100 protein-coding genes (1 of these 100 cut by a window edge) are annotated in these 115,343 nt (G+C 46.1%); 28 read left to right on the forward strand and 72 right to left on the reverse strand.

Annotated elements, in window-relative coordinates; translation table 11 throughout:
- The 3 genes from MHB56_RS13015 to MHB56_RS13025 all read right to left on the reverse strand — a co-directional run.
- Window positions 1-402, reverse strand: the start of a protein-coding gene (locus tag MHB56_RS13015) for an ABC transporter ATP-binding protein (protein WP_036682032.1). The gene continues 405 nt to the left of window position 1, outside the view; the window shows 402 of its 807 coding nt (coding positions 1-402); its start codon is at window positions 400-402; its stop codon lies off the left edge, out of view.
- Between the two features lie 692 nt (window positions 403-1,094).
- On the reverse strand, window positions 1,095-4,823 hold the full coding sequence (locus MHB56_RS13020) for an S-layer homology domain-containing protein (protein ID WP_340941125.1): 3,729 nt from the start codon (window positions 4,821-4,823) through the stop codon (window positions 1,095-1,097).
- Window positions 4,824-4,896: 73 nt separating this feature from the next.
- Window positions 4,897-5,667, reverse strand: coding sequence for a hypothetical protein (locus MHB56_RS13025; protein ID WP_340941127.1), 771 nt, complete (start codon window positions 5,665-5,667; stop codon window positions 4,897-4,899).
- Between the two features lie 356 nt (window positions 5,668-6,023).
- Between MHB56_RS13025 and MHB56_RS13030 the strand changes: the two genes are divergently transcribed.
- Window positions 6,024-7,379, forward strand: a complete 1,356-nt coding sequence (locus tag MHB56_RS13030; RefSeq protein ID WP_036682429.1) for a dicarboxylate/amino acid:cation symporter — start codon at window positions 6,024-6,026, stop codon at window positions 7,377-7,379.
- 88 nt (window positions 7,380-7,467) lie between these two features.
- On the opposite strand, the gene MHB56_RS13035 is transcribed toward MHB56_RS13030, so the two are convergent.
- From MHB56_RS13035 to MHB56_RS13050, 4 genes are all read right to left on the reverse strand, one after another.
- Window positions 7,468-8,463, reverse strand: coding sequence for a Gfo/Idh/MocA family protein (locus tag MHB56_RS13035; protein ID WP_341143649.1), 996 nt, complete (start codon window positions 8,461-8,463; stop codon window positions 7,468-7,470).
- A 163-nt stretch (window positions 8,464-8,626) separates the two neighbouring features.
- Window positions 8,627-9,580 carry a 1,4-dihydroxy-2-naphthoate polyprenyltransferase gene (gene menA / locus MHB56_RS13040; RefSeq protein ID WP_076219134.1) on the reverse strand — a complete coding sequence of 318 codons (954 nt, stop codon included), beginning with the start codon at window positions 9,578-9,580 and terminating at the stop codon, window positions 8,627-8,629.
- Window positions 9,581-9,618: 38 nt separating this feature from the next.
- Window positions 9,619-10,395, reverse strand: coding sequence for a DUF6081 family protein (locus MHB56_RS13045; protein WP_341143650.1), 777 nt, complete (start codon window positions 10,393-10,395; stop codon window positions 9,619-9,621).
- A gap of 35 nt (window positions 10,396-10,430) precedes the next feature.
- Window positions 10,431-11,348 carry a prenyltransferase gene (locus MHB56_RS13050; RefSeq protein ID WP_036682043.1) on the reverse strand — a complete coding sequence of 306 codons (918 nt, stop codon included), beginning with the start codon at window positions 11,346-11,348 and terminating at the stop codon, window positions 10,431-10,433.
- Between the two features lie 335 nt (window positions 11,349-11,683).
- Here MHB56_RS13050 and MHB56_RS13055 point away from each other — a divergent pair, with 335 nt between their 5' ends.
- The 4 genes from MHB56_RS13055 (at window position 11,684) to MHB56_RS13070 (ending at window position 14,913) form a co-directional block, all read left to right on the forward strand.
- Window positions 11,684-12,307, forward strand: coding sequence for an acetate uptake transporter (locus tag MHB56_RS13055; RefSeq protein ID WP_036682044.1), 624 nt, complete (start codon window positions 11,684-11,686; stop codon window positions 12,305-12,307).
- A gap of 54 nt (window positions 12,308-12,361) precedes the next feature.
- Window positions 12,362-12,679, forward strand: a complete 318-nt coding sequence (locus MHB56_RS13060; RefSeq protein ID WP_076124017.1) for a hypothetical protein — start codon at window positions 12,362-12,364, stop codon at window positions 12,677-12,679.
- A 120-nt stretch (window positions 12,680-12,799) separates the two neighbouring features.
- The gene (locus tag MHB56_RS13065; RefSeq protein ID WP_036682046.1) at window positions 12,800-13,276 is read left to right on the forward strand and encodes a DsrE/DsrF/DrsH-like family protein; all 477 of its coding nucleotides are present in this window, start codon (window positions 12,800-12,802) and stop codon (window positions 13,274-13,276) included.
- A gap of 125 nt (window positions 13,277-13,401) precedes the next feature.
- Window positions 13,402-14,913, forward strand: coding sequence for an aminotransferase class V-fold PLP-dependent enzyme (locus MHB56_RS13070; RefSeq protein WP_341143651.1), 1,512 nt, complete (start codon window positions 13,402-13,404; stop codon window positions 14,911-14,913).
- Window positions 14,914-14,925: 12 nt separating this feature from the next.
- Here MHB56_RS13070 and MHB56_RS13075 read toward each other — a convergent pair whose 3' ends face one another.
- Window positions 14,926-15,837 carry an aldo/keto reductase gene (locus MHB56_RS13075; RefSeq protein WP_076179216.1) on the reverse strand — a complete coding sequence of 304 codons (912 nt, stop codon included), beginning with the start codon at window positions 15,835-15,837 and terminating at the stop codon, window positions 14,926-14,928.
- 59 nt (window positions 15,838-15,896) lie between these two features.
- Window positions 15,897-16,514: a TVP38/TMEM64 family protein gene (locus MHB56_RS13080; protein WP_036682051.1), complete on the reverse strand. Its 618-nt coding sequence runs from the start codon at window positions 16,512-16,514 to the stop codon at window positions 15,897-15,899.
- A gap of 181 nt (window positions 16,515-16,695) precedes the next feature.
- On the opposite strand from MHB56_RS13080, the gene MHB56_RS13085 reads away from it, so the two are divergent.
- A complete protein-coding gene (locus MHB56_RS13085; protein WP_340033780.1) occupies window positions 16,696-17,214 on the forward strand; it encodes a GNAT family N-acetyltransferase in 519 nt (172 codons plus the stop codon).
- A gap of 269 nt (window positions 17,215-17,483) precedes the next feature.
- On the opposite strand, the gene MHB56_RS13090 is transcribed toward MHB56_RS13085, so the two are convergent.
- Genes MHB56_RS13090 through MHB56_RS13105 form a run of 4 tightly spaced genes read right to left on the reverse strand, consistent with a single transcriptional unit; the run spans window position 17,484 to window position 21,890 of the window.
- Window positions 17,484-17,735 (reverse strand): hypothetical protein, encoded by a 252-nt coding sequence (locus MHB56_RS13090; protein ID WP_076278289.1) that lies wholly within the window; start codon window positions 17,733-17,735, stop codon window positions 17,484-17,486.
- Window positions 17,735-19,162 (reverse strand): dihydropyrimidinase, encoded by a 1,428-nt coding sequence (gene hydA / locus MHB56_RS13095; protein ID WP_076219130.1) that lies wholly within the window; start codon window positions 19,160-19,162, stop codon window positions 17,735-17,737. Before hydA ends, MHB56_RS13090 begins: the two co-directional genes overlap by 1 nt.
- Window positions 19,163-19,164: 2 nt before the next feature.
- Entirely contained in the window at window positions 19,165-20,454 is a 1,290-nt protein-coding gene (preA, locus tag MHB56_RS13100) for an NAD-dependent dihydropyrimidine dehydrogenase subunit PreA (protein ID WP_076099706.1), read from the reverse strand.
- 44 nt (window positions 20,455-20,498) lie between these two features.
- Window positions 20,499-21,890, reverse strand: a complete 1,392-nt coding sequence (locus MHB56_RS13105) for an NAD(P)-dependent oxidoreductase (protein WP_341143652.1) — start codon at window positions 21,888-21,890, stop codon at window positions 20,499-20,501.
- Window positions 21,891-22,208: 318 nt separating this feature from the next.
- Between MHB56_RS13105 and MHB56_RS13110 the strand changes: the two genes are divergently transcribed.
- Complete coding sequence (locus MHB56_RS13110) at window positions 22,209-23,897, forward strand: PucR family transcriptional regulator (protein ID WP_076181983.1); 1,689 nt, start codon at window positions 22,209-22,211, stop codon at window positions 23,895-23,897.
- Here the strand turns inward: MHB56_RS13110 and MHB56_RS13115 are convergent.
- From MHB56_RS13115 to MHB56_RS13140, 6 genes are all read right to left on the reverse strand, one after another.
- Window positions 23,872-25,230: an aspartate aminotransferase family protein gene (locus MHB56_RS13115; protein ID WP_248548948.1), complete on the reverse strand. Its 1,359-nt coding sequence runs from the start codon at window positions 25,228-25,230 to the stop codon at window positions 23,872-23,874. The two genes, MHB56_RS13110 and MHB56_RS13115, sit on opposite strands and share 26 nt — an antisense overlap.
- A 31-nt stretch (window positions 25,231-25,261) precedes the next feature.
- Window positions 25,262-26,725: a CoA-acylating methylmalonate-semialdehyde dehydrogenase gene (locus tag MHB56_RS13120; RefSeq protein WP_076124034.1), complete on the reverse strand. Its 1,464-nt coding sequence runs from the start codon at window positions 26,723-26,725 to the stop codon at window positions 25,262-25,264.
- Between the two features lie 104 nt (window positions 26,726-26,829).
- Window positions 26,830-27,930 (reverse strand): ABC transporter substrate-binding protein, encoded by a 1,101-nt coding sequence (locus MHB56_RS13125; protein ID WP_076124036.1) that lies wholly within the window; start codon window positions 27,928-27,930, stop codon window positions 26,830-26,832.
- A gap of 136 nt (window positions 27,931-28,066) precedes the next feature.
- Window positions 28,067-28,984: an ABC transporter permease gene (locus tag MHB56_RS13130; protein WP_081391780.1), complete on the reverse strand. Its 918-nt coding sequence runs from the start codon at window positions 28,982-28,984 to the stop codon at window positions 28,067-28,069.
- Window positions 28,984-29,796 carry an ABC transporter permease gene (locus tag MHB56_RS13135; protein ID WP_076191718.1) on the reverse strand — a complete coding sequence of 271 codons (813 nt, stop codon included), beginning with the start codon at window positions 29,794-29,796 and terminating at the stop codon, window positions 28,984-28,986. Before MHB56_RS13135 ends, MHB56_RS13130 begins: the two co-directional genes overlap by 1 nt.
- 2 nt (window positions 29,797-29,798) lie before the next feature.
- Window positions 29,799-30,581 (reverse strand): ABC transporter ATP-binding protein, encoded by a 783-nt coding sequence (locus MHB56_RS13140; protein WP_036682061.1) that lies wholly within the window; start codon window positions 30,579-30,581, stop codon window positions 29,799-29,801.
- Between the two features lie 281 nt (window positions 30,582-30,862).
- Between MHB56_RS13140 and MHB56_RS13145 the strand changes: the two genes are divergently transcribed.
- Together MHB56_RS13145 and MHB56_RS13150 are read left to right on the forward strand one after the other, a co-directional pair.
- Complete coding sequence (locus MHB56_RS13145) at window positions 30,863-32,455, forward strand: histidine kinase N-terminal 7TM domain-containing diguanylate cyclase (protein ID WP_076303564.1); 1,593 nt, start codon at window positions 30,863-30,865, stop codon at window positions 32,453-32,455.
- A 141-nt stretch (window positions 32,456-32,596) separates the two neighbouring features.
- Window positions 32,597-34,069 (forward strand): alpha-amylase, encoded by a 1,473-nt coding sequence (locus MHB56_RS13150; protein WP_076191713.1) that lies wholly within the window; start codon window positions 32,597-32,599, stop codon window positions 34,067-34,069.
- Window positions 34,070-34,117: 48 nt separating this feature from the next.
- Here MHB56_RS13150 and mprF read toward each other — a convergent pair whose 3' ends face one another.
- The 8 genes from mprF to MHB56_RS13190 form a co-directional block, all read right to left on the reverse strand.
- Window positions 34,118-36,784 (reverse strand): bifunctional lysylphosphatidylglycerol flippase/synthetase MprF, encoded by a 2,667-nt coding sequence (gene mprF, locus MHB56_RS13155; protein ID WP_312149350.1) that lies wholly within the window; start codon window positions 36,782-36,784, stop codon window positions 34,118-34,120.
- Between the two features lie 367 nt (window positions 36,785-37,151).
- On the reverse strand, window positions 37,152-37,502 hold the full coding sequence (locus tag MHB56_RS13160; RefSeq protein WP_076099710.1) for a FlxA-like family protein: 351 nt from the start codon (window positions 37,500-37,502) through the stop codon (window positions 37,152-37,154).
- A 115-nt stretch (window positions 37,503-37,617) separates the two neighbouring features.
- Window positions 37,618-38,841 (reverse strand): multidrug effflux MFS transporter, encoded by a 1,224-nt coding sequence (locus tag MHB56_RS13165; RefSeq protein ID WP_341143653.1) that lies wholly within the window; start codon window positions 38,839-38,841, stop codon window positions 37,618-37,620.
- A gap of 163 nt (window positions 38,842-39,004) precedes the next feature.
- A complete protein-coding gene (locus MHB56_RS13170; RefSeq protein ID WP_076124044.1) occupies window positions 39,005-39,625 on the reverse strand; it encodes an alpha/beta hydrolase in 621 nt (206 codons plus the stop codon).
- Complete coding sequence (locus tag MHB56_RS13175; RefSeq protein ID WP_340011562.1) at window positions 39,622-40,572, reverse strand: ring-cleaving dioxygenase; 951 nt, start codon at window positions 40,570-40,572, stop codon at window positions 39,622-39,624. The genes MHB56_RS13170 and MHB56_RS13175 overlap by 4 nt, the downstream gene beginning before the upstream one ends.
- Before the next feature lie 17 nt (window positions 40,573-40,589).
- Window positions 40,590-40,991 carry a DoxX family protein gene (locus tag MHB56_RS13180; protein ID WP_036682076.1) on the reverse strand — a complete coding sequence of 134 codons (402 nt, stop codon included), beginning with the start codon at window positions 40,989-40,991 and terminating at the stop codon, window positions 40,590-40,592.
- Window positions 40,992-41,106: 115 nt separating this feature from the next.
- The gene (gene ypfJ / locus MHB56_RS13185) at window positions 41,107-41,955 is read right to left on the reverse strand and encodes a KPN_02809 family neutral zinc metallopeptidase (RefSeq protein ID WP_340921189.1); all 849 of its coding nucleotides are present in this window, start codon (window positions 41,953-41,955) and stop codon (window positions 41,107-41,109) included.
- Between the two features lie 196 nt (window positions 41,956-42,151).
- Window positions 42,152-42,622, reverse strand: coding sequence for a MarR family winged helix-turn-helix transcriptional regulator (locus MHB56_RS13190; RefSeq protein ID WP_076124049.1), 471 nt, complete (start codon window positions 42,620-42,622; stop codon window positions 42,152-42,154).
- A 281-nt stretch (window positions 42,623-42,903) separates the two neighbouring features.
- Between MHB56_RS13190 and MHB56_RS13195 the strand changes: the two genes are divergently transcribed.
- The 3 genes from MHB56_RS13195 to MHB56_RS13205 all read left to right on the forward strand — a co-directional run bounded on the left by MHB56_RS13195 (window position 42,904) and on the right by MHB56_RS13205 (window position 45,429).
- Window positions 42,904-43,599 carry a futalosine hydrolase gene (locus MHB56_RS13195; RefSeq protein WP_248548943.1) on the forward strand — a complete coding sequence of 232 codons (696 nt, stop codon included), beginning with the start codon at window positions 42,904-42,906 and terminating at the stop codon, window positions 43,597-43,599.
- Window positions 43,599-44,450, forward strand: coding sequence for a 1,4-dihydroxy-6-naphthoate synthase (locus MHB56_RS13200; protein WP_076181962.1), 852 nt, complete (start codon window positions 43,599-43,601; stop codon window positions 44,448-44,450). Before MHB56_RS13195 ends, MHB56_RS13200 begins: the two co-directional genes overlap by 1 nt.
- A gap of 157 nt (window positions 44,451-44,607) precedes the next feature.
- On the forward strand, window positions 44,608-45,429 hold the full coding sequence (locus MHB56_RS13205; protein WP_076181960.1) for a class I SAM-dependent methyltransferase: 822 nt from the start codon (window positions 44,608-44,610) through the stop codon (window positions 45,427-45,429).
- Between the two features lie 206 nt (window positions 45,430-45,635).
- Here the strand turns inward: MHB56_RS13205 and MHB56_RS13210 are convergent, their stop codons facing one another.
- The 6 genes from MHB56_RS13210 to MHB56_RS13235 form a co-directional block, all read right to left on the reverse strand.
- Window positions 45,636-47,000, reverse strand: coding sequence for a sensor histidine kinase (locus tag MHB56_RS13210; protein WP_038573730.1), 1,365 nt, complete (start codon window positions 46,998-47,000; stop codon window positions 45,636-45,638).
- The gene (locus tag MHB56_RS13215; protein ID WP_038573732.1) at window positions 46,997-47,671 is read right to left on the reverse strand and encodes a response regulator transcription factor; all 675 of its coding nucleotides are present in this window, start codon (window positions 47,669-47,671) and stop codon (window positions 46,997-46,999) included. Before MHB56_RS13215 ends, MHB56_RS13210 begins: the two co-directional genes overlap by 4 nt.
- Window positions 47,672-47,840: 169 nt before the next feature.
- A complete protein-coding gene (locus MHB56_RS13220; RefSeq protein WP_038573734.1) occupies window positions 47,841-48,914 on the reverse strand; it encodes an ABC transporter substrate-binding protein in 1,074 nt (357 codons plus the stop codon).
- Window positions 48,911-49,744, reverse strand: coding sequence for an ABC transporter permease (locus MHB56_RS13225; RefSeq protein WP_036682094.1), 834 nt, complete (start codon window positions 49,742-49,744; stop codon window positions 48,911-48,913). Before MHB56_RS13225 ends, MHB56_RS13220 begins: the two co-directional genes overlap by 4 nt.
- A complete protein-coding gene (locus tag MHB56_RS13230; RefSeq protein ID WP_036682096.1) occupies window positions 49,734-50,546 on the reverse strand; it encodes an ABC transporter permease in 813 nt (270 codons plus the stop codon). The genes MHB56_RS13225 and MHB56_RS13230 overlap by 11 nt, the downstream gene beginning before the upstream one ends.
- Window positions 50,536-51,645 (reverse strand): ABC transporter ATP-binding protein, encoded by a 1,110-nt coding sequence (locus MHB56_RS13235; protein WP_036682445.1) that lies wholly within the window; start codon window positions 51,643-51,645, stop codon window positions 50,536-50,538. Before MHB56_RS13235 ends, MHB56_RS13230 begins: the two co-directional genes overlap by 11 nt.
- Before the next feature lie 309 nt (window positions 51,646-51,954).
- Between MHB56_RS13235 and MHB56_RS13240 the strand changes: the two genes are divergently transcribed.
- Complete coding sequence (locus MHB56_RS13240; protein WP_052097383.1) at window positions 51,955-53,055, forward strand: FUSC family protein; 1,101 nt, start codon at window positions 51,955-51,957, stop codon at window positions 53,053-53,055.
- 86 nt (window positions 53,056-53,141) lie between these two features.
- Here the strand turns inward: MHB56_RS13240 and MHB56_RS13245 are convergent, their stop codons facing one another.
- On the reverse strand, window positions 53,142-54,032 hold the full coding sequence (locus tag MHB56_RS13245; protein WP_076301480.1) for a DMT family transporter: 891 nt from the start codon (window positions 54,030-54,032) through the stop codon (window positions 53,142-53,144).
- A 61-nt stretch (window positions 54,033-54,093) separates the two neighbouring features.
- Here MHB56_RS13245 and MHB56_RS13250 point away from each other — a divergent pair, with 61 nt between their 5' ends.
- The 3 genes from MHB56_RS13250 to MHB56_RS13260 are packed head-to-tail and all read left to right on the forward strand — an operon-like array spanning window position 54,094 to window position 57,447.
- On the forward strand, window positions 54,094-55,002 hold the full coding sequence (locus tag MHB56_RS13250) for a LysR family transcriptional regulator (RefSeq protein ID WP_305953540.1): 909 nt from the start codon (window positions 54,094-54,096) through the stop codon (window positions 55,000-55,002).
- Window positions 55,003-55,038: 36 nt separating this feature from the next.
- A complete protein-coding gene (locus MHB56_RS13255) occupies window positions 55,039-56,013 on the forward strand; it encodes an aldo/keto reductase (RefSeq protein ID WP_076301481.1) in 975 nt (324 codons plus the stop codon).
- Between the two features lie 42 nt (window positions 56,014-56,055).
- On the forward strand, window positions 56,056-57,447 hold the full coding sequence (locus MHB56_RS13260) for an aldehyde dehydrogenase (protein ID WP_076301482.1): 1,392 nt from the start codon (window positions 56,056-56,058) through the stop codon (window positions 57,445-57,447).
- A gap of 51 nt (window positions 57,448-57,498) precedes the next feature.
- Here MHB56_RS13260 and pgmB read toward each other — a convergent pair whose 3' ends face one another.
- The 5 genes from pgmB to MHB56_RS13285 all read right to left on the reverse strand — a co-directional run bounded on the left by pgmB (window position 57,499) and on the right by MHB56_RS13285 (window position 65,665).
- Window positions 57,499-60,504, reverse strand: coding sequence for a beta-phosphoglucomutase (pgmB, locus tag MHB56_RS13265; protein ID WP_081383184.1), 3,006 nt, complete (start codon window positions 60,502-60,504; stop codon window positions 57,499-57,501).
- Window positions 60,505-60,550: 46 nt separating this feature from the next.
- Window positions 60,551-61,642, reverse strand: coding sequence for a carbohydrate ABC transporter permease (locus tag MHB56_RS13270; RefSeq protein ID WP_076124061.1), 1,092 nt, complete (start codon window positions 61,640-61,642; stop codon window positions 60,551-60,553).
- Complete coding sequence (locus MHB56_RS13275; RefSeq protein WP_232061475.1) at window positions 61,642-62,760, reverse strand: carbohydrate ABC transporter permease; 1,119 nt, start codon at window positions 62,758-62,760, stop codon at window positions 61,642-61,644. The genes MHB56_RS13270 and MHB56_RS13275 overlap by 1 nt, the downstream gene beginning before the upstream one ends.
- Window positions 62,761-62,903: 143 nt before the next feature.
- Entirely contained in the window at window positions 62,904-64,325 is a 1,422-nt protein-coding gene (locus tag MHB56_RS13280; RefSeq protein WP_038574978.1) for an ABC transporter substrate-binding protein, read from the reverse strand.
- A 335-nt stretch (window positions 64,326-64,660) separates the two neighbouring features.
- A complete protein-coding gene (locus tag MHB56_RS13285; RefSeq protein ID WP_036682112.1) occupies window positions 64,661-65,665 on the reverse strand; it encodes a LacI family DNA-binding transcriptional regulator in 1,005 nt (334 codons plus the stop codon).
- A 258-nt stretch (window positions 65,666-65,923) separates the two neighbouring features.
- Here MHB56_RS13285 and MHB56_RS13290 point away from each other — a divergent pair, with 258 nt between their 5' ends.
- The 4 genes from MHB56_RS13290 (at window position 65,924) to pepT (ending at window position 70,485) form a co-directional block, all read left to right on the forward strand.
- Entirely contained in the window at window positions 65,924-66,937 is a 1,014-nt protein-coding gene (locus MHB56_RS13290) for an LLM class flavin-dependent oxidoreductase (RefSeq protein ID WP_081383185.1), read from the forward strand.
- A gap of 477 nt (window positions 66,938-67,414) precedes the next feature.
- Window positions 67,415-68,467 carry a hypothetical protein gene (locus tag MHB56_RS13295; RefSeq protein ID WP_076301483.1) on the forward strand — a complete coding sequence of 351 codons (1,053 nt, stop codon included), beginning with the start codon at window positions 67,415-67,417 and terminating at the stop codon, window positions 68,465-68,467.
- A 36-nt stretch (window positions 68,468-68,503) separates the two neighbouring features.
- Complete coding sequence (locus MHB56_RS13300) at window positions 68,504-69,157, forward strand: sortase (protein ID WP_076181939.1); 654 nt, start codon at window positions 68,504-68,506, stop codon at window positions 69,155-69,157.
- A gap of 95 nt (window positions 69,158-69,252) precedes the next feature.
- Window positions 69,253-70,485: a peptidase T gene (pepT, locus tag MHB56_RS13305; protein WP_076181937.1), complete on the forward strand. Its 1,233-nt coding sequence runs from the start codon at window positions 69,253-69,255 to the stop codon at window positions 70,483-70,485.
- Between the two features lie 95 nt (window positions 70,486-70,580).
- Here the strand turns inward: pepT and MHB56_RS13310 are convergent, their stop codons facing one another.
- From MHB56_RS13310 to hxlA, 3 genes are all read right to left on the reverse strand, one after another.
- Window positions 70,581-70,958: a winged helix-turn-helix transcriptional regulator gene (locus MHB56_RS13310; protein ID WP_036682121.1), complete on the reverse strand. Its 378-nt coding sequence runs from the start codon at window positions 70,956-70,958 to the stop codon at window positions 70,581-70,583.
- 84 nt (window positions 70,959-71,042) lie between these two features.
- Window positions 71,043-71,600, reverse strand: coding sequence for a 6-phospho-3-hexuloisomerase (gene hxlB / locus MHB56_RS13315; RefSeq protein WP_036682124.1), 558 nt, complete (start codon window positions 71,598-71,600; stop codon window positions 71,043-71,045).
- A gap of 7 nt (window positions 71,601-71,607) precedes the next feature.
- Window positions 71,608-72,240 carry a 3-hexulose-6-phosphate synthase gene (hxlA, locus tag MHB56_RS13320; RefSeq protein ID WP_036682127.1) on the reverse strand — a complete coding sequence of 211 codons (633 nt, stop codon included), beginning with the start codon at window positions 72,238-72,240 and terminating at the stop codon, window positions 71,608-71,610.
- Window positions 72,241-72,503: 263 nt separating this feature from the next.
- On the opposite strand from hxlA, the gene MHB56_RS13325 reads away from it, so the two are divergent.
- From MHB56_RS13325 to MHB56_RS13345, 5 genes are all read left to right on the forward strand, one after another.
- Complete coding sequence (locus tag MHB56_RS13325) at window positions 72,504-73,895, forward strand: MATE family efflux transporter (protein ID WP_076124068.1); 1,392 nt, start codon at window positions 72,504-72,506, stop codon at window positions 73,893-73,895.
- A 152-nt stretch (window positions 73,896-74,047) separates the two neighbouring features.
- Window positions 74,048-75,721 carry a GAF domain-containing sensor histidine kinase gene (locus tag MHB56_RS13330; protein WP_341143654.1) on the forward strand — a complete coding sequence of 558 codons (1,674 nt, stop codon included), beginning with the start codon at window positions 74,048-74,050 and terminating at the stop codon, window positions 75,719-75,721.
- 16 nt (window positions 75,722-75,737) lie between these two features.
- Window positions 75,738-76,430: a response regulator gene (locus MHB56_RS13335; RefSeq protein WP_280753198.1), complete on the forward strand. Its 693-nt coding sequence runs from the start codon at window positions 75,738-75,740 to the stop codon at window positions 76,428-76,430.
- A 153-nt stretch (window positions 76,431-76,583) separates the two neighbouring features.
- A complete protein-coding gene (locus tag MHB56_RS13340) occupies window positions 76,584-77,147 on the forward strand; it encodes an NADPH-dependent FMN reductase (protein ID WP_341143655.1) in 564 nt (187 codons plus the stop codon).
- Complete coding sequence (locus tag MHB56_RS13345; protein ID WP_076124075.1) at window positions 77,144-77,605, forward strand: VOC family protein; 462 nt, start codon at window positions 77,144-77,146, stop codon at window positions 77,603-77,605. Before MHB56_RS13340 ends, MHB56_RS13345 begins: the two co-directional genes overlap by 4 nt.
- A gap of 69 nt (window positions 77,606-77,674) precedes the next feature.
- Here the strand turns inward: MHB56_RS13345 and MHB56_RS13350 are convergent, their stop codons facing one another.
- The 3 genes from MHB56_RS13350 to MHB56_RS13360 form a co-directional block, all read right to left on the reverse strand.
- Window positions 77,675-77,905: a cold-shock protein gene (locus MHB56_RS13350; protein ID WP_036682139.1), complete on the reverse strand. Its 231-nt coding sequence runs from the start codon at window positions 77,903-77,905 to the stop codon at window positions 77,675-77,677.
- A gap of 118 nt (window positions 77,906-78,023) precedes the next feature.
- Window positions 78,024-78,224: a cold-shock protein gene (locus MHB56_RS13355; RefSeq protein ID WP_019914790.1), complete on the reverse strand. Its 201-nt coding sequence runs from the start codon at window positions 78,222-78,224 to the stop codon at window positions 78,024-78,026.
- 259 nt (window positions 78,225-78,483) lie between these two features.
- Window positions 78,484-78,762, reverse strand: coding sequence for a hypothetical protein (locus tag MHB56_RS13360; RefSeq protein WP_038573758.1), 279 nt, complete (start codon window positions 78,760-78,762; stop codon window positions 78,484-78,486).
- Between the two features lie 238 nt (window positions 78,763-79,000).
- Here MHB56_RS13360 and gdhA point away from each other — a divergent pair, with 238 nt between their 5' ends.
- Window positions 79,001-80,386, forward strand: coding sequence for an NADP-specific glutamate dehydrogenase (gdhA, locus tag MHB56_RS13365; protein ID WP_036682144.1), 1,386 nt, complete (start codon window positions 79,001-79,003; stop codon window positions 80,384-80,386).
- 76 nt (window positions 80,387-80,462) lie between these two features.
- On the opposite strand, the gene MHB56_RS13370 is transcribed toward gdhA, so the two are convergent.
- Both MHB56_RS13370 and MHB56_RS13375 read right to left on the reverse strand, forming a co-directional pair.
- Entirely contained in the window at window positions 80,463-81,176 is a 714-nt protein-coding gene (locus MHB56_RS13370) for an HAD family hydrolase (protein WP_076278268.1), read from the reverse strand.
- Between the two features lie 34 nt (window positions 81,177-81,210).
- Complete coding sequence (locus tag MHB56_RS13375) at window positions 81,211-83,784, reverse strand: DUF2339 domain-containing protein (protein WP_341143656.1); 2,574 nt, start codon at window positions 83,782-83,784, stop codon at window positions 81,211-81,213.
- Between the two features lie 191 nt (window positions 83,785-83,975).
- Here MHB56_RS13375 and MHB56_RS13380 point away from each other — a divergent pair, with 191 nt between their 5' ends.
- A complete protein-coding gene (locus MHB56_RS13380; RefSeq protein ID WP_076140656.1) occupies window positions 83,976-85,016 on the forward strand; it encodes a stalk domain-containing protein in 1,041 nt (346 codons plus the stop codon).
- 459 nt (window positions 85,017-85,475) lie between these two features.
- Here MHB56_RS13380 and MHB56_RS13385 read toward each other — a convergent pair whose 3' ends face one another.
- The 8 genes from MHB56_RS13385 to MHB56_RS13420 form a co-directional block, all read right to left on the reverse strand.
- Window positions 85,476-88,193 carry a CHASE3 domain-containing protein gene (locus tag MHB56_RS13385; RefSeq protein ID WP_341143657.1) on the reverse strand — a complete coding sequence of 906 codons (2,718 nt, stop codon included), beginning with the start codon at window positions 88,191-88,193 and terminating at the stop codon, window positions 85,476-85,478.
- A 213-nt stretch (window positions 88,194-88,406) separates the two neighbouring features.
- Window positions 88,407-89,114, reverse strand: a complete 708-nt coding sequence (locus MHB56_RS13390) for a DNA alkylation repair protein (RefSeq protein WP_076124366.1) — start codon at window positions 89,112-89,114, stop codon at window positions 88,407-88,409.
- A 33-nt stretch (window positions 89,115-89,147) separates the two neighbouring features.
- The gene (locus MHB56_RS13395) at window positions 89,148-90,722 is read right to left on the reverse strand and encodes a histidine kinase N-terminal 7TM domain-containing diguanylate cyclase (protein WP_076124081.1); all 1,575 of its coding nucleotides are present in this window, start codon (window positions 90,720-90,722) and stop codon (window positions 89,148-89,150) included.
- 83 nt (window positions 90,723-90,805) lie between these two features.
- On the reverse strand, window positions 90,806-91,327 hold the full coding sequence (locus MHB56_RS13400) for a YcxB family protein (protein WP_076124082.1): 522 nt from the start codon (window positions 91,325-91,327) through the stop codon (window positions 90,806-90,808).
- A 131-nt stretch (window positions 91,328-91,458) separates the two neighbouring features.
- Window positions 91,459-91,707, reverse strand: coding sequence for a type B 50S ribosomal protein L31 (locus MHB56_RS13405; RefSeq protein WP_036682161.1), 249 nt, complete (start codon window positions 91,705-91,707; stop codon window positions 91,459-91,461).
- Between the two features lie 223 nt (window positions 91,708-91,930).
- Window positions 91,931-92,719, reverse strand: coding sequence for an SDR family oxidoreductase (locus MHB56_RS13410; RefSeq protein ID WP_076181913.1), 789 nt, complete (start codon window positions 92,717-92,719; stop codon window positions 91,931-91,933).
- Window positions 92,720-92,735: 16 nt separating this feature from the next.
- Window positions 92,736-93,506 carry a DODA-type extradiol aromatic ring-opening family dioxygenase gene (locus MHB56_RS13415; RefSeq protein WP_280753201.1) on the reverse strand — a complete coding sequence of 257 codons (771 nt, stop codon included), beginning with the start codon at window positions 93,504-93,506 and terminating at the stop codon, window positions 92,736-92,738.
- Window positions 93,503-94,156 carry an alpha/beta hydrolase gene (locus tag MHB56_RS13420; protein WP_341143658.1) on the reverse strand — a complete coding sequence of 218 codons (654 nt, stop codon included), beginning with the start codon at window positions 94,154-94,156 and terminating at the stop codon, window positions 93,503-93,505. The genes MHB56_RS13415 and MHB56_RS13420 overlap by 4 nt, the downstream gene beginning before the upstream one ends.
- 143 nt (window positions 94,157-94,299) lie before the next feature.
- Between MHB56_RS13420 and MHB56_RS13425 the strand changes: the two genes are divergently transcribed.
- On the forward strand, window positions 94,300-94,851 hold the full coding sequence (locus MHB56_RS13425; RefSeq protein ID WP_076099730.1) for a helix-turn-helix domain-containing protein: 552 nt from the start codon (window positions 94,300-94,302) through the stop codon (window positions 94,849-94,851).
- Window positions 94,852-94,857: 6 nt separating this feature from the next.
- Here MHB56_RS13425 and MHB56_RS13430 read toward each other — a convergent pair whose 3' ends face one another.
- The 17 genes from MHB56_RS13430 to MHB56_RS13510 all read right to left on the reverse strand — a co-directional run bounded on the left by MHB56_RS13430 (window position 94,858) and on the right by MHB56_RS13510 (window position 115,195).
- Complete coding sequence (locus MHB56_RS13430; RefSeq protein WP_036682174.1) at window positions 94,858-95,709, reverse strand: diguanylate cyclase domain-containing protein; 852 nt, start codon at window positions 95,707-95,709, stop codon at window positions 94,858-94,860.
- Complete coding sequence (locus MHB56_RS13435; RefSeq protein WP_341143659.1) at window positions 95,699-97,795, reverse strand: cellulose biosynthesis cyclic di-GMP-binding regulatory protein BcsB; 2,097 nt, start codon at window positions 97,793-97,795, stop codon at window positions 95,699-95,701. Before MHB56_RS13435 ends, MHB56_RS13430 begins: the two co-directional genes overlap by 11 nt.
- A 52-nt stretch (window positions 97,796-97,847) precedes the next feature.
- Complete coding sequence (locus MHB56_RS13440; protein ID WP_036682179.1) at window positions 97,848-99,098, reverse strand: glycosyltransferase family 2 protein; 1,251 nt, start codon at window positions 99,096-99,098, stop codon at window positions 97,848-97,850.
- A gap of 28 nt (window positions 99,099-99,126) precedes the next feature.
- The gene (locus MHB56_RS13445) at window positions 99,127-100,677 is read right to left on the reverse strand and encodes a hypothetical protein (protein ID WP_341143660.1); all 1,551 of its coding nucleotides are present in this window, start codon (window positions 100,675-100,677) and stop codon (window positions 99,127-99,129) included.
- Window positions 100,674-102,227 carry a glycan biosynthesis hexose transferase WsfD gene (gene wsfD / locus MHB56_RS13450; RefSeq protein ID WP_341143661.1) on the reverse strand — a complete coding sequence of 518 codons (1,554 nt, stop codon included), beginning with the start codon at window positions 102,225-102,227 and terminating at the stop codon, window positions 100,674-100,676. The genes MHB56_RS13445 and wsfD overlap by 4 nt, the downstream gene beginning before the upstream one ends.
- 31 nt (window positions 102,228-102,258) lie before the next feature.
- Window positions 102,259-103,410: a glycosyl hydrolase family 8 gene (locus MHB56_RS13455; protein ID WP_341143662.1), complete on the reverse strand. Its 1,152-nt coding sequence runs from the start codon at window positions 103,408-103,410 to the stop codon at window positions 102,259-102,261.
- Between the two features lie 170 nt (window positions 103,411-103,580).
- Window positions 103,581-105,626, reverse strand: coding sequence for a catalase (locus MHB56_RS13460; RefSeq protein WP_076218254.1), 2,046 nt, complete (start codon window positions 105,624-105,626; stop codon window positions 103,581-103,583).
- A gap of 137 nt (window positions 105,627-105,763) precedes the next feature.
- Window positions 105,764-106,777 carry a potassium channel protein gene (locus MHB56_RS13465; RefSeq protein WP_076202050.1) on the reverse strand — a complete coding sequence of 338 codons (1,014 nt, stop codon included), beginning with the start codon at window positions 106,775-106,777 and terminating at the stop codon, window positions 105,764-105,766.
- Between the two features lie 87 nt (window positions 106,778-106,864).
- Window positions 106,865-107,257 (reverse strand): DUF350 domain-containing protein, encoded by a 393-nt coding sequence (locus MHB56_RS13470; protein ID WP_038573772.1) that lies wholly within the window; start codon window positions 107,255-107,257, stop codon window positions 106,865-106,867.
- A complete protein-coding gene (locus tag MHB56_RS13475; RefSeq protein WP_232061559.1) occupies window positions 107,254-107,847 on the reverse strand; it encodes a hypothetical protein in 594 nt (197 codons plus the stop codon). The genes MHB56_RS13470 and MHB56_RS13475 overlap by 4 nt, the downstream gene beginning before the upstream one ends.
- A 69-nt stretch (window positions 107,848-107,916) precedes the next feature.
- On the reverse strand, window positions 107,917-109,119 hold the full coding sequence (locus tag MHB56_RS13480; RefSeq protein WP_076309973.1) for a glutathionylspermidine synthase family protein: 1,203 nt from the start codon (window positions 109,117-109,119) through the stop codon (window positions 107,917-107,919).
- A complete protein-coding gene (locus MHB56_RS13485; RefSeq protein WP_076124098.1) occupies window positions 109,116-109,805 on the reverse strand; it encodes a hypothetical protein in 690 nt (229 codons plus the stop codon). The genes MHB56_RS13480 and MHB56_RS13485 overlap by 4 nt, the downstream gene beginning before the upstream one ends.
- A gap of 28 nt (window positions 109,806-109,833) precedes the next feature.
- Complete coding sequence (locus MHB56_RS13490; protein ID WP_036682196.1) at window positions 109,834-110,052, reverse strand: hypothetical protein; 219 nt, start codon at window positions 110,050-110,052, stop codon at window positions 109,834-109,836.
- Window positions 110,053-110,119: 67 nt separating this feature from the next.
- Window positions 110,120-111,475 (reverse strand): MFS transporter, encoded by a 1,356-nt coding sequence (locus tag MHB56_RS13495; protein WP_248548928.1) that lies wholly within the window; start codon window positions 111,473-111,475, stop codon window positions 110,120-110,122.
- Between the two features lie 92 nt (window positions 111,476-111,567).
- The gene (locus MHB56_RS13500; RefSeq protein WP_076301496.1) at window positions 111,568-112,602 is read right to left on the reverse strand and encodes a CdaR family transcriptional regulator; all 1,035 of its coding nucleotides are present in this window, start codon (window positions 112,600-112,602) and stop codon (window positions 111,568-111,570) included.
- Between the two features lie 109 nt (window positions 112,603-112,711).
- A complete protein-coding gene (locus MHB56_RS13505) occupies window positions 112,712-113,863 on the reverse strand; it encodes a glycerate kinase family protein (protein WP_076132736.1) in 1,152 nt (383 codons plus the stop codon).
- Between the two features lie 33 nt (window positions 113,864-113,896).
- A complete protein-coding gene (locus tag MHB56_RS13510) occupies window positions 113,897-115,195 on the reverse strand; it encodes a GntP family permease (RefSeq protein WP_341143663.1) in 1,299 nt (432 codons plus the stop codon).
- Between the last annotated feature and the right edge of the window lie 148 nt (window positions 115,196-115,343).

Genomic DNA, 115,343 nt, shown 5'->3' on the forward strand with positions numbered 1-115,343 from the left:
ATCGTAAGACTTCTCCAAACCTAGCAGTGTAGTTAATTTTTTGGCCTTGTAGTCCGCCTCGGCACGACCTAGCCCATACAGCTCGCCAACAAAGGTTAGATACTCTCTTGCAGTGAGGCTATCATATAATTCGGCTACCTCCGGCACATAACCTATACGTTTCTTGTAAGAAACATCTCCATCGGCAATATCCTTACCGAAAATCTCCACTTTACCGTTATATCCTTCTACCAGACCGAGCATAATCTTCACCGTTGTACTCTTGCCTGCCCCGTTAGGGCCGATATAACCAATAATTTGTCCTCTATATACCTTAAGATCAATTCCCTTTAGCACCATTCGGTCTGTATAGTTCATCCATAAACCTGAAATCGCTATGACCGGATCGTCAGCTAAACCCATATCTCAGTCCCCTTTCTAGTAACTAATCAATAATGTGAAATATTACTACTTTATGTAATTACAATAATTGTATCATTTAGTAGAATCCTCTTCCATGATTTAGTCTGCTAATCTTATGTCTAGTTAAAAAAAGAGTGGCCATTAGGCCACCCACTAGAGATTTATAGCGAAAGGCCGCACCACCGATGCCACGAAATGGCTGTTGGCACCCCCTTTATTTGAGCAAACCAGACTAAGATCAGCGTACGTTTGGTCGGGTAGCATTTATAAGTAAGAGAGCGAGCACGCTAGCGGACACAGCTGACCTTATACGCGGCTTTTTACCACATTTGGAGTGCTAAAGGACCCCATAGTCGCTATCAGCATGAAAAACACCATAAACGCACCTTTTTCAAAGCGATAGCGTCGCTGGAGTCCGAAACTATGCCCCAAAGGCTGGAAAGTGGGAATTAACGTCATCTGGGTCCGAAAGCCGCGCCGATAATGAATGAACTGCTGAATCAAGCGGGCATGAGGGCATGAGGGCAAGCGGACAGGGCAAGGGCAACCAGCCAGCCTGCTAACAAACAAAAAAACAGAGCAGCGATACTCCAATAAAAGAGGAATCGCTGCTCTGCTGTCTTAGCCAAACCGAGTCGCCGCATTCATAGTTGACGCTACTTATGTGACGTCCGCTATGTCTTAGTGGCTAATTATTTGGATAGCAAATTGTAAATAACCTGTGCTGCTTCTGCTCTTGTAGTGACTTCTTTCGGATTGAGTTTACCGTTCGCTCCGGTCACTACGCCTCTCTCTACCAGCGCTTGAAGGGCTTCTTGTGCATAACCAGCGATCTGTCCAGCATCACTAAAGCCGGCAAGCGTGGCCGCTGTCTTCTCAGATGGCAGTTCACCTAGCGCTACAAGCGAGCGGTACAAGAGTGTAAATAGCTCCTGCCTAGTGATCTGAATATCTGGCTGGAATTGATTATCTCCCGAACCCGTTGCTACCCCAAGACGTTTAGCTGTAGCAAGATAATTCGTATAATACGTATTGCCTGCATCTGCAAAATTATCAGCAGCAATGGCATCCGGTGTGATGTCATAAGCCTTGAGCAACAAGACGATGAACTGCCCTCTAGTGATTGCAGCATTCGGACTGTAATGTTCAGCATCCGTACCAGATGTGATACTGCGTGCTGCTAAGAAACCTACTGCATGGCTATACCATGATGCCTCTGGAACATCTGCAAAGCTCACCTGATTATATCCAATAATATATTGGGAGAAATGTGTGGTTACGAAATCTACAGTTCCCTTGGCGGCATTGTAATTTCCACGTACATTGTCCAAGCTTCCAGTGCTGTTAATGTGATACACAATAACTGCATCTGACCGTTCTCCCGCTTGCAGCACGTACGGTACGCTGACACGAACACTGCCCCCACCGAAGGTGGAAATCGTACTTTCACCCGCTATAACCGACAAGTCATAAACCGGTCTGTCTCCGAGAACAGCCTTGCCTTCTGCCGTTAATGACACCTTCGCGATTCTAACAATGATGTCTCCGGCATCTGAAGCTGCACTAATGCTCGCCAATGATTTGGCATCAAACGTAATCGTACCCACATTCTCATAATCAATGGTAATCTCCGCCTTCGTTCCGGCGGCTAACTCATTAATTATGCTTCTTGGAAGTATAAGATCAGCTGTTTGAGTATCCGAAGTAGCTGCAACTTTAATTTCAAGAACAGCTTTCTTCCCATCAGCTTCTGCCTTCTTAGCGAGACTCACAAATTCAGCAGCCGTTTCTTTTGTGATCGTAGCAGTAGTAACTCCTGTGGTTTTATCCGTTTTAGTTGCCGCTGTTGCTGACAGGTTCACGGTATTCCCTGCTGTTGCCGTAGCAACCAGTTGCGGGCTTGCTGATGGTGTTGGTGTAGTCGTGCTCGGTGTAGAATTGCCACCCGATCCACCTGTTCCACCTGTTCCAGGATCTGAAATAGGCACATAGGCCGGAACCACAATGTCAGTCGCTGGACTTGCCTTATAACCTTCTTTGGCTGCGTATCTCACTTGATACGTGCCCGGTATTAATCCTGTGATTTCTTTATCTGGTGCATACACATAATTAGTTACACTCGACAGCTTATATTCTAAGGCTGTCGTGGTTCCCGTAATTCTTCCATCGTTGTTCGCTGCTGAGGTAGGAGAAACTCCCTGTAACCCAGTTGGAGCTGCTTGTTCCGCAGTGAATGCTGGAACGATTACATCTGCTGCTCTACCCGCGTTAAATCCCTCTTTAGCTGCGTATCTTACCTGATAGATACCCGGCACCAATCCAACGATCTCTACATCTGATGCGTAGACATAATCGGTAACGGTAGACAGCTTATATTCCAGCGCTTTCGTAGTTCCTATAATTTTACCGTCGTCATTAGCTGCACTGGTTGGTGCTACACCTACTAATCCTGTAGGTGCCGCTTGCTCACCATATGCCGGGACTTCAACTGTAGCGTCTTTACCAACGCTGTATCCCTCTTTTGCCGCATATCGCACATTATAGAAGCCCGGAGTAAGACCAGTGATAGTCACACCTGTTACAGGCTTATAATCAGCTTCTCCAACGCCTTTATACTCCTGTCCTTCCGCTGAACCCGTAATTTGCCCATCATCATTAGCTTCAGAAGTAGGGGCTACGCCTACCAGTCCTATCGGAGCTGCTTGTTGATGGGTGTAAGCAGGAACTTCCACACTTACGTCTTCGCCAGCATTATAAGGAATGATTGTAGGTCCAGCTGCGGAGGTTGGCCCTTGATAGCCCGATGTTGCGGCATATCTTACCTTATAAACACCAGGTGCAAGCCCTGTGATGGCTGATCCCGAAACTGGGGTGTAAGCCTCGTCTCCAGCAAGCTTAAATTCCAATGCTGAACTGGTGCCTACAATTTGCCCATCCTTATTGTCGGCCGCAGTTGGTGCTACACCCGTAAGTCCTGCCGGCACAGCTTCGAGTCTGGAGAATATTTTATCCAGCGCTGTTGTAGTGTTATTGTATCTGGCTCCGATTGGGTAATTAGCCTGCACGTAATCCGGTTGGATATTCGTCCAGCTGTACATAAGTTCAACATGCCCTAGAATCGGTGTGTTTTTGCCTCCTGCATCCTTGTTGTCCTTGTTATAAGTGAACAGATATGGAACCTGAAGTCTGTCTCCGCTCACAGTGTTTCCAAGTCCGTCTACATAACTAATTACAGTTGGTTTAGCAGCTGTATTGTTTTCGGTCTTGATATTGGTCAGATAAGTACGAACCAGATCAACATAAAGCTGCGCATACGGATGATTGGTGGTTCTAATCTGAAGCTCATTATTATTATGCGGATTCGCACTGCCCTTAGTGCCGCTGTTGTTATTAGGCTCAGCAACGGTCACACCAGCATCCAGCTTAGTGTCGAAGAAGTAGATCTTATGGATATTATGTTTTTTGGCATATTCGTTGATATATTTAATCACCGCTTGCGTGTTAGGGCACCACGAGCCGCCTAACAAAATCGCATAGTTTCCCTCACTCGCTAAAATTTGCTTCAGCTGATGATAGGTCACATGTTCATAAACAAGCGTGCCATCCGCTTCGTTGAAGATCGTAGGTTTGCCCTCATTTTCCCCTTCATAGTTCTTATTAAATGCAGCCTTGATATAAGCCGACTCGTCGATAGTGTCATATCGGGAAGCGGCACCCAGCACCTCACTTACTGATGTTTTATACGCATTGACCTTCGCCGCATCAAGTGTTCCGTTCGTCAGGAACTCATTCCACGAATAGCTCTTATCCAGATAGGATACGACAGGAGCACTATTTCCCTGTGCATCCTTGTGATCCTTGTTGTATACCAATAAGAATGGAGACTCGAGCTTGTTAGCAGTCACAACTTCCCCGTTTTTATTGGTATAGCTGACATTGCGTTCTGGATCATCTTTGGAAGACAGATTTAAATTCTTCAAATACTTGTTGACCAGATCAACATATTTATAGGCAAATTTATTATTGCTGTCTGCAATCTGAAGGGTGTCCCCGTCCAGCTTAGTATCAAAGTTATAAATCGTAGAGATGCCATATTCCTTAGCTGCCTCGTTGATAAAGCCGATATCAGCCTGTGTATTCTCGCTCCAAGCACCGCCAACCAGAACAGCGTATGTGCCTTCACTCTCAAAAAGATGAACGATATCTTCATACGTCGCTGTTTTAAATACATGGTTAGCATCATTTAGACGGTCATAGACATGACTGAAATAGTCAAACTGGTTAACGCCGCCTTGTGAAGAGGTTATCGCCTCTGCGGTATCCGGATTAGCATAAGCTCTTCCTGCCTGAGTAGGCAGGATTAGCAGGGAGGCTGCCAGCAGCAGCGTTACAATTTTTTTGAAGGTTAATGGTCGTATCATTATGTGCACCTCGCCTTAAATAGGTTTATGGGAAGAATGGGCTGAAAGGAATCCTGAATGAGCCTGCTGCTCATCAAGGACAAACCTCTTCCTCAGCGGCTGGTGCCGGTGCGGGTGCCTGAACCGTTTCCGCTGGAGCAGGAGCTGGTGCGCTGACCGTGGATGCAGGTGCAGAAGACGATGTTTTCGGTTGAGAAGACTCAACTACCGGAGCCGGGGTCGCCTTAACTACCTCTGTGGTAGAGAAGGTTATAGCTTTTTTGGAAGGTGTCTCCGTTGCTTTTGCTACGGGAGCTGCGGTTTCCTTAGGCTGTTCAGATACAACAGGAGCGGTGGTCGGCTGAACGGCTTTAGCGGTTACGTTTGCTTTTGGAGCAGTCGTAGGCGCAGCAGTTGGCGCAGGCGTTGCTGCGCTGGTTTGCGGTTTAACAGATGCAGATACCGTTGTTGCAGCTGTTGCCGTCTTAGCGGTGTCCGCAGCCGGGGATGCAGCTGCTTTAGGCTGAGCTGCAACCGCTTCTGGAGCTGCTGAAGCCACAACCTTCGCCGCAGAATCAACAGCTGCGGCTGGAGCCGCAGTAGCTTCTGCCGTGACTGTCTCAGCTGCTGGAGCCGAAGCTTCCGGCTGGACAGCTTCTGTTACAGGAGCTGCAGTAGCTTCTGGCTGAACAACAACTGCTGCCGCAGAAGTAGCTGCTGGTAAAGCTGCTGCGGTTACTGCTGTATTACTACTCTCTTGAATGGGTGCTGCCTCTGCTGTTTTTTTGTTAGCGGATACCGCGGCATACGTCAATGCGGAGAAGACGATAGCGGCGGCAACCAAAGAGATCGAAAGCTTTTTCATATGTGTACCATCCTTTTCAAATAAAATAAGAAACCCCTTCACTACATTCTTGTACCTTAAATCCGTAACTCTCCCTTCTCTAAAGTAAAAAAAAAGAGACTCAACGGGACGCAATTTACGCGTCTTTCGTTGAATCTCCGGCTGTCCAGTCGATTCCAATTGGCTTGTGATTAAGTTCCATATTATTCATGCCATAGTGCCTTGTCAATCAATTTTTATTTTTCACATGGTTTTTATCGGAATTGATTATTTTTAACATATAATTACATTGACTTTACTATAAATTCTATATAGATTGATCTCAATAGGATTAATCACATTAAAAAACTAGGTTTAAGGGGGTATTGGTAGTGAACATAGATAACAACTTATTATCCGCCATCGAAACGAACTGGTATGGATTTGTCGCCTCCATATTTGTGTTTGCAATTTTGTTTCTACTGGCACGTAAACGAATTGGATTTGGTACCCGGGTACTCATCGGACTTGGCATCGGACTTATTGCCGGTATATTCTTTCAGTACTTCGATTTAGAGACCAAAGCTATTAGCACATTCGGCAGCATTTATGTCAGCTTGATCCGCATGCTCGTCATTCCTTTAGTATTCGTACTCGTATTAAACAGTATTTCTTCCTTAACCAATCTGGAGTATCTACGCAAAATCGGGATCAAAACCTTCGCCTGGTTCCTCGGAACAACTGGCATCGCTTCTATTATCGGCCTATCCGTTGCGCTGCTGTTCAATCCCGGCCAAGGTATACAACAAGATGTACCCGCAGATTTTGCAGCCCGTGAAATCCCGACCTTCTCCCAGGTTATCCTCGATCTTGTTCCCTCTAACCCTGTTAATGAAGCAGCTACGGGTAAGGTTGTGCCTCTACTCATTTTCGCGATCTTCCTAGCAGTGGCTATAATCAAGATTGGCTCCAAGAAACCGGAAGCCGTCAAGCCTGTACGTGATCTTATTGAATCCCTGACACTGATACTGCATCAGGTTGTGAAATTCATAATTCGCCTGACGCCTTATGGCGTATTCGCACTGATTGCCGGAATCACCGCACGTTATGGCTGGGAGACATTGCAGGAGCTAGGCAGTGTAATTATAACCTCGTACGTAGCAATGATTATACATTTTGTACTTATCTTTGGCGGATTGGTTCTATTAGTAGCGAAGGTGAATCCAATTCGTTTCTTCCGCAAAGTGTATCCAACCATTACCGTTGCCTTCACAACCAGAAGCAGCTACGCAACCCTTCCTGTCAATCTCGAAGTGATTACGAAGCGGCTTCATGTCTCCCCGCGGATCGCGAGCTTTATCGCACCGTTAGGGGCATCTGTGAACTTTAATGCGTGCGGTGGGATTTGGCCAGCTATTGTGGCTGTATTTACCGCCCAAGTATTCGGTATTGATCTGAACTGGACCGACTATATTACACTGGTATTAGTAAGTATTATTTCTTCCATTGGTGTAGCTGGCGTACCTGGACCTGCCGTAATATCGACCACGGTAGTCTTAACTGCTCTCGGCCTTCCGCTTGAAGGAATCGCTATCGTTGCAGGTGTTGAAGCGCTCATCGATATGGGCCGTACCGCAGTAAACGCAACTGGAACAGCTGTAACAGCTCTGTTAGTAGCTAATTCCGAAGGTGAATTTGACCGCGAAGCGTTTAATAGCAATGATGACGATGATATTCTCTTGAGCACCGTTTAAAAGCTGAAACTGTAAAAACCTCCGGAAGCTGCGTAAAGCAGAGCGCCCGGAGGTTTTTTTTGCATAGATTCCTATTGGATTCATCTTCTTAGAGCATACTAATTCTTTCCCGCTTTTTAGCAGAGGCTAGACAAGTCTCGATCAATTGCATGCCCAGCACTGCATCCTCAGGTGCAAATAATTTTTTTCCTGTAAATACTGCGGCGGCAAAATCATCGACCTCCCGTGTATAGGGATTCGCCCCGGTGGCATCAACCCGTCTTACCCCTTCTCCCGTATGCACAAAAAATTCAGCGTCCTCATCTCTAGCATTAAAAGGCATAGGCACTTCAATCATTCCATCGGTCCCCAGAATCTCTAACAGCTGGCGGTTATATGCCCACATCCCGCAATCAAAAATCAGGCTTAGCCCCTTCGGAAACTCTACCAGCCCTGAAGCCATCATATCTACATTGTCATGCTTCGGAGAGAACATTGCCTGTACTGTCACGGCTTCCGGCTCAGCTCCGAACAGCAGTCGTGCTGCACTAAGCGGATAACAGCCGATATCATAAAGCGAGCCGCCGCCCCAAGCGGATTTAAAGCGAATATTAGAGGTGTCTGTAGCGTCATTATAAGTAAAAGTGCCTCGAATGGAGCGTAATTCGCCAATTTCACCACTAGCTATAATCTCTTGCAATTCCGCAATCCGAGGATGATGCCGATACATATAAGCTTCTGCCAAATGAACTCCAGCATCATTACAAGCTTTTACCATCTCAGCCGCTTCTTCACTGTTCAGCGCGATCGGTTTCTCACATAAGATATGTTTGCCAGCTTCCGCCGCACGGATTACCCATTCCCGATGGAGGTGATTTGGCAGTGGAATATACACCGCATCAATATCCTTATCCGCCAGTAATTCCTCATAGCTGCCGTAAGCTTTATCTATTCCGAACTCTGCGGCTACAGCGCTGCTTTTTTCTAAACCGCGACTGGCTACCGCTGTAATCATTCCCGTCTCCGAATCCATTATAGCCGGCATCACTGAACCTGTCGCAATCTGCGCACAGCCCATGATTCCCCAGCGAAGTTTTTGCACCATCGTTGCTAACCTTCTTCCTTATAGATTACTTACTATACTTAAAGCCACCTTATCATAGAATGAAACGTTTCTCTAACAGAAAGAAGCCTGCAAATTGCAAAAAAACAGTGCCAAAAGGAGCTCCAACCCCGATAGACACTGCTTTTTTATAAAATATGAATGTTTATATTAGTGCATTTAACAGCACAGCCGCACCCAGCACAACTATACGCGCAAGGTTCATCAATACGAAGTTTTTGACGGCAAGAATAAAGGTACTCGCCTTCTCCTGTTTCTCTGTGAACAAGGCAATATTTCGGCGAAGCGGGATCAGCGTAAGTAGAATCAACAGAACCAGAATAGGATTAATCCCTAAGATCAGCAGCACTACAAGATCCAGATAAGAGACATAGTAGAGATATTTAAAAAGCACAAGCGCATTGCGGCGGCCAATGTACACCGGAAGCGTGTACCTGCGATTCTCCACATCCTCATCAATATCACAAATATTATTAGCGAGCATAATCCCTGCGATCCCCAAAATAGCGGGCACGGAAAACCAGAAAAGGTACAGCACTTCCACGATGTTGATATTCAAGCTGACCCAGCCGTTCTGAAGCAGCAGTGAAACCACATGCTCATCCGTATGGATATAGGCAGAGATAAAAATAATAACAAAGCCCATAAACAAACCCGAAAACAGCTCACCTAACGGCATACGCGAGATGGGAATCGGCCCGAACGAATAAAGTATACCGATCAAGAACGACAGTCCACCCAGCAAAAAGACCAGCAAACCCGTCTGAGTGACAAGCGCAATCCCGCCCCCTGCTGCCAGCGCCAGCAAAATAACAATCGTCGCCACGACGGTGCGCTCTTTTAGCTTAAAATGAACAATCGGATTATGCGTTTCGTAGCCGTAGCCGTGGGTTTTGGAGGCTTTTTTGAAATCGTAATAGTTGTTAATCGCCGTCGTCGCCATATCGAAGCTAAGCAAAGACACGAACATCAATCCAAAACGCAATACGTAAAAATCCTCAAACCGGTACAGGGCATACAACGTTCCCATTAGAAACGGAATAATACTGGCTACCTTCGTCGGCAGCTCCACAAATCTTAGAAAGCTTTTAATATTCACACCATACACCCTTATCTGTCAAATGAGCCTGCAAGGCATTACTGTTCAGTTGTTGTAACCGTCACCGGGGACCATTCTGCAATAACTGTTTGTCCATGTACAGACACACTGCCTTCAGGACTCAGATCCTTCTCTGTCATAATTCCGAGCGCTACAGTGAAGTTATTGAATTTAAGCGGTATATTTTTCTCGCGGCGTACTTCCTTGCCGTTCAAATAGAATACAGCCTCATCATTGCCACGGTGATAGGTAATACGGTACGTATTGAATTCCCGTGGTTTGAAATCCGTATCTTCTTTAAAGATGCAGAAATATTTCGTTCCAGTGCTTTCTGGCACTTGTACACCCGGGAACGGCAAAATACCATATACACTAGCATATTTGTCATTTCCCGCGAAGAAATCGAGCGCAGCGCCTGTCGTGAAATCCAGCAGGTTCAGCGATACATATCCATCATACAGATCTCCAGGTGCAGTTCCTTGTGTACGGCAACGAATTTGCAGCTCAATGCTAATCTCTCCAGCTTCCGGAATCTCCACTGGCTTGGCTGAATAATACATGTGCTTGGCATTGTCCAGAATTTGCACTTGATGGTTCTCACGAGATAACTTCACACGTACATACAAGGTATCATTACGAACGATAACTACAGCCTCCGGCTCACGGTAAGCCCAAAATGATCCGTCAGGCAGTGTAAATCCACCCGTCTTCCAGACCTTTCCTTCTTCTAAAATGGAGTGGAAATCCCCAAGAACCATGCGATTGCCTTTAACTTGTTGTTCTTCTGCCGTCAATTCCTTGTCCTTCTTTTCCATGAAAGCTCACTCCTTCTGTAGTCCATCTATTAGTATCAGATCAAGCCTTGAATTAATAAAGTTATTGCCATTACTACTCCGCAGCGTACGGAGGCTTTTTGTGAAGCACCCATCAGCGGGATATAAGCCGGCGAAGCATTATGTTGCTTCAGACTACTGTAAATGCGCAGCGGCCAGAAAGCTGTAACCAGCGCCAGCAGTGCGTAAACAGGAAGTACACCCAACAGCACACAGACTATCACCGAAGCGTAACCAGTAAAAAGAAGTACACGTGAGAATACAAGTGCCTTTTGTTCTCCCCATACTACAACAAGCGTAAGCTTACCCGCCTGCTCATCCGCTTTCCAATGTAGGAAATGGTGATTAAACAACAATAATGTAGTTAAAAATCCGACAGGCAGCGAGAGAATTACAGGCTTCATGCTAAACTGACCGGTTTGTACGAAATAGGAGCCTAATACAGGCATAATCCCAAAAGCAATAAAAATGGCCATCTCACTATAACCTTTGCCGCGATAGCCATAACGCAGTGGCGGAGCCACATAGAAATAAGCGATTAAAGCACCAACAAGTACAAACCAAAGGATATTCCAACCGCTATATATACTAAGAATCCCACCACAGATAAGGGCAATCGCCAGCATACTCCAGGTCATCCTTGCATAAAAAGACTCCGAGAGGATCCCACCTGTCAGTAGCCCGGAGTTTGTGCTGATTTCACCAGCGGAATTCTTTGCTTCTGTATCGGTTCCGTTGCGGAAGTCCCACAGATCATTCACCATATTGGAGAACAAATGCGCCGAAATCGCCCCTATTAAGGTAAGAATAAATAAAACCGGATGGAATGTCCCTTCCCATACATATGCCCCAACGGTCCCCAAAACAATCGGGATGAGCATAACAGAAAAACTCCAAAACCGGGTCGCCTTGGTAAATAATGTCCATTTGTTCACTTCAAGCTTACCGCCTTTTTCATATGATTTGATAATAATTATCACTGACTATTATACATCAATTTTCAATAGATTGTGAAGATTATCACTGCATATAATGTCTATTCTTGACATAATACTTCCGTTTGTTTGGTTAAGTATCTTGATAATGGAAGATAAAAATGTAAACAATTCCTTATTTCACGCAGGACCCCTATTTTACGACAAAAAATGAGTGTTGTTTTATAGGCAAGCACATACCGATATGATATGATAGGCAAGCCTATGAACAGCACCCCTTACGGGCTGTTTTTAAGAGCGTAAAACTATATATAATAATGGAGGCTTTTACTGTCATGTCAGCGCAATCCCCTAACACCCAATCTGTCAAAATCGTCACTGCCGACCCTAGCGCCATCGGGCTATTCGGACTGGCTATTGTCACATTGGTCGCTTCTTCACAGAAGCTTGAATTTACAACAGGACTTAGCTACGTTATTCCTTGGGCTATCTTCCTGGGAGCATTCGCGCAGCTATTCGCCGCCATTCAGGATGCTAAGCACAACAATACCTTTGGTATGACTGCCTTTGGCGCCTACGCTTTCTTTTGGTTCGGCATGGCTAGCAGCTGGCTAATCAAGCTTGGCGTATTTGGTCCAACGCTTGCGGAGGCTGTAGATCCTAAGCAGCTCGGATTTGTATTTCTGGGTTACTTGATCTTCACACTCTTTATGACGATTGGTGCCGTTGAGGCAAATAGAGTTCTGCTTATCATTTTTGTATTGATAGATTTTCTCTTTATCGGACTAACCTTTGATTCCTTTGGGATCGCTCCAGAATTCTTCCATAAGCTAGCTGCTTGTGCTGAGCTTGGTATTGGTATCGTGTCCCTTTACGGATGTGGAGCATCCGTGCTAAACGCTCATTTCGGCCGCAGCTTCTTACCGATTGGAGCTCCGCTGGGCATCTTCAAAAAATAGAAATTGTTCTGATCTGAAACTAATACTTTTGCAAGCCGAAAGGATGCTGAGACTATGCATGTCCTGTCCTCTTCTGAATTAGCGGTAACTGCTATTTTCGCCCTTATTCTCGCAGTTATTGCCTACCTGATCATTCGGAATATCCCGAAGATGGTTGGCGATATTGCGGCTTTTCGCAAAAGAACACTGGTTTGGACCCAAGTTTCACTAGTACTAACGGTGCTTCAGTTGAATTTTAAAGCAGGCGATTGGCGCTTTTCTATCGTCCTTGGACTCATCGTGTTATTTACCGGAGCTATTTGGCTGTCCGCCCGTTATTACGACATCAGTCGCAATGCAGGCCCAGAATCTAAAGATCCTGAAGTACATTAGTAAATCTCAAGCTCCCGAAAGGGGGCTTTTTTTATAATTTCAGAAAGCTTCTTCGCATAGTTCTCCCCATCACAACCATACTAATGACATTCTAATAAAAGTAACGGGAGGATTATCAGGGTGAGTAAAAAAATCAATCTGCTAATGTTCAGTGGGGAATACGACAAAGCGATGGCTGGACTGATCCTAGCAAATGCCGCAAGAGATATCGATGTCGAGGTTACTATGTTTTTTTCATTCTGGGGTCTATTTTTGGTGCGTGATCCGGAGAAAATGACTCTTGAGGACAAGAGTATCTACGAGAAGCTGATGGATGTTATTACACCGAAGGGCCCTGGGCAGCTGCCGCTCTCTCATCTGAACTTTAGCGGGCTGGGACGAATGATGCTGGAGGAAATGATGGAGGAACAAGGCGCACCGAAGCTGATTCATTTTCTAAAAGGGGCTCGTAAAAAAAACATCAAATTCTATGCCTGCAAGCTCTCTGTGGAGATCATGGGCTTTAAGCCCGAGGAACTGCTGCCAGAGGTCGAAATCATCGATGCTGCGGCATATTTAAAAGATGCTTTAGAAAGTGATGTACAGTTATTTATTTAAAGTGTGACTAGGCTTTAACCCAATCCCCCATGCAGGCATATACTGTTGCCATAGAAACTACTGGCACGCCGAAAACACACCCCATTAACTTAGCACTGACGGCGTACGGGCTGGAGGGAATATCCGTGCTAAACATCATCCACGCCTCTACTGCAGAGACGCCCGCTTCATTACAAGACCATTTTGATACTTTTCGTGGTCACACCATCGGCATTCGGCATCAAATCAACACCCCCTATGGCAGACAGCCGCTTCTGTATGCCGATTGGACCGCAAGCGGGCGCTTATATGAACCGATCGAACGCAAGTTGCAGGAAGCCTTCGGTCCCTACGTCAGCAATCCACATACAGATTCCAACACCACTGGACTAATCATGACGCAGGCTTATAATGAAGCTCGCCAAATCATTAAGAACCATGTAAATGCTGGCCCTCAGGATGTACTGCTCTTCTGCGGCAATGGAACAACAGGAGCCGTGAACAAGCTACAGCGTATCATGGGATTAAGGCTCCCGGAATGGCTACAGGAACATAATAACCGTGCACTGGAAGACCGCCCCGTTATCTTCACCAGCCATATGGAGCATCATTCCAATATTCTTCCTTGGCAGGAGGGACTTGGTGACGTCGTTACCATTCCCGCCGGAAAGGACGGAAATATTGACCCTCAACAGCTTGAAGACCAGCTGCGACTGTACCCCAATCGCCGTTTCAAGATTGGTTCATTTACAGCCTGTTCTAATGTGACTGGAATTCAGACGCCTTACGCAAAGCTAGCGGCTACTATGCATCGTCATGGGGGCGTATGCTTTGTGGATTTTGCCGCCAGTGCTCCCTACGAGCCTATCAATATGCACCCGCCTTCCCCAATGGAGAAGCTTGATGCGATCTTTTTTTCTCCACATAAATTTCTGGGTGGGCCGGGCACAAATGGCGTTCTAATCTTTGATGAAGCGCTGAGCAATGGACGTATTCCTGACGAACCGGGTGGAGGTACAGTAGCCTGGGTCAACCCTTGGGGAGGACGCCGCTACACTAATGCGATTGAGATGCGGGAAGACGGGGGAACACCGGGGTTTTTACAGGCTTTTCGCACGGCACTTTGCGTGAAGCTGAAGGAGCAGATGAATGGAAACGGTCAATATATGGTGATTAGAGAACACGAGCTGTGTCAGGAATTAATGGCAGGACTCCGCAGCATTCCGGAATGCTCGCTGCTGGCCGGAGATCATACAGAACGCCATGGAATCGTCTCTTTTACACTTCGTGATATCCATTACAACCTCGCTGTTCAGCTGTTGAATGACCGTTTCGGCATACAAGCTCGAGGCGGCTGCTCTTGTGCAGGTCCATACGGACATTACCTGCTTGGATTAGGGTGGACGCAATCCGCTCAGATTGCCGGAGCGATCATGAGCGGCGACCAATCCTTCAGACCAGGGTGGATTCGCATCTCCCTACATCCCATTATGAATAATCAGGAAGTAGAGAGAATTGTATCCGCTGTAAGGAGTATTGCGACCCATGTCCAGCAATGGAAGCAGGACTACCTTTACGACACTTCCACGAACAGCTGGAATCATATCTACGCGCAGCATTCACCCGAGATGAAGCTCCAAGAACTCTTCACCATGTAACAATCTAACTTATCACACATTGCCCTTCACCATGTCCAAATCGGCAGCACTGGCATTGGAGATAACTTGTTCTACATTTTTGCAGCCCGGAATTACACTGGTTACTGCGGAATGCTGGAGGCACCAAGCCAAAGCCCACTGCGCCATATCCAGACCTGATGGCACTTCATTGGCAGCAATTTCTGCTACTGCACGCAGCTGTTTTTGTCTTACATCCTCTTTATGGTTAGCTCGCACATCACCCTGAGCAAAAACCGCATCTGGCTTATACTTGCCGCTCAAATAACCACTGGCTAACGGAACGCGAGCTAACACACCTAATTGATGCTCGATGCACAGCGGAAGAATCTCTTCTTCAGGTTGACGATCCAGCCGATTATATACTACTTGTATGGCCTCTGCTTGCACATCCGCTGCCGCAGAGGTCTGGTGCACCCCCGAGCCGGATGCACTGATCGACACGCCCAAATGACGGATTTTGCCGGCTTGCTTCTGTCTGTCGAGCATACTCCACAGCTTATCATTATCGAATTGCTCATCCGTTCCGGAATGGAATTGATAGAGGTCAATATACTCTGTTTGGAGTGCGCGGAGGGAGTCGTCCAGCTGCTTAAGCACATCCTCAGCACGCCATAGCTGTTCCCGCTGCAAATGCCCCTGAAAATGATGGCCAAATTTCGTAGCTACAACCCAGTCCTCGCGTTTGCGGCGCGCCAGATAATCCCCGATGAACTTCTCCGACAAGTGATCTCCGTAACATTCTGCCGTATCAATCAGATTAATACCCAGCTCTCCAGCCTTATCCAGCATGGCATCGACTTCAACCTGAGTGAAATCCTTGCCCCACTCTCCGCCAAACTGCCAAGTCCCTAGGCCAATCACCGAGACATTCATTCCTGTACTGCCAAGCTTACGATATTTCATCATCATTTCCTCCTTTATTCTATTTAAATTTAGGGATTCAAGTTAATTCTGACTCTATGCTAAGCTATCTTGTTCCCATCCTGTGCTGTTCTAGCAAAACGCGCTTCGATGGCTTTGACTCCCCATAACGACAGCCCGATAAACAACAGAACATAGATAATCTCCCACGGCTGGCGAATGAAACGTTCCAGATCGTTGCCAATGTATGAAACTGCGAATACCATAATCGCTTTGCCTACCGTGAGCGCAAGAAGATACGAACGGAACCTCATCCCGGCAAGCCCCGCTGCCATATTAATCACAACAAAAGGTCCTACCGGAAATATACTAAGCAGAAAAACATAGCTAAATCCGCTTTGCCGCACCCACGTCATGCTTTTGGCTACTTTGGGCCGCGCTGCCCACTTTCGTAAATAACGATGGGAGGCTACTTTGCGGATAATCCAAAAGGTAGTCACACAGCCTGCAACCAGACCGATCCAAGAATACAAAAAACCTAACCATAAACCATATACGGCCCCATTTAACCCTACGATCGCAATAGTTGGCAGTGGTGGTATAAATGATTTCATAAACGTTAACGCAATGCCCGGAAAGGGCCCAAACGAACGATATTGTTCAAGCAGATGCCGCAGATTATCCTCTGTCAGCCAAGACATAATATCAAGAAAATACATAACCAGCTGATCTCCTCATCCGATTGGAATTCTTAACACTTGGTCTCAATTATACACGAAGTTACGTTCATTCCTACAGTGCCGCCAATATAGAGTGAGCAACAGGGACTAATTAAATGACAGGGAGAAAATTCTTCGTTACTATAGACAAAAATACATATTAGACGGGGGGTATAAGGTTATGATCATTCATTCAGAAATGTTGGATCTACAAACTACCACCGAGCAGGATTTAGCGTTCGTTCTAGCCATTGAACAAAGTGAGCTTAATCGTGCCTATATCGGACAGTGGAGTAAAGAGGAGCACATTACGGCTATCCATGATCCAGATATCCTGCATCTTACAATTTGGGAGAGGTCCGGGAAAAGAGTCGGCTATATCATCGTAACAGGACTTCAAGATATTCATCTTACCGTTTGTATTAAACGAATCGTCATCCATTCCAAGGGCTTTGGGTATGGCAAACTGTCGCTTCGTCTCGTGAGCGACTGGATCTTCCAGCACACCGAGACGCATCGGCTATGGTTGGATGTTAGAGATCACAACCACAGGGCTCGCCATGTCTATGAAAGCTGTGGCTTTACACTGGAAGGGACTCTACGTGATTGTATGAAGGTTGAGGGACATTTTGAATCTCTGCATATCATGTCCATATTACGGTATGAGTATATAGAGCGTGAGCAGCAGCGACAGAAATAGATTAGGGAAATCCTCCCTGATCTTTGGTCTTTCAGGTGCCTATAACTGCAAATCAGGGAAAACTTCCCTAATATTCAGCGAATTTGAGCAAAATCGGCGTATTTCAGTAATTTTTAGGGAGGTTTTCCCCAAAAGTGTATGCCGCGATGATAATCGGCTATTTTCAGGGAATTTATTTCCTCGCCCCCTTTCAGGAGCACAATAAAAAGCCGAGCAGTAGGCCCCCTATCCTGCGCAGGCTCACTACTCAGCTTTCAATTCCATTTCCCTCAAACCTCTCCACTGTAACAACCCGCCTGCTCACCTTCCGCCCTCAGCCCCGCAACCACAAGGGTTGTCACGTACTTACGGGCATCCGCTGTGAGTAGTAACAGCTCTACCGAGCTTTTAGCCGGCTCCCCTCTGACAAACTTTATTCGGGCACCGTCCAAACCCTCTTGGATGCCGGCAATCGTATATCCTTTAAAAAGCAGCCCATCAATCTCCTGCTGTTCTTTGGCATATTCCGCAAAAGCAGACACTAGACAACACCTCCGCTGATTTCTGCCTTAGAAGGAAGAGGAGCCTCCGCTGCAAAACGTTTGCGTTTCAAATATTTTCCCGAACCTGCTTTGCCGACAAATTGTTTGTCACGAATAACAAATTCGCCTCGACTGAGAACAGAAACAGGCTCTCCCTTCACTTCAAAGCCCTCAAACGCATTATAATCTACGTTCATATGGTGCGTATCCGCAGAAAGGGTTCTTTCTACAGAAGGATCAAAAATGACCAGGTCAGCGTCACTACCTACTGCGACCGTGCCTTTTTGCGGATACAATCCAAACAGCTTGGCGCTAGAGGTAGCAATAATGTCTACGAATTTGTTCAATGAGATCCGGCCTTTCTGCACACCTTCCGAATATAGAATTGTAAACCGGTCCTCAATGGTCGGCCCACCGTTCGGGATTTTGGAGAAATCGCCCAGCCCCAGATCCTTTTGTCCTTTGAAATCAAACGAGCACTGGTCAGAGCCAATCGTCTGCAAGCTGCCGCTCCATAACGCATCCCACAAAACATCCTGATTCCACTGCTCACGCAGGGGCGGAGACCACACGTATTTAGCACCTTCGAAATTAGGCTTTTCCAGCGCTGTCTGATCCAGTACTAAATACTGTGGACAAGTCTCGCCGTAAACGCGCAGTCCCTTTTTACGCGCTTCAGCAATCTTCCAAGCGGCTTCCGCACAGGTCACGTGTACAACATACAGCTGAGAATCTGTTAGTTCGGTTAGATAAGCTGCGCGTCCCGTAGCTTCACCCTCCAGCTCCGGCGGGCGGGTCAGCGCATGAAAGATCGGATCAGTGTTGCCTGCGGCCAAGGCCTGCTCAACAAGATATTCAATGACATCTCCATTTTCCGCATGCACCATAACGAGTGCACCTTCTTTTTTCGCAGCTTGAAGGGTCTTAAAAAGTGTGCCGTCATCCGCCTGAAAAGTATTCTTATAAGCCATAAATACTTTGAGCGAGGTAATGCCTTCATTCTCAATTATCTCCGGAAGCTCACCCAGTACTTTATCGTTTAATTCTGAGACCATAAGGTGGAAGCTGTAATCAATCACCGCTTTATCCTGCGACTTATGATGCCATGTATCTACGGCTTGCTGTAGCGGTTGTCCTTTGGTGGTTAAGCAAAAATCAATGACTGTGGTCGTTCCGCCATATGCAGCCGCAATAGTTCCCGTCTCAAAATCATCAGCTGTAACCGTGCCGCCAAAAGGCATATCCAGATGGGTATGAGGATCAATGCCTCCAGGAAAAACATAACACCCCGAGGCATCTATAATTTCCGCACCAGGGACATCCAAATGAAGGCCAATCTCCGTAATAACCCCGTTTTCAATCGCCACATCGCCTGTATAAGTATCTGCTGCGGTAACGATGATGCCATTTTTAATAATCTTTTTCATCCTTAAACCACCTCCACTTCCGAATAGGTGCCATTCAAACTGCCGATCACTTTCTGCCGCTGATTCCAGGTCAGTGGAGCTGCCCCGGTATCCACTGGAACCATATCGATCGCGCCGTCTGCTGGACAGACAATAGAACAAAGATTACAACCTACACAATCTTCCTCGCGGACCTGTAGAATAGCTTTCCCATCTGCATTAGTTAACATATCAATACACTGATGTGAAGCATCTTCGCAGGCAATATGGCATTTATTACAGTTGATGCAGTTGTTCTCATTAATACGGGCAACAACCTTATAGTTGAGATCCAGATCACCCCAGTTGGAGTAACGGGATACCGATTTACCGATTAACTCTGTTACGGAAGCCAAACCTTTGTCATCCAAATAGTTGTTCAGTCCATCGATCATTTCCTCCACAATCCGGAAGCCATGATGCATGACCGCTGTACATACTTGAATGCCCGTAGCACCCATCAGCATGAATTCAACAACATCCTGCCAGGTCGAAATCCCTCCAATACCGGAGATAGGAATGCCTACTCCCCGGTCACGGGCACACTCGGCCACCATACTAAGCGCAATTGGTTTCACAGCCGGCCCGCAGTAACCGCCATGTGCACCCTGACCCCCAACATTCGGAATTGTGTTCCAGCTATGAATATCTACACCAGCAAGACTGTTGATCGTGTTGATCATACTAATCGCGTCTGCTCCACCCTTAACCGCATGGCGGGCAACGACGGTGATATCCGTAATATTAGGCGTCAGCTTCACAATCACCGGGGTCGTTGCAACTTCTTTTACCCAGGTGGTCTGTGCCTGCACCAGATCAGGCTGCTGCCCCGAAGCAGCACCCATTCCACGCTCAGCCATCCCGTGCGGACAACCAAAATTAAGTTCCAGGCCGTCTACACCCACATCCTCTACCCGCTTAACAATCTCATGCCATTTATGCTGCGTTGGTTCTACCATCAGGGAGGCTATAATCGCATGATTAGGGAATCTTTTTTTCGTTTCATAGATTTCCTTCAGATTAACTTCAAGCGGACGGTCGGTGATCAGTTCAATATTGTTAAAGCCCGCAACCCGTTGCCCATTGAAATTTACTGCCGCAAAACGCGATGAGGTATTAATGATCGGATCGCCGAGCGTCTTCCACACCGCACCGCCCCAACCTGCTTCAAAGGCCCGCTGCACTTGATAACCTGTATTCGTAGGCGGCGCGGAGGCCAGCCAGAACGGATTCGGTGATTTGATTCCTGCGAGATTAATACTTAAATCTGCCATGATGTTCCCTCCCTGTCATGTAAAATCCAATTTGACTTCTACGCTCAGCCCGCTGATCTAACAACGACCTCCTGCTGGCCTGAGAATTGTTTAACAATCGCATGGGCTGCATCTTTTCCCTGCTGTGCCGCTGACACAACCATGGCCTCACCCTTACCTGAACCAAAAATAATGTCCCCAGCGGCATAAATCTGCGGATCGGAGGTTTGGCAGGTGACCTCATCCACCTTAACAACCCCACGGTCATGCATAAGACCTAAGGAATCTATTAGATCCAGACGACGCTTTTGACCAATAGCTATTACAACCGTATCAACAGGAATCAAGAACTCAGAACCCTCGATCGGCATAGGTATTGGACGCCCATCTTTGCCCAGCTCCTCCGTCAGCTTCATCTGCACACATTCCAGTGCGGTTACATTCCCAAGCTCATCACCCACGATACGTTTCGGTAAGGTAAGCCAGCTGAACTCCACACCTTCCTGCTTCGCGAATTCATATTCAAAGTCATATGCCGTCATCTCTTCGCGGGTCCGGCGGTAGACCATTTTCACATTGGTGGCTCCCAGCCGCACTGAGCAAGTCGCTGCATCAATAGCCGTATTCCCTGCCCCAATGACAGCGACCCGCTGACCCATCAGCTCTAGCAGAGGAATGCCCGTCTTAGTAGATTCTACAAGCGCAATAGCGTCATAAACTCCAGCCATTTTTTCACCTTCAATCCCTATTGGAGGCACATATCCCATACCCGCTGCCAAAACGATAGCATCATAATTCGACTTCAGCTCATCTACAGAAACATCCACTCCGACTTTTACACCTGTACGTATTTCCACACCCAGCTTCTCTACCTGCTCTACTTCCCAAAGAGATACAGACTGCGGGAGCCGAAACGATACAATCCCATGTGTATCCAGCCCTCCCGCTAACGCCTTTGCTTCGTAGATCACAACAGCAAAACCTTCACGGGCGAGCTCCCTAGCCGCAGACAATCCCGCAGGACCACCACCAATTACGGCTACCTTTTTCCCATTAGGGGTGCCAGCCTTAAATAATTGAACTCCGCTGTTCATCGCCCAATCTGTCGCATAACGCTGCAGCAGTCCGATTTGGATCGGCGCCGAGGCATCATTTAACACACAGGCTCCTTCACACAGCTCATCTGTAGGACAAACACGAGCACAACTGGCACCCACAGGATTGGAATCCATAATCGTCTGTGCCGAGCCTTTCAAATTGTCAGTAGCGATCCGTTTGATAAAGGAGGGAATATTAATGCTGGTCGGACACGCTTTTATACAGGGGGCATCGTAGCAATATAGACAGCGATTGGACTCATCCAGGGCACCCTTATGGGTCAGAGGCGGCTCAGCCTCGGCGAAATTGCGCATGAACATATCAGGTGTAAATGCTGTTAACGGAAATGAATGCTCCATCACTAGTCCCTCCTTATGGGTAATTTTTCATATTTGTGTTATATAATATAACATTATTTCAAGTTTTGTCTGAATATTTTGCTTACATCTTTAATTTATTGTAGTAATATAAGCATTAGCAGAAATTATCTCTCAACGTTCTTCCTGATTAGGTTATATATACTGACATCCGTTAATCAAACTATAGTCATTTCGAATTTTCGTTGCATTAGACACTTTGTCTAATTTCAAAACTGTATTTTTTACGTGTGAGAATAGGCTGAGAATAACAGGGCGTTAGCCGAAGGCCAGAGCGCAGAAGATCGAGGGGGAGTAACTATGGACTGGGAGCTTGTATTAACCATTCGTGACGCTTTAAAAAGACCACTATTCGCAGAAGCCGAGGTGATCGGTGGGAAAAGCGGCCTAAGCCGTGCCATTCGCTGGGTGCATGTACTGGAAAGTGCCAACTTCGAGACTCTGATTCATGGCGAAGAAATGATTTTGACTACGGGGATTGGTGCAAGTGTCGATCTCCCTTCCTCCTTGGAGTTTATGCAGAACCTGATCGACAAAAATGCAGCTTGCCTATGTATTGAGTTAGGTACGTATTTCAGCACCATCCCGCAAGAGATGATCGACTTAGCCGACAGGCATGACTTTCCGCTAATCATCTTCACCCGCACGGTTCGTTTCGTAGATATCACGTTGGATCTTCACTCGATTATCATTAACCGGCATCACCGGATGCTCCAAGAACTTGAAAAAATCTCACGTGAATTCCACCGCCTGACCTTAACTTCACAAGGAACGCTGAAAGTGCTGCAATTATTGTGCAAAAGTACCCGCACACAAATTGTCTATATGCAGCTGCAAGGCAAACCCTTATTTTTTCCGGCACTTCCGCCGGAAGAGCAGGCTCCATTGCTGAATTTTTTCACCGCCTTCGGCGACGAGCTGGAAGGAATTCAACCTGACGTTGCCCCCTATATCCGGGAATATGGACAGAAGACCATCGCGCTCAAGCCTGTAGGTGCGCTGGATCAGACCTGGGCTTACATTCTGATGGTATGCAATCACAAACCACAGGAGTTCGACTGTCTGCTGCTGGATTCCGCCTCTTTGTCCATTGCACAAGAGCTGCTGCGGACGCGGTATATGGAGGAGCGTAAGCTTTTTTCAGAAAATCTATGGGTCGACGAGCTGATCAATGGCCGCATCGAAGATGATAACCGCTTAAAGGGCCTGATCGGCTCTAATTTCAACGTAGTCAACGAGCTCCCTTACCGTGTATGCCTTATAGAGATCAAGAACCCCAGAGATGTAAAATGGAACAGCTCAGAGAACGAATGGGAGTCCATCACCTTCCACCTCTCGCTCATCCTGCGTTCCATCTTTGAGAAATATTCTTTACGTCCACTGATCACCCTTAAGAACAATCGCCTCACCGTCATCGCCCTTGACATCCAATCGAAAATGCCTGGAAAAATGCGACTTCAACAAGCACTTGAAGCCCTGCAGAACATCCGCTCCGATGAGAAGCTCAAGGATTTGCAGCTCGTCATTGGAGTCAGCAAATCGCATAAGCGCCTAAAACGAGCCTATTCCGGTTATCAGGAAGCCCTACAGGCATTGTCGTTATACTCCTGTTACCAGAAGTCACTACTCTTCTATGAAGAGCTCGGTGTATTCCAGCTGCTGTTGAGCTTAAACGACGGAAAAACGTTGCAGAACTTCATTCGCAGTTATCTCGGCCCGCTAATCGACCATGACCAAACCAAAGGCAGCGAGCTGCTGCTTACCCTTCGTGTTTATCTGGATCATGATGGTTCCAAACAAATTGCCGCTCGAAACTTATTCATTGTCAGACAGTCCCTTTATTATCGCCTGGACAAAATAACAGAGCTACTGGGTGAAGACTTCATGCAGCCAGAGAATCGGATCTCCATTCAAGTCGCCCTGCGCGCTTACCAATTTCTATATCCAGACAAAATCACTTTACCTAGCCCCCGTTCAGCACAGATTTAAAGGTATCGATAATAAATTCTATATCTTCATCCGTGGAGGATAACGGCGGGGCGAAGGTAAGCACGTTGTTGAACCCAGCTACGGTATCGCCATTTTTACCGATGATAAGCCCCTTGGACTTACATTCGGCAATAATCCCCTTCACAATATTCAGATCAACCGGTTTCTTACTGACCTTGTCTTCAACCAGCTCAATCCCTGTCACCAAACCAAAGCTGCGGACATCACCTACAAGCTTGTGATCAAGCAGCTCAGTAAATTCTGTATTTATTCTTTTACCTAAAAGATCCGCACGTTCCACCAGCTTCTCCTGCTCGATAATTTCCAGATTACGCAGCGCCAGCGCACAGGAAGCAGGGTTACCACCAAAAGTATTCACATGGCGAAAATGCCCATAGTCATCGCTATTGTCCTTAAATACCTCATAGATATCCTTACGAACAGCAGTGGCAGATAGAGGAAGATAAGCGCTAGTCAGTCCCTTAGCCATCGTTACGATGTCAGGCTTCACATTAAAGTTGTGATGACCAAACTTACGTCCAGAACGTCCGAATCCACAAATCACCTCATCCATAATGAGCAACACACCGTGCTTACGGCAGATTTCCTGCACCCGATCCAAATAAACCTGATGCGGTACAATGACGCCACCACCCGTAATTACAGGCTCCATAATCACCGCAGCTACCGTCTCCACGCCTTCCCAGATGATCATATCCTCTATGGACTGTGCACACTGGAGATTGAATTCTTCCACAGTCATCCCAGCCGGGCGGCGATAGCTGTCCGGGGGAGCTACATGCAGAAAACCACCTGCCAACGGTTCATATTTATATTTGCGCTGGGCCTGGCCCGTTGCAGATAATGCCCCAAGTGAACTGCCATGGTACCCACGATAACGGGCAATGAATTTATGGCGATAATGCTGGCCGATTTGCTGCTGGTACTGGCGGGCCATTTTGAAAGCAGCCTCATTGGCTTCCGATCCACTATTGGAAAAAAAGATCACATAATCGTCTCCGAGCCACTCATTCAGCTTCTCCGCCAGCGCAATCGCCGGGAGATGACTTTGTGTCAGAGGAAAATATGGCAGGGCCAGCAATTGATTGTAAGCAGCTTCCGCCAGCTCCTTGCGCCCGTATCCCACATTTACACACCACAAGCCAGACATCCCATCCAAAAATTGATTGCCCTGTATATCCGTAATCCACGACCCACTTGCCGAGGCGGCAATCATAGGCGGATTCTTTTCACTATAAGGTGTAATGTTGTGCCATAAATATTTCTGATCCTTCTTCACCGCAAGCTCACTATCATTCCCCAGACTCTGCATAACATTTTCTCCTCTCAGCAGCTCATTTTCTCTAATAACGGGCAGTGATCATCTTTTTACGCGTATAGAACTCCACCCCATCACGCCCATTGGCATGCAGGTCTCCATAGAACGATTTCTTATAACCCGAGAAGGGGAAAAATGCCATGGGGGCAGGCACACCCAGATTCACACCCAACATCCCTGCATCAATTTCTTCCCGAAATTCACGGATCGCCTTTGCGCTATCTGTATAAATACACGCCCCATTCGCGAATGGGGATTGATTCGTTACCGCAATCGCTTCACTCAGACTTTTCACACGAATCACAGACAATACCGGCGCAAAAATTTCATCCTTCCAGATAGTCATTCCCGGCTGTACATGATCAAATATCGTCGGCCCGATAAAATAACCCGCACCACCTGTAGCAGCATCCTTCCGCCCATCTCTCACAAGCTTGGCTGCCTCAGCTTCACCAGTCTCAATGTAATAAAGCGTCTTCTCCTTATTCGACTGGCGAATTACCGGACCCAAAAACACCCCGTCATCGGCGCCATTACCAATCTTAAGTTCATCCGCAGCCGCAGCCAGACGACCCACTAGCTCGTCAGCGATATCCTCATGAACCACCACAACCGAGCACGCCATACAACGCTCACCTGCCGAACCAAAGGAAGCCGCAATGATATTTTTGACCGCATTGTCCAACTCCGCATCAGGCAGCACAATCGAGTGATTCTTGGCTCCAGCTAGCGCCTGCACCCGTTTTCCCTGCGCCGTCCCTGTCTTATATACATATTCCGCAACCGGCTGCGAACCCACGAACGAAATCGCCTTCACTTCATCATGCTCCAGCATCCCATTCACAACCTCGTGCGCCCCATGTATCACATTCAGTACACCTGGAGGAAAGCCCGCTTCGGCAAATAACTCTGCCAATCGATTAACAAGCAGCGGCGTCCGTTCAGAAGGCTTCAGCACAAAGGTATTTCCACAAGCGATGGCAAGCGGAAACATCCAACAAGGAACCATCATCGGAAAATTAAACGGGGCAATCCCCCCGATCACCCCCAATGGATAACGGTACATCCCGGATTCAATACCGGTAGCAATGTCCGGAAGCTGACTGCCCATCATCAACGTGGGGATGCCTGCGGCAAATTCCACACACTCAATTCCACGCTGCACCTCACCTTGCGCCTCTTCCAGACTTTTGCCATTCTCCAGCGTAACCAGCTCGGCCAGCTCATGCCAATGCTTTACCAGCAGCTGTTGATATTGAAAAAAATAGCGGGCACGACGCGGCACAGCGACCCTTTTCCACGCTTGAAATGCTGCCGCAGCCGCTTCTACCGCTGCACCCAGCTCTTCCTTACTAGAAATGGGCACATAAGCAATCACTTCACCTGTCGCCGGATTATAAACCTCTTCATCTCGCCCGGACGACGATTCTACCCAAGCTCCATTCACATAATTCTTAACTCTTTCAGCCTGCGTTACTAGGAGAGACATAGCTCGCACCCCTTTCTCTGTTTCAGATGCACTGATGGACTGCTGATTATAATAGATGACCGCCAGATCAGGCGGCCATCCACTATAACATTAAGCTCAGTTAGTTATTTTGCCGCCATTTCTACGATTTCGTTCGTATAAGCCTCATCTACCTTAACCGGTTCTTTAATGACACCAAATTTAAGCGAAATATCAGCGGTTTGCTGGAACGCCGCCGCATCGGTATATCCCATCTTGGCACTGTCAAAGCCTTCAGGCAGAATCAGCTTGGCAACCTCAGTCATCATTGTCAGCTGATGTTCCTTCGTCGTACTGCCGTCTTCCGCTTGCTTCATCACACTGTCCACGGCAGTTGCAGGATCAGCAATTGCATCTTTCCAGCCCTTCAGGGAGGCACGTACAAACTTTGCTGCAGTCTCTTTATTCTCCGCAAGCCATTCCTTATTCGCGAACAAGTTATCCTCAAGCATCGCAACGCCTTCTGTATTCATGTCGATGACGTTCAGATCCTCAGCCTTAATACCTGACTCCAACACCACTTGGTACTCGTTATAAGTCATCGCTGAGGCCGCATCGATCTGATCGCCCAAGAACTGATCCATCGTGAACCCTTGCTTCGTAAAGCTTAGGTCCTTATTCGGATCGAACTTATATTTATCGAATAACGCTAATAGTTCAAATTCGTTGCCACCCATCCAGTTGCCGACTTTTTTACCCTTAAGATCAGCGGCTGAGTTAATGCCAGCAGTTTTTTTGGAGACCAGGACCAACCCGCTCTTTTGATAGATTTGCGCGATCTGCACCAGCGGCATTCCCTCTTCAAGACTCGGCAGCAAGCTGGCTACCCAACCCACACCGATATCTGCGGAGCCACCTGCCACTTGCTGTTCCGGAACGATATCAGGCCCACCCGGCAGAATTTCTACATCCAAGCCTTCTTCCTTGTAATATCCTTTATCCTGCGCCACAAAATACCCAGCGAATTGTGCCTGCGGCACCCATTTCAGCTGTAGCTTCACTGTAACTGGATCAGCAGCCGGTTCAGTAGCAGCACTTGCGTCAGGAGCTGCTGAAGCTTCAGGGGCAGTCGTAGCTTCAGCTGCCGAGTTATTATTGTTGCCACCGCAACCCGCCATTAAAGAAACACTCAACATCATCACGATTGCCAACAAACCACCACGAAATTTGCGTTTTTTCCCGTTCATCAATCGAACTCCCCCTATCGTAATTTAAGTTTGTAACAAGCACAGTATGGACAATCATCGTGGTGCGTTTATGCATACAGCCGTGGGCGGTTTCTCTTTTCCATTCCCACTATGGCCGGATGTAATGAGGGGAAGATTAAGTACGCTGCGAAGGATGCCACTTAATGAATACTTTCTCCAGCCGCTCAACCACTAAATAGAAGAGCACGCCTGCAATTGCAGCCAACACAATACAGGACCACCCCAGTGGCATTTTGGCAACTTTAATGGAATTGGATAGCAGATATCCAAGCCCTTTTGAGGAGAAAAAGAATTCCCCAACAATGGCGCCAATCATACTGGCAGTAGCATTAATCTTGAGTGCTGTAAATACATAGGGCAAACTGCTCTGAATCCGCAGATAACGGAACACTGCCGGTTTACCTGCCGCATAGGAATGCATCAGATCCAGCGCCAATGGATCAATCGCCGCCATACCTTTATAGGCGTTGATCGCCATCGCTGCCATTGTAGTTGCTGTTACTATGGCAATTCGTGAGCCTATCCCATCTCCAAACCACAAATTCATGATGGGCGCGAGGGCGACGATAGGCACAGCATTTAGGGCGGCAACCAGCGTCAAGCTTCCACTCCCCCAGCGCGGCCAAGCTGTCGCGACTAAAGCGATCAGGAAGCCGATAGCAGAACCAGCCAACATTCCCAGCACAGCTTCAGCAAGAGTGTATCCGGTATAGGACAGCAACAAGCTGAAATTATCTCGCATGGTTTCGGCGATGGCTGTAGGCAGCGGGAGTTGATATTTTTTCAGATCAAAGATCTTATGAAAAAATTGAAATTCCCATAGTGCAAGAAATAACAGACCTGCCAGTACAGGCAGCAGTACCCCTGCGCTAAATATCCTCTTCAGCATTCGTGAGCCGCCGCGACTCGCCGTAGCTTCCGCAGGTTTCGGAACGGCTACAGCATTCTTTGGTGTAGCCGTTAGCGCCGGCTGAGCCATTTCTTTACCAGTAGAGCCTATAAACGTGGTCTCCCGAACGGAGTTAGTTTCCATTAGCGGCTGCCTCCTTTCGGACGATATTCAGGCTGCCAAGGCGTTACCAGGCGTTCTATCAGACTGATTAACCAGTAGCTTACGATTCCCAGCAAGGCACCCACAATCACCGTAGACCAGAACATATAGGTGTGAGAGCTTCCATAATAGAGATTGCGCAGCATAATTACACCAATGCCATGCTGGGCACCCATAAGCTCCACCAGAATAGCTCCAGTCACAGCAAGTGGGGCAGCTATCTTAAGCCCACCGAACAAACCCGGCAAAGCCGCCGGGAATCTGAGTTTCCAATAGACCGCCCAAGGTTTCGCCGCGTAAGAATGCATCAATTCGAGCGCTGATGGATCTACACTCCGCAAGCCGCGCAGCATGTTCAGAGCCACCGGGAAAAAGGTGATATATCCCGAAATAATAATCCGCGAGGTCTGCTCATCGCGCACAATCCCGTAGATGATGGGTGCCAACCCCAGAATCGGAATCATCTGCGAGGCAATAGCATAAGGAAAAGTTAATTGCTCTATTGTCTTCGACAAGCTCATCAACACCGCCAATGAGGCACCAGCTACCGCTCCAATCAGGAAGCCAACACCAGCATTACCGAAGGTCGCAGCCCCCTCCTTCAAGAGCGTGTCTCCATACTGCCATAAGGTAGCTAACACCTCATGAACATATGGCAGCTTGGACTGTGCCAACGGCGTCTCCACCACATGGAGCAGCATCCAGGAAGTCCCTTCCCAGACTAGCAGCAGGCCAAAAATCCAGACGAACAACGGCAGCAGACGGCCTCGCACAAAGATACTGCCCCCTTTCATCACTACACCCCTTCGAAGCTGTCGCGAATACGTGCGATCAGTTCGAAAAACTCTGGGCTATTTCTCATTTCCGCCGTTCGCGGACGTGGCAGAGGAATTTCGACCACAGCGGACAAGCGACCTGGATGCGGGGAAAGGACAAACACCCGGTCAGAGAGGAATATAGATTCAGGAATACTATGAGTTACAAAGACAATTGTGTTCTGCACTTTACTCCAGACAGACAATAACTCTTCATTCAATCGCTCACGCGTAAATTCATCCAGCGCAGAGAACGGCTCATCCATGAGCAGAATTTCCGGCTCCATCGATAGCGCTCTGGCAATCGCTACACGCTGCTGCATCCCGCCGCTGAGCTGCCACGGATATTTATCCGCAAAGCTCTGCAGCCCCACCAGATCAAGAAGCTCCATCGCCTTTTCCTCACGGATTGACTTCTTTACCCCCATCAGCTCCAGTGGCAATGTGATGTTATGCTTCACTTTTCGCCAGTCGTATAACACTGGACTTTGAAAAACAATGCCATATTTTTGCGCCAGCCTGGCTTCTCTGGCACTTTTCCCAGCTACCACAATGTTCCCGCCTGTTGGTGCTATGAGATCGGCCATCAGTCTAAGCAGCGTCGTTTTGCCACATCCGGAAGGTCCGAGCAGGGAGACGAACTCCCCTTTTGCAATATCAAGACTCACCTGATGCAGGGCAAGCACTTCCGCAGCTTCTGTCCGATAACGCATTTCAACATTCTCCAGCTGAATCTCAGGAATATTTGTCGCTAGTGATGACATCCTCAGCCCCCCTTTTCAAAATAAGCCATGTTTATAATGTTATATAAACTGACGCTATTTAGATAAAATAAAGAAAACTTCTGTTGCGTGTAGTATTAACTAACATGTTACACGCTGCTCACTGGACTCTCACTAGACAATTAGTAAAATAGCTCCTGTTAAATTGCGTCATTTTGTCTAGGAGACATTTTTTTGACCACAAACCCGAAGTATTTTTTTTATATCCGCAGATATGTGGTAATATTTATCCATATCTTTCCTCGGTAGGTGACAATAGACCCATGGGATCTATAATCTCGAATTATATTGTAATTGTTGCTATATCAGGTGTGCTGAGTGTCTTACTAGCCCTTTTCGCCTATTATAAAAAAACTGATTTCTTAGGAATCAGGGCTTTTGTTATAAGCTCCTTTACCTCTGCTATTTACACCTTCGGTTTCGCATTAGAATTATCGGGGAAAACTCTGGAGGAAATCAGCTTCTGGATTAAGTTAGAATATCTGGGGATGCCCTTTATTGCGCCGGCTAGTCTAATCATGGTGATCCATTTCGTTGGGCTGGAGACGCTGTTTAAAAAAGGCATACGGGCGGCGTTATTTATCATTCCATTCATTACAACGCTGCTGGTCTGGACCAATGATTACCATCATCTCTTCTATAAATCCATTTATTTACGGGAAAATACGCCCACCCCACTCGTTGATGTTGTGATGGGACCTTGGTATATCGTTCACGGCAGCTTTACTTTCGGCTGTCTGCTGGCAGCCATTTGCCTCATGATATGGCAGTGGAACAGGATGAAAAGGGTATACCGCAGGCAGATCATCACAATAATAATCGGGTTAAGCCTTCCAACCCTCGGCGCTTTTTTGTATCTGATAGGCTTGACTCCTTACGGAATGGATCCCGTCCCGATCATTATGAGCCTAACCTCCTCCCTATATATTTGGGCTATTTTATCCCGGGGCATGTTAACGGCTGCACCTATTGCTCGTGAGAATCTGTTCGAGAGCATGCGGGAGGGAGTGCTTGTCACCGACCGCTCGGACATGCTCGTCGATTACAATCGTGCAGCCGCGAATATGATAGAGGGGCTCAACTCCTCATCGATTGGCAAACCGCTAGCACAATTGTTTCTTAACGCAGGCAAAGATGCCTTGTCCTATGTGATGGATGCCGAGCCACTGTTGCGCGAAGAACGGGAAGTGGCTTGGAACAAAGCAGAGGAGATCTGCTATTATCAAATCCGCTCCTCTCCGGTACAGAAACAAGAAGGGCACATAGCAGGACAGATGATCATGCTGATTGACGTGACTGAACGAATACTGCTTCAGGAGAAGCTGCGTCAATTGGCTACGATGGACAGCCTAACGGGTATCTATAACCGCTCCTATTTTTTGGAGCTGAGTCAAGCATTGCTTGCCCGGGCTGCCAGCCTGCGAAGCTCATTATCTATGATTTTGCTGGATGTGGACTTCTTCAAGAGCATTAATGACCGCTATGGGCATCAATATGGAGATCAAGCTCTACAGCATATTGTCCAGGTGTGCAGCAGACATCTGCGGGAGGGAGATCTCTTTGGCCGTTATGGTGGTGAGGAATTTGTGATCTGTCTGCCAGAGACGTCACTGAAGCAAGCAGCATTGCTCTGCGAAAATATCCGCGCGGATATTGAACAAAGCACCTTATATACCGTCATCGGGCCCATTAATGTGACCGCAAGCTTTGGAGTTGTGGAGGCCCTAAATCCAGAGGCCACTCTAGAAGAACTGCTATCTGAAGCCGACCATGCTCTGTATAGCTCCAAACGGAATGGACGCAACGCTGTGCATCTCTCCCAAAGGTCAGAAATCATTCTTTTCAAGCCTGTTTAATGACAATCATGTCCCTTCCTGCGCATTCAACAACTGGCCTTATTTTTCATAGTCTGTTTTTAAGTTTAATAAGAGTTATCTGAAAAACTAATCAGAGTGTTGAGAGTAAAATTTGCTTGATGGGATATGGAGGCGTAAGAAATAATGAGGAACCATACAATGATGCAGTTTTTTGAATGGCATGTTGCTGCGGACGGGAAACACTGGGATCGCTTAAAAGAAACTGCACCCGCGCTAAAAGCCGTAGGCATTGATTCTGTTTGGGTACCTCCTGTGACAAAGGCCGTCTCCGCTGACGATACAGGCTATGGCGTGTATGATCTATACGATCTGGGCGAATATGACCAAAAAGGTACGGTACGCACCAAATATGGCACCAAACAAGCACTGATCAACGCAATTTCGGAATGTCAAAAGAATGGCATCGCCGTTTACGTTGATTTGGTGATGAATCATAAGGCTGGCGCGGATGAAAAGGAAGTATTCCAGGTCATCGAGGTCGACCCCAATGATCGGATGAAAGAAATTTCGAAACCTTTCGAGATTGAGGGCTGGACAAAATTCACCTTCCCTGGCCGCGGGAATGAACACTCTGCCTTTAAGTGGAATCACAATCATTTTAACGGCACTGACTTTGACGCCAAAGAAGAGCGAACCGGCGTATTCCGTATAGTAGGCGAGAATAAAGCGTGGAATCAGAATGTTGACGACGAGTTCGGAAACTATGATTATCTAATGTTCGCTAATATTGATTACAGCCATCCGGAAGTCAAAAAAGAAATGATCCAATGGGGAAAATGGCTGGTGGACACCCTCCACTGCAGCGGCTTCCGCTTGGACGCCATCAAACATATCAACCATGAGTTTGTTAAAGAATTCGCGGTAGAGATGTTTAATAAATGCGAGAAGGATTTCTATATCGTCGGTGAATTCTGGAATTCCGACTTAGAGTCCTGTCGACAATTTCTGAATACCGTCGATTATAAAATTGACCTCTTCGATGTATCCCTTCACTACAAGTTGCATTCAGCTTCTTTGGAGGGCAGAAACTATGATCTGACTAAAATTCTTGATGACACACTGGTGCAGACTCATCCCACCAATGCTGTAACCTTCGTTGACAATCATGATTCTCAGCCTCACGAAGCCCTGGAATCCTGGGTAGATGATTGGTTCAAGCAAAGTGCTTACGCGCTTATCCTGCTGCGACGGGATGGATATCCTGTGGTCTTTTACGGGGATTATTATGGGATCGAAGGACCAACACCTGTAGCAGGTAAAAAAGATGCGATTGACCCTCTGCTGTATACCCGCTATCACAAAGCTTATGGTGAACAGAAGGATTATTTCGATCATCCTAACACGATTGGCTGGACACGGCTCGGCGTGGAGGATATTGAACACTCCGGTTGTGCGGTTGTGATCAGTAATGGTGAGAATGGCCAGAAGAGAATGTTCGTAGGAGAACATCGCGCCGGTGAAGCATGGGTGGATTTCACCCATAACCATAAAGCCACCATAACCATTGAAAAAGATGGTTGGGCGACCTTCCCGGTCAATGGCGGCAGCGTCTCCGTCTGGGCTTTGCCAGATGCAGAAGCTGACAAGAAGTAAACCTGATTAAAAAGGTGCCCAACGCCATTTGGCGTTGGGCACCTTTTTTTAGTTATTCGTTTTATGCTCCGGATGGCGGGATACAAGCCTCACCAGATCCAGCGTTAAGACGGGTAATGTTAGGGACGCTGGATAAGCTAAGTAACGCGGCTCCCACTCTGGATTGAACTTTTCCTTGTAACGACGCAATCTGGCAAAACCGTAACCATGCCCATGCCCACCTCTATTAAACACTTGATGAGCCAGCTTCTCCTCCTTCAGAGCTCCGGGGTCCTGACCCCCACTGGATGATAGAGGAGTGTTGCCTAGATTAAATCGCCGATACCCCTTGGACTTCGCCCATTCCAGCATACAAACCAATAAATAATCTACCGTCCCGTTTGGCACATTCTTCCGCTGGCGCAACAAATCTACGGACAGGGTCAATCCTTGATCATACCCTGGGGCAATAGAAGCAAATGCCAGTATTGTACCTTTGGTGTTCCGCAGCACCACAATGGGAGCCCGTTGCAGATACTCGACCTTAAACCACCCTAACGAATAACCCTTTTCCGCTCGGCCATTCAACCACTCGTCCGAAATCGTTCGCAGATCTCTCAGCAAACTATCAGCATGCGGCGCTTCTGTAATTTCAACAATCATGCCTTCCCGTTCAAAACGATCGCTTACCCTTTGCAGATCACCATTCTTCAGATCACTGAGTGCAAAGTTATCAAGGCTTATCACTGCCTCTTCACCCAGCTTAAAAAAGCGATAGCCCTGCTCCTGATAGACCGATAAAAAAGCAGGTGAAGCTTGATAGAAAACTACAACCAGACCATACTGATCTGCAGCTTGTCTAAATTCACTGATGGCTTCACTTATTAAGCTGCTCTCTCCCAGCGGATCACCCAGCACAACGAGTTTATCCCTAACTCTGGCGAAAGCGAGCAGCACTTTATCGTTCTGAGCCCAGAAGAAGCCCTTATCACCCAAAAACAACGTATGAGTTAAGGTATTGCCTCGAACTCCATCTAGAAAATGTTTCAGCTTAGCTACATCCAAGGTCCCGAACAGCTCGTTCTCCTTATGATGGGGCCTGAGGTTTACCCACATTATGAGCAGTACCCAAGACAAGACCAATCCTCCCACTGCCGTAAATGCAACATGACTATATCGCTGCAACCATTCAGGCTGTACTCCCGGAGGCAGATGCTTCAGAAATCCACGATGTACATAACAGCCCATCAGATAGTAGCTTAGTGCAATTACTGAAGTGAGGGCAAACCACCGGATCGCGCTCTGTCTGCTGATTGGCGCACTAATCCGATAAAACCGCGATCTGGATATCCAAAGAATAAGCGCTACTATAAGTAGCAAAAGCGCCTCTTCATAATCAAAACCCTTAGTGACTGCAAACAATGATCCAATAAACAGAAGTATGCTAGTCCATACATATGCACTATGGACCCGCAATGTAATGCCCCGCGACAATAAAATCAGCATAAAACCAATAAGTACAGACAGATGATGAGAAAGCTGCATTACCGGAAACGGCAATATTTCCTCCGTAATCTTCAACCTATACAGCAATCCGGGTACTGCTGCAGATAGTAAGAGAATAAGCCCGCTAGCTAGTACCAGCTTACCAAGAGCCCACATCCCAAGATCGCTCAGAAAGGTATACTGACCCGGCCAGCCCCAGATCTTCTGCCATTTGTTAAGAGAGGGTTCGAACCCTGGAACTGAACGATCTTGATCCTTTTTTCCTTGCAGACCAATTTCCAGTGCAGCCAGCACCAATCCAATCAACCAAGGAATGACATAATAAAACAATCGAAAGATGACAAGCACCGCCATCGCCTTATCGGTCTGGTAGCCAAGCTGTGTCAGCCCGAGCAAGGCGATAAGGTCAAATGCACCGATACCGCCGGGTGCCATACTCAAGATTCCGGCAATAGCAGCAATCGTAAATATACCAAAGATAGCTATAAAATGGACCTCATCCAAGAGATGGCTGCTGATGGTCCAAAACGTCACGCCAGCAAAGCTCCATTCCAGAAAGGAAGCACCGACGGAGTTAACGACTGTAAGCCATGATGTTCTGCCTTTTCCCCGGTTAATCCATTTCGCATAAAGCGATGAGCGCTGCACAAACACAAAAACCGGCAAATAAAGCGCCATACCCCATACTGCAAATACCAGCCAGCGATGTTCTTCCAGCAAAGCCGTTGCCGGGAGTAAACCAAAGATATTCGCCCATGAAAGTAGTGATAACCCGGTAATCATAAGCGGCGAAAGAAATACAATGGCGGGCGTTAGCACGGAGGTCGGCACTCCGCTTTTTTTATACAGCAGCGTCCTTAAACCAACTCCAGCCAGACCTGCAAACCCAATCAAGTTATTAAATGTATTAGCAATCCATGCATACCGAAAGGTACTCCACAGCCCTACTTTTAAACGAAAATGGGCCCGAATCAAATAATCATAAGCACTCATCACAGCTACGGAAAGAAGTGCAAAACCAATCATTTGCAAAATAGCAGACGTAGGTACTCGCCTTAGTTCACGCATTATAAGTCCTAAATGAACCTGCTTCAGCTCATGTTGCCCCTCCCAGTATACGAACGCTATGATAGCCACTGGAAAAAGAGCTCTGACCGCCCGGATCCGATAGATAGATAAGATCAGTCTTACAATTTTGAATCTTTCTAATGTCTGTTGCTTTGAATGCATGAGCCCACCTGCCTTTACCGCTGACACACGTTGTGCTAGACAATTTTTACAACTAGTCCATTATAGCAATTCTTGGAATAGAAGACCCGTGATAATCAACACCTACTCTATTAGACTGCCAGCAAATCCCTAACCCCTGCAACAGTTAAAGATTTTTTGGGAAATGAGGATAAGCATAGTTAATATATTACGAAGCTGGACAGATCAATATGACGGAACTTTATTTTAGGGGTATCTTTCTAGTATTGGCCAACAATGTGATAAAAGAACATTTAAATTGTAGTCTAAACTTAAAAATACATAACAAAAAGGACATCCCTCACGGCAAAGGATGCCCTTTTTGTTATGTAACACGACTTAGTATGGTTTATACACGAATATCAAATCTGCCTTGGCTATTCGTTGTTGCGGTAGCGATTTCTTGCGGGCTTGCCGCAGCAAGCGCGTTGTTTGCAGGTTTGGCAGGTGCTTCTGCACTACTGCTTGCAGCGGAAGCACTGCTCTGCGACTTCTGGGAAATTTGTGCCTCGATTTGCTTGATCTGCTGCTCAATTTGTTTCGTTTTCGTTTCTTTGGTCTTCGCGTCATCCGAGCTGGCATCAATCTTGTCCAATTCGGCTTCCAGCTTCGCTTTTTGTTTCTCGAGCGCGCTGGTATCTGTAGTACTAGACGTCGAGGTAGTATACGATGTAGAACCTGAGACTGCGGATATACTCATAATCATCCCTCCCTTCCTTACCTCCAATATAATCCTTTTGCAGATAAGGAACGTTAAAACCCGCTGAAAGTTTGCTGAAAGTATTGCTCTCTTTCAAGGTTATAAGGATAACCTGTCAATAATTGGAATTCCACCGTTTGACCAACAGAAGATAAGACAGAATAGAGAGAACACCCGTACAGGCAATCACAATCGCCATTGGAAGGGCTGAATCTACGCCTCCAAGACCCACAAGCGGTGCTACACAGCTACCAAGCAGCAACGGGATCAGCCCTATCAAGGCCGAAGCGCTGCCTGCGGCTTCTCCTTGGTCCTGCATTGCAAGTGAGAAGCTGGTTGCGCCGACAATCCCCACACTGGAGACAACAGCGAACAGACAGATTAGAATAGGGATCAGCCCTCCCCCTATCAGGATCGTAAGCAGCAGCAAGACGCCCCCCATTGTACAGAGCAGCAACCCGCTAAGCAGTAGCTTCGTCTCACTCACCTTACCAGCAAGTCTGCCGGCAATTTGACCTGTAATAATAATCCCAATCCCGTTCACAGCAAAGATCAAGCTATATACCTGCGGAGTAACCGCAAAAATATTTTGCAAAACAAAAGATGACCCAGAGATATAAGCGAACATAGACGCTGTAACAAAACCTTGGGACAAGGCATAACCCATAAACTTGCGGTTGCCAAGTAACACCTTAAAGGTAAGCAAAGTACCCTTCAACCCACTCTTGGAGCGCCGCTCCTTCGGCAATGTCTCAGGCAAGCGCAGGAGAATCGTTAAGCAAAAAATAATTCCGGCAGCAAATAATACGAGGAATATCCCCTGCCATGTAGTCACTCTTAAGAGCTGGCCTCCAATGACTGGAGCCAAAATCGGACCCAGACCATTAACAATCATCAATAAAGAGAAAAATTTCGTTAGTTCAGAGCCACTGTACAGATCACGCACAGCCGCCCTAGAGACAACTACACCCACTGAACCAGCAAGACCTTGAATAAACCGCAAAACAATTAAAAGTCCAATCGAAGGACTAAAAGCACATAGCACTGAGGAAACGGCATAGATGAACATCCCTATAAGCAGTGGACGGCGACGTCCATATACATCACTCAGTGGTCCAGCTACTAACTGACCCGAGGCCAGTCCCAATAAAAAGAAGGTGAGACTTAGCTGCACCAAAGCAGCTGTCGTACCGAAATCGTCAACAAGTGTAGGCAGTGCTGGCAAATACATGTCAATCGACAACGGCCCAATGGTTGTAATGGAGCCCAGAATAACAGCAAGTTGCAATCTCTGCTTCCTTGAGGGTCCATCTACAGCAAGTTTATTAGTATTTTGCATTCCAATCATGATCCTTACGTCAACCTTTCTAAAGCAACCCGGGGGCCTTTTTTGTATTCTTCATACTAACGTAAAGGAACTCAAATGATCAATCCTTTTATAAGGCCTCATTCGGGGCTAATAACTTAAAAATAACCGCCAAAAGGCGGTTATCCTAATTGTTTTATGCATTTTGAGATGTGCTAAACCCCTGTAGCCAATCTTTGGCGGCTTCGGCTTCCGCCATACTCAAGCGGTGACCTTGATTGCCCCAATGGGTTGTAACCTCAGCGCCTGCTTTCTGCAGAATCCCCTCTAGCTCCTGAGTTTCCGTAGATGTTATTAGCGGATCATTCGTACCTGCCCCAATAAAGATAGACACCCCTTCTAGAGAAGGAAGCTCCACATTGCGTAATGGCACCATCGGATGCAACAGCACTGCCGCGCGGAAAATGTCCTTATAATGAAACAGAAGGCTACCAGCAATGTTTGCACCGTTAGAGTAACCAACCGCTACCAGATTGTTGGCATCAAACCCGTATTTCTCTGCCGCCTCATCCAGAAACTGCTTAATCTCATGGGTACGGAAAACTAAGTCCGCTTCATCGAACACTCCTTCTGCCAGCCGACGGAAGAATCGTGGCATGCCATTCTCCAGCACATTGCCCCGTATACCTAGCACCGATGAATCTGGGGATAACATCTCAGCCAGCGGCAGCAAATCCTGCTCATTACCACCTGTGCCATGAAACAACACTAATGTAGGTTTAGTTATATCTTTACCTTTACGGAATACATGAATCATCCCTGCTTCACCTCAATTTCTCTTACTTGAATAGGCGTTAAGTTTTCTTCGATGGCCGCGCGATGCGGCTCAAACCAGGACGGCAGCATCAACTTTTCACCCAACGCATCTGGGGCTTCATCACGGGCAAAACCTGGAGGATCTGTAGCGATTTCGAACAGGATTCCTCCTCTTTCACGGAAATAGATCGCATTAAAATACTGACGGTCTTGAACGGGTGTAGGTCTATGCCCATGACTCTGTACATGGCGCGACCATTCCAGTTGCTCTGCATCATCCTTTGCCCGCCACGCGATGTGATGAACTGTCCCTGCACCTCCCGCTCCGAGCGGAACGGGTGATGTCTTCAAATCAATAATATTACCTAGCTCCCCATTGGTTCTATAGCGAGTATATCCATCTCCGTCAGCAATATGTTCCATACCCAGCGTATGAACAAGTGTCTCGGCTGTTTGCAACGGATTGCTGCTATACAGCACAGCCCCGCCAAAACCTTTGATCGCGTATTTAGTAGGAATCCCACCAAAGGACCACTTACTGAGCGGGCCTTCCTCACGTTCCACCAGTTCAATCCGCAGACCGTCGTAATCGGCAAAAGATAAATAGGGTTCCGAGATCCGACTTCCTTTTGTAACCGAAATTCCGTATTCAGCAAGGCGTTGTTCCCAGAATTGCAGAGCACCGACCGGCACTGCGTAGATCGTTACGCCAACTTGACCACTGCCTATTCTGCCTCTACGCCCTACAGGCGAAGGGAAAAATGTAATAATCGTTCCCGGCGAACCCTGCTCATTCCCAAAGTATAAATGATAGACCTCTGGAGCATCATAATTAATCGTTTTTTTCACGAGCCGTAGGCCCAGAATCCCGGCGTAGAAATCAACATTGCGCTGAGCGTCTCCGACAAAAGCTGTAATATGATGTATTCCTGCAGTTTGAAGTGTCATTATTATAAACTCCCTTCTTAGTTAAAAAACAATGCATCTAGAGAAATCGAACCTGGTCCCGTAAGCGCCACACCTACCGCAAATACCAAAACCGTGAGTGGAAACTCAATTCCGTTCGAAGTGGACCAGAAACCATTTGGAGCATGAACCTTAACGATTGCCCCCAGCATCGTGGCAGCGATTAACACCGCTGCAACAGGCGTTAACAGTCCTGCCGCGAACATAAATCCGCCCACCAGTTCCATAATCCCTGCTAAAATCGCCATAGTCACACCCGGTTTGATTCCGATGGACTCCATCCAGCCTCCCGTACCCTTCGGACCGTATCCTCCGAACCATCCAAATAGCTTTTGTGCGCCATGTCCTATAAAAGCAAGCCCAATCACCAATCTCATTAATAACAGTCCTACACTTATCATTTTTACCTTCCCCTATTCCTTTGATTTAATTATCTTAATGTTAAGATATTGGGTAAAAAAGAGCGCCCGGCGAACCGGAATAACCTATGGGCTGCTCTCCTCTTCCCTCTTCTATCTACAACTCGGAGGCGTTAAACGTATCGCCGCCCTTAATCGTACCCGAGTTAAAACCTTTGTAGAACCAGCGCTTTCTCTGCTCTGAGGTACCGTGAGTGAAACTATCCGGCACTGCATAGCCCTGAGCTTGCTTCTGAATCGTATCATCGCCGACGGCGCTTGCAGCTGCCAGAGCTTCCTCTAAGTCGCCTTCCTCCAGCAGATTCATACCCTGAGCATGATTGGCCCAGACACCGGCGAAATAATCAGCCTGCAGCTCAAAACGAACCTGATATTTGTTGTACTCCTTCTCACTCAACGTCTGGCGAAGGGAATCAAGCTGTTTCGAGGTGCCTAGTAATGTCTGTACATGATGTCCAACCTCATGGGCAATGACATAAGCCATGGCGAAGTCGCCCGGCGCGTGGAAGCGTTGCTGCAACTCATCATAAAAGCTCAGATCAATATATAGTTTGGCGTCACCCGGACAGTAGAAGGGACCAACTGCCGAGGTGGCTGTTCCGCAAGCAGAGTCTACACTCCCACTGTATAGCACTAAAGTGGGGTCCGTATAGGTCATTCCCTGCTGCTGAAAAATCTCACCCCAAACCTCCTCTGTGTCGGCAAGAACTACCGATACAAACTCCGCAAGCTCTTGCTCCTCTGCGGTCTGTTCATAAGGGGCCGTTGAACTGGAGCCTGTGGAAGTCAAACTTCCCAGGATATCCCCGGCATTGCCTCCACTGAGTAACGTGATGACCAGGACAAGGATAATTCCTCCGATCCCGCCACCAATCATCTTGCCGCCGCCGCTCATGCCTCTGCGGTCCTCCACGTTCGAACTCCCTCTTCTTCCCCGCCATTTCATGGCCAAGCCCCCAGTCGAAATATCAGGTAATCTTAAGTACATGGCTACCTGGCTTCGTTAAGTTAAATATCTTATTAGTGATATACCCAAAAAAGCAGGGTTTCACTTATACTTACTGGAGTTGGGAGAATGAGGATGGAGCCGAACTACTTCCAACCTTATAGAAGCGTCTAGTTATTCGTCATGTTCGCAGCGCCTATACACCTTTGCCAAGCTTTTTCATTAATTCGATAGCCTGGACTTTCTCTTCCTTATCTAATCCACCCATCAAATCATGAATTGAGGCTACATGACGAGGGAAAATCTCATCAAACAGTTCACGGCCTGCATCCGTAATCTCCGCATAAGTAACGCGGCGATCCTCGCTACAGGGTACACGTTTCAGCAGTCCCTTTTTCTCCAACTTGTCGATATTATAGGTAATGCTTCCGCTCGTAACGAGAATTTTCTCCCCAATCTGTTGCAGCGGAATCCGCGTTCTATGGTAAAGTACTTCAAGCACCATGAATTCAGCCGAAGCCAAGCCATAACTCTTCATATCCTTCACCGCATGATCCATTAGGCTTTTATAAGCCTTAGATAAGACTACGAACAATTTCAGTGAGGCGGCTTGTTCTTCGTCAGGTGCACTCTCTGTATTACGCAGATTTATTTGTTTATCACTCATCAATTCCACCTCCACTTCAATCAAACTTGTATCCAATCCATTTATTTGTCTTTACGTTAAATATCTTTAAGTTAAGATAACTATACGACTTCCCATCCTCCTTGTCAACCTCATCGCTAAAAAAGTCACTTCCGTCTAGAGACCGGTAAGTTTTCCTTTGACACTTTACAGGGAGTGATAAAAATCACCCCAAGTTTGACCTGACCTATAAAAGGGCGTATTCTTGTCTTTACGAATGACTCTTTAGTAAGCGATTTCAATACCCTAAAGGAGGCGACCTGATGAGTTCGTTCAATCCAACCCCTACCGAAGAAGCTATGGAGGGGCAGGCTGGAGCACGACGCGTGCTGATCGTGACAGCCGTAGACGCGGAGCGTGACGCGGTCCTGCGCGGCCTGCAAGGCAGCGACAGGTTCCATGTTATCGCTGCCGGCGCAGGGCCGGCAGCGGCGGCGGCGGGATCCGCCGCGGCACTCGCAGCCGGTTCTTACGGCTGCGTATTGAGCGTCGGGATCGGCGGCGGATTCCCGGGGCTGGCGCCTTTAGGCTCGCTGGTTGTAGCCAGCGAGATGATTGCCGCCGACCTCGGGGCCGAGACGCCGGAGGGCTTCCGCAGCGCTGCCGAGCTCGGCTTCGGCAGCGTGTCCGTGCCGGCTGACCGCGGCACGGTGCAAGCGGTTTCGGCCGCGCTGGCTGCGGCCGGGTTACCCGTAAGCACGGGCATCGTGCTTACGGTCTCGACGGCGACCGGCACCGCGGAGACGGCCGCCGCCCATCTCGCGCGGCATCCCCATGCCGTCGCGGAAGCGATGGAAGGCCACGGAGTCGCCGTGGCCGCCCAGGCGCTGGGGCTCCCGGTACTGGAGCTCCGCGCCATCTCGAACCCGGTCGGTCCCCGCGACCGGGCCGCTTGGAAGATCGGTGATGCAATGGAAGCATTAACGGCGGCAGCCGCTATATTACTGGAGGTGCTGTAATGACAACTGAGCTTAATATCGCTTTTTCCCCTTGCCCTAACGATACCTTTGTATTTCATGCCTGGGCGCACGGGCTTGTCCCGAATGCACCTAAGCTGAATGTAACCTATGCCGACATTGATATTACCAATACGCTGGCTGCTGACGGAGAAGGACCAGAAGTCCTCAAAATCTCCTACGCTGCTCTGCCTTGGGTTCTGGAGCGGTACAAACTGCTGCCATGCGGCGGTGCTTTAGGACGCGGCTGCGGCCCGCTGCTGCTTACAGCAAGTGGACCCCATGCGGTCAAACGCCCAGAAAAGCTAGCCGGACGCCGGATTGCTGTACCTAGCGAACGCTCTACGGCTTATTTGCTTTTCCGATTATGGGCAGCACAAAATGTAACTGGAGGCATCGGCGAAATAGTCGTAATGCCTTTCGATGAGATTATGCCTGCCGTACGGGATGGCCATATCGATGCAGGGCTGGTAATTCACGAAGCCCGCTTCACTTACGCCTCTTATGGTCTTAATATGCTGACTGATCTAGGCAGCTGGTGGGAAAGCGATACCGGACTGCCCATTCCTCTCGGCGCTATCATTGCCCGCCGTGATTTAGATGCCGATGCTATCACCAGCTGGATTCGCAGCTCTCTTCAGTATGCGTGGGATCATCCAACGGATTCCAGAGACTATGTGCTTAGCCATGCTCAAGAGTTGGCTCCTGAAGTGGCTAAATCCCACATCGATCTCTACGTGAATGACTTCTCGATGAATCTGGGTGATGACGGCTATGCCGCAATCTCTGCCCTGCTTAATCGTGCTGCGGCAGAAGGACTTGTGCCTGCAATCGATCCAGCACTGCTTCTTTAGCATTTACCAGATAGTTTAACAATCCCCGGCCACACCTATAAGGTGTTCTCCGGGGATTTTATTTATTCTGCGTAGCCTTCCAGCCAGACATTATTTGGCTTATCGAACCAGTGATTATACAATAGACCTATAAACATGATCTATGAGGGAGGATCACATGATACCTGAAAAAAACAGCAAACAAAACATCGACCGCTTTTTGGGCTTTCAAAATGAATATGACCGCTACCGTCCCGAAGCCCCTGAGATGATTATCAAATTGCTAACAGATTACCTAGGTACCACCCCTTCACTCGTCGCAGATATAGGCTGCGGTACGGGTTTGTCTACTTTTCTCTGGAACGATGTCGCAGAACGCGTAATCGGTATCGAACCCAATCCAGATATGTTGGGAAAAGCAATCGATAAACTTAGCAGATTAGAAGAACCCCAATCAATTACTTTTGTGCAAGGCTACTCTAACCAGCTTCCGCTTGCATCAGATAGTGTAGACATAGTTACCTGCTCGCAATCATTCCACTGGATGGATCCTGAAAGTACACTGCAAGAAATCTCCCGGGTCTTAAAAAAAGGCGGAGTCTTTGCCGCCTACGATTGCGATTGGCCTTTATCTCTTCAGCAAAATGTAGAAGAACGATACAACCAGCTGATCTCCAAAACAGAAGAATTGCTGGCTTCGCTTTTACCTAATGAGGAGAGAGCACATAAATGGGACAAAGAAGGTCATTTGTCACGGATCAAAGCTAGTGGGGCCTTCTCTTTTGCCAGAGAAATCGTATTCCACAACCTAGAGTCCTGCGATGCCCAGCGATATATTGGTTTAACCCTAAGTCAAGGGGGAGTGCAAACCGTAATGAAACTAGACGCTACCTTGCTTGAGCAAGACATCGCCGATTACACCGCCGCAGTTGAACAGCATTTTAAAGGCAGAACATTAGAGGTTCTAATCAGCTACCGAATGAGAATCGGCATCAAATAATCTTCGATCGCAACCAAAAACGCCCCGCCCCCTCATATGAGGAGTTCGGAGCGTTTTCTTCTTTTTTATTTAACTTCTTCCATGAACCCTGAGGTTCTCCACGATCACTATTGCTCCTAATACTTTCAGCAACAGGTTACGCACTTTATGTTTTATGAAGAATGCGGGTGCATTCAAGCCCTCGCAAGGCACCGCCTGGAAGCTAATTACTCTGTCGGCGCTATAATTGGGAGGGTGACAACGATGGTCGTTCCTTGGCCGGGTTCGCTTTCCACGCGGATATCCCCTTTATGAAGCGTTACGATCTGTTTAACAATGGCAAGTCCCATCCCGCTGCCACCATATTTACGGCTGTGGGATCGATCAGCCTTAAAGAACCGTTCAAATATACGTTGCTGATCCTCAAGTGAAATCCCGATGCCAGTGTCTGTTACCCGAACGGTCACGTTGTTGATATCTTGTTTGAGGCTGACGTTAATTACACTGTTATCCTTAGAAAACTTGATGCTGTTGCCAAGGAGATTGGTCCATACCTGACTTAACAGGTCATAATCAGCCAGTAGGATAATAGGCTTCAGATCAAGGTCGAAGCTGATGTTACGAGCTGACCATTGCGGCTGAATCGCTACGATTACTCTTCTTATCTGTTCGTCCAGATTGAATGTAGTTAGCCGTAGCTGCTGGGACTGCGATTCTAATAAACTCAGCTTCAGCAGGCTGTCACTCATTTTAGACATCCGTTCTGCTTCAGCGATAATAATATCCAGATAACGATTTCGCTCTTGTTCTGCAAGATCTACTCGCTTGAGCGCAATCGCATACCCAGATATTGAGGTGAGCGGAGACTGGACCTCATGCGACACATTGGATACAAACTCCTTACGCATCTGCTCAAGCTGCTGCAGATCGTGCATCATTTCTTCAAAGCTGCGAGCCAAGGTACCTAGCTCACCGGTTTGCTTAATATTCAGCTCGACGTTAAAATCACCAGCTGCTATTCTTCTGGTCGCTTTGGTTAGCTTCTTGATCGGTCTGACTAAGAACATTGCAGCTACCAGAATCAAGAGGCTTCCAGCTATCAATGAATAGAGCAAGAAATTTAATATCAAATTCCTTCTGGCAGTGACGGAAGGGGGATTAAGCGTCTCCACAAACATCGCTTTGGTGCCGTCTTCCGTTCTCAACTGCAAGCCTAGGAGAAGCGCAGAAGTATTCCTGTTATGAGGTTGATAAACTTCTCCTGCGAGAACTTTTTTTATTTCTTCCATAGTTACAGGGACCGGCTTGTGCCCATTAAGTCCGTAAGATTGGAATTTACCCGCTTCATCGAATATTCGGATATAGTAGGAATCAAGCTGCTTCATTCCACTTACGAAAGAGTTGGCTTCACGTAATGGAAAGGTTTCGTAAATTTTGACTATATCCTGTCCAAAATGCAATAAGGGAATTCGCATGTTCTCTTTCAGTTTGTCTTCAAATACCCAAGTTGCCACAAACAAAGCAATGATTGTGCCCCCGATTACGGAGGCTAGGAAGGTCAGAACAACGCGTGTATATATAGATCTGATCATTCATGCACCTCAAGCCTGTAGCCAAGTCCACGCACCGTCTCAATACGAAAATCAGGAGTAGTCGCAAACCGTTCACGCAGGCGTTTGATATGCACGTCAATCGTCCGATCATCTCCAGCATAATCAATTCCCCAAATTTGATCGATCAACTGCTCGCGCGTATATACTTGTCCAGGGGTTCCAGCAAGCTTGTACAGCAACTCGAACTCCTTAAGGGGTAAGGGAAATGACTCCGTACCTTTCATCACCTTATAGGTCTGCCGATCAAGGATGACATTGCCAATTTGGATCATCTGCGTGGAGCCAATCCGATATCGTTTCAGCAATGACCTAACACGAACCGTCAGCTCTAACGGATCGAACGGTTTAGTTAAATAATCGTCCGTGCCTAATTCGAAGCCCTTCACTTTCTCCCAGGTTTCGCCTCTGGCAGTCAATATAAGTAATGGAAGATCAGGATTAGCTCTGCGGAGCTCCTTACAAAGCATCCAACCATCCATATTTGGCATCATAATATCCAGCACGACAAGATCGACATGTGTTCCAGCATATACGGCGAGCGCTTCCTTGCCATCCACAGCTTCAACTGTTTCGAATCCGTCGTTGCGGAGAAATAAACAGACAAGTTCGCGAATGTTCGCATCGTCGTCAGCAACCAGTATAGTAGGCATTCGTTTCCTCTTTTCCTGTTGTCCATTCTTACTATTATACTATATTATACTTTCGGCTAAACTGTCTGTTGTCTTGAGGTTACACGATGATCAAACCGAAAAAGAGCGCCTAACACGGTTACCCGTATGTAGACGCTCTTAATGTCGTTTCGCTTTAGCTTTAGTCAGCTTACTTCTTATTCATCTTAAACATTAGGAACAACTCATTATAATGAGCGAGCATCCGTTTGCCAAGGTTATCGTATACTTCAAGCCGGTCCGTAATTTCAGCAGGTGGATAGAACCGGGTATCCTCAGAAGTTTCCTCAGGAAGCAGCTCCAGCGCAGGAATGTTAGGCGTGGAATAACCTACATATTCTGCATTCTTAGCAGCAACGTCTGGGCGGAGCATGAAGTTGATAAACTGATGCGCTCCATCCACATTTTTCGCTGTCCGAGGGATGACCATGTTATCAAACCACTTGTTCGAGCCTTCTTCCGGCACTACATAATCCAGCTTATCATTCTCGTCCATGATCTCGGAAGCATCTCCGGACCAGACAATCCCAACCGCAGCTTCTTCATTTGCCAGCAGCATCTTGATCTCATCACCGACAATCGCCTTAACGTTAGGAGACAACTTGTTGAGCTTAGTCAGTGCTTCTTGCAGATGTGCCTCTTCCTTGTCATTAACGGAATAATGCAGGCTGTTCAAAGCCATGCCCATCACTTCACGGGCTCCGTCTACCAGGAAGATGTTATTATGCAGTCTGCTGTCCCAGAGAGAATCCCAGCTGGTGAAGTCCATGCCCTTGGTCATTTCCGGATTGAAAATAATCCCGACGGTGCCCCAGAAATAAGGCACAGAATATTTGTTACCCGGATCAAACGAGAGGTCCATAAAGCGTGAATCAATATTCTTTAGATTCGAAATCTTGCTATGATCCAGCGGAATGAGCAGATCTTCTTCTTTCATCTTAGCAATGGCATAATCCGAAGGGATTACAACATCAAAGGTAGTTCCACCCTGCTCAACCTTGGTCAACATAGCTTCATTGGAATCGAAGGTTTGATAAATGACTGTTAAGCCGGTCTCTTTTTCAAATTCCTTCAATAGATCGGGATCAACATAGTCGCCCCAGTTATAGATAGTCAGTGTGTTCCCACCTGAATAACCCTCTCTCGAATTCATCCAAGAGCCCAAGTACATGAGCGCAAATGCCGTGATAAGGATCGCCAGAAAAGCATTTATCAGCTGTTTCATCTAGGCACCCCCGCTTCTGCAACAGGCTCCGCCACAGCTTCTGCTGTGTTATGGCGATTTTTCTTAAGGGTCAGGAAGTAATAACCCACCACGAGCAGAATGGTGAACAGGAAGATCAGCGTCGACAGCGCATTAATCGATAGCGACACCCCTTGCCGGGCTCTAGAGTATATCTCAACCGATAACGTCGAATAACCGTTGCCTGTTACGAAGAACGTAACCGCAAAGTCATCCAGTGAATACGTAAGCGCCATAAAAAATCCGCTGAATATCCCTGGTTTAATAATCGGCAAAATTACTTTAGTCAGCACATCCTTACGGCTTGCCCCAAGATCACGGGCTGCATCCGTTAATGTAGGGCTCATTTCCTGTAGATGGGGCAAAATCATCAATACGGCAATCGGTACGCTGAATGCAACGTGTGAGAGCAGAACAGACGCGAAACCCAGCTTGATGCCAGCAATGGTGAACAGGATAAGGAACGAAGCACCAATAATGACATCTGGACTGACGATCAGCACGTTATTCAGAGACAGCAAGGTGTTCTTGGCGCGGCGATTCTGCACACTTTTAATAGCCAGCGCACCAATAATAGCGATAAGGGTCGCAATAGCCGAGGATAGCAGTGCGATCACAAGCGTATTGATTACGATGATAATCAGGCGCTTATCTTGGACCACCTCACGGTAGTAATCCAGCGTGAAGCCCTCGAACTTATGCATCGTCCCCCCACTGTTGAACGAATAGTACATTAAATAGAAGATAGGAGCATACAGAACAATGAACACCAGAACTAGGTAGAGGTTAGAGAATCCATTTTTATTTCTCATTCCGCGCCCCTTTCCGCGATCCGCCTGTGATAATCATAAACAGCGCCATAATGGCAATCAGAAACACTGCAACTGTAGAACCCATGCCCCAGTCCTGAGTGACCAGGAAATGCTGCTCAATTGCGGTGCCCAGCGTAATGACCCTGTTGCCTGCAATCAGACGGGTGATCATAAACAGGGACAGCGCAGGTATGAATACTGCCATACAGCCTGAGCGTACTCCCGAAATGGTCAGCGGAAAAATAACACGTCTAAACGTGGTCCAGCCCGAAGCCCCCAAATCACGTGCCGCATCCAGCAAGGATAAATTCAAATCCTCCAAAGCGCTGTATATCGGCAGGATCATAAACGGAATAAAAATATAGACAGATACAAATACAAAACTGAAGCCCGTAAACAAAATTTGCTGTTCTCCGATTCCAAGCAGATCAAAGAAATTATTGATCGGACCAAATGTCCCGAATATCCCTATAAAAGCGTAGGTTTTTAGCAGCAAATTAATCCATGTCGGCAAAATAATCAGCAATAACCACAGTTGCTTATGTTTGGTTCTCGTCAACAGATAAGCCGCCGGATAGGCAACCAGCAAAGAGAATGCTGTAATCAGAAACGCGTACCAGAACGAGGTCAGCGTCATTTTTAAATATACAGGGGTGAAGAAACTGACGTAATTATCCAGAGTAATATGGCCATCCAAATCAAATAACGAATAATAGATGACAAGCACTACCGGTGCAATTACAAACAATGCGATCCAGAGGTAATAAGGGATGAGATAGTACGATTTGCCCTTATTCTTCATGACTCTCCACCTCGCCATAAGCTTCCAGACGTCTGTCGAATTCTTCCTCCGTTTCACCGAAACGCATAACATGAATCGCTTCCGGATCAAAATAAAGGCCAATTTCACTGCCTACAGTCGCCTTACGTGTAGAATGCACAAGCCATTCATGCCCGGATTCATCATAACAGCTGATTTCATAATGCACGCCCCGGAATAGCTGGGAATCAACCCGCACACGTAGTTTACCCTGTTCCAGCGTAGAAATTTCCAAATCCTCAGGACGAATAACAATCTCTACGGATTCATTCGGTTTCAGCCCGGCATCGAAACATTCGAAGCGGCGGCCGTTAAACTCCACCAGATAATCCTCGATCATAACTCCCGGCACAATGTTCGATTCGCCAATAAAATCCGCCACAAAACGGTTAATCGGCTCATCATAAATATCGTTAGGGGTGCCGCTTTGCTCGATTTTTCCTTTATTCATGACAAAAATCCAGTCGGACATCGCGAGTGCCTCTTCCTGGTCATGCGTTACAAAAATAAAGGTAATGCCTAACCGCTGCTGCATTTCCCGCAGTATGTACTGCATCTCCGTGCGCAGCTTGAGATCTAGCGCCGATAGAGGCTCGTCCAGCAGTAGAACCTGTGGCTCATTCACAATCGCCCGGGCAATGGCAACCCGCTGGCGCTGACCGCCGGACATTTCGTTAATCGCACGCTGCTCATAACCCACAAGGTTAACGAAGCTTAGCGCTTCCTGCACCTTCTTCGTGATAACATCCTTCTTAAGCTTCTTAATGCGCAGTCCGAAAGCCACATTCTCGAATACGTTCAGGTGTGGAAACAATGCGTAATCCTGAAATACCGTATTGACCTGCCGCTCATTGGCGGGAATGTGGTTAATTACTTTTCCATTTAAATAAATAGAACCGCTCGTTGGCTCAGCGAACCCGGCGATCAATCGAAGAATAGTCGTTTTACCACAGCCAGATGGACCAAGTAGTGTATAGAATTTGCCGCGCTCTATCTCAAAGCTGACTCCTTTTAACACCGGATCTTCGTCGTCATATTGCTTAGTAACTTCTTCAAATGAAATAATGGTACCTTCCTGAATAGCTATAGCTAACAACCTCCCTTACCTTAGTAATACAATACTATTTTACCCGCATCTTGCGGAGAACAATCGAAATGAGTATGCTCAGCGCTAATAAGCGACAATTTTCCCTCTCCTTCGACGCTCCAATAGATATAGCATATTAGATTGTACCATTATATGCGATAGCTTACATTGTTAAATGCTAAGCATAAACTTAACAAGTTTGTAAAAAGTCCAGTCTTCCCTGCCCTTTTTGAGGTGCTATAATGAAAACGAACTGAAAAGCCAGTGTGGTTTTCTTATTTTTGCGAAAGAAGATGAATGATAATGAACGAGGGGTTACTAGACCGCCTTGAAAAATATGGATTCTCGCTTTACATGATACGAATTACGCTTGCCGCATCACTATCCTGGGTAGCCGTACACAGTTTATATGGTGACCAATATTTATACTTTGCACCGCTTGCAGCCATTCTAATTACTCAAGCCAGTGTGAAGGCTTCACTTGAAAAAGGAATCTACCGCCTGATCGGCATTATTATCGGCGGAATCGTCAGCCTGATTGTAGGCCAATTCTTCGATGTAGGTGCATTTTCCATTCTGCTAATTCTGCTCATCGGGATTGGAATTGCCACAGCCTGTCGGATGAATATCCAAGCGGTTTCGCAGGTGGGGGTAACCTCGGTTCTGGCCCTTACCTTTTATCACAATGATTACGTGCTGTGGAGAGTCGCCGAAACCTTTATTGGTGTGCTCATTGCCTTGATCATCAATATGATTATCGTTCCACCGAACAGGTTCGTCAAGGTAAAAGCATTGGCACTCGATGGAAGCCTTCTACTTTCGGATGCTTTAAAAGGTCTCGTAGGCATAAGAAGAGATTCATCAAAGGATAATAATATGCTGGAGCAAGCAGGTAAACTGCTGTCTGCCAGCAATCAACAACAGAAGGAAATGTTCTATACCATTGCTCACTATCAGTGTCGTGGTGATCTAAAGGGACTTATACAAGCCACGGCACATCTAAAGACCATTCATTCCTATGTTAAAGAAATTGCCGATGATATTTGCTTGCTGCCAGCACATCATGCCAATTCTGACTGGATGCTGGAAGTGCTGGAGGCAACAGCCGATTGTATAGCTGTTTATGGTACCAAGACCTTATCCAAGGCTGAATGCCAACGTTCACTTACAGATTGTCTGCATCGTGCCCGCGACTTGCAGGCGGCCAGCTTCTCTGAACTGCAAGGACGGTGCTCACTGTCATCTGTTCGTGATCTAGGAGCGCTCTTCAGTCACTTAAACCGGGTACTCGAAGAAGTGGAACGTGCTAGTTCTGCTACTTACGTAGTTGCAGCTCGGCCTTCAACAGCTGAAATCACACGCGCTATACGCTTAATTAAAAAAGGACTCTCCCAGAAGCTCTAAGCTTGGGAGTGTCCTTTTTTTATGTTCAATCCCTATTAGACATAATGCCCTTTAGCACGACTGGTTACTACAACCATCCAACAAATTTAACTGACTGATTGTTTGGCAGCACGCCCTATCTTCACATTTACCAGTACAATACTGCTGACAATCAGCAATAATCCGATCACAAGGTTTATGGTAATCTGCTCTTTCAAAAAAACTACGCTGGTTGCTATCGAGATCAGGGGGATCAAGAAGGTGAATGAACCTACTTTTCCTGCTTCTCCTTCGTTAATCAGCTTGAAATAAATTAGCCAGCCCAGAGCAATAACAAAGATTGCGATAAACAAGGTATCCACAATAAAGGTTCCACTCCAGGTGATATCCGACCATTTCTCCGTAGCTGATCCCGAAAGTAGCAGAATGATGCCACCGATCGTGATTTGCATAGCCGTCATCCACAGCATATCCACACGTACAGCATTCCGTTTCATATATATTGTTCCTAATGCCCAGCTTAAGGCACTGGCTAAAGCCAACACAATTCCCCATATGGAGATACTCCCATTAATTCCGCCGATACTAAGAGAGGCTACCCCGAGAAAGCCAAGCAGCAAACCAGACATTTTAAGCCCGTACATGCTCTCACCTAACCACAGCCAAGAAAAAATACCTAACAATACAGGCTGCAAAAATACAATCGATGAGAACAATCCCGCCGGAACATACTGCAAGCCAATTGTCTGAAATCCATAATAGAACACAATACTAAGTACCGCCGAGATCAGATAGATCGGCCAGAGCTGCTTGAAGCGAAGCTCCTTCACCTTGGGCAATGCAATTAGAATCAGAATAATACCGCCTACGACGGTTCGAATACCTGCAAATAATAGAGGTGGAGCATAGTCTAAGGCGATTTTGGATATAGGCCAATTAATGCCCCATACAATCACCAAAAAAATAAGAAGGATCATACTTTTCTTCTGCTGATTCATTTGTTCACTTCCTTGGTGTAGATTCATCACAAATGATACAATAAACAAGAGCATAAATGAAATGAATAATAATCATAAGGGGCATATCATATTTGTTATGAACAATACTCAAATTCGTTTATTCGTCAAAATCGCCGAAAGCGGCAGCTTTACTAAAGCTGGTGTAGAACTGAATATGACACAGCCTGCGGTCAGCCGGGCGATCTCGTCCCTCGAAGCCGAATTAGACGTGAAGCTCTTGCTTCGAGACCGGCGTAATGGCCTGATGCTTACGGATATCGGCAAACGTATTCTTGTTATTTTCCGTGAAATTCTAATGGGCTTTGATAAGGTCAATCAGGAGATTTACGCGGAGAGAGGTCTTGAAAAAGGAAGTATCCGCATTGGAGCTTTCCCTGTGGCAGCGGCTCATTTTCTACCGAAGATTATTAGCTCTATCACTAAAAGATATCCAAATATTACAATTAGCTTACAGGAGGGTTCTATCGCTGAAGTCAGAGAATGGCTGGATTCAAAAGAAATTGATGTTGGCTTATTGCTCGCTCCCAGTGCAGAATTCGAAACCATTCCATTATATAGAGAGAAATTGTTTGCCGTTTTTAGAGATGACCATCCCCTGCAAAAGCGATCCATTGTATGTGTGCAGGAATTAGCGAACGAGCCCATGTTGATTTGCAAAGCAGGATATGAACCGCCCGTTGTAGAGCTATTCCGCAGAAGTAATAGCCATCTGAATGTGAAATATGTGGTTAATAACTTTGCAACAGCTCTTAATATGGTTCAGGAGGGACTGGCGATCGGCGTGATGTCTGAACTGTCCTTGTTATCTCTGCCTCCAAATGTGGTTACCCGTGAGCTGCAGCCGGATGCTTATAGAGATATCCAAATTGCGGTCAGCTCGCTTGCCGACACTTCAATTGCTGTAAAGCTCTTCATTGAGACAGCGCTGGATCTTTTCACTCAAAAATAAAATGGATTAATTAATAGATGATAAGGAGTGCTGAGGATGAACTTTAAAAGACTAGGAAATAGCGGATTACAGGTATCCGCATTAGGACTGGGAACGAACGCTTTCGGCAAACGTGCGGATCAAGAGACCTCCATTCAGATTGTACATGCTGCGCTTGATCATGGAATTAATTTCATAGACACTGCTAATATTTACGCTGGCTCAGAATCCGAGCGAATCATCGGTCTGGCCTTGGAAGGTAGGAGACATGAGGCTGTTCTAGCAACTAAAGCAGGTTTAGTTAAAAATGAGGGTCCCAACGGCAGCGGCTCCTCCCGTCGCCATTTGCTGCAGGAGCTTGAAGATAGCCTTCGCCGCCTTAAGACGGACTATATCGATCTATACCAGATTCATACCTTTGATCCCTATACGCCGCTTGAAGAAACCTTACGAACCTTGGACGATATGGTATCCTCGGGGAAAGTCCGTTATATCGGGGCCTCCAACTATACAGCATGGCAATTAATGAAGGCGATTGGGATTAGTGAAGCACGCAACTTCACCAAGTACATTTCAATTCAGTGCAGCTACTCCTTAGCAGACCGGACACCGGAGAATGAGCTTCTTTCGCTCTGCCTGGATCAAGGTGTAGGGATCATTCCATACTTTCCGCTAGCTGGCGGGATTCTCACTGGCAAATATAATACAAGCGACTCAGCCCCATCGGGGTCCAGAGCAGATACCGATCCTAATTTCAAAAGATTCCTTGATGCTGACCGGATCAAGCTCGGAAGCCAAGTGAGCCAAATTGCTGAGGAAATGGAAACCTCATCTACTGCGCTCTCCTTAGCTTGGCTTATGAATCGGCCTGCCGTCTCGACGGTTATTGTCGGGGCTACACGTGTGGAACAGCTGGAACAAAATTTGCTTAGTACCTCGCTTGTACTTAATGAAGAAACTTCGGCCAAGCTGGATGAAGCCAGTGATTCCTTCCGTTATGGCGAACCGTTCGCTTTTTACCGGCTCCCATAGAGTAGTATGCTTTAACTTCTTACAAGGATGGAGGAAAGATTAATGACAACCTATACAGCTGACAGCATTCAAGGAATGCTTGAAGAGCATAAGGATTTTTTTAATAGCGGCGTAACTAAAGAGGTTTCTTTTCGTCTCCAGCAGCTGCTCAAGCTTAAGAATATTATTAAACAATACGAAGGACGTATCATCACCGCACTACAACAGGATTTAGGAAAAGGTGAGTTCGAAGCCTATGCCACAGAAATCGGCTTTACGCTGGACAGTATCGGCTACATGATGAAACATCTTAAGCGTTGGGCGAAGCCTAAAAAGGTTCGATCGCCGCTGCACTTATTTCCTGCAAAAAGTTATATTTTAAGTGAGCCTTACGGCACAACGCTCATTATTGGCCCGTTTAATTATCCATTTCAGTTGCTAATTGAGCCCCTGATCGGCGCCATTGCCGCTGGTAACTGCGCTGTCCTCAAGCCATCTGAGAGCACACCTGCCATCTCGTCCGTGGTTGAGCAGCTTATTCAGGAGACCTTCGAGCCGCAGTATATCCGCGTAATTCAAGGGGAAAAAGAGACCACTAATTTGCTGATCCACGCCAAGTTTGATTATATTTTCTTTACGGGCAGTGTGCCTGTCGGCAAAATCGTAATGGAAGCGGCAGCGAAAAATTTAGTGCCTGTAACCTTGGAGCTTGGCGGGAAAAGTCCGGTTATTGTTGATAAGACCGCTAATCTTGATGTTGCAGCGAAACGGATTGTCTGGGGCAAGCTGCTGAACGCGGGCCAAACCTGTATCGCACCGGATTATCTATGGGTCCACAAGGATATTGCCAAAGAATTGATCACCAAAATCAAACATCACATCACTGAGTTCTACGGTCAGGATGCACAGCCTAATACAGATTACGGCCGGATCGTGAATGATCGCCAGCTGCAAAGACTTGCCGACCTCATTGCGCGTGATCAGAGCAAGGTGATTATGGGCGGCACCATCGTGCCAGAAGAACGTTATATTGAGCCTACTTTAATCTATCCTGCCACTTGGACGGATGCTGCTATGGAAGATGAGATCTTCGGTCCGATCCTCCCAATATTGGAATATCATCAATTGGATGAGGCCATTCAGAGCATTAATGAACATCCAAAGCCACTGGCACTATACCTATTTACGGAGGATAAGAGTGTAGAACAACAGGTGCTGTCCCGAGTCTCATTCGGGGGAGGGTGTATCAATGATACGATCTCACATGTGGCGAGCACTTATCTTCCGTTTGGTGGAGTAGGAAACTCTGGAATCGGGGGTTATCACGGGAAGTATAGCTTTGAGGTCTTCTCCCATCGTAAAAGCATCGTCAAGCGAGGCACACGGATCGACCTCGGAATCGTATATCCTCCTTATGGCAATAAAGTGAAGCTGGTTCGAAAAGTAATGAAATAAACAAAGCAGCAAACCTCCCATGATCGGGAGGTTTGCTGCTTATCAGGGTAACTACGCAAACAGCTCTAACAATTTCTCAACACTTATCTCTGCGGTGGAAGCCAGACATAGATCCGCGGTCCCGGTTACGAGCGCCACTCCAGCTCCCACTGACCTCATACCAGCAGCATTAATTGCGGCTATTCCTTCCTCGGTATCCTCAATCGCCACACAGCAGTCTGGGGATATGCCCAGCATCTCCGCAACCTGCAAGTGAATCTCTGGATCTGGCTTGCTTCTACGCAAGTTGCCAGGGTCAGCCACCGCCTGAAACCAATGCCCGATCTGCAAGCGTTCGAGAATCAGCAGCGCATTCTCATTCACTGAAGCCAGTCCGATAGCAATCCCTCTTTGCTGCAAATCGGACAACACGCTGTGGATACCCGGATACAGCTCAGCAGGCGTCATTTGCTGAACCAGCTGTCTATACTTCTCGTTCTTTTTGTTGCAGAGCATTCCCTTTACCGGTTGCGGCAAATTCAGTCCACTACTCTCCAGAATGACTTCTAAAGATTCCATTCGACTTAGGCCCTTAAGACTCTTATGCTTCTCTCGATCAAAAGAAAGCGCAAGTTCATCCGCCAGATCCTTCCAAGCCTCATAATGATACTCTCCAGTGTCAGTAATTATCCCGTCCAGCTCGAAAATAACAGCTTCAAGCTGCTTCACATTCGAAAGCCTCAGCGGCTTCTGTGCAGACAACTGTATAAGGTTTCCCTTATGCATAATCTCAAGCTCTTCGCCCTCCAGCAGCGTATAGATCACTTCTGTATCACTCACAAAAATATCCAATAGCTGTCCAGCGCATGTTATTTTAAACCGATAGCTCTCCCACTGCGCTGGCACACTAGGATTAAATGATAACATCCCGCCGCATAAGCGCATGCCACCAAAACCATTCACAATCGACAGCCAGGAGCCTGCCATAGCAGCAGTGTGCAGTCCATCCTTTACGTTGCGGTTGATATCATCCAAGTCCATCCGTACCGTGCGGTCAAAATAGGAATAGGCTCCCGTCAAATCACCAATCTCAGCAGAGATTATACTGTGAATACACGGTGACAATGAAGAATCATGCGTCGTCAGCGGCTCATAATAATTATAATTCCGGATCTTATCCGCCAAGCTGAATTGGTCACCCAGCAGAAACATCGCCATTACCAAGTCCGCCTGTTTCAACACCTGATGACGGTAAATTACCAGCGGATGGTAGTTGAGCAGCAGCGGATATTTGTCAGCTGGTGTATGCTCGAAATCCCATTTTTTCTTGGAGAGAAACGTGTCGTCTTGAGCATAAATGCCAAGTCCCTCATCAAAGGGGATAAACATTTTGTCCGCCGCTTCCAGCCACACTAATGTCTCATGCTCAGTCAGACCGATTTTTTGCTTCAGGCGTTCAAAATGCTCAGGATACTGCTTAGACAATATCCCTGCCATCTCGTGTGCATAATAAAGCTGATCCTGTACCATAAAGTTGGTGTATGCATTATTGTTGACGATAGCTGTATATTCATCAGGACCGGTTACTGCATCAATACAAAAGACACCGCCCCTAGCCGGATTAAAGTACCCCAAGTCCAACCAAAAGCGGGAAGTTTCGAATAAAATTTCCGCTCCCTTCGTAACCAAAAAATCATAATCTCCGGTAGCCAGTACATACTGCTTGATGGCATACGCAATATCCGCATTAATATGCATTTGCGCCGTGCCTGCCGGGAAATACGCAGAGTTCTCTGCCCCGTCTATAGTCCGCCAAGGGAACAAGGCTCCCTTCTGCGACATTACCGCTGCACGCTCCCGTGCTTTGTCTAACGTGGCATAACGAAATTCGAGCAGCTTTCGGCTAATCTCCGGCTGTGTGAACGTAAAGAAGGGCAGCATATACATCTCGGTATCCCAGAAATAGTGCCCTTCGTATCCTTCACCCGTTAATCCCTTGGCTCCAATATTCGTAACCCCATCACGGCCTACGGATTGAAGCAGTTGAAAAGCATTAAAGCGAATGCCCTGCTGAAGCGCAAGATCACCATGAATCTCCACATCCGTATGTGCCCAGTATCGATCCAGATAAGCCTGCTGTTCCTGGGCAAGCGCTTCAAACCCGCTATGGTCTGCTAAGTGTAATATTTCAGTACTTCTACTAAGTAGTTCGTCTTCTGGATAATCTTTAGAGGTATGGTAAGAGATATATTTGGTTAGTGAGACGCTTTCCCCACGCTCCACCGGGACGACAAACTGCATGGATAATTTCTGCCCCTCATGCTGTACGGTCCTTTTACCCTCAGATCTTGAATCAAGCTTATGACTTACCCCTGTTAATAGGGCAAACCGGGTATGCCGCGTCCGCTGCTTCATCCATAAGAAGGACTGTCCCGGTTCATGACCGGTATCCTCCAGGAGCAGACTTGGCTCCTTGCCTCCCGAGCCCAATCTGGGATCATCCGTTACCTTAGGTCTTTGGATCTTGCCGTCGATGGATGAAGTGAAGGTAAGCACTCCGCTGAAATTCAGCGCTTTAACCTCATAATCTATCGCCGCCAGATGTTTGTGCTGCAAAGTCACCATCCGCCGGATATGAAGCTGTACCCGGTGACCAGCTGGAGATTCCCAATCTACCTGCCGATGCAGAACCCCGCTTCGCATATCCAGCTTTCGTTCATAATGATGCACTTGCCCACTGTTTAACTGAAAGGTCTGCCCTTCAATACTCAGTTCAATAATCTTGGCATCTGTTACGTTCAGCATCGCTTGATTGCGGGATGGATATCCGTAGGCTCCTTCTGGATATACAATGGGCTCCGAATCAAAAAAACCATTCAAATAATTGCCTGTTACAGACGAGCCTGAGCTGCCGTGGTAACCTTCTTCGAAATTACCGCGCATACCAATATATCCATTGCCAAGAGCAAAAATACTCTCGCTTCTTTGATTGTTCTCTTCACTATAAGCTTCCTCATCAAGACTCCACTCCCGGTAAGGATATACCGCCGCCGGATGTACGTATGGTTTCATCTTCATCTCTCTAAGCTCCCCCTGATCACAGTTTCATTCGGGTTCTAAATCATTAACCTTTCACCGACCCACCCATAAGCCCTCTGACGAAATACTTTTGCAGCAGGAAAAAAATAGCGAGCGGCATCAGCATAGAGATAAATGCAGCCGAAGTAAGTAAATGCCAATCGTTGCCTCGTGAGCCAACTAAATCGGCAATTTTCATCGACATAACTTGCACAGACGGTTGATTGCCGATAAAAATCAATGAGACTAAATAGTCATTCCACACCCATAGGAATTGGAAGATCCCGATAGAAGCCAGTGCTGGCACTGATAGAGGCAGAATTAGCCTGCTGAATATAGTGAAATGACTTGCCCCATCCATGAAAGCCGATTCGAACAAATCCTTCGGCAATTGACTGATAAAGTTGTACATAAAGTACGTAACCAGCGGTAATCCAAAAGCCGTATGCGCCAGCCAAATTCCCAGATAACTTCCGTTTAGCCCAAGTGCGGTATAATCCTTAAGCACTGGAATAAGCGCAACCTGTATCGGAATGACGAGCATTGCAATAATGATTACAAAAAGGATTCTGCGCCCAGGAAACCGCAGCCAGGCAAAAGCATATGCAGCAAAAGAAGCGATCAGCACCGGAATAACTGTTGCTGGAACAGCAATCGTTAGCGTATTCCAGAAGGCCTGTGACAATCCGGAGCCTTTTTGCACCGTTTCACTACCATCAGCCTGTTTCAGCTTGTATTCCTTACCGGAAAGCACATTATTATAGTTATCCAGCGTGAGATCCGGTGTCATCTTCCAACCTTGTATCTGTTCATTTACGGTACGTGCTCTACGATTCTCCCACATAAGCCGGCTGCCATCTGCCTTCACGCCAGCCTTCAGCTCATCATCTGTATAAGTTTTACCGTTCACCTCAATTGGCTCCCGAAGATCCACATCCTTGGATAGCTGAATCGTCTCTCCAGCCTTCCACTCCTGATGAGGAAAAGCTTTCCACCATCCAGTCTGCAGAATGTCAGCAGCCGGACGGAAGGAGGAAATAAATAGCCCAAGAGTCGGAAGCAGCCAAATAAAACAGATCACACCCAACACGATATTTACAACCGTTTTGCTGCCTTTTCTCTTCTTTTTGCCAGCCATTAGAATCCCCCCTGCTTACGGAACTGACGTAGATTGATTATGATCACAGGCAGCACCGCGATCAGTAGAACAATAGCCAGCGTGGAGCCGTAGCCGAAATTACGGTACATAAAGAATTGCCGGTAGAACTGTGTAGCAACAACCTCTGTATCGTATTGACCTCCTGTCATCACCATGACGACGTCAAATATTTTCAACGTAAAGACGATAATGGTCGTTGTCACTGTCAGAATGGTTGATGAAATATATGGAATCATGATTCCAAAGAAAATCTTCACCTCATTTGCTCCATCCACTCGTGCAGCTTCCAAAATGTCGTCAGGAACCCCTTTGATTGCTGCCGAGAAAATCACCATTGCAAATCCCGTCTGCATCCAGATCAAAATGATAATGAGGAAAAAGTTATTCCATGGCTGAAGCATACTCGTCCAGGCTTGGGGTTCTCCCCCAAAATAAGTAACGATTGCGTTCAACAGCCCGATTTGTTCGTCACCCGGTTGATAGTAATATACGAATTTCCAAATGACTCCTGCCGCTACAAAGGAAATAGCCATCGGCATAAAGATGATCGATTTGGCGATTTTCTCATAGCTGCTGCGATCGGCAAGAATAGCAATTAAGAGCCCGAATGCTACACAAGCAAGCGTGCCAACGAATACCCAAAGTAAATTGTTACGCAATGCCGTTGCCATCAGATGATCGCTAAAGATCGCTGCATAATTGCTCAGACCCACAAATTTTTCTGAAGAAGCATTAAAAAAGCTCAAATATAATGTTCGCAGTGCAGGCAGGACCAGTAACCAGCCCAGAATAATCACTGCCGGACCAATAAAGATATAAGGCAGCACCTTTCGCCGGATATGATCAGGGTACTGCTCAACCGCCCAAGTCAGCGTATAGTAAATCAGATAAACACCTAGAACTCCCCAGAGGACAGCCAGAACCGCTGTTAGCAGCGGATTTAATGTGGAATCCCGGAAGAATAAAAAGATTGCGCCGTTAACAACAATATTCGCTAACAACACAACTAGGGACAGCATTACCGCCTTCAGGCTGACGGTTGGCCTAGCTTGTGGTTGTGTTGGCATTTGTGGCTGTGGCTGTGATTGTGCACCCATATTAGCTCCAGCTCCTCCTATAAGTTTTGCGGAGCAAAACTCTTATCATAAGCATCGAACTCACTAGTTAGAAAACAAAAAGAGGGGCAGACAATCCTCTTTTCTCACTGCCCCTCTTTTTACTGTGCGCTTTAAATATTAGGTTAGTTGTTCCAGCCGGACTGGATTTGTTCCAAGGCTTGATCCAGTGTCGCTGTACCGCTCACATAGTCGGTCATCCCTTTCCAGAAGGTGCCTGCACCCACTTTACCTGGCATCAAATCAGAGCCATCAAAACGCAGTGTGGAAGCATCTTGAACCAACTTCGCCATCCGGCGATCAGATTCAGAGGTATACCAATCAAGGGAAGCATCATTCATAGGAGCAATTACGCCGCCAGATTGTACCCAGCTCTTAATCGACTCTCCAGTGGTGAAGAATTCCATGACTGCACGAACCTCTGGACGATCGTTGAACATAGCGTAAATATCACCTGCAACCAGCACTGGTTTACCATATTGCGCATCAATTGGCGGCAAGTAGAACCAATCATAATCCTGATCAACCTTTGCCGTTTCAGGGAAGAAGCTTGTAATAAAGTTACCGAGCATATTAAACCAGGCTTTAGGCGGATCAGTGAACATTGGCGCTGGGGCATCCCCGAAGGATGTCGTCACGATAGACTTAGCACCACCGTAAACATAATCCTTGTTAAGCCAAATTTTAGACATGATTTCAACAGCATTTTTTACTTCTGGTGAAGTAAATGGCAGTTCACCTTTTACCCACTTATCGTAGTTCTCAGGCGTAGTCGTACGAAGCATTATATTTTCGACCCAGTCTGTTGCTGGCCAACCCGTTGCAGCACCACTCTCAATGCCAATAGCCCAGGCAGGATCGCCATCCTTGGCAATTTGTTCAGTGAGTGCCATCAGCTCATCCCAAGTTTCAGGAACCTTGTAACCTGCATCATCAAATTGTTTCTTTGGATACCATACCAAGCTCTTTACATTACTGCGGTTCCAAATCCCCGCCATGATCTTCCCGTCTTTTCCGTCCATCGTAGACATATCGAGCCAGCTCTTGTTGTAATTAGCCGTCAATTTGTCTTGATCCAGCACACTGGTCAAATCGATAACCTTGCCCGTCTTAGCAATCGATGCCAGCAATCCCGGCTGCGGGAAGTCAGCGATATCAGGAGCATTTCCGCCGTCCACCCGAATATTTATTGTTGCTTCGAACTCCTTGGAGCCCTCGTATTGAATATCGATCCCTGTCTTCTCTTCAAATTCTTTAATGCTGCTCTCAAATTTCACTTGGTCAGCATCTACGAAGGGTCCAAACATGGTTACTTTAGTCCCTTTATATTCACCTTTCATCGCTAAATCTAACGGGGAACCCGAAGGTTCAGCACTAGGTGCATTTGTCGCTTTCTCGGTGTTATCTGCTGTTGGGCTGACTGTTGCCGCCGGTGGATCTGTAGGCGCCGCATTATTGTTGCCTCCGCCGCATGCGCTCAGCGTCATTGTGAAGGATAAACACAGTACTAAAGCCAACGACTTTTTACGTCCTGAGATCTTCTTCATCTTTTGTACATCCCCTTTAATGGTTATAGAGATAACATCTTATTCAATCATCCGGGCACCCTGGCATGTATTAGCAGCTTGTAGCAGATCACCTCCTTGCAAAGCTTTTCAGAAGACAGGTAAATATCCTAAAATCAAACTCCATCACAAATGTAATTTAATAATAGCGCTTACATTTTTTATATTATCATAATTAGTAACCGTTTCCAATCGGAAAATGAGATGTTTTTCATAAGAATTCATACTATTTTCTATCCTAACATTTAAATTTTAATTAAGACCGATACATGGCTCTGAAAAGCTTTTCAGAAGAAGGTCACAAAAATAAAGAGCCTTTATTTTTCCCGCGTGGATTCCCGCACAATCAGCTTATGCTCCATCTTTTCATTCAATACCTGGACACCACCTGTTGTGAGCAATTCATGCAGCATCTCCGCCGCACGATACCCTAACTCATAAATCGGCTGTGCAATCGTGGTCAGCTTTGGAATGAACATACTCGACATCCGCAAATTATCAAATCCAATCACAGATACCTGCCCCGGAACTAGAATATTACGATCCTTCAGATAAGAAATCGTCCCCATTGCAAATTCGTCAGCAACACAGAAAACGGCGGTCAGCTCGGGATAATCAGTAAACAACTCATGCGCAGCTTGATAAGCGTGTTCGAACCTGTGATTGGCATATTTGCTCTTCACAATATTCTGCTGTAGTCCAAACTCTGTTAATGCTCTTACAAAACCCTCATAACGAGGCGGGCCGGATACGGAGTTATCATGGTTAAAACCAATCATGCCAATGTCCTTATGCCCTAAATCAATCAGAAACTTTACCGCATCGTAAGCCGCCTGTTCATCATCCACCTCCACAGATGGAATGTCGTACTCATCAGAATGCGAGGATACCAACACAAAAGGAATTCTACAACCGACTAATTTGTCATGTGTCTCAGGATAAAGGACATCACTTGCGAACACGATCCCATCCACCTGCTTCTCATGAAAGTTATCGATGTAAGACAACATCCGTTCTTTGTCGCGGTCCGTATTGCAGATCATTAAACTGTATCCGAGCTTGATGCATGCATCCTGCATTCCCCGAATAACCCCTGCGAAATACAGGTTCTCAATATCCGGAATCAGCAGGCCCAGTGTAAAAGACTTCTTGTAGATCAGGCCGCGTGCAAACGCATTTGGTTGATATTGCAAACGTTCTACAGCCTCCATCACTCGATTCCGTTTGCTCTCTACGACCGTATTCGGCGCATTCATAACACGCGATACGGTGCTGATCGACACCTCCGCCATTCTGGCAACATCTCTTATGGTTGGCTTCATAACGATAACTTCCTTTTTTTCAGGTAACTTTTCGATGTGATTATAGCAAGCCCGTTAAGAAATAACAACAGATTTTTTAAAGCGCTTACATTTTATTTTAAAGACATACTTATTCCTTATCTAATCATTACAAAGTGCGTATAACTTACTTAAAGTGTGTATATAGTTTTATTACATGGTATACTAGGCGAGTAGCATTATTCGCAGCTACAAATACTGCTCTAGACTATCTGAGCGTTTATTATAGGAGGGATTACATTGAAGCAACAGCGCGATATTCGATTCTCCGTACTGGACTTAGCCTCTATTGTGGAGGGTGGCACAGCGGCAGACTCTTTTCATAACTCTTTAGCTTTAGCTCAACATGCTGAGGCATGGGGCTATCACCGGTATTGGTTTGCTGAGCATCACAACATGATTGGTGTTGCCAGTTCTGCTACCTCACTCTTAATTGGCCACATTGCTGGCGGCACAAAAAGCATACGCGTAGGCTCTGGAGGCATCATGTTGTCCAACCACGCACCACTTGTCATTGCGGAACAATTCGGGACCCTCGAATCCCTATATCCAGGACGGATTGATTTAGGACTGGGCAGAGCCCCAGGATCCGATCAACCTGCTTCCCGTGCGCTACGCCGTGGTCTCGGAAGCGACGGCAGTGACTTCCCCGAGCAGTTAAGTGAGCTCAGAGCCTACTTCGATCCTGCAGGTGCAGGATCACGACCGGCTGGGGTTCGTGCTGTTCCTGGTGAAGGCTTGAATATCCCCATCTGGCTGCTGGGCTCCAGCGGTTTTAGTGCTCAGCTGGCAGGGAAGCTAGGTTTACCTTTTGCTTTCGCCAGCCATTTCGCACCAGAATATTTACTACAGGCTTTACACATCTATCATAGTAATTTCCGTCCTTCAGCAGCACTCGACAAGCCTTATGTGATGGTCGGAGTTGGTATTACAGCAGCCGATACCGTGAATGAGGCAAGACGACTGGCTACCTCGCAGCAGCAGCAATTCCTTAATATCATCCGCGGACGTACGGGGAAGTTACAACCACCGGTTGATAGTATGGAGGGGCTATGGACGATGCAAGAAAAAGCAGCCATGCTTGAGAAACAGCGTTACTCTTTCGCTGGTGATAAAGCAGCAATTAAAGAACGGCTTCAAGAAATCCTGCAAGAGACACAGGCCGATGAATTGATTGTTTCTGGTGGAATTTATGATCCTAACGCTCGTCTACGCTCTTATGAGATTGTAGCCGACGCTATGAAGGAAATCTAATTTATCATCATAATTAAGGCAAGACGATAGGTCTGGTATCGGGGTTTGAGCCCTATTCCAGATGTATGTCTTGCCTTTTTATTTTGCATTCATAATCGTTCTCAATAAAACACAATAAAAACAATGAATTACATAAAAATAAAGAGTTAAATAGAGAGAACTGGTGTAAAACCATTAATATAATTGATATTTGATCAAATATGATGGATTTCCTTCTAATATCCCATTTTTGTTTAGATATTATTTTGATTATACTTTAGTTATTCGCTATAACGAACGAATTGGCGGTATATCTCTACCCTCTCCTTCCACTTTCACGGAGATTCCTATATACGCACAAGAAAGTGGTTCTGTGAGATACTACTTATTTCGACAATGTTTGATGGAAAATCCGATTAGAAGAGAAGAATTTGCCGGAAGCCCGCAAATGATGTCTACAAAATTTAATATGGGGTTCAGGAGAAAGGAGCGAGTAAAGTGAAGAAGAAATATCGCTCGGCTTTCATAGCTGCTTATATCCTGACTATTCTAGCAGGAGTCATCTGGCATGCTGGCGGAGTTAGTGCGCAAGATACCATTAAGCTTACGGTGAATTCGCATACGACAAGCACAGCCACCATGAACAATATGCAGCCTGGTGATGAAACGAACTCAGAATACACAATTATTAACGCAGGTAGTGAGGGCTTTAATTACTATGTGGACTTCAAATTCATCTCTGGAGACGCAGAATTATACGATATTCTCCAAATGACACTCGAAAAAGAGGGAGTAATCATCTATTCAGGGGTGATGAGTGAGGCTGCCGGAAGAGTTGCCATCGGTTCACTTGCCGGGGGAGAACAAAGTGTAATCCAAATGGATGTAATTTTCCCGTGGGAAGCAGGGAACGAATATCAAGGGAAAACCACCACTGTAGCCTTTGAGTTCTCCGCTTCTGGAGGACCGGAGCCTTCCGCTGAACCTAGTCCTTCACCGACAGCGACGGCCACAGCTCAGCCTACACCTGAGCCATCACCTACTGTAGTGCCAACTACGACACCTACTGCCACGGCTACAGCTACACCTGAAGCTTCGCCGACCGCAACAGCTTCACCAACCACGACACCTACAGATCCGCCGACGACTACCGCTTCACCAACTGCGGCACCTACGAATACACCGACGGCTACTTCGCCAACGGCAACAGCAGCTGCCACACCAGGGCAATCAACGACGCCAACACCATCGCCAATACCTACAGCTTCACCAGTAGTAGATGAAATTAGTGTCACTGAAGCGCCGATCCCACTGGGTGGAGGCGATAATGAGCCGACAGTATCACCAAGTGCTGGCAGCCAAACTACCAGTGCAACACCGCAGCCAAGCAATGAGATCTCCCTGCCTGATGATGAGCTTCCACTGGGAGCACCAGAGGTTGGCAACAAGCTTCCAAATACCGCTGAGCCTTGGTATAACTTGATTCTTGCCAGCTTAGCCATTGCGGTACTCAGCGTGATTATCATGCGCAGATTGAAATCGAAGAAATAACCACATTTTGCAGCATAAGTCTGGAGGTGAGAGAGTATGAAGAAGCGTAATGGTGTCTTGCTAGCCGTGAAGCTAATCTTCATACTCTCTTTAGTTGTGTTGATTTACTCGGTTGTACAAGTGGTCAAAGCACCGCTCGAAGCTAAACAGGCTTTAAATGATTGGGCAAAAAAGAGGGAGGAAGCTGTCGCCCGCCCCCTTTCTGCCGAAGAAATCCCTCTTCCCATGGGAATGATCAGTTCAGCCAAGGAACAGCCGCACCCCGCTCATTCCTATTCAGAAGGTGAAATCATAGGAGAGATTCGTTTCCCCAAATTAAACAAAAAGATCGCAGTGCTAGAAGGCACGGAAAGCCCAGAGCTAAAAAAGGGAGCCGGACATTATAAAGGCAGCGCAGCTATCGGTGCCACCGGCAACAGTGTGCTCGCAGGCCACCGCGATACAGTGTTCCGTAATCTGGGAGAACTCGTCGCTGGAGATCTTATCGAGCTGGAAAGTACCGATGGGACTTTTACCTATGAAGTAACAGGCAGCACAATTGTTGACGGGGACGAACGTGGTGCTATAAAGCCAAGTGATAAGGCCATCCTCACATTGATTACCTGTTATCCCTTTTCATATGTGGGATCTGCACCGGACCGTTATTTACTTTCAGCGAAGTTAGTGAAACAAGATATATTGCCGCATTAAACTTAAATATTACCTCAATCTTCTTCCTCAGGGATGAGACCTTATATGGAAAGTGATACTATATATATACAATAGTAAAGAGGAGATGACCCAAGGTGAAGAAAGAGGTTGTAGAACGGTTTATTTCGTATGCACAAATGGATACCCAATCGAATGAAGATAATGAGACTTGCCCATCCACTCCGGGACAGATGGTTCTGGCCCACAAGCTGGTTGAAGAGCTTAAGGAAATCGGCATGGAGGAAGTCCAGGTGGACGAGCATGGCTATGTTATGGCGACACTCCCTGCGAATACGGACAAGGATGTTCCGACCATTGGTTTTTTAGCCCATTTGGATACGGCGACTGATTTTACCGGAACGAATGTGAAGCCACAGATTATCGAGAACTATGATGGTCAAGATATTCTTTTGAATAAAGAGCTGAATGTTGTATTGTCCACAGCGAGCTTTCCGGAGCTGGCGGAATACAAAGGCCACACCTTAATTACAACCGATGGCACGACCCTGCTTGGCGCAGATAATAAAGCCGGTATTGCTGAGATTATGACCGCCATGCATTACCTCATTCAACATCCAGAAATCAAACACGGCAAGATTAGAGTTGCCTTCACACCAGACGAAGAAATCGGCCGCGGGCCTCATAAATTTGACGTAGCCGCTTTTAATGCTTCCTATGCTTACACTGTAGACGGAGGTCCACTCGGAGAATTAGAGTATGAAAGCTTTAATGCCGCGTCTGCCAAAATCTCAGTCTACGGCGTTAATGTTCACCCTGGGACTGCAAAAGGAAAGATGATTCATTCCGCCAAAATCGCCATGGCACTTCATCTCAGACTCCCTGCTGAGGAAGCGCCCGAATATACAGACGGTTATGAAGGCTTTTATCACCTAAGCTCTATAGAAGGCACACCTGAATTCAGCAAGCTGCAATATATCATCCGCGACTTCGACCGTGAGAAATTCGAGGCACGTAAAGCATATCTCTCAGCTGTCGTAGAAGAATTCAAAAGCATCCATGGTGAAGAGAACATCGTGCTTGAAATGAAGGACCAATATTACAATATGCGTGAAAAAATCGAGCCAGTGCGTCATATCGTCGATATTGCCCATGAGGCGATGGAGAACCTTAACATCACACCGATCATCCGCCCGATTCGCGGAGGTACAGATGGCTCGCAGCTTTCCTACATGGGCTTGCCGACACCTAATATTTTCACCGGAGGCGAGAATTTCCATGGCAAATTCGAATATGCGTCTGCGGACAATATGGTAAAAGCGGTAAATGTTATCGTGGAGATTGCTAAGCTATTCGAACAGAAAGCCTAAAGTATTATCCGCATCACTCCTTTAAAACACCAAAAAATCCCTGTAGCGGCCGATCCAGACCTCTCAGGGATTATTAATGTTCATAGGCTATTCGATTAGCATCTTTCTTCCGGCGGCGTGTCCTTCCAGATCACGTTTTCTCCGTAATTTTTACCCCAATCATACATCAATCGAAGGACGGGAAGCAGACTTTGGCCATATGATGTCAGGGAATACTCTACTTTTGGCGGAACCTCAGCGTACACTTTTCTTAGAACCAGCTGGTCCTCTTCGAGCTCGCGAAGCTGATTGGTCAACATTTTTTGCGTGATATGAGGAATTAGCTTCTTCAGCTCGCTGAATCGCTTTGTCCCTTCAAGCCCTAGATGCCAGAGGATAATCAGCTTCCATTTCCCTCCGATCACCGCAAGCGTCAATTCCTTCTCACAGTTAATTTCCTTCAAGTTTATGCGATCTTTAATCTCGGTTGCCATACCTAAAGCGCCTCCTCTCTCCTGTTATCATACTAACACAAAAACGAATAACCTCCTTATAGGAAGGCATTCGTTTCTGTACGTTCACTCTAAATTAGCATGCTTGCCGAACATTTGCTGATTCGTCTGCCCCGTCTTCTCCATCATTCGCAGAATAATAGCATCATAAAAGACCAACATCGTCTGTTCGAATAAAGAAGCCATCGGCTGGATCGTGCTGTAGCTTCCACTGGCCGGATCTTTTGGAGATCCCGGCAGCTTCACTGTATAGCCCGCTAAACGTCCAACCGTCGAATCCGGCGCAATGGTAACGGCAACAACTTCTGCACCCACCCCTTTGGCTTTCTCAGCCATAGAGATCAACCCTTTCGTCTCACCAGAACCGGAACCGAGGACTAACACATCCCCCTGTTCAATCCCCGGAGTCACCGTTTCGCCTACAACATAAGCCTCTTTACCAACATGCATTAACCGCATAGCAAAGGCCCGTCCCATCAGTCCAGATCTGCCCGCTCCAGCCACGAAGATCTTATTGGACTGAAGCAGCAGCTCAGCCATTCGCTCAGTCTCTTCTTCATCAAGCTGAGATATGGAGCGCTGGAGCTCCTCTATAATTTGCTGCGCATATTTCATTGTATCCATTGTAATCTTAAGCCTGACTAACTAGACGTTTCATTTCTGCTGCGGCAGCCTTTTGATCCGCTTCACCTGTGATGCCTCCGCCAACGATGACAAGATCAGGGTTCGCGGCGATCACTTCTGGAAGTGTGCTTAGCTTGATCCCTCCAGCGATAGCTGTTTTGGCCTGCTTAACCACACTCTTAATCGCATTTAAATCTGCAAAAGAATTTTTACCTTCCGCTTGATGGTCATATCCAGAGTGTACACAGATATAGTCTACGCCAAGTGCGTCTACTTCAGCCGCTCTTGTTTGGATATCCTTCACATTAATCAGATCAACTAGAATCTCTTTATTGGTTTTCTTCGCTTCCTCCACTGCACCTCTAATGGTAGAATCATCAGAAACACCAAGTACAGTAACGATATCCGCGCCCGCTTCCACAGCCTTCATCACTTCATATCCACCTGCGTCCATGATTTTCAAATCCGCCAACACAGTCAAAGCTGGAAAAGCCTCTTTGATTGCCTTCACTGCATGTAACCCTTCATTTATAACGATAGGTGTTCCAATTTCAACGATATCTATAAATTCGGCAACTTTTGAGACAACCTCTTTCGCTCCCGCAATGTCCACTAAATCCAACGCTAATTGTAATTTCATATTTATTTGCACTCCTTATTAATATATTTTAGTAAGTCATGTACAAATTGTAGTTCCTTACATCCCTTTAGGGAAGTAGGCACTTTATTGTGATGTAGTTACCTGGAGGATACTAATGTGCGGTTAAAGGGCTCTTTTCGACTTAAATTAAAAACGTTTTGTCATTTTTCTGTAAAAATACTGCATTTCCATGAAAGCTGTGCTAATATTACAGTTTGTTTATGAAATTTTAGGAAGTACATCATAATATAAGAAGGTGCACAATGAAGCAAAATAATCACCAGGAATTCAACCTGGTCAAACTGACCTGGCCGATTTTCCTCGAGCTATTCCTCTTTATGCTCATGGGCAGTGTGGATACTTTTATGATCAGTTCAGTGTCGGACGATGCCGTGTCTGGTGTCGGCGCAGCGAATCAGATCATTGCGATAGCAATTTTAGTCCTCAGTGTAATTGGTAATGGCGCAGCTATTGTGGTCTCCCAATATCTCGGTTCCAAAAAACCTCTGGAAGCCGCTCAAGTGACCGGCAATGCCATTACCCTAAACCTGTTAGTCGGCATTCTCCTAAGTACGTTTTTGCTGATATTCGGAGGGTCGCTACTGACTGCGCTGAATGTAAAAGGGGATATCCTCATTTACGCCAAAGCCTATATGAATATTGTTGGGGGCGGTATTTTTCTGCAAGCATTAATTAATGCTCTGGCGACTACTATCCGTACTCACGGTTTCACCAAACAGACGATGGTCGTATCCTTGCTGATGAATATCATTCACGTGGTGGGCAACTACCTGCTCATTTATGGTCATTTCGGACTTCCGGCGTTAGGTGTGGAGGGTGCGGCTATCTCAACAGTGATGAGTCGCTTTATCTGCCTGATCCTATTCTTCCTGCTGCTCTACAGAGTGATGGAGGTACGGGTGAAAGTAACCTATTACATTCATCTTTCTAAAAAATACGTGCTGCAAATTCTCAAAATCGGCATCCCGTCCGCTTTTGAATCCATCACTTATCAGTCGTGCCAGCTTGTATTCACACTGTATATTACTTATTTAGGCGCTGAAGCTATGGCTACCCGCCAGTACGCGCTTAATATTTCCAATTATATTTATTTATTCAGTGTAGCTGTCTCTATGGGAACTTCCATCGTTGTAGGACATCTCGTGGGAGCTAGACGACCTGATGAAGCCTATAAGCGTGTATTCACCAGTGTAAAGTGGGCGTTGCTGGTTACCGTAATAATAGATGCTGTGGTGATTTTCTTCCGGGTACCGCTATTCGGGCTTTTCACAGACAATGAGAACATCATTAGGATGGGGGCGCAGGTCATATTGCTTAGCTTCTTCCTGGAAACCGGGCGCACAACCAATCTGGTTATCATTAACTCTTTACGCGCCTCGGGCGATGCCAAATTCCCTGTATATATGGGACTGATCTCCATGGTCTGCATGAGCTTACCTCTTGGTTATTTCCTGGTGTTCCAACTTGATCTCGGGTTAGCCGGCGTGTGGATTGCTACTGCGGTCGATGAGTGGGTGAGAGCCGTCATTATGTATTTCCGCTGGAAGAGCCGAGCTTGGGAGAAACATGGACTTATCGAACACGAAGCTCCAGAACACTGTACACCTTCCGCTACTCCTGCAGCTGTAAATTAATATGTATATACAGAGGGTTCTTTAAGGTCATATCAGATCTTAAGGAACCTTCTATTTATTTACGCCAACATTCCATAAAATTTGAGAATGAAGGAACCATTCTACGTTACAATAGATAGAACATAATTCACAAAGCTAAAGGAGAGAACTTCATGCCGGAGGAAACCGGAATCCATGAGTTACTGACGCTCAAAACGATTGCGGAGACTTTAAACAGTTCCAATGAGCTCAGACCCATGCTCGACACAGTCATGGGCAAGCTGCTTGAGTTAACCGGAAACACTGCAGGCTGGATCTTCCTGAGCGAAGAATTCATGGAATATGAGTGTGCCGCTGATCGAGGCCTGCCACCTGCACTACAGCGCGACAATAAACAACCAATGCAGTGCGGAAGCTGCTGGTGCCTAAGCCGCCTATGGGACGGTCGGCTCGAGCATGCCGTTAACATTCTAAGCTGCAAGCGGCTGAGTAACGCCAGGCAGTATAACTGGGGCGACACGCTGGGCATCACCCACCACGCCACCGTCCCGCTGCATTCAGGTGAGCGTTACTTGGGACTTATGAATGTGGCCGCACCAGGCAAAGCACATTACGCCGACAGCGAGCTGGCTTTGCTGCAATCCGTGGCTTTGCAGATTGGCAGTGCTATAGAACGGATGCAGTTATATAGCACCGAGCAGCGCCGCGCGAATCTGTACGCCAAATTAGGCGAATTCAGCGCAGCTTTAAATCTAACCGCCAACCAATGTATCTCGCCCAGTATTCTGATCGAGAAAAGCGCCGCCCTGATTGGCGACTATTTCGATTGGCCCTTTGCAGCGATTATCGGGCAATATGAAGGGCAATTCGAAGTCCATGCTGCCTATGCGGCTAATATAACGCCGGAAATAGCTCCCTTCGAGCTCTCGGATTCTTTTAAAATACGTCTAGGAGATATCGCGAAAGGACAACGCTTTGCGACATTAACCCCTGATGAAGAGCAGGAAATTACGAAGTCCTGCTGTTCTGAACACCCTGTCGCGGAGCATGTTGTGATGCTCGCTGTGCCCTTTCGGCAGATTGCCGCACAAGGTGCAGGAATTCTACTGATCACCTCACCCAAAGCACTAGCCTCCGCAACTGCGGATGGAGAGGTACTTGAGGCTGTCGCTGAGCATATTTCCGCTACATTGGAAAGTGCTCAGCTTGGAGAGAAACGCCGCGAAATTGCGCGTCTTGACGAGCGGAATCGTCTGGCCCGTGACCTGCACGACTCCGTGAACCAGATCCTCTTCTCCCTCTCAATGACCGCCAAAGGCGTGGAAAGTATGCTGAAGCAGGAGCATATCTCCCATCCTGCTACTGAGGCTGTCCGCGATATTCAAGCTTTATCCCAGTCTGCACTCAAAGAAATGCGTGCATTAATTATGCAGCTTCGGCCTGCCGGACTGGAAGCCGGTTTATTGACTGCGCTGCAGGCTCATGGCCAGCAGCTAGGGCTGCTGATACAGACGCAACGGAGTGGTGTTCACGAACTTCCCCGTAACGTGGAGGAAGGGCTGTGGCGCATTGGCCAAGAAGCGCTCAATAATGTACGAAAGCATTCCGGAACCTCTAAAGCGGAGGTATCTCTGCATCTGAATGCAGCCGAGGTGGTACTGAGCGTTGCCGACCAAGGTAAAGGCGGGGCCAAACGGCGTTCTAACACAGACACTAATGAATCTCTTGGTCTGCATATTATGAAGGAAAGAGCAGAAGCTCTCTCCGGTCGTATTCATATCCACAGTGTGGAAAATCAGGGCACAACGGTTGAGGCAACCATACCTCTGCCCATCCAACCTACATGAAGTCGGGTGATCATAAATGACGATAAACTTATTATTAGTAGACGACCATGCAATGGTACGCCGTGGGCTGCAAGTATTTCTCTCCACACAACCCGATATCAAGGTTATCGGGGAGGCCTCCAACGGCCGCGAGGCACTGGAAAGAACAGCCGAATTGAACCCGGATGTCATATTAATGGATTTGCATATGCCCATTATGGACGGCATTGAGACCGCTCAAGCGCTGAGGATCTCCCACCCGCAGGTCAAGGTCATTGTATTGACCTCCTTTTCGGATCAGGATCATGTACTCCCGGCTATCCGCGTAGGAATCAAAGGCTATTTGCTTAAAGATATAGAACCAGAAGCGCTGGTAGTTGCGATCCGCAAGGTACATAACGGTCAAGTGGAGCTACATTCCGAGGCTGCCAGCCAACTGATGAATCTAATGGCGACTTCTACACTAGAGCAATTGGAACTTAATACTTCCGATCCGAACGGCCCAAACACAACACCTGCTGCGATCACCGGATTAGAGCTTCTTACCCCACGCGAGCAAGAAGTATTAGACCTGATTGCGCTCGGTATGAGCAACAAAGAGATTGCCAGCAAGCTGGTCATCACCGAAAAAACCGTTAAGACCCATGTCAGCCACGTTCTCGGAAAGCTAAACTTAGCGGATCGGACTCAGGCTGCCATTTTCGCATTGAAAGGCGGCTATAACGCCTAGAATCAAAACTCCTCTACAACTTTAGTCTTAGACGCTCAGCACAATGGCTGAGCGTTTTTATTATGTATGTTCATTCCATGTGCTGATGTTAACAGAGGCTGATTCAACTATCATTGGTTTATAGCAACTGACCTCACATAGGAGTGGATACAGATGAAAGTGATGATCCTGACAGGCAGTAATCGAAAAGAAGCAACCAGCACGAAGCTGGCAGAACATGCCGCCCATTTCATTAGTCAGCAAGGAGAAAAGGTTAACGTGTTTGATCTCTACAAACGCCCACTTCCCTTTTATTCACCAGACGAGGCTTACACAGAGCATGAACATTTAAACGAGCTTAAACAAGAGATGTTAGCAGCGGATGCAGTAATCTTGGTTACTCCGGAATATCACGGCTCGGTAAGTGGCGTATTAAAAAATGCAATTGATCATCTAGGCCAGGCGCATTTCAACGGTAAAGTTGTGTTATCCGCCAGTTCAGCCGGGGGAGCGGTAGGGATAAGCTCATTACTTCAATTGCAAGCCATCGTACGCAACCTGCACGGCATCAATACACCAGACTGGATCTCCATCGGTGGACTGCAACGCAAGCGGTTCGAGGTCGAGTACGACGGATACGAGGGCGGGCAAGAAATCGAAGATCGCATCCACCTAGTATTAGAAGCATTCCTGAACTTAGCCCGCAAAATCGACAGACCGGCAGGTGCTACCCAATGATCAAAGGACTATATGAAGCACATTTACCAGTAAGCAATCTTGAAGTATCCATCGAATTTTATGAGAAATTAGGTCTGAAAATGGCTTGGCGGGATGAAGAAACTGTATTCTTCTGGATCGAGGAAGGTCGGAGCTGGATTGGTCTTTGGGAAGGCCAGGAGGTTCAAACCCCATACCATCCGTCCTTGCGGCATATTGCCTTCCGTGTCACTTACGAGGATTTGAAGCAATCACTGCAATGGCTGGAATCGATTGGTGTAGAGGCTGTTCCGTTCCGCAACCGGACTTCTGTCGAGCCTTTTATCCGGGCTTATCAAGGAAATGCTTCTGTCTACTTCAACGACCCTGACGGCAACAGCTTGGAATTTATGTGCCACGTAGAGGTTCCTGAACATCTGAAGCATATTCCAGAGAACATAACCTTAACGGAATGGGAGAAATTACTGCACAGTAAATAAAATACTCAAACAAAAAAACAGCTGCTCCCGTCCAAGGGTCCAGCTGTTTGAGTATATTAGCTTCTTCGATTACTTAATCGAAATGCCCTTCTTCATGGCCTTCATGTCTGCATTCGTATTCACAAGCGTTGGCAGTATCTTCATACTTCTAGTCATGGGAGAGTTGCATTGCCAGCAGGTAGGTACATATTGAAAGGCGAAATTATCGCGCATCCAACCTGTGCAACCTTCCTTGGTACAGGACCAAATAGCTGTGTCTTCTTGCGGAAGTTCCTCCAGTGCTTTTTTACGAAAATACATAAGTACCCCTCCTTGGATCGAATCGAGACGATATCGCTACCCTATTAGGGGCAGATTCATACTATGAAAATAAAAAAAGCTGCCCTCAACTTGTGTTAAGGGCAGCCTGATTTTTAAACTACAGTTTTACAACGTTTTCGGCTTGTGGTCCACGAGCGCCTTGAGTTACGTTGAACTCAACGCGTTGGCCTTCGTCCAAAGATTTAAATCCGTCGCCTGTGATTGCGGAGAAGTGTACGAATACGTCGCTTCCACCTTCAACCTCGATAAAACCGAATCCTTTGTCTGCGTTAAACCATTTCACTGTACCTGTTTGCATGATATTACCTCCAATATTTTATTTAACACATGTCCTTTTATTCCTACGTAGTGTACGAACAAATAAAAATTCACACATTGGAAAAGGACTCATACGCACAAATGATAACCTTTTACAATATGTGAATTAAGGGTTAAATTTATGATTGATTTCATTGTACCACACTAAATCACTAAAAGCAATGCGTATGCCTATTTAATTTTCACTCCGGCTCTTATTGCCTGTAAACAGCAGCAGCCGAGCCGGACGAACACCCATGTTAGTCGATATAACCTGCCAATCCTTTATCCATCAAGTAATCCATTTCTGCATCAAGAATGGTCTCTACTGTGATTTCATCCAGCTTCACATCACGTTGGGCAGTGACATAGTCGACCAGATCATCGCTGTCGATGTCTACCTCACCCTTGGCGTTCGCCTTGGCCTTATTGATAAAGGTCTGTTCATGCTTCAATACTAAGCGGATGATTTGCGGATCCACTTTGGTTTTGGCAGATAATACATTTACTAGCTCCTGCTCATTTACTTTGTCACTCATTTTTTAAATTTCATCTCCTTACAATTATTACACAATCATTGTAGCATATTTCGCGCTTTAACGCGTCATTACGCGAAGTATACCGCGGTTTATTCACACTTTTCTTATCATCCCAGCGTCTATAACGTTCCACTTGAAGTAAGTTATTTAATAAAAACAGTTGTGAGGAACATTGACTTGTGCCAAAATATAAAAAAAGTGTTGGACCAAATGAATACTAGAAAAGGCGGTTGAATTCATGAGCTCTGTATCTACCCAGCAATTAGACACAAACAGCAACAAGGCACATCGTTATATCGAAGACGTATACGCACAGGTTGTTGCGCGTAATCCTTTTGAGCCCGAATTTCATCAGGCCGTAAAGGAAATCCTTGAATCTTTGCTTCCAATCCTCGCTGCTGAACCTAAGTATCAGGAAAATGCCATTCTGGAAAGATTGGTTGAGCCAGAACGTTTGATTATGTTCCGTGTTCCTTGGACAGACGATCAAGGTAAGGTCAGAGTTAACCGTGGATATCGTGTACAGTTCAGCAGTGCAATTGGACCTTACAAAGGTGGACTTCGTTTTCACCCATCCGTTAATGCTAGTATTATCAAATTCCTTGGTTTCGAGCAAATCTTCAAAAATGCTCTTACCGGCCAACACATCGGCGGAGGTAAAGGCGGCTCCGACTTTGATCCTAAAGGTAAATCCGAAGGCGAAATCATGCGTTTTGCACAAAGCTTCATGACTGAATTGCAAAATTACATCGGTCCTGACCAAGACGTTCCTGCAGGAGATATCGGTGTAGGTGGTCGTGAGATCGGCTACATGTACGGACAATACAAGCGGATCCGCGGAGGATATCCGGCTGGCGTATTGACTGGTAAAGGTATTGGTTACGGCGGAAGTCAGGCTCGGACAGAGGCTACTGGTTACGGTACAGTTTATTTCGTAAACGAGATGCTGAAAGCAAAAGGCCTTTCTTTTGAAGGAAGCCGCGTTGTTGTTTCCGGTTCTGGTAACGTAGCGATCTATGCGATCGAAAAAGCTGTACAGCTAGGCGCTAAAGTCGTAGCTTGTAGTGATTCCGCCGGATATATCTATGACGAAAATGGGATTAACCTCGAAACTGTCCGCCGCCTGAAAGAAGTCGAAAGAAAACGGATTAGTGAATATGTGAATGAACATCCTAACGCTGTGTATACTGAAGATTCCACGCAAATTTGGACCATTCCTTGTGATATCGCCCTTCCGAGTGCTACTCAGAATGAGATTGATGAAGCCATGGCATTGAAACTGATTGAGAATGGTGTAAAAGCAGTAGGCGAAGGTGCCAATATGCCATCCACCCTTGAAGCTATTCATCAATTCCAACAAGCTGGCGTACTATTCGCACCTGCTAAAGCTGCTAATGCTGGCGGCGTAGCTGTCTCTGCACTTGAAATGGCACAAAACAGCATGCGGTTGTCCTGGAGCTTTGAAGAAGTAGATACGAAGCTGCATGAAATCATGGTTTCCATCTACGAACAATCTGTAAATGCATCCGAGCAATATGGACAGTCCGGCAACCTTGTTGCAGGAGCGAACATCGCTGGATTCAAAAAAGTGGCCGACGCTATGCTGGCTGAAGGTGTAATCTAAATAAATTACCGGCGCTCTAGTCACAAGTCCCCGTAACCGGTCAGCAAGAATCCGGTTAAGGGGACTTTTTGTGTGTCTAAGCGTTCCATCCGGGGATCTTCCGCAAATCCCCGTCCCAAATCGATTGAGTACTCTCCACAGTCGTATCGTGGGGTGAAGAAGCCGTACGAATGTAACAGGAATCTATTCCTATCGTTAGCGCCCCTGCAATATCCGTACGGGGATCATTCCCGATCATGATGGCCGAACGCAAATCCGCTCCATAATGTTCAACTAAATAACGATAAAATAGCGGATCCGGCTTACTCACTCCTGCTTCGGAGGAGATGGCAATGCCATCGAATAAAGGAAGAATACCCAGCATCATTAATTCTGCTTCTATAAAGGTTTTCTGGCCATTGGAGAGCAAAAACACCTTTTTGCCACGTTCTCTTAATGTTTGCAGAATTTCAACCACACCCTCATAAAGTGAGATATGGATCATCGATAATGTCCGCAGCCATCTAACCGTTTCATGTAACCACGCTTGATCCGGTTCCCCACCCAATTGACGGGCCACAGAACGAAACACATCCTCCATTACGAAATCTGGATACTGACAATTCCGTGCGGCTTCGGCGAGCTGTAAATCCCTCTCCCGCAGAAATTGTGCCTGTAGCTCACTTCCTGTTATGGACATCCCCTGATATCCGAAATGGAGCGATAATCGATCCCATACCTCCTGCTTCTCCTCATCTGTCTGAATATCGATTAATGTGCCATACAGGTCGAAAATATAAGTCTCGTACATCCACCGTCTTCCTTCCTATTATTCTCTCTGTGTTTTATCCCTTAGTACCATTGCCATTGTCGGTGGTTGTCTGGCCCTCCTCCATCCGGTTTGACACCTTTTGATAGAGATAGGAGATGCCGAGCAAACAGATACCAAAGCTGGCATAGGCTATGATTTTGCTGCCAGTATTCAGCAGACCCAAATCATAGAGCAGCAGCTTGCCCGTGGCCAGCAGCGTTAATCCAAGGCCGAAGCGCCGGATGTACACATACCTTTTGCGGAAGCCATACATGATAAATAGAACGGCTAACAGTAGATAAATGAGACTAAAAATTAACCCTGCATCACTCAGTTGCAATTGCACTCCTAGGAAAGCGGTGATAATGCCGAGTAGATAAATCGCCATGAAAACAGGATAGATCTCCATACTCTTAAACTGGCGATTCAGCGCTGCAATCAGCAGATCACGTCCGCTAAACCAAACAAAGATATTAAAGATAATCAGTACGGCCAGTGCGATATAATCAGCTGCTGTATTTTGCGCGAGATTATTTTGCAGACTTGGCAGCCCTACTGTAATCACTATACAAATGACGTAGCCAATCCCAAACAGAAGTCTCACAAAATATTTAACAATCGTGTCATACAGCACCTTAACCTTTGGCAGCACGTAAGCCAGAACCAAGGTCCATACCGCGGACAGCAGCAAGTTATAGAAGGTTCTATGCGCAAAATCCTCCGGTACAACCAGATGATACAATCTTCCCGATTCATACAAGCCGTAAATCCAGAAATTTAATAACGCCGCATATTTGAACCACAACGCTAAGGTGATTTCATAAGGTTCGCTGCGCTGAAGAGCATCCTTACGGTTATGCTGAACAGCATACAACACCGCGACAATCAGCATGCCTGCTGTGATAAAGACATATTTTAGCGGGAAGTAGACATCTCTAAAATTCGTCCATTGATAGTCTGCGACCCACTGCGTCGGTACATTTAGACAGAAGAATACTACAAGGCAGAGCATCATAATGCCCCAGCCTGCCCTTTCCATCCCCTTAAAGCGGTTCAGATTGCCATACAGCGTAAGAACGACGCCCTCAATCAGCCAACCGATGGACCACCAAGCCGCTCCAAATTGAAATGGAATCATCAATATGCCGAAGGTCAGTGAAGTGGCATAGAACAGCAGCATGCTTTCTTTTTCCTGTGGCATCAGCTTCTCAAGCCCTCGACCCAGACCGAGATACAGCAGGCAGAAAAGCAACGCCAGTGCACCATTGTAATCCTTCAGTCCTGCATCCATAAATAAAATATACAAGGTGAGACAGCTAATAAACGTATTACATCCTAAGAGAGAGAAATCCCACCAGGACAGCTTGGAACGATATTTGAAGGGGTACCACAGGGTAATTCCCAGATACATCGCAAAAGTCAAAACAGCATAACACATATTAATTCCGTTGCTATCCGACAAAGCTATTAATATGAGCATGGAGGGTGTATTAAATAAGTAGCTGATATAATTGACAACGTTCCAGCGTTTGCGGAAAGAAATCAATAAGATGAATAAATTCAATAGAAACAAGTAACCCATAGCCACATAAACCGCGTTGCCCGAAAGGCCAAACGCCCCCAGATAAGAGTATAAGGGCAGATATCCTCCGATTAAGCCCAGCGCACAAATACTCCGTGATTCATACCTTAAAGACAGGAGTACCGCAGTTAAAGTAACGAGTACAGACAAGGATAACCCTACATATATACTAATAATATCAAGCAGAAAATAGCTATAAAAAATAGAGCCATACAGCACCGAAATCCCGCCGCCAAGCAGCCCTAAAGCGAAGGTGCCTTTTCCTTTGCGGTATAGCCACTCCCCGCCTCCCAGCATCAATAACCCCAGTAGAAAAAAAGCGCTTCCCTTCATATAACCTGTGAACCAGTTGGAATAGGTATACCGGAAGCCTGCCCCCACCGCCAAAATCAACAGTAGAATACCCAGCTTGTTAATCCAGCTTAGTCCAATCTTCATTTCGATCTGATTTTGTTTTCTTCGGCGCTTAAGCACCTCTTCACTGATCTCTTCCGAGGCAAAATCATGTAATCCATTATCCATGCCCGAGTTGAGGCGAAGTTCCGCTTCCTTCAGTCTCTGCCGCTGTGCCAGCACACGCTCATTTAATTCTGCCGCCAACGCCCCGAGTCGACTGGATATCTCTGCTTGTTCCCCACCCAGCTGCCTGGAGGCTGTGTGGTACAGCTGCTGAATATGGCGTTTCGTCTCCACTTCAAAAGCCGTCAGCCGATCCGTATGAGCGTGGCTTCTAGAGGCAAAATAAGTCTGCAGCTTCTGCCTCGACACTTTAAGAATGCCCAGCTTCTCATCTAAAATTTGTTCCGTTAGCGCAACTCTTAGCTCAGTATTCTCTTCTTGAAGCTTACCTACCTGAGTTTTTAGCTCGACCAAAGCGAGCTTATGCTTCTCATATTGCTTCTTCAAGTATTCATTCTCGTTGACCAGATCGTGACTTTCATATTCCGCGATCAGAGCCTCATATTCCTTAATAAGCCCGTCCTGCTGTACCTTCATGAATCTCAGTCGATCTTTGAATGACTCCATAGCGCCTCCTTATGTGAGCGATTGTTAATACTTACATATTACTACATATAGCTGGGGGGTCTTATGCTTTTTTTATATTTGCAGTGAACGAAGATTACAATCGGGATGCAAAAAAACTGCAACATTTTGGAGGGGTGTCCCGTCAGAATAATAACAACACTAACAAAAGATTTTAAAAGGAGCTCACAACCATGAACAACATTTTAAAAACAAGTACAGTTCTTTTAACTTTGTCCCTAGCACTTTCTACAGGAGCAGCTTATGCTGCACCCACCACAACTTCTGCTAAAAATGAGGCTACACAAACCTCCGCTAGCGTTAATCAAAAGACGTTTGCGATTGAAATCAACGGATCGACTATTAAAGAAACAGGCTTCCAAAGCACAAGCGGTAAAGAGCCGATGGTACCACTACGTTCAATTACTGAAGCCCTTGGATTTGAATTAACCTGGAATGCACAGAATAAATCCGTTGAACTTATCAATGGCGCTGTATTCACTACAGTGAAAGCTGGAGAAGATCGTTATAGTATCAACAAAATGAATACAACACTTGGAACTGCACCACAATTGGTTGACTCCACTTTGTATGTCCCAGCTTCCTTTTTAAGCGAAGTAATTCATCAAAACATGACTGTGAAGGGAGATTCCATTGTGATCAACACAAATGCCGCCGAGCAGCACATGACTAAGACTGGTGTGATTACAGCAGTCTATGATGGTGGTAAATACCAATCCGTTCAAATCCAAGGTGTAGGTACGGATGGAATCGTATTAAATGTAGGGGAAGATACGGCTATTGAGATGGCTGACGGCACTAAAATTGCACTCAAAGATCTCCATATCGGGATGACAGTAAAAGCAGAACACTCCATGGTCATGACTATGAGTCTTCCGCCACAAACACCAACTTACAAAATCACCGTTCTGGATAAGCAAAAACAAGATGATCTTCTAGGTACTGCTGGTACTATTGAAGAAGTTCAAAAAGACGATAAGGGAAATATCAGTATCACTGTTAAAGGTAGTGGCCTGAGCGAATTGTCACAAAAAGAAGTAGTACTGCGCATTAGCGAAGACACAGTGCTCATTAACAAAGACGGCGAAGCTGTTAAAAGCAGCGAGCTTGTTAAAGGCACAAAAGTTATCGGATTCTACAGCCCAGTGCTGACCAGAAGCCTGCCACCAATCGGCACAGCTGTCAAAGTTGTAGTAGATTCTGCACAACAATAAGAGAGAGACTGGAATCTTATTAAAAAGATTCCAAAGAGACATTAAAACAGCGATCCTTCCGTTATGGGAGGATCGCTGTTTTGCGTTATAGACTATAGGTTGGCTGACTCGCTTCAGCCGATTTGTGAGGTAAACGAAAGCCGGCTGAACGCTTGGTCACACTTTTACTTGCCTTGCTGCAGAGTTTTAGATGATCATAATCGCGAGCCTTACGGACCCAGCTGACGTTATTTGCGAATTTTCTGCCTTCAGAGCAGCGTTTCGGACTCCAGCGCCACTATTCATTAAAAAGAGGGGCATATTCGATGTTTTTTATGCCAATAGCGTCAGTGGGGTCCGTTAGAATTACAAATGTGGTAAAATGCTGCGTTAACGGTCAGCTGTGTCCGATAGCAGAGCAGATTATAGTTACTTCGTTCGCGCAACTTCACTCGAGTTGTCCGAAGTTGGAGGTCTAGCTCAGGAATCGCTAGCCAGTATCAATTGCATCAACGCTAATAAACGCTCCAAGTTAACAGGCTTACTGAGATAATCTGTTGCCCCAGCCTGTAGGATTTTAGCCTTATCTTCCTTCATCGCTTTTGCAGTCAGTGCAATGATGGGAATATCCTTCTTTGCGGGCATTTGTCTGATCCGATTGATTGCCTCATACCCGTTCATCACTGGCATCATAATATCCATAAGAACGATATCTATAGAAGCCGCTTGCTCCAGTTCATACAGGCCGCTCTCTCCGTTAGTAGCTGTAGTTACATGCAGCCCGCGCTTTCTTAGGGTATTTGATAAAGCGAACAAATTCCGTTCATCATCATCCACGATAAGTACATGCTTTTGATTCAGAGAAGTGAAGTCAGTACGTGTATCCTCAGCCGTTGTAGCGGCAAGTACCACTCCACTCCCGATCTCTTGAATAACAGTCGCTTGATCAGCCACTTCCTCAAGGCTTGGAGCCTCAAGCTGCAAAGGCAAATACACTGTAAAGACACTACCCACACCCTCTTGGCTCTCCAGCGTAATTCTACCACCAAGTAATGTTGCCAGCTCTCTGGATATGGATAAACCAAGCCCAGTTCCCCCATATTGACGTTCTGTATTTCCATTCGCCTGTTGAAATGCTTCGAAGATAATTGACTGTTTGTCTTCTGAAATCCCAATTCCAGTATCTTTGATGGCGAAGGCAATAAATTCCCCTGTATACGAACCTGCCAAATCCAGCAACTCGTCCTTAGTTGCTAAACGGATTTCCAGAGTGACTGCGCCTTCCGCTGTAAACTTAAACGCATTGGACAGCAAATTTATAATAATTTGCCGTACTCTTTGAGCATCCGAATAAAACAGCGGGGGTAAGTCCTCTCTGAGCTGTATTTGCAAAGGAATCTCTTTTTTGCGGGAAAGCTGACTGAAGTTCTGGATCATTGCCTCCGGAATCTCCGATATATTTATCGCTTCAATTTCAATATTCAGCTTTCCTGCCTCAACCTTGGACAAATCCAGAATGTCGTTAATCAGCGCCAGCAGATCTTGTCCCGAAGAATGAATGGCTTTTGAGAATTCAATATCCTCTTCGCTTAGAGCTCCCGACTGGTTCTCCATAAGAAATTCGGAGAGCAGCAGAATGCCGTTCAGCGGAGTTCGCAGTTCATGAGACATATTAGCCAGAAACTCAGATTTATATTGTGAGCTTTGCTGCAATAACTCTGTGTATTCACTAAGCTCCATTTGAGCTCTTTCCGCCTCCAATGACTTTTGTTCCGCCAGCAGATTCTTATCCTCCAGCTTTCTATTTGTTGCATGCAGTGACTCCGTTTGGATCTGCAGCTCCTCAGACTGAGTCTGTAGTTCCTCGGTATATACCTGTAGTTCTTCGTTTAGACGCTGAGATTGTGCCAGAAGTTGGTCAATCTTCATACTGTTAATCGTGCTGTTAATTGCAGAGCCAAAGGCATTCGAAATAGACCCTAGGAACTTAACCTGCAATTCCGTAAGTGGAGCAAAGGCGGCGATTTCCACCACAGCAACTACCTCACCCGAAAAAGAAATCGGCATTAACAGAAGCGCCTTCGGCGCAGAAACACCCAGCCCAGACTGTATGCTAATATAATCCTCCGGCAGATCCTGTATTTGCATCAAACGCGCCTCTTTAGCACATTGTCCAACTAGACCTTCTCCGGTCTGGAATGCCCGCTGATCTGGAATGTTACTGCTTCCGCCAAAAATAGAGACTCTCTTAAAGAAATCCCGATCATGATCCTGTGTTCGAACATATAAGGATCCATATGGATAATTGATCACTTCTGCGGTTTTGCCAAGAAAAATATCGCCCAGTTGCGAGATATGTGTGATGCCCTGATACCTCGCCAACAGTTCGTTTGCGTTAGCCTGAATCCATATCCGTTCTTGTTGCGTGTCTATCAGATGATTCGTAGCTACGCTCAGATCCCTGATCTCATCATTCGTGGTGATCTCTATCCTTGTCTTCATATCTTCGTCAGATTTCAATTCTGCAATCGTATGGGTAACTTTACGAACCGTACTAACGATGGAGCGTGAATTGATCCACGAAGCGACCATCGCGGTAACCGCTATAATTGCCCAAGCAATATAAAGAAGCTCTAGCAATAATTTATTCTTGTCTGCTTGTCTAGCTATCAGACTGTTGGTGTTCTCTTTCATCGTCTCGCGGTAAGTGCTGATCTGATTACGAATCCGATCCATTTGATCTTTGCCATCGTCGGAATTAAAGTATCTTAGGAGCTCAACGTCCTGTCCCTCTTTTTTCAACTGGATCACATAATTTCCGGACTGTTCGATCCATTGCTTAATTTTACTTTCAATACCCAACAGACGCTGTAGCTGTAAAGAATCATTAGCAGTCAGCACGTAGAGCTTATCATAATTAGCTTCCCATTCAGCCTTACCCAAATTGTAGGGCTCCAGATACTTGTTATCGCCGGTGATGACATATCCGCGTTGTCCGGTTTCCATATCCAAAATATTCTTCTCAATTAGATTAGCTAAATTAGTAATCTCTCGATCCTGATGAGAGATGAAGCTGGTTTCCCGCTGTAGAGCATTGATTCTTCCATGCATGACAAAAACGAATCCTAATAGACAGATCACGATTAAAACTGTAATTGACAGTATTTTATACTGCAAAGTGAATCGGCGTTTGTTCACAACTAGCCTCCGTCCTGTCTTCTAACTATAAACCCCTTTCTATTCTACATCATTGTAAAAGATTACTTGAATAAGGCTTCATTAATTCTTCTATGTAAATTTTGACTGCTGCTAATTTAAACAATTTCCGCAGGGTTGAAACACTTGTTTTTCCCGGAATAAAAAAAACCCCACAAGTGCCTTTCACCTTGAAGGGTTACCTAAATATCTAACTTAGCAAATACAAGTTTTCTTCTTCACACCAAGCTTCCCAGCTTGTTCAACCTTAGCAATATAATCAACAGCCATAGGAACTTTACAAGCGGTTTGTCCCATGTTCACCTGGACCTTACCTATACCTGCTGCGATCTTTGCTGCCTCCTCATGCAGTTCTGTGATACTGCTGCCCACCATAATTAAGAAAGTATTCATCGTATAACGGACACGATTCCGCTCCCGATGAATAGTAGCGCCTACTTGTTGTAACAACTCCCTAATTTCAGCGATGTCCAGCTTATCATCCGGTGTAATTGAAATGTAATTGGCATAAGTGCTCCAGCCGCAAATGGCTATTAGTTCATCCGAGGAACGAATCCACTCTCTCGCAAGTTCCAATCCATATGGACTCTCTGCGGCGAGAGGGGATACTATATATTCCACTACCGCATGCCAGTTGGCCGCCGAAGCCCAGCTTTGAAGCTCTTCCTTCGTCATAGTCTTAGGATTGACCGTTAGCCCAGCCAAATACATTGCATCGTAATTGCCTGTCTGATACAAAGCCCTTGCCAGACTCTGATCTTTTTTCACATCCTTAACCAGCTTCTTCATATCCCCTACCTTTACTCCAAATAAAGGTTCCACTGCGCCATGTCGTAAGAAGGTATGTTTCGTCTGCTCTGTACCCATCTCCTCAAGCTTGCTCATCACTTCATCAACAGTCAGATTCATTAGGACACTCCTTTATCTTCAATGTTCTTATCCCTTTACTGTTTCTCTTATGATCGGTTCACGACCTAACGTAACTCTGTTCTTCCCTGTATTCTTAGAGTGATATAATGCTTCATCCGCTTCCCGATATAAATCTTCAAAAGTCACCTCTCTACGCTCCGTAAAAGAGATTCCGATACTTGCGGTAAGATGAATGCTATCCTGTTCATTCAAGATTATCGTGTAATCACTCATCATTGTACGAAAATCCTCTGCTTCTTTTAAGGCTGCACTTTTATCTTCAGCGAAAAAGCATACGGCAAACTCCTCGCCACCCACTCTTCCAGCAATACCTTTATTCTGGTATACCTGAAGGATTTTATTCGAGAAATCAACTAACGCCTGATCGCCCGCTAAATGACCATAAGTATCATTAATTAATTTAAAATCATCGATGTCAAATAGCAGCAGAGCCAACCCTAATCCATCCGGGATCGTTTGATTCTGGACCCTTTGCATGAAATGCCTGCGATTATAAAGCCCTGTCAGATCGTCAACCGTTGCCTGATAGACCAGTTCACGCTCATATCGCTTTTTCTCACTATGATCACTAAACACAATAAGCATACCCTTATTCTCTGTTGCCGCATGTTCCGTAGCAATTAAAGAAACCCCATAACAGAGCTCCTCTGCGCCAGAACAAACTACCTCAAACTGTCCTTCCGTCCTCTGATTGTAATGAGCTGCAATGTCTTTGTGAGATTTCATAAAAAGATCAATATTTTTTCCCATCCAGTTATCGTTCGCTATTCGGGTAATGTCGTATAAAATAGCAGTCGCCGCATCGTTTATGCCAATGATATTATCATAACGGTCAGTCAGAACTACGCCGTCTTTCATGTGCTCTAGAATTTTGTTTTTGGTTAGAGGGAAGATGGTTAATTTGGAGCTAACAAAAAGTGCGAAATAAGCCGCTATAATCGCAGGCAAATAAGTAAACGCCGTAAAACCTGTAATGGTAATCTTCAAGAGGGGAAGTAAAAAGACGGAAATAACCGGAACCAGCAAACCCGCCAACAGCAGGATATTAGTCCGCAAATAAACTCTCGGGGTATTCAGTAGGGAAACTGCCAGCAAGCAGACCGCATATAGCCCAAAAAGCTGATCATACGCAATAAAAGCCATACTAAGGAGCGTAGGCTTTACAGCAATTCCACTAACACCCGCGACCGTCAGGACGGACACTTCACTGCGCATCAGATGATGATAGCTATCCGTAAAAATAAGAAGTACATCCATAACAATAGGGATAGAGAAGATGGCAAGCTTCACGGGCAGGCGCCCTGTGGAAGGAGATACGTATTCTTTTACCACAGCATAAGTAAAGAGCGCACTAAAAAAAAGCGGAGCCTGCTGTACATTCTTCCACCACAACTTAGACTGAAAAGAGGGTGACATAATCTCTCCCGCCGTTGCAACAAATATAAGGCTGACTAACAGCATTAAGATCCACAAATAGCGTCTCCCTGCTAACTTACGGTGCCGATAGGAGCTGACGCCCATGTACAGACTTAGAACACTGCCCATTAATAAGTAATACGGATATCCCTGAATCCATGGCATGCCATATTTCTCCTATTTTTCAAGTCGCTCCTATCATTATAGCCTAATCCTTGGTACAAATGAATCAACAATAACAGCACATCTTATGCTTTAAATTTCACCCGATTGGAGAACATATATTTTCTGGCTAAATCCTTAAATGTTATTTTATCTTGTGCCGATTCAAAGAAACGTTTAGGGATAATCAGCGCTCTCTGTGTGGACACAAAAAACACAAACAAGTTCGTAGTTTCACCTATCTTATGTATCTCTTCCCACTTCACTTGCCCAGTGCCCGCTTCGGAAAGATAAGATATGCCTTCATCTGAAATCGTATAATTTTGCGGTTGCTGAATTAGGTTATCTGTTTTGAACGCCTTTTTCGATTTTTTGATCAAGCTTGCCTTGGTCATATACCATAAGACAGCGGCAAGAATTATAGCAGTCACAGCCAGGATTGAGATGCTTTGAGTACTGTAATCCTTAGTAATTAATAACAAAATCATAAAGTAAGCGACTACGCTAAAAGAGTTGAGTATAATCCGGCTATTCAAGCTGAACCATAAGTTAAACTCCTGAACGTCTTCACTCTTTAGGACTGTATCTACTTTTATTACATTTTCCATCACTGATCGCTCCCTCGACGCCATGTATATTTTTAAATTCATCTCATTTTAACATGCCTGAACACAAAAAAGGGACATCCCCGAAGCGATTGCTTCTACATGGGTTGTCCCTCTTCAATCCGTAAGGATTCTTATTTCTTTTGTGCAAGACGTTGTTTGAACTTGTCAACACGGCCGCCTTGTTCTGTATCTCTTTGTTTACCAGTGTAAAATGGGTGGGATGCGGAACTTGCGTCCACACGGAGCACTGGGTAAGTGTTGCCGTCTTCCCATTCCATAGTTTCATTGGATGATTTAGTAGATGCACTCAAGAATTTGAAGCCTACGCTTGCATCCAAGAAAATCACTTGGTTGTACTTAGGATGTATGCCTTCTCTCATTCTGATCGTCCTCCTTCTGAATAAATTCGTGGAGCCTTTATGGTAAATTATCCAAATGATCTGTAGGTTTATATATAGAATAACCTAATAAACGTAGGAAAATTCGTAAATCTTACGATTTAGACCACCGCTCCATCATACGCTTATTTAGAGCACAAAGCAACTAATATTCAAATTACTAATTTTTCCATAATCTTTCAAAGCCTACCCATAATGCCGGAGGTTAGAGCGATTTCACCATTCCTCCATCGACTAAAAGAGATTGTCCCGTAACATAAGTATTCGCAAAAGAGCCTAGAAAAACAGCAGCCTTGCCGAATTCTTCGGGCGTGCCCAATCTTCCTAACGGGATTTGCAGCAGCGCTTCCTCTTGAATCTGCTCCATAGGGATCCCCTCTGCTTGTGCACGTTTGCCGTCTAGTTGAAGAATCCGGTCGGTTGCAATACGCCCTGGTGCTATCGTATTAATTAAAATGCGGTCCGCAGCCAGCTCAGTAGCCAAGCTCTTGGTCAAGGCATACACGCCAGCGCGAAAAACATTGGAAAGAATTAACCCCTCAATAGGCTGCTTGATAGAAATCGAGCTTATATTAACGATTCGCCCTGCCCCAGAAGAGCGCAGATGCGGCAGTGATTCACGGATCAAACGAATAGTGCTCATCAGTGTGAGCTCAAACCCCTGGTTCCAATCCGCGTCTTCCATATCAGCGAAACCTCCGCCATGAGGCCCCCCCGCATTGGTCACTACAATATCAAGCCCACCGTTTAGGGCTACAGCCGTTTGAATAGCATGTACGATATCCTCTGGGACAGTCACATCCATCTGAACCATGTTTACCTGCTGTCCTGTGGCTGCCTGAATCTCTTTCTGTGCGTCTACAAGCTGCTCCATACTCCTGCTGGCGATCATTACCTTCGCTCCCTCACGGGCATACTCCAGCGCAGTTGCGAGTCCTAATCCTTTACTTGCTGCGGCTACAAAAACTGATTTCCCACGAAGTCCCAAGTCCATCATTAATGCCTCCTTCTTAATTAAACTCCCAACAGCTAAGACTTAAATTGCCATACTGATAACTTCGGTGCAGCAGCTTCGCCTCTTTCCCTTTATCGCCAGCTCCCATAGCTATTATCAGAGGGATAAAGTGCTCATTAGTCGGCACTGCATCAACGCCATAAGGAGCAAGCTCCTGATAGTTAAATAGCGACTCTGTATCCCAAGCTTCCAACCTGTGCTGCAGCCAGTCATCGAATGTCTCCGCCCATTTCTCGACGTTCTCCATTCCCCACTTCACGCTACGCAAATTATGGACGGTTCCACCGCTGCCAATAATCATAATATCCTGCTCACGCAGCTCAGATAAAGCCTTACCCATTAAATATTGCTGTTCATTGGACAGCTCTCGATTAACTGACAAAGACACGACAGGAATATCTGCATTCGGATAGATTAATTTAAGAATAGCCCAAGCTCCGTGATCTAGTCCACGCTCTGTATTAAATTTGCTGACAATCCCATTCTTGTGGAACAAAGACATAATTTGCTGTGCAACCTCATTGTCCCCTTTGGCAGGATAAGTCATTCGATACATCTCATCTGGGAAGCCATAGAAATCATAGATGGTGTCGAAAGTCTCCATAACTCCAACCGATTGTGTGTGTTCTTCGAAATGTGCAGAAAATACAACAATCGCTTTCGGTTTGACATTCCTCTCAGCGAGCTCCCCAAGAAATTTCGTATATGCATTGTTATCAAGTACCAGAGAAGGAGCACCATGGGCAATAAAGTAAGAAGGTATCATAGTTTATCACTCCCTAAGTTCTGCCGTAACCAAGCGATCAGGTCCTGCTGATTCTGCGGTAATACCCCATGATCCGAAGGATAAGCTTTAAAGGTTAATAATGGGGTTAGACCTTCGAAATAAGCGGCTGTTTCTGTCCCCACTGAAATTGGAAATACAGAATCATATTCACCATGCGAGATGAAGACCGATACCTCCTGCACACTCCTCAGCTCATAATCCGTCTTCACAAACCCCGGAACATAACCGTTCAGCGCCACAATTCCCCGAAGCGAATTCCCCATTGTAAGCGCGAGTGTCATGGACAAAATGGCTCCTTGACTGAAGCCAAGCAGATAACGATGTTTAGCATCTATAGGGTATTTGTCGGTGGCGTATTCGATAAACTGCTGCAATTGCGATACAGCCTGATCAAACTGCTCGCGGATGGGATGACCTAGACTTTTGAGATCATAATATTGAAATCCTGCCCCTAAAATCATATTTCCCCGAATCCCGATAATAATAAACTCTTCAGACAAGGACTCCACAAGCCCGAACATATTCTTCTCATTGGAACCTTTGCCATGCAAGGTGAAGATAACCGGATAAACCCGATTCTCATCGTAACCGGAAGGTAGACTGACATCATATATATAAGGTGCCTTCATACTAAACACTCCTTCAAAATATTTGTAATACAAAAATAATATTTGTAAAGTTAATATTATAAACCACTAGCTAGTATGTCAATTAATAATTTGTTAATATAAAAATATATTTGTTATTACTAATATTAAAAGGAGCTTTACTAATGAATATAGGTTCAAACATTCGTACAATCCGTAAAAGAAAACATATAACGATTGCCCAAATCTGTGAAACTACTGGCCTGTCACAGGGTTTTATGAGCCAGGTTGAGACTAATAAGACCTCTCCCTCGATCGCAACCCTTAGCCTGATTGCGGATGCGCTGAACGTTCCGTTGGCTTATTTGCTGTTAAAAAAGGAAGAGCGGATGCAGGTGGTACGATCCGAGGAGCGGCAAATCACCAGTAGCGGAAGTGATCGACTGCAAGTTGAGCATTTAAGCTCGGCAGGTGGTGTACGAATGGTGCTTGTCCATTTCCCTCCGGGTACTTCTACGGGTGAAACTCCGCAGGCGCACGAAGGCAAAGAGGTCCATTTAGTGATAAAAGGTGAGGTTTATGCGGAGCAAGGTGAAGATTTCGGGATGTTCCAAGCGGGGGATTCCTTTAGCTGGAATGCCTGTGTGCCACATCTGGTCATAAATAAAGGCGATGAGCCGGCAAGCGTGCTCATCGCCATCCATACAGAGGCTGATAGTGAAACCGTTGATTTTTAAGCTGGTCTACACGTCGTACTCCAGCTGTTTTTTGGCCTGAACAATGAAATCCAGCGGATTCTCAATCGTGCCGGCTTGGTATTCGACCGCCCCAATCTTAAGCCCCAGGCTGACCTTATATTTTCTGGAGAAATTATTGTCATTCAACTCCTGAAGCTTGAGCTTAATCCGCTCGATCACAATCTTCGCCCCATCGCTGTCCGTGAACAGCAGCAGGCCCCATGTTGCTTCATCCTTATCTAGCAGATAGAGTGCATCATTGGTACGAATACTCGCCTGACTAAGCTGAGACACGTCATAGATAGCTTCTGCCAGCTGATCTTCAGGAATGATCCGTCTGATCTCTTTCCAATACTTCACCTTCACCACTAGCAGGGTGAGCGGAATCTGATAGCGGGTCGAAATGCTTGTAAATAATGTAGCATCCGTCTGAAAAGAAATACTGTTCCGCAAATTTGTGTTTTCATCGACGATAGCCATATTGGCAGTCTTTTTGCGTAGCTGCTCATTCTCCACCTGCAAATCACGGCTGCTTAAAGTGAATACCCATAGAACGACCGTTAATAGCGGAGTCATAATTAACCAGAAATAAGTATTCAGGCTAATCGTTTCCCCTAGCGTTATCGTCTGGTACATCGTGTAGAATCCGTAAGCAAAGATAAACACCAGATTCAAGACCAGACCGGCAGTGACCGTTGTAAAATACGTAACAATGGCCAGAATAAAAGCCACCGTTAAAATGATAATATTCTGGAGGTAATCATCCGGTGCCCCGGCAATGAAGACGATACAGAGGAACGATAACACCAAGAATGATAAGAGAGCGATGTCTGACACTAAGCTACGATTACGTCTCACGCTTATCACCACGTTTCTTCATGTGTTTGCGAAGCAGCAGGATCAGCGATAGAACCACCAGCGTCAGCACCAGTAAAATCACGATGATAAAACTGAGTACATCCGACCGTTCCATTATTTTCTGGGCCACAGAGTCCTCGGCTGCTCCAGTGATCGTTTTGAAGCGGTGTGCGCTGACATTACCGTCTTTATCAACGATTGCACCATCGCCAAACACCTTCCACTTGTCCCGTTCTGTAGCGAGCAGTTTAGATCCTAAGTAATACTCTTCCGAGCTGACCCCTGTAACCGCGAGCAATGCACGTCCCGCCTCAAATGGCGAATCAATCAGCTGCAGTGTTCCGATTCGTGCGCCGTATTGCTCTTCAATACTCATTTTCTCGTTGGAGCGAATTGTGGTTCCATCTCCGTTATATTGAAAATAAAGCTTAGCATTCTGATCACGGATCACCTTATTATTCTTATAAGCACCAATAGCGATGATATTATTATTTTTCAAATGATCGGCGTTGACGGTATCGGTATAGAACTGGATATTCCCTATATTTCCGCTGGCATATTTACCAAGCAGATTAAAGATATTCGATACACTTAAATAGGCGTAATCATCCATTTGTTCGGGCAGTACAACCGCCACATGATTATAGATCCCATCGCGGATGAACGGATATGGATAGTTATTAAATAAGAGATCCGTGCGATCCTTCGTATTCAGCTGCATTACAGAATCTTTACTGATATAAGCCCATGGCATTTGATCCCGATCGAAAATACATCTGGCTCCTTCGATCTCCAAATCAAAAGCCACTGTCACCGAGAAATTTCCGGAGATATTCAAGTTCTGAGGCACCGAGAGATTAAGAATATCGCCATTCGCCAGTTCCTTAGTCAGCTTCTTACTGCCAATCGGAGTATTGTTGATGCTCACGGTAACCAATGAACGAGTAAAATCCAAATTCTGTGCATAACGGAAATCCAGGCTGATTTTACCGGAATCGGCAATCGAGCGGTTCGCTGGCAATGAAATAAAATACGTCTGCTCCTGATGATGTGCCCCGGTCAGTTTATCACCTGTCTCAGTGAACGTGATGTTAGAGCTAATCGAAAGCGCAGGTGCTGATACTTCTGTAGCATCCGTTACTGTTTTCAGATCACTAGTGATCTGCCCGATCAGCTCTGGATTAGCAATCAAACGACCCGCTTTGATCAGCAAGTTCTCATCCTTCGAGGTTACAACCAAGGTGGGCTGGGTATCCTTATTCACTAGCTGGAGCAGCGCGTGCGTACCCAAATCTTCAGTGGAGCTTAGCTGAGCTTTCAGCCCGCTTGGTACTCTGTCATACATAGCTACCAGTACAACTGCGGCCTTATTCTGCACAGTGTCTGCCCGGTAGGGAAGCAAGGGAATAGTCTTATCATTTAACGTAATCCCCTTAACAAACCCGGAGAGAGCATAAGTGGCTGCTTCCATTTCTGCCGCTGTGCTTTTGTCCGGTACAGTCAGAATACTCTGATTCTTCGTTAAGGTATCTATCCCGGCGAATCGCTCGCTGAAGTCACTGATCCCTCCACTCAAGGGCTTTGCGGTATAAATCACGTTAATACTGGACGTATTGAACAGATGCAGCCAATTATCCGACGTTTCATCGACCGAACAAAAGAGGTCCTCTTGACGATCTGTCTTTAAATAGCCCTGAATGCCCAGCGTATTCGTCCCTTTTTTCAGAAACCCCTTGGGCGCCACAAGGGTCAACAGCTGTTCGCCGTTGTCTTGTAGTGACGGACGAAACGTATAGAACGGGCTGCCGTTTAGCGTTAAGGTAACACTAGAAATCTGCTCTTCGGTAATTTGTGAAATTTGAAAATGCAGTTTGATCTTTACTTGATCCACATTCCAATAATCCAGAACCTCAAAATATTGCTGCTGGGCACTCGAACCTGTTAAGGACGAGTCCGTTCCCGTAAATGAGGTTGTGTAAGTGGACTTATGATCCTGCGGCAACGTCTCTGCGGCAGCAGGATGGATTGGAATTAACAAAAGGGAGAGGCAGGTTAACAGTATAACCAGCTGTTTTTTTATCTTCATGTTCTGTTTCTCCTGTGATTACATTTTTCTCATATGACTTTTTGGTGCCTCGTTAGTAGCGCTCCGTCTTATACCATTTGGCTTCTCTTTTGAAGATGAGGTCTTTCAGATATAGATATAATCCGTTAGCCGCGACAACCATCCACAGCTGGCAATAAGACACATACATCAACATTACAATCCCTAGATTGGACAAGCTCATCTCGCCCTTTTCTGTCGTTAGCGTGATGAAGGTCCCCACAACGAAAAGAATAATAGCGAGCAGCCATAAGAAATTACTAAGACCTGCAATAGTAGTATGCACATAACCCAAAGCATGCAGGATCAGCAGCACATCCGAGGTGATTAACGACAGCAGCAGCAAGAAGTAAATGGATAGAAAATAAAGAATATCGAACCGCACCTTTGCGGCCGATTTATTGAACAGCAGCGGAATATTTTTGACAATGACATAAATATTGCCCTTCGCCCAGCGGGTTCGCTGCTTGAACCAGACCTTCAGGGTCTGTGGTTCCTGCTCCCACGTGACGGATTTCGGCTGGAACTTGATTTGGTAACCCATCATATAAATCCGGAAGCTGATTTCTGTATCCTCGGCTATCGCTTTAACATCCCAACCACCGATGCTTTCCACAATTGACCTGCGCATAATGAAATTGGTTCCCGGAATAGTGCAAAGCTTGAACAGCTTCCAGCGTCCCGCTTGAGCCATCCATTGAAAGGATAAGGTCTCAATATTAATGAACCGGGTCAGTAAACTTGCATCACGATTACGGGTCCGGAACTTCCCAATCACCGCACCGAGGCTGGAATCATGCATGATCTCAGCAACCAGATAACGCAAAGCTGTTTTCTCCGGAGTATTGTCGGCATCATAAATGGCGATTAGCTCCCCTTTACAGCTGGTAAAGCCTATATTCAAGGCATTGGATTTGCCTTTGCCTCCTGTAACTGCATCCGTATTAATGACTACCAGCTGACGCCCCGGATTTCGGGATTGTATGCCCGCAAGCAGCTCGGCACTGTTATCAGAGGAGTTATCATTAATCACAATAATCTCATACCGATCTTGCGGATAATCCAGCGCCAGCAGAGATTCAACCGTCTTACAAATCACTACCCCCTCATTGTGAGCGGGAACCATAATTGAAACAAAAGGATATTCGCCCTCTATCTCTGGTATATCCTCATTTTCGGATTTAATGTAATATAGATAGCCCGCGATAATGAGGGTCACATTCACCAGCAGCAGAGACCAAATACAGATCACCGCAATCACCATCAGCACGTCTGAAATCGTCATAGGGCCCTCCAAATCACGATTAGTTGTCTCATTTCAAAAACTTTCTGCGATATAACCGGTATCCGATCATTAACAATCCGCCAAACAGCAGCAGAGAAATCATGATCACAACAATAAAAAATTGATTCTGAATATTAAAAAGTCGGGTGAAGCTCTTTTGCTGCTCCTCTGTGTAGCGATAATCGCTATCCACTGTTTCCGGTGTATAGTCCAGGCTTAGAGGTTGTCCATTAATATAAATCATTCCATCTAATGAGGAGATTGTGTTCTGATCAGTAACAACCTGATGCTCTTCTTGCTTATAATCGGCAAAAGAAACCCAATTCCGTTCCAGACTTTGCAGCATTTCTTCAAGCTGACGCTCATCCTCGGGCATGTCGACGGTGATTACAGTATCCATCGGCAAATGCGGTATCACTTTATTGGATGTAGGCAAAGCCTGAAGAAATTCCAGCGGAACGCTATATAAAGAGGATGGAAAGGATTTAGAGGTGTCGCTCTGCTCCATATAATCAATCTGTTCATCCGGATATAACACCACGGAATCAAAAAAGCTCATCCCCGCTTCTGAATACTCTTTGTCATAGGACCAATGCATTTCCGCTCCGACTCCAAGCGGCCCAAGCCCGTTTTCGGCCAACAGATTGATGAAATCATTCATCTTTCCTTTAAGCGTATGGTCACTGGAGCTTATCGTTGGCATCACCACTGGGGCATTGACCAGAATGCTTCCATTGTTGGATTGCACACTTTTCATGGCCACTAAATAACGCTGCATGGCCGGATAATCGGTATTGCTGAACACAGGCCGCACACTTGCAAGAAACGGAATCCCCAGTTGATACAGCCGCTCACCCGTTTCTGCCAGCAGTCGCAGATCGGAGAAAGGATAGATTTCTTTGATCGCAAGGTACATTTTAGGAGCAGCAGTGATATGGAGCCAATCCTTCAGAACATACGCCATCCCCAGCGTACTGACATTCCCTTGTTCAAAATATGGGGCATATGTATCATTCCCCTTACTCACAGCGTACGGTGCTTGCAGACCCTCCTCCGCAAAAGAGAGTTGCCCGAAGGATTTGACCGCCTGACTCGCTACAATATAAGGCATATCCTGCACCTTAGCTTGAATTCCGGAGAACTGTCCGATTTCGAGCTCAGCACTCCCGTCATAGATCACATCAGTGGTTAGCTGTAACGCCTTCGTTAGACTAGCGGGTGGGTTGTACCCGATATGCAAATACTGCCCCTGATAATGCTCCCAATCCTCTATGTAGGATTTATTCGTGATCGAAATATCCGCTTCGTTACGGACCATGATCACTCTGGAGTAATTTTTCAGCATCCCCTGCTCGTATTGATCTAGGCTTCGAAGTGTAACCTTTGTCGAGTAAGCTGCCAGCAGACGTTGAAGTTCAGTCACATTTCCATCCTTAGAGGTCCCCTTGGCAAGGCTGTCATAGAGCAGTAAGACTTGTTGTGGCGATGCAGCAGAGTGAACAGGAGTGGCGGGAAGCAATAGGATGGTGAAACTCAGCGTCAGCAGCAATATACAGTATAAGATCCCTCTGCGCTTCAAACACTCACATCCTTTTGAGGCTTTGTAAATGGACTAGACATGGTGGGGCTCTCGTTAACCGGCTTTTTGCGATTTTTGGAGAATCTGCGTCCGATCACACTAGATACTGTCAAAAAGGTCACCAAATCAAAAGATAAAGTGAACAAGAATTCATGCTTGGAAATGTCGGCATCACCGGCACCGATAATCGATACAAAAATGCCTGAAAGACCAATGCCTATCGTAGCGACAATCAATACCATCCGCTGCAATCCTCTAAAATTGCGTGCCTTAATGGCTGTTACAAAGGAAGGCATATACAGACCGATGACAAGCACTGTCCAAAGGAAGATAAAACCTATCGTTCGTGGTGCTAAAGCCTTTTTCAGCTGACTGTATCCAGTAAAAAAGTGACTCTGTGCTCGAAATTCCTTCCCAACAGATTGCTCGTAATTGCCCATCGCCGCTGGTTTGATCGAGAATGCACTTTGAGCAGCTACATTAAGAATCGAGTTAAGCTGATCCGGATTCGATATATAGTATTTAAGGATCGAAACAAATCCGTAACGACTGTAAAAGTTCTCTTGGAGGATCGGCGAATTCACATCAATAGTTCCGTATTTCTCGTAGTAAATGCTATTTTTCAAGATGGCATATTGTTCATCAATATCGAATGACTTCAATGCCTTCTCCGGATCGGAGGAATCCTTCAGCACCCCTCGGGTCATGGCATGGAACTGGTTAATATTCACGAACTCATCCGAGATATTCAAATAAGTGAACACACCTGCGAACAGGATCAAAGCAAGGGAAACCAGAGTCAGAATACGAAAGATCTTATCCCTGCGAATCCAAAGGATTGAACACCCCAGAACCGCAATGATTATACCCACTGGCGCATTTTGCTGTTTGGAAGTAGTCAGGATGATCGTACTGATCAAGAACAGGGCCAGCAGCACATAGTCATTGTATCTTTTTTGATATAACAACAACCAAGCTGCGAACATAGTAATCATCGTGATCATCACGACGCTCTCGCCGTAAAAGGAGTTGAAATAAGCGGTATACCCGGTATCTCCAAATATAAAAATAGCAATACCAGCAGTGACCCATCCCTGCTTGCGGGTCATCCCCCATGTAATTGCCTCTATTAATAAGTAGATCGCCGCAACATATAAAATCGTATAAATAACTGCTTGAAACCGGATATCAAAAACCTCGCTGCTAAAAAACAGCTTATTAAGTCCAATGGCCAGCTGGATAAATAGGGACTGTGAAGAAAATAATGTCGCGCCATTCTCATTAAAATACTGAAAGATTCCATATTGCTTTACAAAATAACCAAAGTATTGCTCGTCATAATCCGGCAGATTGAAATAAATTCCGTTACTATAGATGCTGCGAAAAAAATCACCATTATCCGCCATTCCGACATACGGGGCGGTAAATAAGGCGATGATGGTTATAAGCAACACTCCAACAGCAGTGATAAAAGCCGGGGACAATGGCAACGGTAGGTTAGCGAGTGACATCCCCTGCCTCAGAGGTGATTTCACCGTGTTGTTTATCATGCAGATTCACCTTCGTTACTATAGGTTTAAATTAATAGACATAGGCCAATGATGCCATCAGATTGTCAAAGGAATAGGCTTGGCCACTAGCTACATCGCCGAAGCCTCCATACAGTGAGCTGCCGGCATCGGTTATTCTGAACTCGTTCATTCTTTCAATGCTTTTGCGATAGAGTGCATCGTCTCCGATCTCGGCACCAATCATAGCCGTAATGGCGTAAATGGCTGTTGAGCGAATATCGTTAAGCGGCTTTCCCTCACGCGAATATTGTCCATATAATGTGCCAGCCTCGACCTGCTGCTTGATAAAATTAATGCTGGAGGATTTCTGCTGGTCTACCTCTGCCAAAGCCAGAATAGACAGTAGCGATTCTACTGTATTGATATTCTCCGAACTATAGGTTCCACTCTCATAATTAAACCTTGTTTCATAGAAGGGAAACTCATCTGATAAATATCCATCTTTCAGAATAACGCTCATATTATTCAACAAAAAGTCACGAGATTCTCCAGAAACCGACAATTTTTGCATTGTACCTAAATCAATATAACATAAAGTAACGAATGTGTTGGTTTTTTTGTAATTTTCATCATAGAAGTCATACATATATCCATTTTTTACATTATAGTTATAAAACCTCTCACCATACTTAGCCGCTTCTTCTGTATATTGTTTATCTCTAAACGTATCCCCCGCTTCATAAAGCGCACGAATGATACGTAAGTCATCAACTGCAGCATTCACAGGATATAATTTCTGCTGTTTAGGGCTATATCGGTAGCTAAAACCACCCTTCATATCAAAGGTTTGCTTAGCCAGCGCCCATTCTTCTGCAAATCGCTCTTTCTCACCACTCCGTACGGCTGCCAGCATCCTCAGAGAGGCAGACTCACTTAGAATCTCATGGCCGCTTGCTGCTTCCCCGGATTGCTCTGTTTCAATTAAATTCGTATAAACACCGGACGAGCCGGTAAGCTTCGTAACAATAAATTGCTCTAAAGCATCCAATTCCTGTGAAGGGTCCCCCATATTATTAGCCGAACCCGTAGGATTCGGTGGCTCTGTTGTATGAACATTCGCGGAGGGCGAGGGTGTTGATGCCGGCATTGCTGTTTGCTCGCATGCTGTTAATGCTGTAAAACCTGTAAGTACCACTACAGCAACAGCTATCTCTTTCCTCAAAAAATCACCTCTCTAAGCATCTGCTTATATTGCCTAGTATTATCTATAACGGTAATATACATCACATCCTTAATCCAAATGTTAAATTTATGAAACCATTAGATGAAAAAAAAGAGGCATCCACACGCCTTCTGACGAGCAGATCCTCCTTTTTCTGTCATCTACTTACTTTATTCCATACGTTCCCAAAAACGATGGGCAGTAATGGCTGCAACGAAGCTAGCCGCGAAAACTTCCCCACCATCACCTATTATGACTCCCGGACTGCTTCTATGTTCATCTGTTGCAAGCAGCTCAGCAAGTATTGTCGTCATCGCGATAGGTTTAAAATGTGCATAGGCTTGGTTGAGGAATAACGCTGCATCTTTATGGAATTTCTTGCGTTCCGCATTTCCACCAGCCGCATAAATCGCATCGAAGAGCACCGAATCTGTAGTGGACAAGGTATGGATGACTTCAAGCTCTGTGCCGCTTGAGCCTTTAATAAATCCAAGCTTATCACTGATTAGCTCCGGTTGTATCCCAGCTCCCATAAGCGTGTCCAACACAGGCATTACCGCAGCTTCATCAAAACCATCTCCGATAATCACGCCTACTTTCCGCGTGTTGGGATGTTTTTTCGTATTAGCCTGACTTAAGGCAGGGGAAGCTTGAGTAACCTCGGAACCGCCAACTTCTGGAGCCGCTACTCCAATGGCTTCTGCCACAGGTACAGCAAGCTCGGAGGTAATGTTAGCAAGCATATTTACGACCTGCTGTCGGACCGACTTACTCTTAACCTTTCCAAGCTCAAAAGAATAAGCTTCGATAATATGCAATTGTTCCGGAGGGCTCATACTATTCCAGAATAACTTGGCTTGTGAAAAATGATCCTCAAAGCTTTTACTCCGGCTGCGTACCTTACGGCCCTCAACCTTTTCTTGATAATGCACATAACCGCCTTCAGCCTCTGGGACAGGTCTCGGCGTATTTTGGGCCAGAGAATTATTATGATAACTCACAGTGCCCTGATTAATCGTCTGCCGCCCATATCCGTCACGCTGGTTGTTGTGGAAAGGACACACCGGTCTATTAATCGGCAATTCATGAAAGTTAGGACCCCCAAGCCGAATCAGCTGGGTATCCGTATAAGAGAACAATCTGCCCTGAAGTAGGGGGTCATTGGTGAAATCAATCCCTGGCACTACATGTCCAGGGTGGAAAGCCACCTGCTCCGTTTCGGCAAAAACATTATCCACGTTGCGGTTCAAGGTCATTTTCCCAACGATCTGCACGGGCACGTCTTCCTCTGGCCATAGCTTTGTAGGGTCCAGCACATCGAAATCAAACTTGAATTCGTCTTCTTCACTAAGAAGCTGAATGCCCAGCTCGTATTCCGGAAAGTTGCCGGCTTCAATCGATTCCCATAGATCACGGCGGTGAAAGTCAGGGTCCGCTCCAGATATTTTCTGTGCTTCGTCCCACACCAAAGAATGTACACCAAGTACTGGTTTCCAATGGAATTTAACAAAATGCGCTTTCCCCTGTTCATTGATCAGACGGAAGGTGTGAACTCCAAACCCTTCCATCATCCGGAAGCTTCGCGGAATGGCGCGGTCAGACATCAGCCACATCGCCATATGGGCCGATTCCTGATTATTGGCGATGAAATCCCAGAAGGTATCATGGGCTGATGCTGCCTGAGGCATTTCATTATGCGGCTCCGGCTTAAGCGCATGCACTAAATCAGGGAACTTAATCGCATCCTGTATAAAAAAGACCGGCATATTATTGCCTACCAAATCATAATTGCCTTCTTCGGTATAAAATTTGGTCGAGAAGCCCCGGGCATCCCGCACAGTTTCGGCTGAACCCCGTGATCCTGCTACCGTTGAGAACCGGACAAACACCGGGGTCTTCACGGACGGATCTTGAAGGAATTTCGCCTTCGTATATTCTTTCAACGATTTATATACTTCAAACTCCCCGTGGGCGGCAAATCCGCGTGCATGCACGATCCGCTCAGGAATCCGCTCGTGATCAAAATGGGTCATTTTTTCCCGAAAATGAAAATCCTCCAGCAAGGTTGGCCCCCGGTCACCGGCTTTTAGGGAGAACTCATCCTCGGACACTTTCAATCCCTGATTGGTTGTTAAAGCGTGACCTTCGTCCTTACTGCGAAACTGTTCCAGTTGCTCATTTTTGCTATTTCCGTTCACTTTTTGCTGTTCACTCATTAACAATGGCTCCTTCCGAAAGGTAGAGTAACGATAATATTCATCTCTTACCCTTAAGGAAGGAACGGCAAACAAAAAGAAGCGGAATTCCGAGAAGCCATTCTCCCGAAAATCCGCTTTACTCGCTTATCACTGACCTAACCTTTAATTCTCCGATACGTCTCTTCATCCGAAACAATATATAATCTAGCCTCTTTAGGAATAGGCTGGTCCAGCTTGCGATTGATGCTAAGGTCACTACGATCCGAGAGTAAAGTTGCACCTTGAAGGAGCAATTCCTGAAACGCCTGCCCATAGGTCTTCCATGCACTATTCACTGGAATCTCATAAATATCATCCCCATACTGGCGGCTCAGCAGCTGCGTAATCACCTCTGAATTCCCCTCTTGCAGAGCGGATCGGACTGCCAATCTAGAAATGGCATCATGCGACAGAACGAATTCATTGACCTGAACATGCCTGAAATTCTGTATATTCTTCTCCTGCATAATTTCTACGGTAGTATGTACTTGTGGCGCTATGCGCTCAATGCTGGAGGCGATAAGCAGAGATTTCCCGTCAATTAGCGATGCTTCATCAATCCGTGTGTCTCCGAACACAATGGCTGCCCTGGCTTCGTGTATGTTAGCTTTAAGGAGAATCTCATCGCTGGAAGCATCACCGCTTACAAAGTGGACCTGCTCCATATGCTCCAGCGGATGCCGTCCTATCTCATCAATGATGACGATATGACATTTAGGTGAATAGCATAACACCTCATCTACCGCAGCTTGTGCTTTCTTACTCCAATTGATTAATATCACATGATCCTTTCCCCGGAAGCTCAATGTTCCTGCTCCTCTCCTTCTCTGCACTTCTGCAATAGAGTCAATGACCTTGCCAATAACCAAGCTGAGAAGACCAATCCCAAAAATATACAGAAACATGGTGAATAGCTTACCCACTACAGTCTCTGTAAAATAATCTCCATACCCAACGGTGGCCATCGTTGTCATGACCCAATAGAAGGCATTAAACCAGTTGTGGAATGTACTCGGTTCAAGCAGGTAAGCTATCGATGCGCTAAGAATTATAAAGATCAAAATAATCAGACCGATCGACCGTTTGCGTAAACGCATCATCCTGGTGGATATTCTCAGAAAAAAATGCATCTGCCATCCCTTCCTCACATTAATAAAGCTGCCTCTCGAGGTTATTACTGAGGGCAGCCTTATCCTTGTCCATCTGCGATTTTTGAACTAAACAATCAAACTGCTGACTGCAAATGCTGTGCCGATAAACACCAAGCAGAGCATGGTGCCTACTGCCACATTACCTTTTTCCAGATGTTCTGAAATTTTAAAGCTTGGGGTCGCCAATTCAAAAATCCAATAAGCAGCGATGAGGCACACATAACCGACAGCAAACCAAATGATCATATGCAGAATAGAGGTATTCGTATACGCCGCTACTCCAATGATAATTGCTGTAGCGAGAAATTTGCCTCCAAGCGCTAGAGCTACAGCCACATTCCCTTTTTTCAGCTCTTCCATATCCTTGAACGGGGTCATCAAGCCAAAGATAACCATACCCAACAATTGCAGAAGAATAATCACAAATATACTGACTATTAAATTAACAACAATCGTCACTTTGCCCACCCCCGAAATTTCGCATATGCCGAGTCATAATCGGCGAAATCATGTACTTCCTCAAGGACTACGGAAGCGGTCTTTTCTTTCTCTAATGCTGCATAACGCTCATCGTCTATCGGCTGCTTGATCCGGTTGCCGGAAGGCAGCTCAAGGACGGCAAAGTTTCTTGTCTTCTCATTATATTTTGTCTTGTATACTCCTACAAGATCAACATCTGTAGTTACCGATACCTTAAGGTTGGTAAGATCCTCGACTGCTGTTTTTTCATCGGGATACGATTTAATGGTCGTCCAGGAAGAGAGGCGGACTTCATTGCGTTGGTCGGCATCTGTGATCAGCTCAGCGTCCATGAACTGCAGTGTCCATATTTTATCGCCAGTAGCATAATTCTCATCATTCGGCAGCAGCTCATTATCCGGCAACACCGTCATATCGCTACCAATTAGATCACCTACAGTACTCTCCACAACCCGGTAATCCCAAGGTACCCGTGCAACACTGTCAGAAGTTTCAGCAGTGCCTGAATCAAACACACTCCCCTGATTACTGGAACATGCACTAAGCAGCAATACCGTTAGAAGCATCATACATAAAGCCCCGATCCGGGCCTTTACTAATCTAGTAGACGACTTGTTTATAGCCTTACTTTTATCCAACTATCTCACTCCCAACGCGATAAAATGACTGGCATTGCCCGTAATCAGTCCGCCAGCCCGGCCGAGCAGCCCACACGGCTTCCCATTAATGACGAACATGCCTGTCAGTAGGTGGAATTCACCTTCGGCGGTGTGTATTCGGGCTAGTTCAGCTCTTTTTTGATATACAGAGGGAAAAAGCTGACTGCTATCATAACCCTCTTCGTCCTCAATTTCTAGAGTTCCACTATCGTCAAAGAGACGTACAGAACCGCCTTCGCGGCCAAATACAGATTTGGACACAAAGCTGCCAGAGAACACAGGCTTATTATAAGTAGGCAAAATATAACGTGAGATCGCCTCACGCTCTTCCTTGTCAAATAATAAGCCAAGCTCATACATTCCCCACACAGCTGCAATCAATCCCTTAGACTGCAACAGGATACTGTGTGGTCCATTAAAAAGCTGAAGATTTCCCTGTTCAACAGCATAGGCAAGTGCATCTCCACCCTCATCGACGGCCATCCACTCTTTAGGATATAGGGCGAACATCCGCTTTATCACCCGGTCCTCCCCGTCCTTCAGAATGCCCTCATCGACCCACAGATCGAGACAATCCACACACTGAATAGTAAGCCCGCTATGTCTGGCCAAGGCTTCAATCGTACCCGAATCTTCAAGATGAGAGCCATAAGCAACACAAGCTGCGGTATCTGGACGTTCTATCTGCCAGGCTGCGGCAAGTTGTTCCTTCATCGCATGATTTGGACTAGTCACACCCGCCTGTTCACAGATCCAAGGTGTTGCTATGGAAGCCTCCACATAACCTGTAGGTGTATCGGCATTCAGTTCCAGAAGCTTGATGGTTCCATCATTAGCTATCGCAAAATCGAACCTTGCATACCGACTGATTAGACCTTCTTCCGGAATAGGAAACCCGTCAAGCATCTCCCAAAGAACAGGAGGAATGCCCAGCAGCTCATACAAATCGCGTTTTAGATGTATATACCGAACCGCTTTATCGAGGATAGCCCACAGCTTTGCGGAGGCTTCCTCAAGCTCTTTATAAATGTCGCTGCGCATCACAGCTATTGCATCCATCCAGTACTCTTCTTCCTCTAGATCTGCCCAAGTGAACCCAAGCTCATGCAGCGCTTGTACCCGTGGGCCCCGCTCCAGATCAGACAAATCCAGAATCTCAAACACGCTCTGCTGATCACTCATCCGCCGAAACCACTCTTGCTGGAACCAGATCTCGATGAAGATTTCGAGCCTGAGCTTGATTTAGAGTTCTTCGAAGAGTTTAAGCCACTGGAAGTGCCACCGATTCCGTTCTTTGAAGAGGAACCTCTTCTCGTGATGGAACCCGTGGATGAGGTTGAGGTTTTAGGTTTCACTACAGAACCGGGCACCTTTTTATTCTGGAATTTTTCGCTGCTATAAGTAGGTGGTTTATAAGTGGTTCTCGTGCCCCCATAATAGGTAGGACGGTCCTTAGCCCATCCTCTGGAGGAGTAATTGGCACCGCTGTTAAACAACATGTGATACAGAAGCAAATCCGTCCAGCCAAAACCTGAATGATAACCGCCATAGTTATTCACTACCGTTGTTCCGTTTGAAGTTACTACGCCTTGGCCTTGCTCCTCTACCTCTTTCGTACCTTCTTCGGGGTAGGGAATATTCCAATCCACATTTTTATCAAAATAAGCTTTAACCTCTTCATTAGACCAAGAGACTAGCTGTGGTTCGCCCGCAGAAGTATTCGCGCTAGCCCCCGCTCCGCCAGGAATAAACATAGCATTCGCTAATAAGGCTATGCCTAGCGATGTTGATAATACACGGATGGGTTTGCCATCTGCGGTAAATAATTTTGATGCAGGCAATTCCTTATCCCTTTCTTCTTTAGCCATCGTAAGGTTCTCCTTCCCTGATGATCTTCTATCCCTCAGTGTGCATCGGAACAAGCAAAAGCTCCAGCTTGCCCTCATCCACATTCAGTCGTCCTTCAACCGCCTCATATTCCTTACTGCCCACCACTATATAATTGACATGTTCAAGTGCAGTTATCATATTCATGCTCCACGTACGCTCTTCAATCACTCGTAGATCACCTTCTGGCATTTTTTCGATTAAAACTACACTCATCCCGTTATCCATTATTACCATTCCTTCCTTATATCTGCTATAGCATCTGATACGTTTTTATCACCTTTTCGTTTCAGTTCTAAGCTTGTATAGATTGCCCAGCATTACTTTTGGAATAAGAACGTCTATATAAAAGGAGAACTCCTAACGAACACAAGCTGACAAGGAGCAACAGTCCGTATACATGCTCATAGGCTTTTGCCGGCGCAAGATCACGCTGAGCATGCAGCAACAGCCCACAGACCGCAACAGATACAGAACCTCCAAAAAACTGAATCAGTTGTAAAAGCCCCATACCTGAACCAATCCAAGTTCGCGGAAGAACCCGAGAAGCTTCATTATTTAAGGATGCCATTGTCGCCGAGAAGGCCGGAGAGAAGCAAAGATAACCAAGCAGAAGAACTACAGGAGATACAGAAAGGTTCAGCGCAAATGCAGCCATAACAGCGGCAAGAATACAATGCCCTATGATTAAGAAGCGCAAGTTGCCATACCGGTCAATAAAACGTCCAACAAAACGGGTAAGAAATGCAGATAATAACGCACCTGGTGCGATAAACAAACCAATCATCAACGCGGATTTACCAAACAGATTAGCGAGCACAAGCGGCATCAGGAACAAATTCCCCAAGTTCAGCACCAGAATACAAAAGCCTATGGTAACTAGCTTCAAGTATCCCGGCATTTTTAGCAGCTGCGGGTTAATAAAGGATTCCTTCGCCTTCTTCAAATACCAAGCGTGCACGATAATAGACACTACGCCCACTGCCAACCATACCAGAGATTGGGTAGTTACGGCTACCAGCAGACTTGCCGCATTTACTACGGTCAGCGCCGCCCCAATAACGTCAAAGCTTGCAGGCTGCGGCTGTTCCTTAGGTAATAAACGCAGTAGTACTGGCAATACAACAAGCACAAGGCAAGTAATTCCGAATAACCCGTTCCAGCCAAAATACTGACTGATGACACCACCAAAAATCGGGCCCAAACCAAAGGCCATTGCACTCCCTGCGGAGATCATGGCGATAGCCGCACCACGTCTTTCAATAGGCACATAACGGCTAGCCAGTACGAGACCCAATCCAGCCATCGCACCCGCGCCAGCAGATTGTACTATTCTCGTTATCAATAATGTATTAAAGTCATGCGCAAATAATCCAAACACTGAGGCCAACCCAAGAGTAATTAAGCCAACGGTCAAAAGTCTCCGAATCGGCACAACGTCTGATAAGCGGCTATAAATAACCGTCGATAAAGCATATCCAATCGAATAGCTCGAAATTACCCATGAACCTAGATCAGCAGAAATTTGGAGATCCTGAATAATGGTTGGAAGTGATACATTAAACATCGTTGTGTTCATCACTACGATAAAAAGGCACACGGTCCATAATGGCATGACTACTTTATCATTCATTACTACTTTCTCATTCATTCCTATCCATCCCTGTCCTAATTTATCTATACAAGCTTATCTAAGTTTATGCCTATAAAATCAGGATGGCAATTGGAATAGGGGGATTTAGACTATTTACGCCACATCAATCCGCACAACAATTCAAACAACTCCATGTAGTTGCGTGGATTTTTGCCCGTCAATGTATGAATGCGATTAAGCCGGTAGTTCAGTGTATTTCGGTGAATATTCAGCTTCTGTACAGTACGATTATGGTCCCCATTCTCAGCAATAAATACTTGCAGCGTTTCAATCAGGCCTGTCTTATCGCCCGACTGATCCAGCAGAGCATAAATCGTTCCAGGCCGTTCCGCCCCGTCATAGGAGAGATGAATTAAGAATTTTAGTTCCTCATAAGTGTACAGTTTCTTGAGCGGGTCGACTCTACTACCAACACTAATCGCCGCCTGGGCCTGTTCAAGTGAATATGCAGCTAACTCCTCTGCTTCGCCAGAACCTATTCGCCCCACATTCGCACATGAATTTAGTTTTCCTATAAGCTCTTTATAAAGAAAAATATCCGTTATGAAAAAAACCGCCTTATCATTCTCCAAATTCCAGTAATGTGGATAAGACCTAAATACATTTTTGAATTCTTTTCCGTTCACATCGCCTTCCACAAGGATCGCCCAGCATTTTTTCTTAAGATCAAGCCCATAGCTGCCCGCCCGTTCCAGAAACTCAAGATCATATGCTTCTTTACGATAAGACAATTCATGATAAAATTTCACACGTTTTACTCGCTCATCCTGTTCCAGCTTGTTCCTTGCTTCCTGCTCAATAAGTAATATAGTAGTGACTCTGACCAGCTTACTAAACGGCCTAACCTCATCTGGATGTCCCGTAATACCTACCACACCCAAAACTTTATGATCTATAATAATGGGTTCATTCACCCCCGGCTTCATGCCGCTGCCATCCTCGTACACTTCAAAGACATGCCCACTTTGAATGGCTATTCTCGCTCCCTCATGTAAGGTTCCGACCCGTTTGAGATCTCCGCTTCCTACAATAAAGCCGCTCTCATCCATAACATTAATGTTATACGGAACTACGCTCATCATTTCTTGTGCTATTTGTCCTGCGAGTGATTTCGATATCTTCATGTCTGTACCTCCTGTTCCTTTATATTCTACTCAGAAAGCTTCTACCTTAAAAAAGAAAAAAGGGGCTGACTCCGTTCAGTCAGCCCCTCTATCACTTTGTATAATTCAATCAGCTTCCTTGGTTCAGCATGACTAACCTAGCCACATTCTCAGCCGTTCTTTCCAGATTCTCTTGCCCTTTATTCAAGGCATCCTCCAATGAAGCTGCACCTGGCATGATCCCAAAAATAGCATCGATCCCTTTATCATACAACACTTCCGTCTGATCGCCGATCCGTCCCGCAAAAGCCAGCACAGGTTTATTATATTTCTTAGCTACCTCAGCAACGCCAAGCGGAGTCTTGCCATATTGGGTCTGGAAATCGATGCTTCCTTCCCCGGTCCACACCATGTCCGCCTGCTGCACTTTTTCTTCAAGTCCAGTATAGTCGATCACAAGCTCAATGCCTTTTTTTAATATTCCGTTTAAGAACACCACCAGTCCTGCCCCAAGGCCACCCGCTGCACCAGCACCAGGCATATCTATAATATCGAAACCCAATTGCTCTTTGATGACACTCGCATAATGATGCAGATTGCTGTCCAGCTGTTTGATCATATCCGAAGTAGCCCCTTTTTGCGGACCAAATACATTGGAAGCCCCGGTCGGACCACATAATGGATTCGTAACGTCGCAGGCCACTTCAACCTGTACATCCTTAAGGCGAGGGTCAAATCCACTCAGATCAATACGGGCTAATCTGCCGAGCTCACCACCACCAAACAACAGCTCATTGCCTTCGGCATCCAGCAGCCTGCCGCCTAATGCCTGCACCATCCCGGCGCCTCCGTCATTGGTGGCACTGCCACCGATACCGATCAGCAGCTTGCTGACCCCACGATCCAGACATGCTTTGATTAATTGTCCTGTCCCGTAGGTGGTTGTAATCAACGGGTTACGTGTCTCAGGGGATACCAGCTGAATACCACTCGCACTAGCCATTTCCAACACCCCTGTCAGCCCGTCTCCTGTGATTCCGTAGGATGCGCTAACTTCATTGCCCAGTGGCCCTTTAACTTTTGTTATATATACTGTACCTTCCGTTGCATCGACCAAGGACTGCATCGTTCCTTCGCCGCCATCTGCCATGGGTACATGAATACAAGTAATATTAGAATTTACTTTATGAATGCCTTTTTCCATGGCTTCACAAGCTTCTTTGGCTGTCATGCTTTCCTTGAAAGAATCCGGTGCCAATACGATGACAAAGTCTTTATTCATAGAATATCCGTCCCTTCTAATTGCAAATATAAATTATAGGATGAAGCCGTATAATATAGTGGCGACGATAGCCATCGTCAGACCCACGAGACTTTCATAAGGAATCAGTGACATCCGGTCCTTAATGTTCATCTTAACGGAATCAGCGGTCACGTGGAAGAAGTTACCGTGTGGCAGATGGTCAATGACTGTAGCCCCGGTGTGCACCATAATTGCTGCATTTAGCGGCGCTGTGCCCATCGAAAGAATAGCGGGACCAAATGATCCGGCAGCCACGATAGAAGCCGTAGAGGTTGATGCTGTAGCAGCCGCCATCAGGATCCCTGCAATTGGCGCAAGGAACGTTCCGGAAATCCCCATAGCCGTTATTGCATCTACAACAGTAGCACTCAAATCCGATTTTGAGATAATACCAGCGATAGCACCAGCACCAATCAGGATAATGGCTGTACCTGTCATTTTATTTAACCCTGAGGTTGTAAAAGAAATGATGTTCTTCGTTTGTTTCATAGCAATCAATCCAATAATGCCGGCAAGAGGCAAGATGATCATAGAATCGACTTTAAATGATTTCAGCAATTCAATATTTAGAATATTTCCGATTGGGTTAATGGCTAGAAGTAAAATAGCGACAACTGGAGCGACGATGGCACGGCCAAAGCTAGGTTTAACCTTAGTACTGTCTTCCTCTTTAGTTACAACGTCACCCTCTGCAATTTTCACACCTTTGTTGACCAGCAGATTAGCAATAATAACAGTGACAATCAGACCCGCAATGGCTGGGATGAATCCATGAATCATGACCTGAGCCAAATCTACATCAAAGCCTTTAGCTACGGCAATGGTGTTCGGGTTCGGTGAAATAATGTTACCGGCTTTACCGCCACCGACCAGTGCGAGCAGCAAAGCGGTTTTGGAAATGCCGATCTTCTTACCTACGGACAAAGCGATTGGAGCGACAATAATGATAGCGACTGTGATGAATACGCCTACCGCTGTAATAATCATAGTTGCCAGCGCTATAGATAATAACGCTTTCTTTTCGCCAAGCTTATCTACTATGGTCTCGGCCATTCGTTCGGCTGCCCCTGATTCAATCAATACCCCGGCCAGCACACCGGCTGCGAGAACACGTACAACTGCACCCATAACACTATTCGTTCCGTCGATGACATATTGTACTGTCTCTGCAATGGATGCCCCGCCTAATACCCCTCCGGCAATCGCGCCTAAAAAGAGTGCGTAGACCGGGTTAACCTTTTTGAAAATCAATACGACGGCCAGAATCAATCCCGCAATCGCGCCCATCCAGTTAATTACTGTGCCTTCCATCTCTAGTTGCCCCCTAGTATAAGAGTTTGACACTATACAGTGTGTAATTTGATAACGCTTTCTAAACTGAGTATACTGCGCTTACAAACCCAATAATATTGACGGGACAACCTATTTTTTTGTGCATATGCACAAGCTCTGAGCATGA

The organism is Paenibacillus sp. FSL H8-0315 (assembly GCF_038005365.1).
In the GTDB taxonomy this organism is placed as follows: domain Bacteria; phylum Bacillota; class Bacilli; order Paenibacillales; family Paenibacillaceae; genus Paenibacillus_AQ; species Paenibacillus_AQ odorifer.

Bases quoted from the DNA above. Each gene is read 5' to 3' on its own strand.
- MHB56_RS13020 (WP_340941125.1), bottom strand. From the start codon at position 4,823: ATGATACGACCATTAACCTTCAAAAAAATTGTAACGCTGCTGCTGGCA.
- MHB56_RS13025 (WP_340941127.1), bottom strand. From the start codon at position 5,667: ATGAAAAAGCTTTCGATCTCTTTGGTTGCCGCCGCTATCGTCTTCTCC.
- MHB56_RS13035 (WP_341143649.1), bottom strand. From the start codon at position 8,463: ATGGTGCAAAAACTTCGCTGGGGAATCATGGGCTGTGCGCAGATTGCG.
- MHB56_RS13045 (WP_341143650.1), bottom strand. From the start codon at position 10,395: ATGGAAAAGAAGGACAAGGAATTGACGGCAGAAGAACAACAAGTTAAA.
- MHB56_RS13055 (WP_036682044.1), top strand. From the start codon at position 11,684: ATGTCAGCGCAATCCCCTAACACCCAATCTGTCAAAATCGTCACTGCC.
- MHB56_RS13060 (WP_076124017.1), top strand. From the start codon at position 12,362: ATGCATGTCCTGTCCTCTTCTGAATTAGCGGTAACTGCTATTTTCGCC.
- MHB56_RS13075 (WP_076179216.1), bottom strand. From the start codon at position 15,837: ATGAAATATCGTAAGCTTGGCAGTACAGGAATGAATGTCTCGGTGATT.
- MHB56_RS13080 (WP_036682051.1), bottom strand. From the start codon at position 16,514: ATGTATTTTCTTGATATTATGTCTTGGCTGACAGAGGATAATCTGCGG.
- MHB56_RS13085 (WP_340033780.1), top strand. From the start codon at position 16,696: ATGATCATTCATTCAGAAATGTTGGATCTACAAACTACCACCGAGCAG.
- hydA (WP_076219130.1), bottom strand. From the start codon at position 19,162: ATGAAAAAGATTATTAAAAATGGCATCATCGTTACCGCAGCAGATACT.
- preA (WP_076099706.1), bottom strand. From the start codon at position 20,454: ATGGCAGATTTAAGTATTAATCTCGCAGGAATCAAATCACCGAATCCG.
- MHB56_RS13105 (WP_341143652.1), bottom strand. From the start codon at position 21,890: ATGGAGCATTCATTTCCGTTAACAGCATTTACACCTGATATGTTCATG.
- MHB56_RS13110 (WP_076181983.1), top strand. From the start codon at position 22,209: ATGGACTGGGAGCTTGTATTAACCATTCGTGACGCTTTAAAAAGACCA.
- MHB56_RS13115 (WP_248548948.1), bottom strand. From the start codon at position 25,230: ATGCAGAGTCTGGGGAATGATAGTGAGCTTGCGGTGAAGAAGGATCAG.
- MHB56_RS13120 (WP_076124034.1), bottom strand. From the start codon at position 26,725: ATGTCTCTCCTAGTAACGCAGGCTGAAAGAGTTAAGAATTATGTGAAT.
- MHB56_RS13125 (WP_076124036.1), bottom strand. From the start codon at position 27,930: ATGAACGGGAAAAAACGCAAATTTCGTGGTGGTTTGTTGGCAATCGTG.
- MHB56_RS13130 (WP_081391780.1), bottom strand. From the start codon at position 28,984: ATGGAAACTAACTCCGTTCGGGAGACCACGTTTATAGGCTCTACTGGT.
- MHB56_RS13135 (WP_076191718.1), bottom strand. From the start codon at position 29,796: ATGAAAGGGGGCAGTATCTTTGTGCGAGGCCGTCTGCTGCCGTTGTTC.
- MHB56_RS13140 (WP_036682061.1), bottom strand. From the start codon at position 30,581: ATGTCATCACTAGCGACAAATATTCCTGAGATTCAGCTGGAGAATGTT.
- MHB56_RS13145 (WP_076303564.1), top strand. From the start codon at position 30,863: ATGGGATCTATAATCTCGAATTATATTGTAATTGTTGCTATATCAGGT.
- mprF (WP_312149350.1), bottom strand. From the start codon at position 36,784: ATGCATTCAAAGCAACAGACATTAGAAAGATTCAAAATTGTAAGACTG.
- MHB56_RS13160 (WP_076099710.1), bottom strand. From the start codon at position 37,502: ATGAGTATATCCGCAGTCTCAGGTTCTACATCGTATACTACCTCGACG.
- MHB56_RS13165 (WP_341143653.1), bottom strand. From the start codon at position 38,841: ATGCAAAATACTAATAAACTTGCTGTAGATGGACCCTCAAGGAAGCAG.
- MHB56_RS13170 (WP_076124044.1), bottom strand. From the start codon at position 39,625: ATGATTCATGTATTCCGTAAAGGTAAAGATATAACTAAACCTACATTA.
- MHB56_RS13175 (WP_340011562.1), bottom strand. From the start codon at position 40,572: ATGACACTTCAAACTGCAGGAATACATCATATTACAGCTTTTGTCGGA.
- MHB56_RS13180 (WP_036682076.1), bottom strand. From the start codon at position 40,991: ATGATAAGTGTAGGACTGTTATTAATGAGATTGGTGATTGGGCTTGCT.
- ypfJ (WP_340921189.1), bottom strand. From the start codon at position 41,955: ATGAAATGGCGGGGAAGAAGAGGGAGTTCGAACGTGGAGGACCGCAGA.
- MHB56_RS13190 (WP_076124049.1), bottom strand. From the start codon at position 42,622: ATGAGTGATAAACAAATAAATCTGCGTAATACAGAGAGTGCACCTGAC.
- MHB56_RS13195 (WP_248548943.1), top strand. From the start codon at position 42,904: ATGAGTTCGTTCAATCCAACCCCTACCGAAGAAGCTATGGAGGGGCAG.
- MHB56_RS13200 (WP_076181962.1), top strand. From the start codon at position 43,599: ATGACAACTGAGCTTAATATCGCTTTTTCCCCTTGCCCTAACGATACC.
- MHB56_RS13205 (WP_076181960.1), top strand. From the start codon at position 44,608: ATGATACCTGAAAAAAACAGCAAACAAAACATCGACCGCTTTTTGGGC.
- MHB56_RS13210 (WP_038573730.1), bottom strand. From the start codon at position 47,000: ATGATCAGATCTATATATACACGCGTTGTTCTGACCTTCCTAGCCTCC.
- MHB56_RS13215 (WP_038573732.1), bottom strand. From the start codon at position 47,671: ATGCCTACTATACTGGTTGCTGACGACGATGCGAACATTCGCGAACTT.
- MHB56_RS13220 (WP_038573734.1), bottom strand. From the start codon at position 48,914: ATGAAACAGCTGATAAATGCTTTTCTGGCGATCCTTATCACGGCATTT.
- MHB56_RS13225 (WP_036682094.1), bottom strand. From the start codon at position 49,744: ATGAGAAATAAAAATGGATTCTCTAACCTCTACCTAGTTCTGGTGTTC.
- MHB56_RS13230 (WP_036682096.1), bottom strand. From the start codon at position 50,546: ATGAAGAATAAGGGCAAATCGTACTATCTCATCCCTTATTACCTCTGG.
- MHB56_RS13240 (WP_052097383.1), top strand. From the start codon at position 51,955: ATGAACGAGGGGTTACTAGACCGCCTTGAAAAATATGGATTCTCGCTT.
- MHB56_RS13245 (WP_076301480.1), bottom strand. From the start codon at position 54,032: ATGAATCAGCAGAAGAAAAGTATGATCCTTCTTATTTTTTTGGTGATT.
- MHB56_RS13250 (WP_305953540.1), top strand. From the start codon at position 54,094: ATGAATAATAATCATAAGGGGCATATCATATTTGTTATGAACAATACT.
- MHB56_RS13255 (WP_076301481.1), top strand. From the start codon at position 55,039: ATGAACTTTAAAAGACTAGGAAATAGCGGATTACAGGTATCCGCATTA.
- MHB56_RS13260 (WP_076301482.1), top strand. From the start codon at position 56,056: ATGACAACCTATACAGCTGACAGCATTCAAGGAATGCTTGAAGAGCAT.
- pgmB (WP_081383184.1), bottom strand. From the start codon at position 60,504: ATGAAGATGAAACCATACGTACATCCGGCGGCGGTATATCCTTACCGG.
- MHB56_RS13270 (WP_076124061.1), bottom strand. From the start codon at position 61,642: ATGGCTGGCAAAAAGAAGAGAAAAGGCAGCAAAACGGTTGTAAATATC.
- MHB56_RS13275 (WP_232061475.1), bottom strand. From the start codon at position 62,760: ATGGGTGCACAATCACAGCCACAGCCACAAATGCCAACACAACCACAA.
- MHB56_RS13280 (WP_038574978.1), bottom strand. From the start codon at position 64,325: ATGAAGAAGATCTCAGGACGTAAAAAGTCGTTGGCTTTAGTACTGTGT.
- MHB56_RS13285 (WP_036682112.1), bottom strand. From the start codon at position 65,665: ATGAAGCCAACCATAAGAGATGTTGCCAGAATGGCGGAGGTGTCGATC.
- MHB56_RS13300 (WP_076181939.1), top strand. From the start codon at position 68,504: ATGAAGAAGCGTAATGGTGTCTTGCTAGCCGTGAAGCTAATCTTCATA.
- MHB56_RS13310 (WP_036682121.1), bottom strand. From the start codon at position 70,958: ATGGCAACCGAGATTAAAGATCGCATAAACTTGAAGGAAATTAACTGT.
- hxlB (WP_036682124.1), bottom strand. From the start codon at position 71,600: ATGGATACAATGAAATATGCGCAGCAAATTATAGAGGAGCTCCAGCGC.
- hxlA (WP_036682127.1), bottom strand. From the start codon at position 72,240: ATGAAATTACAATTAGCGTTGGATTTAGTGGACATTGCGGGAGCGAAA.
- MHB56_RS13325 (WP_076124068.1), top strand. From the start codon at position 72,504: ATGAAGCAAAATAATCACCAGGAATTCAACCTGGTCAAACTGACCTGG.
- MHB56_RS13330 (WP_341143654.1), top strand. From the start codon at position 74,048: ATGCCGGAGGAAACCGGAATCCATGAGTTACTGACGCTCAAAACGATT.
- MHB56_RS13335 (WP_280753198.1), top strand. From the start codon at position 75,738: ATGACGATAAACTTATTATTAGTAGACGACCATGCAATGGTACGCCGT.
- MHB56_RS13340 (WP_341143655.1), top strand. From the start codon at position 76,584: ATGAAAGTGATGATCCTGACAGGCAGTAATCGAAAAGAAGCAACCAGC.
- MHB56_RS13345 (WP_076124075.1), top strand. From the start codon at position 77,144: ATGATCAAAGGACTATATGAAGCACATTTACCAGTAAGCAATCTTGAA.
- MHB56_RS13350 (WP_036682139.1), bottom strand. From the start codon at position 77,905: ATGTATTTTCGTAAAAAAGCACTGGAGGAACTTCCGCAAGAAGACACA.
- MHB56_RS13355 (WP_019914790.1), bottom strand. From the start codon at position 78,224: ATGCAAACAGGTACAGTGAAATGGTTTAACGCAGACAAAGGATTCGGT.
- MHB56_RS13360 (WP_038573758.1), bottom strand. From the start codon at position 78,762: ATGAGTGACAAAGTAAATGAGCAGGAGCTAGTAAATGTATTATCTGCC.
- gdhA (WP_036682144.1), top strand. From the start codon at position 79,001: ATGAGCTCTGTATCTACCCAGCAATTAGACACAAACAGCAACAAGGCA.
- MHB56_RS13370 (WP_076278268.1), bottom strand. From the start codon at position 81,176: ATGTACGAGACTTATATTTTCGACCTGTATGGCACATTAATCGATATT.
- MHB56_RS13375 (WP_341143656.1), bottom strand. From the start codon at position 83,784: ATGGAGTCATTCAAAGATCGACTGAGATTCATGAAGGTACAGCAGGAC.
- MHB56_RS13380 (WP_076140656.1), top strand. From the start codon at position 83,976: ATGAACAACATTTTAAAAACAAGTACAGTTCTTTTAACTTTGTCCCTA.
- MHB56_RS13395 (WP_076124081.1), bottom strand. From the start codon at position 90,722: ATGCCATGGATTCAGGGATATCCGTATTACTTATTAATGGGCAGTGTT.
- MHB56_RS13400 (WP_076124082.1), bottom strand. From the start codon at position 91,327: ATGGAAAATGTAATAAAAGTAGATACAGTCCTAAAGAGTGAAGACGTT.
- MHB56_RS13405 (WP_036682161.1), bottom strand. From the start codon at position 91,707: ATGAGAGAAGGCATACATCCTAAGTACAACCAAGTGATTTTCTTGGAT.
- MHB56_RS13410 (WP_076181913.1), bottom strand. From the start codon at position 92,719: ATGGACTTGGGACTTCGTGGGAAATCAGTTTTTGTAGCCGCAGCAAGT.
- MHB56_RS13415 (WP_280753201.1), bottom strand. From the start codon at position 93,506: ATGATACCTTCTTACTTTATTGCCCATGGTGCTCCTTCTCTGGTACTT.
- MHB56_RS13420 (WP_341143658.1), bottom strand. From the start codon at position 94,156: ATGAAGGCACCTTATATATATGATGTCAGTCTACCTTCCGGTTACGAT.
- MHB56_RS13425 (WP_076099730.1), top strand. From the start codon at position 94,300: ATGAATATAGGTTCAAACATTCGTACAATCCGTAAAAGAAAACATATA.
- MHB56_RS13435 (WP_341143659.1), bottom strand. From the start codon at position 97,795: ATGAAGATAAAAAAACAGCTGGTTATACTGTTAACCTGCCTCTCCCTT.
- MHB56_RS13440 (WP_036682179.1), bottom strand. From the start codon at position 99,098: ATGACGATTTCAGACGTGCTGATGGTGATTGCGGTGATCTGTATTTGG.
- wsfD (WP_341143661.1), bottom strand. From the start codon at position 102,227: ATGATAAACAACACGGTGAAATCACCTCTGAGGCAGGGGATGTCACTC.
- MHB56_RS13460 (WP_076218254.1), bottom strand. From the start codon at position 105,626: ATGAGTGAACAGCAAAAAGTGAACGGAAATAGCAAAAATGAGCAACTG.
- MHB56_RS13465 (WP_076202050.1), bottom strand. From the start codon at position 106,777: ATGCATTTTTTTCTGAGAATATCCACCAGGATGATGCGTTTACGCAAA.
- MHB56_RS13475 (WP_232061559.1), bottom strand. From the start codon at position 107,847: ATGATGCTTCTAACGGTATTGCTGCTTAGTGCATGTTCCAGTAATCAG.
- MHB56_RS13480 (WP_076309973.1), bottom strand. From the start codon at position 109,119: ATGAGTGATCAGCAGAGCGTGTTTGAGATTCTGGATTTGTCTGATCTG.
- MHB56_RS13485 (WP_076124098.1), bottom strand. From the start codon at position 109,805: ATGGCTAAAGAAGAAAGGGATAAGGAATTGCCTGCATCAAAATTATTT.
- MHB56_RS13490 (WP_036682196.1), bottom strand. From the start codon at position 110,052: ATGGATAACGGGATGAGTGTAGTTTTAATCGAAAAAATGCCAGAAGGT.
- MHB56_RS13495 (WP_248548928.1), bottom strand. From the start codon at position 111,475: ATGAATGAGAAAGTAGTAATGAATGATAAAGTAGTCATGCCATTATGG.
- MHB56_RS13500 (WP_076301496.1), bottom strand. From the start codon at position 112,602: ATGAAGATATCGAAATCACTCGCAGGACAAATAGCACAAGAAATGATG.
- MHB56_RS13505 (WP_076132736.1), bottom strand. From the start codon at position 113,863: ATGAATAAAGACTTTGTCATCGTATTGGCACCGGATTCTTTCAAGGAA.
- MHB56_RS13510 (WP_341143663.1), bottom strand. From the start codon at position 115,195: ATGGAAGGCACAGTAATTAACTGGATGGGCGCGATTGCGGGATTGATT.